At 44.2% G+C, this 115,343-nt stretch carries 99 protein-coding genes (1 of these 99 only partly in view); 42 read left to right on the top strand and 57 right to left on the bottom strand.

What is annotated here, in order from left to right; translation table 11 throughout:
- Positions 1–230: 230 nt before the first annotated feature.
- Positions 231–683 (top strand): terminus macrodomain insulation protein YfbV, encoded by a 453-nt coding sequence (yfbV, locus tag H2O73_RS05280; protein WP_182107345.1) that lies wholly within the window; start codon positions 231–233, stop codon positions 681–683.
- A 98-nt stretch (positions 684–781) separates the two neighbouring features.
- Here the strand turns inward: yfbV and ald are convergent, their stop codons facing one another.
- A complete protein-coding gene (gene ald / locus H2O73_RS05275) occupies positions 782–1,906 on the bottom strand; it encodes an alanine dehydrogenase (protein ID WP_182107343.1) in 1,125 nt (374 codons plus the stop codon).
- Between the two features lie 155 nt (positions 1,907–2,061).
- On the opposite strand from ald, the gene lrp reads away from it, so the two are divergent.
- Positions 2,062–2,556 (top strand): leucine-responsive transcriptional regulator Lrp, encoded by a 495-nt coding sequence (gene lrp, locus H2O73_RS05270; protein WP_006710825.1) that lies wholly within the window; start codon positions 2,062–2,064, stop codon positions 2,554–2,556.
- Positions 2,557–2,798: 242 nt separating this feature from the next.
- The gene (locus H2O73_RS05265) at positions 2,799–5,810 is read left to right on the top strand and encodes a DNA translocase FtsK 4TM domain-containing protein (protein WP_182107341.1); all 3,012 of its coding nucleotides are present in this window, start codon (positions 2,799–2,801) and stop codon (positions 5,808–5,810) included.
- 252 nt (positions 5,811–6,062) lie between these two features.
- On the opposite strand, the gene dsbB is transcribed toward H2O73_RS05265, so the two are convergent.
- Both dsbB and nhaB read right to left on the bottom strand, forming a co-directional pair.
- Positions 6,063–6,581 carry a disulfide bond formation protein DsbB gene (dsbB, locus tag H2O73_RS05260; protein ID WP_182107339.1) on the bottom strand — a complete coding sequence of 173 codons (519 nt, stop codon included), beginning with the start codon at positions 6,579–6,581 and terminating at the stop codon, positions 6,063–6,065.
- 85 nt (positions 6,582–6,666) lie between these two features.
- Positions 6,667–8,253: a Na(+)/H(+) antiporter NhaB gene (gene nhaB / locus H2O73_RS05255; protein WP_182107337.1), complete on the bottom strand. Its 1,587-nt coding sequence runs from the start codon at positions 8,251–8,253 to the stop codon at positions 6,667–6,669.
- A gap of 609 nt (positions 8,254–8,862) precedes the next feature.
- Here nhaB and fadR point away from each other — a divergent pair.
- Positions 8,863–9,702: a fatty acid metabolism transcriptional regulator FadR gene (gene fadR / locus H2O73_RS05250; RefSeq protein ID WP_182107335.1), complete on the top strand. Its 840-nt coding sequence runs from the start codon at positions 8,863–8,865 to the stop codon at positions 9,700–9,702.
- A gap of 50 nt (positions 9,703–9,752) precedes the next feature.
- On the opposite strand, the gene H2O73_RS05245 is transcribed toward fadR, so the two are convergent.
- The 5 genes from H2O73_RS05245 to H2O73_RS05225 form a co-directional block, all read right to left on the bottom strand.
- Positions 9,753–10,802: a hybrid-cluster NAD(P)-dependent oxidoreductase gene (locus tag H2O73_RS05245; protein ID WP_182107333.1), complete on the bottom strand. Its 1,050-nt coding sequence runs from the start codon at positions 10,800–10,802 to the stop codon at positions 9,753–9,755.
- Between the two features lie 87 nt (positions 10,803–10,889).
- Entirely contained in the window at positions 10,890–12,548 is a 1,659-nt protein-coding gene (hcp, locus tag H2O73_RS05240; RefSeq protein WP_182107331.1) for a hydroxylamine reductase, read from the bottom strand.
- A gap of 200 nt (positions 12,549–12,748) precedes the next feature.
- Complete coding sequence (norR, locus tag H2O73_RS05235; protein ID WP_182107329.1) at positions 12,749–14,275, bottom strand: nitric oxide reductase transcriptional regulator NorR; 1,527 nt, start codon at positions 14,273–14,275, stop codon at positions 12,749–12,751.
- 159 nt (positions 14,276–14,434) lie between these two features.
- A complete protein-coding gene (locus tag H2O73_RS05230; RefSeq protein ID WP_182107327.1) occupies positions 14,435–15,604 on the bottom strand; it encodes a DUF1887 family protein in 1,170 nt (389 codons plus the stop codon).
- 150 nt (positions 15,605–15,754) lie between these two features.
- Complete coding sequence (locus H2O73_RS05225) at positions 15,755–17,746, bottom strand: methyl-accepting chemotaxis protein (protein ID WP_182107325.1); 1,992 nt, start codon at positions 17,744–17,746, stop codon at positions 15,755–15,757.
- Between the two features lie 224 nt (positions 17,747–17,970).
- Here H2O73_RS05225 and hinT point away from each other — a divergent pair, with 224 nt between their 5' ends.
- The 7 genes from hinT (at position 17,971) to H2O73_RS05190 (ending at position 24,136) form a co-directional block, all read left to right on the top strand.
- On the top strand, positions 17,971–18,321 hold the full coding sequence (gene hinT, locus H2O73_RS05220; protein WP_182107323.1) for a purine nucleoside phosphoramidase: 351 nt from the start codon (positions 17,971–17,973) through the stop codon (positions 18,319–18,321).
- A gap of 82 nt (positions 18,322–18,403) precedes the next feature.
- Complete coding sequence (locus H2O73_RS05215) at positions 18,404–19,807, top strand: COG3014 family protein (RefSeq protein ID WP_182107321.1); 1,404 nt, start codon at positions 18,404–18,406, stop codon at positions 19,805–19,807.
- The gene (locus H2O73_RS05210; RefSeq protein WP_182107319.1) at positions 19,807–20,193 is read left to right on the top strand and encodes a YcfL family putative periplasmic lipoprotein; all 387 of its coding nucleotides are present in this window, start codon (positions 19,807–19,809) and stop codon (positions 20,191–20,193) included. The genes H2O73_RS05215 and H2O73_RS05210 overlap by 1 nt, the downstream gene beginning before the upstream one ends.
- Positions 20,194–20,256: 63 nt before the next feature.
- The gene (gene lpoB / locus H2O73_RS05205) at positions 20,257–20,847 is read left to right on the top strand and encodes a penicillin-binding protein activator LpoB (protein WP_182107317.1); all 591 of its coding nucleotides are present in this window, start codon (positions 20,257–20,259) and stop codon (positions 20,845–20,847) included.
- Positions 20,848–20,871: 24 nt separating this feature from the next.
- The gene (locus H2O73_RS05200; protein ID WP_182107315.1) at positions 20,872–21,726 is read left to right on the top strand and encodes a phosphotransferase; all 855 of its coding nucleotides are present in this window, start codon (positions 20,872–20,874) and stop codon (positions 21,724–21,726) included.
- Positions 21,727–21,878: 152 nt separating this feature from the next.
- The gene (gene ycfP, locus H2O73_RS05195; protein WP_182107313.1) at positions 21,879–22,421 is read left to right on the top strand and encodes an alpha/beta hydrolase YcfP; all 543 of its coding nucleotides are present in this window, start codon (positions 21,879–21,881) and stop codon (positions 22,419–22,421) included.
- A gap of 425 nt (positions 22,422–22,846) precedes the next feature.
- On the top strand, positions 22,847–24,136 hold the full coding sequence (locus H2O73_RS05190) for an NAD(P)/FAD-dependent oxidoreductase (protein WP_182107311.1): 1,290 nt from the start codon (positions 22,847–22,849) through the stop codon (positions 24,134–24,136).
- 92 nt (positions 24,137–24,228) lie between these two features.
- Here H2O73_RS05190 and H2O73_RS05185 read toward each other — a convergent pair whose 3' ends face one another.
- Positions 24,229–25,515, bottom strand: coding sequence for a sensor histidine kinase (locus H2O73_RS05185; RefSeq protein ID WP_182107308.1), 1,287 nt, complete (start codon positions 25,513–25,515; stop codon positions 24,229–24,231).
- Positions 25,516–25,567: 52 nt separating this feature from the next.
- On the bottom strand, positions 25,568–26,272 hold the full coding sequence (locus H2O73_RS05180) for a response regulator transcription factor (RefSeq protein ID WP_182107306.1): 705 nt from the start codon (positions 26,270–26,272) through the stop codon (positions 25,568–25,570).
- Positions 26,273–26,657: 385 nt separating this feature from the next.
- On the opposite strand from H2O73_RS05180, the gene H2O73_RS05175 reads away from it, so the two are divergent.
- The 3 genes from H2O73_RS05175 (at position 26,658) to H2O73_RS05165 (ending at position 29,653) form a co-directional block, all read left to right on the top strand.
- The gene (locus tag H2O73_RS05175) at positions 26,658–28,268 is read left to right on the top strand and encodes a hypothetical protein (protein WP_220457480.1); all 1,611 of its coding nucleotides are present in this window, start codon (positions 26,658–26,660) and stop codon (positions 28,266–28,268) included.
- 23 nt (positions 28,269–28,291) lie between these two features.
- Positions 28,292–28,801: a type II secretion system protein gene (locus H2O73_RS22190; RefSeq protein ID WP_281364210.1), complete on the top strand. Its 510-nt coding sequence runs from the start codon at positions 28,292–28,294 to the stop codon at positions 28,799–28,801.
- Between the two features lie 306 nt (positions 28,802–29,107).
- Positions 29,108–29,653, top strand: coding sequence for an outer membrane beta-barrel protein (locus tag H2O73_RS05165; RefSeq protein ID WP_182107304.1), 546 nt, complete (start codon positions 29,108–29,110; stop codon positions 29,651–29,653).
- A 259-nt stretch (positions 29,654–29,912) separates the two neighbouring features.
- Here H2O73_RS05165 and H2O73_RS05160 read toward each other — a convergent pair whose 3' ends face one another.
- The 4 genes from H2O73_RS05160 to H2O73_RS05145 all read right to left on the bottom strand — a co-directional run bounded on the left by H2O73_RS05160 (position 29,913) and on the right by H2O73_RS05145 (position 35,479).
- Positions 29,913–30,452, bottom strand: a complete 540-nt coding sequence (locus H2O73_RS05160; protein ID WP_182107302.1) for a GNAT family N-acetyltransferase — start codon at positions 30,450–30,452, stop codon at positions 29,913–29,915.
- A 182-nt stretch (positions 30,453–30,634) separates the two neighbouring features.
- Positions 30,635–31,402: a peptidoglycan binding protein CsiV gene (locus H2O73_RS05155; protein ID WP_182107300.1), complete on the bottom strand. Its 768-nt coding sequence runs from the start codon at positions 31,400–31,402 to the stop codon at positions 30,635–30,637.
- A 37-nt stretch (positions 31,403–31,439) separates the two neighbouring features.
- Positions 31,440–34,904: a transcription-repair coupling factor gene (gene mfd / locus H2O73_RS05150; RefSeq protein ID WP_182107298.1), complete on the bottom strand. Its 3,465-nt coding sequence runs from the start codon at positions 34,902–34,904 to the stop codon at positions 31,440–31,442.
- An 8-nt stretch (positions 34,905–34,912) separates the two neighbouring features.
- Positions 34,913–35,479: a PilZ domain-containing protein gene (locus tag H2O73_RS05145; RefSeq protein ID WP_182107296.1), complete on the bottom strand. Its 567-nt coding sequence runs from the start codon at positions 35,477–35,479 to the stop codon at positions 34,913–34,915.
- Between the two features lie 176 nt (positions 35,480–35,655).
- On the opposite strand from H2O73_RS05145, the gene lolC reads away from it, so the two are divergent.
- Genes lolC through lolE form a run of 3 tightly spaced genes read left to right on the top strand, consistent with a single transcriptional unit; the run spans position 35,656 to position 38,787 of the window.
- Entirely contained in the window at positions 35,656–36,864 is a 1,209-nt protein-coding gene (gene lolC / locus H2O73_RS05140) for a lipoprotein-releasing ABC transporter permease subunit LolC (protein ID WP_182107294.1), read from the top strand.
- Entirely contained in the window at positions 36,857–37,543 is a 687-nt protein-coding gene (lolD, locus tag H2O73_RS05135; RefSeq protein WP_182107292.1) for a lipoprotein-releasing ABC transporter ATP-binding protein LolD, read from the top strand. Before lolC ends, lolD begins: the two co-directional genes overlap by 8 nt.
- Positions 37,543–38,787 carry a lipoprotein-releasing ABC transporter permease subunit LolE gene (gene lolE / locus H2O73_RS05130; protein WP_182107290.1) on the top strand — a complete coding sequence of 415 codons (1,245 nt, stop codon included), beginning with the start codon at positions 37,543–37,545 and terminating at the stop codon, positions 38,785–38,787. The genes lolD and lolE overlap by 1 nt, the downstream gene beginning before the upstream one ends.
- 139 nt (positions 38,788–38,926) lie before the next feature.
- Here the strand turns inward: lolE and H2O73_RS05125 are convergent, their stop codons facing one another.
- Positions 38,927–39,436: a DUF2062 domain-containing protein gene (locus tag H2O73_RS05125; RefSeq protein WP_182107288.1), complete on the bottom strand. Its 510-nt coding sequence runs from the start codon at positions 39,434–39,436 to the stop codon at positions 38,927–38,929.
- 8 nt (positions 39,437–39,444) lie between these two features.
- Between H2O73_RS05125 and H2O73_RS05120 the strand changes: the two genes are divergently transcribed.
- The 5 genes from H2O73_RS05120 to kdsB are packed head-to-tail and all read left to right on the top strand — an operon-like array spanning position 39,445 to position 45,399.
- Positions 39,445–41,694, top strand: a complete 2,250-nt coding sequence (locus tag H2O73_RS05120; protein WP_182107286.1) for a DNA internalization-related competence protein ComEC/Rec2 — start codon at positions 39,445–39,447, stop codon at positions 41,692–41,694.
- A gap of 33 nt (positions 41,695–41,727) precedes the next feature.
- The gene (gene msbA / locus H2O73_RS05115; RefSeq protein WP_182107285.1) at positions 41,728–43,479 is read left to right on the top strand and encodes a lipid A ABC transporter ATP-binding protein/permease MsbA; all 1,752 of its coding nucleotides are present in this window, start codon (positions 41,728–41,730) and stop codon (positions 43,477–43,479) included.
- A 3-nt stretch (positions 43,480–43,482) separates the two neighbouring features.
- Positions 43,483–44,490 (top strand): tetraacyldisaccharide 4'-kinase, encoded by a 1,008-nt coding sequence (gene lpxK, locus H2O73_RS05110; RefSeq protein ID WP_182107283.1) that lies wholly within the window; start codon positions 43,483–43,485, stop codon positions 44,488–44,490.
- Positions 44,471–44,650 carry a Trm112 family protein gene (locus H2O73_RS05105; RefSeq protein ID WP_182107281.1) on the top strand — a complete coding sequence of 60 codons (180 nt, stop codon included), beginning with the start codon at positions 44,471–44,473 and terminating at the stop codon, positions 44,648–44,650. The genes lpxK and H2O73_RS05105 overlap by 20 nt, the downstream gene beginning before the upstream one ends.
- A complete protein-coding gene (gene kdsB, locus H2O73_RS05100) occupies positions 44,650–45,399 on the top strand; it encodes a 3-deoxy-manno-octulosonate cytidylyltransferase (RefSeq protein WP_182107279.1) in 750 nt (249 codons plus the stop codon). The genes H2O73_RS05105 and kdsB overlap by 1 nt, the downstream gene beginning before the upstream one ends.
- A 64-nt stretch (positions 45,400–45,463) precedes the next feature.
- Here the strand turns inward: kdsB and H2O73_RS05095 are convergent, their stop codons facing one another.
- From H2O73_RS05095 to napF, 6 genes are all read right to left on the bottom strand, one after another.
- Positions 45,464–45,604: a TIGR02808 family protein gene (locus tag H2O73_RS05095; RefSeq protein WP_182107277.1), complete on the bottom strand. Its 141-nt coding sequence runs from the start codon at positions 45,602–45,604 to the stop codon at positions 45,464–45,466.
- A 10-nt stretch (positions 45,605–45,614) separates the two neighbouring features.
- Positions 45,615–46,193, bottom strand: coding sequence for a NapC/NirT family cytochrome c (locus H2O73_RS05090; protein ID WP_182107275.1), 579 nt, complete (start codon positions 46,191–46,193; stop codon positions 45,615–45,617).
- A 29-nt stretch (positions 46,194–46,222) separates the two neighbouring features.
- Positions 46,223–46,678, bottom strand: a complete 456-nt coding sequence (locus tag H2O73_RS05085) for a nitrate reductase cytochrome c-type subunit (RefSeq protein WP_182107273.1) — start codon at positions 46,676–46,678, stop codon at positions 46,223–46,225.
- A gap of 65 nt (positions 46,679–46,743) precedes the next feature.
- A complete protein-coding gene (napA, locus tag H2O73_RS05080) occupies positions 46,744–49,233 on the bottom strand; it encodes a periplasmic nitrate reductase subunit alpha (protein ID WP_182107271.1) in 2,490 nt (829 codons plus the stop codon).
- Positions 49,230–49,535: a chaperone NapD gene (locus H2O73_RS05075; RefSeq protein ID WP_182107269.1), complete on the bottom strand. Its 306-nt coding sequence runs from the start codon at positions 49,533–49,535 to the stop codon at positions 49,230–49,232. The genes napA and H2O73_RS05075 overlap by 4 nt, the downstream gene beginning before the upstream one ends.
- Before the next feature lie 28 nt (positions 49,536–49,563).
- Positions 49,564–50,049: a ferredoxin-type protein NapF gene (gene napF, locus H2O73_RS05070; protein WP_182107267.1), complete on the bottom strand. Its 486-nt coding sequence runs from the start codon at positions 50,047–50,049 to the stop codon at positions 49,564–49,566.
- 236 nt (positions 50,050–50,285) lie between these two features.
- On the opposite strand from napF, the gene narQ reads away from it, so the two are divergent.
- Entirely contained in the window at positions 50,286–52,010 is a 1,725-nt protein-coding gene (gene narQ / locus H2O73_RS05065) for a nitrate/nitrite two-component system sensor histidine kinase NarQ (RefSeq protein ID WP_182107265.1), read from the top strand.
- Entirely contained in the window at positions 51,997–52,629 is a 633-nt protein-coding gene (locus tag H2O73_RS05060) for a response regulator (RefSeq protein WP_182107263.1), read from the top strand. Before narQ ends, H2O73_RS05060 begins: the two co-directional genes overlap by 14 nt.
- Before the next feature lie 90 nt (positions 52,630–52,719).
- Here H2O73_RS05060 and H2O73_RS05055 read toward each other — a convergent pair whose 3' ends face one another.
- The 3 genes from H2O73_RS05055 to H2O73_RS05045 form a co-directional block, all read right to left on the bottom strand.
- Positions 52,720–54,258: a SpoVR family protein gene (locus H2O73_RS05055; RefSeq protein WP_182107261.1), complete on the bottom strand. Its 1,539-nt coding sequence runs from the start codon at positions 54,256–54,258 to the stop codon at positions 52,720–52,722.
- 9 nt (positions 54,259–54,267) lie between these two features.
- Positions 54,268–55,542, bottom strand: coding sequence for a YeaH/YhbH family protein (locus H2O73_RS05050; RefSeq protein ID WP_182107259.1), 1,275 nt, complete (start codon positions 55,540–55,542; stop codon positions 54,268–54,270).
- A gap of 142 nt (positions 55,543–55,684) precedes the next feature.
- Positions 55,685–57,619 carry a PrkA family serine protein kinase gene (locus tag H2O73_RS05045; RefSeq protein WP_182107257.1) on the bottom strand — a complete coding sequence of 645 codons (1,935 nt, stop codon included), beginning with the start codon at positions 57,617–57,619 and terminating at the stop codon, positions 55,685–55,687.
- Between the two features lie 274 nt (positions 57,620–57,893).
- On the opposite strand from H2O73_RS05045, the gene H2O73_RS05040 reads away from it, so the two are divergent.
- Positions 57,894–58,343 carry a hypothetical protein gene (locus H2O73_RS05040; protein ID WP_182107255.1) on the top strand — a complete coding sequence of 150 codons (450 nt, stop codon included), beginning with the start codon at positions 57,894–57,896 and terminating at the stop codon, positions 58,341–58,343.
- Positions 58,344–58,393: 50 nt separating this feature from the next.
- On the opposite strand, the gene H2O73_RS05035 is transcribed toward H2O73_RS05040, so the two are convergent.
- Positions 58,394–58,894: a YfbU family protein gene (locus H2O73_RS05035; RefSeq protein WP_182107253.1), complete on the bottom strand. Its 501-nt coding sequence runs from the start codon at positions 58,892–58,894 to the stop codon at positions 58,394–58,396.
- Between the two features lie 113 nt (positions 58,895–59,007).
- Complete coding sequence (locus H2O73_RS05030) at positions 59,008–59,673, bottom strand: energy-coupling factor ABC transporter permease (RefSeq protein WP_368737149.1); 666 nt, start codon at positions 59,671–59,673, stop codon at positions 59,008–59,010.
- A 216-nt stretch (positions 59,674–59,889) separates the two neighbouring features.
- Between H2O73_RS05030 and H2O73_RS05025 the strand changes: the two genes are divergently transcribed.
- Positions 59,890–60,975 (top strand): linear amide C-N hydrolase, encoded by a 1,086-nt coding sequence (locus tag H2O73_RS05025; RefSeq protein WP_182107251.1) that lies wholly within the window; start codon positions 59,890–59,892, stop codon positions 60,973–60,975.
- A gap of 56 nt (positions 60,976–61,031) precedes the next feature.
- Here the strand turns inward: H2O73_RS05025 and pflA are convergent, their stop codons facing one another.
- The 4 genes from pflA to H2O73_RS05005 all read right to left on the bottom strand — a co-directional run bounded on the left by pflA (position 61,032) and on the right by H2O73_RS05005 (position 67,199).
- Positions 61,032–61,772, bottom strand: a complete 741-nt coding sequence (pflA, locus tag H2O73_RS05020; RefSeq protein ID WP_182107249.1) for a pyruvate formate lyase 1-activating protein — start codon at positions 61,770–61,772, stop codon at positions 61,032–61,034.
- Between the two features lie 148 nt (positions 61,773–61,920).
- Entirely contained in the window at positions 61,921–62,892 is a 972-nt protein-coding gene (locus tag H2O73_RS05015; RefSeq protein ID WP_182107247.1) for a lipid A deacylase LpxR family protein, read from the bottom strand.
- Between the two features lie 180 nt (positions 62,893–63,072).
- The gene (pflB, locus tag H2O73_RS05010; protein WP_182107245.1) at positions 63,073–65,349 is read right to left on the bottom strand and encodes a formate C-acetyltransferase; all 2,277 of its coding nucleotides are present in this window, start codon (positions 65,347–65,349) and stop codon (positions 63,073–63,075) included.
- A gap of 302 nt (positions 65,350–65,651) precedes the next feature.
- Positions 65,652–67,199, bottom strand: a complete 1,548-nt coding sequence (locus H2O73_RS05005; protein WP_182107243.1) for a DUF3360 family protein — start codon at positions 67,197–67,199, stop codon at positions 65,652–65,654.
- Positions 67,200–67,852: 653 nt separating this feature from the next.
- On the opposite strand from H2O73_RS05005, the gene H2O73_RS05000 reads away from it, so the two are divergent.
- From H2O73_RS05000 to H2O73_RS04985, 4 genes are all read left to right on the top strand, one after another.
- Positions 67,853–68,623 carry an ABC transporter ATP-binding protein gene (locus tag H2O73_RS05000; RefSeq protein ID WP_182107241.1) on the top strand — a complete coding sequence of 257 codons (771 nt, stop codon included), beginning with the start codon at positions 67,853–67,855 and terminating at the stop codon, positions 68,621–68,623.
- Positions 68,624–68,701: 78 nt separating this feature from the next.
- Entirely contained in the window at positions 68,702–69,469 is a 768-nt protein-coding gene (locus tag H2O73_RS04995) for an ABC transporter substrate-binding protein (protein ID WP_182107239.1), read from the top strand.
- Between the two features lie 149 nt (positions 69,470–69,618).
- Positions 69,619–70,359, top strand: coding sequence for an ABC transporter permease (locus H2O73_RS04990; RefSeq protein WP_182107237.1), 741 nt, complete (start codon positions 69,619–69,621; stop codon positions 70,357–70,359).
- Positions 70,360–70,362: 3 nt separating this feature from the next.
- Positions 70,363–71,040 (top strand): ABC transporter permease, encoded by a 678-nt coding sequence (locus H2O73_RS04985; protein ID WP_182107235.1) that lies wholly within the window; start codon positions 70,363–70,365, stop codon positions 71,038–71,040.
- A 104-nt stretch (positions 71,041–71,144) separates the two neighbouring features.
- On the opposite strand, the gene H2O73_RS04980 is transcribed toward H2O73_RS04985, so the two are convergent.
- From H2O73_RS04980 to H2O73_RS04945, 8 genes are all read right to left on the bottom strand, one after another.
- Positions 71,145–72,692: a purple acid phosphatase family protein gene (locus H2O73_RS04980; RefSeq protein ID WP_182107233.1), complete on the bottom strand. Its 1,548-nt coding sequence runs from the start codon at positions 72,690–72,692 to the stop codon at positions 71,145–71,147.
- A gap of 421 nt (positions 72,693–73,113) precedes the next feature.
- Positions 73,114–73,887: a LytR/AlgR family response regulator transcription factor gene (locus H2O73_RS04975; protein ID WP_182107231.1), complete on the bottom strand. Its 774-nt coding sequence runs from the start codon at positions 73,885–73,887 to the stop codon at positions 73,114–73,116.
- Positions 73,888–73,892: 5 nt separating this feature from the next.
- Positions 73,893–74,957: a sensor histidine kinase gene (locus H2O73_RS04970; RefSeq protein WP_182107229.1), complete on the bottom strand. Its 1,065-nt coding sequence runs from the start codon at positions 74,955–74,957 to the stop codon at positions 73,893–73,895.
- Positions 74,957–76,234 carry a hypothetical protein gene (locus H2O73_RS04965; protein WP_182107227.1) on the bottom strand — a complete coding sequence of 426 codons (1,278 nt, stop codon included), beginning with the start codon at positions 76,232–76,234 and terminating at the stop codon, positions 74,957–74,959. Before H2O73_RS04965 ends, H2O73_RS04970 begins: the two co-directional genes overlap by 1 nt.
- Before the next feature lie 2 nt (positions 76,235–76,236).
- Positions 76,237–77,010, bottom strand: a complete 774-nt coding sequence (locus tag H2O73_RS04960) for an outer membrane lipoprotein-sorting protein (RefSeq protein ID WP_182107224.1) — start codon at positions 77,008–77,010, stop codon at positions 76,237–76,239.
- Positions 77,003–78,268: an ABC transporter permease gene (locus H2O73_RS04955; protein ID WP_182107222.1), complete on the bottom strand. Its 1,266-nt coding sequence runs from the start codon at positions 78,266–78,268 to the stop codon at positions 77,003–77,005. Before H2O73_RS04955 ends, H2O73_RS04960 begins: the two co-directional genes overlap by 8 nt.
- Positions 78,256–79,014 carry an ABC transporter ATP-binding protein gene (locus tag H2O73_RS04950; protein WP_182107220.1) on the bottom strand — a complete coding sequence of 253 codons (759 nt, stop codon included), beginning with the start codon at positions 79,012–79,014 and terminating at the stop codon, positions 78,256–78,258. The genes H2O73_RS04955 and H2O73_RS04950 overlap by 13 nt, the downstream gene beginning before the upstream one ends.
- A gap of 9 nt (positions 79,015–79,023) precedes the next feature.
- Positions 79,024–79,674, bottom strand: a complete 651-nt coding sequence (locus H2O73_RS04945) for a hypothetical protein (protein ID WP_182107218.1) — start codon at positions 79,672–79,674, stop codon at positions 79,024–79,026.
- 299 nt (positions 79,675–79,973) lie between these two features.
- Between H2O73_RS04945 and H2O73_RS04940 the strand changes: the two genes are divergently transcribed.
- The gene (locus tag H2O73_RS04940; RefSeq protein WP_182107216.1) at positions 79,974–80,567 is read left to right on the top strand and encodes a hypothetical protein; all 594 of its coding nucleotides are present in this window, start codon (positions 79,974–79,976) and stop codon (positions 80,565–80,567) included.
- Between the two features lie 124 nt (positions 80,568–80,691).
- On the opposite strand, the gene H2O73_RS04935 is transcribed toward H2O73_RS04940, so the two are convergent.
- Entirely contained in the window at positions 80,692–81,243 is a 552-nt protein-coding gene (locus H2O73_RS04935; protein WP_182107214.1) for a DUF2301 domain-containing membrane protein, read from the bottom strand.
- 285 nt (positions 81,244–81,528) lie between these two features.
- Between H2O73_RS04935 and H2O73_RS04930 the strand changes: the two genes are divergently transcribed.
- Both H2O73_RS04930 and H2O73_RS04925 read left to right on the top strand, forming a co-directional pair.
- Complete coding sequence (locus H2O73_RS04930; protein WP_182107212.1) at positions 81,529–82,368, top strand: phosphate/phosphite/phosphonate ABC transporter substrate-binding protein; 840 nt, start codon at positions 81,529–81,531, stop codon at positions 82,366–82,368.
- Between the two features lie 10 nt (positions 82,369–82,378).
- Entirely contained in the window at positions 82,379–85,003 is a 2,625-nt protein-coding gene (locus H2O73_RS04925) for an ATP-binding protein (RefSeq protein ID WP_182107210.1), read from the top strand.
- Between the two features lie 101 nt (positions 85,004–85,104).
- Here H2O73_RS04925 and H2O73_RS04920 read toward each other — a convergent pair whose 3' ends face one another.
- Positions 85,105–85,266: a CCGSCS motif protein gene (locus H2O73_RS04920; protein WP_182107208.1), complete on the bottom strand. Its 162-nt coding sequence runs from the start codon at positions 85,264–85,266 to the stop codon at positions 85,105–85,107.
- Positions 85,267–85,541: 275 nt separating this feature from the next.
- Here H2O73_RS04920 and H2O73_RS04915 point away from each other — a divergent pair, with 275 nt between their 5' ends.
- Complete coding sequence (locus tag H2O73_RS04915) at positions 85,542–85,892, top strand: DUF3147 family protein (protein WP_182107206.1); 351 nt, start codon at positions 85,542–85,544, stop codon at positions 85,890–85,892.
- 36 nt (positions 85,893–85,928) lie between these two features.
- Positions 85,929–86,225: a hypothetical protein gene (locus H2O73_RS04910; RefSeq protein WP_182107204.1), complete on the top strand. Its 297-nt coding sequence runs from the start codon at positions 85,929–85,931 to the stop codon at positions 86,223–86,225.
- Positions 86,226–86,311: 86 nt separating this feature from the next.
- Here H2O73_RS04910 and H2O73_RS04905 read toward each other — a convergent pair whose 3' ends face one another.
- Positions 86,312–86,551 carry an RNA recognition motif domain-containing protein gene (locus tag H2O73_RS04905; protein WP_182107202.1) on the bottom strand — a complete coding sequence of 80 codons (240 nt, stop codon included), beginning with the start codon at positions 86,549–86,551 and terminating at the stop codon, positions 86,312–86,314.
- A 212-nt stretch (positions 86,552–86,763) separates the two neighbouring features.
- Between H2O73_RS04905 and H2O73_RS04900 the strand changes: the two genes are divergently transcribed.
- Positions 86,764–88,719, top strand: a complete 1,956-nt coding sequence (locus tag H2O73_RS04900; RefSeq protein WP_182107200.1) for an alkyl/aryl-sulfatase — start codon at positions 86,764–86,766, stop codon at positions 88,717–88,719.
- Between the two features lie 8 nt (positions 88,720–88,727).
- Complete coding sequence (locus H2O73_RS04895) at positions 88,728–89,192, top strand: hypothetical protein (RefSeq protein WP_182107198.1); 465 nt, start codon at positions 88,728–88,730, stop codon at positions 89,190–89,192.
- A gap of 115 nt (positions 89,193–89,307) precedes the next feature.
- Here H2O73_RS04895 and H2O73_RS04890 read toward each other — a convergent pair whose 3' ends face one another.
- The 6 genes from H2O73_RS04890 to H2O73_RS04865 all read right to left on the bottom strand — a co-directional run bounded on the left by H2O73_RS04890 (position 89,308) and on the right by H2O73_RS04865 (position 96,683).
- A complete protein-coding gene (locus H2O73_RS04890; protein WP_182107196.1) occupies positions 89,308–89,994 on the bottom strand; it encodes a DNA-3-methyladenine glycosylase I in 687 nt (228 codons plus the stop codon).
- 49 nt (positions 89,995–90,043) lie between these two features.
- Positions 90,044–90,643: a thiol:disulfide interchange protein DsbA/DsbL gene (locus tag H2O73_RS04885; RefSeq protein WP_182107194.1), complete on the bottom strand. Its 600-nt coding sequence runs from the start codon at positions 90,641–90,643 to the stop codon at positions 90,044–90,046.
- A gap of 42 nt (positions 90,644–90,685) precedes the next feature.
- A complete protein-coding gene (locus tag H2O73_RS04880; protein WP_182107192.1) occupies positions 90,686–91,078 on the bottom strand; it encodes a hypothetical protein in 393 nt (130 codons plus the stop codon).
- 138 nt (positions 91,079–91,216) lie between these two features.
- Positions 91,217–94,051 (bottom strand): Hsp70 family protein, encoded by a 2,835-nt coding sequence (locus H2O73_RS04875; protein WP_182107190.1) that lies wholly within the window; start codon positions 94,049–94,051, stop codon positions 91,217–91,219.
- 71 nt (positions 94,052–94,122) lie between these two features.
- Entirely contained in the window at positions 94,123–96,051 is a 1,929-nt protein-coding gene (locus tag H2O73_RS04870; RefSeq protein ID WP_182107188.1) for an Hsp70 family protein, read from the bottom strand.
- On the bottom strand, positions 96,051–96,683 hold the full coding sequence (locus H2O73_RS04865) for a DUF2760 domain-containing protein (RefSeq protein ID WP_182107185.1): 633 nt from the start codon (positions 96,681–96,683) through the stop codon (positions 96,051–96,053). Before H2O73_RS04865 ends, H2O73_RS04870 begins: the two co-directional genes overlap by 1 nt.
- A gap of 303 nt (positions 96,684–96,986) precedes the next feature.
- Between H2O73_RS04865 and H2O73_RS04860 the strand changes: the two genes are divergently transcribed.
- Together H2O73_RS04860 and H2O73_RS04855 are read left to right on the top strand one after the other, a co-directional pair.
- Entirely contained in the window at positions 96,987–98,516 is a 1,530-nt protein-coding gene (locus tag H2O73_RS04860) for a sensor domain-containing diguanylate cyclase (protein WP_182107183.1), read from the top strand.
- A 98-nt stretch (positions 98,517–98,614) separates the two neighbouring features.
- The gene (locus H2O73_RS04855) at positions 98,615–99,145 is read left to right on the top strand and encodes a 3'-5' exonuclease (protein WP_182107181.1); all 531 of its coding nucleotides are present in this window, start codon (positions 98,615–98,617) and stop codon (positions 99,143–99,145) included.
- Positions 99,146–99,219: 74 nt separating this feature from the next.
- On the opposite strand, the gene H2O73_RS04850 is transcribed toward H2O73_RS04855, so the two are convergent.
- From H2O73_RS04850 to H2O73_RS04840, 3 genes are read right to left on the bottom strand one after another with little or no spacing between them, the layout of a single operon-like run.
- Entirely contained in the window at positions 99,220–99,678 is a 459-nt protein-coding gene (locus H2O73_RS04850; RefSeq protein WP_182107179.1) for a tellurite resistance TerB family protein, read from the bottom strand.
- Positions 99,679–99,736: 58 nt separating this feature from the next.
- Complete coding sequence (locus tag H2O73_RS04845; RefSeq protein ID WP_182107177.1) at positions 99,737–101,662, bottom strand: metallophosphoesterase family protein; 1,926 nt, start codon at positions 101,660–101,662, stop codon at positions 99,737–99,739.
- A gap of 33 nt (positions 101,663–101,695) precedes the next feature.
- Positions 101,696–102,085 carry a VC1380 family protein gene (locus H2O73_RS04840; RefSeq protein WP_438696039.1) on the bottom strand — a complete coding sequence of 130 codons (390 nt, stop codon included), beginning with the start codon at positions 102,083–102,085 and terminating at the stop codon, positions 101,696–101,698.
- 109 nt (positions 102,086–102,194) lie between these two features.
- Here H2O73_RS04840 and H2O73_RS04835 point away from each other — a divergent pair, with 109 nt between their 5' ends.
- The 3 genes from H2O73_RS04835 (at position 102,195) to H2O73_RS04825 (ending at position 108,220) form a co-directional block, all read left to right on the top strand.
- Positions 102,195–103,514, top strand: a complete 1,320-nt coding sequence (locus tag H2O73_RS04835; RefSeq protein WP_182107173.1) for a MipA/OmpV family protein — start codon at positions 102,195–102,197, stop codon at positions 103,512–103,514.
- 117 nt (positions 103,515–103,631) lie between these two features.
- Positions 103,632–107,561 (top strand): ATP-dependent RNA helicase HrpA, encoded by a 3,930-nt coding sequence (gene hrpA / locus H2O73_RS04830; RefSeq protein ID WP_182107171.1) that lies wholly within the window; start codon positions 103,632–103,634, stop codon positions 107,559–107,561.
- 167 nt (positions 107,562–107,728) lie between these two features.
- Complete coding sequence (locus H2O73_RS04825; protein WP_182107169.1) at positions 107,729–108,220, top strand: outer membrane beta-barrel protein; 492 nt, start codon at positions 107,729–107,731, stop codon at positions 108,218–108,220.
- A gap of 137 nt (positions 108,221–108,357) precedes the next feature.
- Here the strand turns inward: H2O73_RS04825 and H2O73_RS04820 are convergent, their stop codons facing one another.
- The 7 genes from H2O73_RS04820 to H2O73_RS04790 all read right to left on the bottom strand — a co-directional run.
- Complete coding sequence (locus tag H2O73_RS04820; protein ID WP_182107167.1) at positions 108,358–109,614, bottom strand: dicarboxylate/amino acid:cation symporter; 1,257 nt, start codon at positions 109,612–109,614, stop codon at positions 108,358–108,360.
- A 320-nt stretch (positions 109,615–109,934) separates the two neighbouring features.
- Complete coding sequence (trpA, locus tag H2O73_RS04815; protein WP_182107165.1) at positions 109,935–110,741, bottom strand: tryptophan synthase subunit alpha; 807 nt, start codon at positions 110,739–110,741, stop codon at positions 109,935–109,937.
- The gene (gene trpB, locus H2O73_RS04810) at positions 110,741–111,931 is read right to left on the bottom strand and encodes a tryptophan synthase subunit beta (protein ID WP_182107163.1); all 1,191 of its coding nucleotides are present in this window, start codon (positions 111,929–111,931) and stop codon (positions 110,741–110,743) included. Before trpB ends, trpA begins: the two co-directional genes overlap by 1 nt.
- Before the next feature lie 11 nt (positions 111,932–111,942).
- Positions 111,943–113,370, bottom strand: coding sequence for a bifunctional indole-3-glycerol-phosphate synthase TrpC/phosphoribosylanthranilate isomerase TrpF (trpCF, locus tag H2O73_RS04805; RefSeq protein WP_182107161.1), 1,428 nt, complete (start codon positions 113,368–113,370; stop codon positions 111,943–111,945).
- 9 nt (positions 113,371–113,379) lie between these two features.
- Positions 113,380–114,378, bottom strand: a complete 999-nt coding sequence (trpD, locus tag H2O73_RS04800) for an anthranilate phosphoribosyltransferase (protein WP_182107159.1) — start codon at positions 114,376–114,378, stop codon at positions 113,380–113,382.
- A 10-nt stretch (positions 114,379–114,388) separates the two neighbouring features.
- Positions 114,389–114,979, bottom strand: coding sequence for an aminodeoxychorismate/anthranilate synthase component II (locus tag H2O73_RS04795; RefSeq protein ID WP_182107157.1), 591 nt, complete (start codon positions 114,977–114,979; stop codon positions 114,389–114,391).
- 13 nt (positions 114,980–114,992) lie between these two features.
- On the bottom strand, positions 114,993–115,343 hold the end of the coding sequence (locus H2O73_RS04790) for an anthranilate synthase component 1 (protein WP_182107155.1). 1,215 nt of this gene lie beyond the right edge of the window; 351 of the gene's 1,566 nt are visible here — the last part of the coding sequence; its start codon lies off the right edge, out of view; it ends in the stop codon at positions 114,993–114,995.

The raw sequence follows: 115,343 nt of genomic DNA, 5'->3' as shown, positions 1-115,343 counted from the left end.
GCTTTACCAAGCAATCAACTTGTGCAATCCTTGCAGGCGTCTCTCAAAGTTGCCTAATTTGTAAATAAGAGCAACAATGTGATTGAGGGCGTGCAAAGGATAGCGATAATAAAGCAATATAACAAAAATATTTTGGAAGAATATTAACTTTAGTCAAATTTTTACGTGATTAGTTGAATCTTTCAACTCTTTTTTAGTAAGTCGCCCTGTACTGGAAGTGAGAGAGTAATATGAATAATAAAGTCGGCATCGTTCACAGCTTGCGTGACGGACAAAAGTACATGGATACTTGGCCAATGCGCAAAGAGCTAGCTTCACTCTTCCCTGAGCAGCGCATTATTAAAGCAACGCGATACGGTATGAAGGTTATGCCAGCGGTAGCCGCTATTAGTGTGCTGACGCAAATGGCATTTACTAACTATCAGAGTTTGCCGCAAGCCGTCATTATTGCGTTGTTCGCGATTAGTATGCCTATTCAAGGTATGTGGTGGTTGGGCAATCGTTCTAACACACAGTTACCACCGGCACTGGCGGGTTGGTATAGAGAGCTTTATCAAAAAATTTCGGACACTGGCTTCGCTCTTGAGCCGATGAAGTCTCGACCTCGCTATAAAGAGTTGGCGCAGATTTTAAACAGAGCTTTTCGACAATTGGATAAAACTTCATTAGAACGTTGGTTCTAGTGCAATGTGAAGATTAACCGCATGATCAAAAAAAGCGCTCACCTTGGTGAGCGCTTTTGTCTTTTAGTCAGTAAAGAATAGTCAATAAAGAAGAGTAATTAGTTAAACATCTCAATTGCAGCTTCAGGCTCAACGTATTCTAAGTTGAATGCTTCAGCCACTTCTTTACAGGTTACTTTTCCGTGAATCACGTTAAGACCTTCTAAGAAGCCTTTATCTTCTAGTAGCGCTTGGCGGTAACCTTTGTTTGCTAGTTTGATGATGTAAGGCAAAGTCGCATTATTAAGGGCGAAAGTAGAGGTGCGAGCGACAGCGCCTGGCATATTGGCTACACAATAGTGGACAACATCATCAACAATGTAGGTTGGATCAGCGTGAGTAGTGGCATGAGACGTTTCGAAACAACCACCTTGGTCAATCGCCACATCCACGACGGCTGCGCCTGGCTTCATTTTCGCAATGTGGTGTTTTGTTACAAGTTTTGGCGCGGCTGCGCCAGGGATGAGTACCGCTCCGATAACCAGATCTGCCTCAGTAACGTGTTTTTCAATTGCATCTTCAGTTGAGTAAACAACCTTAGCTCGACCTTGGAATTCCTCATCTAATTTGCGAAGTGTGTCGATATTTCGATCGAGAATCGTTACATCTGCACGTAAACCAACAGCCATTCTTGCGGCATTTGCGCCAACAACACCACCGCCAATAACCACAATTTTTGCAGGCTCAACGCCCGGAACCCCACCGAGTAAAAGACCTCGACCACCATGAGACTTCTCTAATGTTTGTGCGCCAGCTTGGATAGACATGCGACCGGCAACTTCTGACATTGGTGCTAGTAGTGGCAAGCGACCCATATTATCTGTTACAGTCTCATAGGCTACACAGACAGCTTTGCTCTTGATAAGCTCTTCTGTTTGTGGAAAATCTGGTGCTAGGTGTAGATATGTAAATAATATTTGTCCCTCTCGAAGCATTGAACGTTCGATAGCTTGAGGTTCTTTAACTTTAACTATCATTTCTGCTTTCGCGAAAACATCAGCTGCAGTAGGTAGAATGGATGCGCCTACAGCGATGTAATCATCGTCAGAGAATCCAATGCCCATGCCGGCTTGGGTTTCAACAAAAACTTGGTGACCTTGAGATACTAGCTCGCGAACGCTCGCTGGAATCATGCCTACGCGATACTCGTGGTTCTTGATTTCCTTAGGTACGCCAATGATCATCCTGACTCCTCATATTTATTTGGTTGTAATGACTATGTGTGGGTAGTATTGTCGAGTTAATATCTAGTATATAAGTAAATGTTTGACATTTGTTACTAAATATTGAAAAGATGTAGTATATATTTTTGCAAGGAAGTAATAAGGTGGAATAAAAAATGGCAGACAACAATAAGAAGCCGTCCAAGGATCTAGACCGTATCGATCGCAACATTCTTAATGAACTGCAGAAAGATGGTCGTATTTCAAACGTTGAACTCTCTAAGCGTGTAGGGCTTTCCCCAACACCATGTTTAGAGCGTGTGCGTCGTTTAGAGCGCCAAGGTTACATTACGGGTTATACCGCACTGCTTAACCCTCAATACCTAGATGCGTCACTATTGGTATTTGTTGAAATTACGTTAAATCGCGGTGCGCCAGACGTATTTGAACAATTCAATACAGCAGTTCAAAAACTGGATGATATCCAAGAATGTCATTTAGTTTCAGGCGACTTCGATTACCTATTAAAGACTCGTGTAGCAGATATGGGTGCATACCGTAAGCTGCTAGGCGACACACTATTACGTCTACCGGGTGTGAATGACACGCGTACATACGTAGTAATGGAAGAGGTTAAGCAAACTAACCAGTTAGTTATCAAAACACGATAGTTTGTGCTGAATAGAGTGAACAGCCTTTTAATTTTGAGTTATTGGGGCGGAGTACCACCCCAATAACTGAACTCCTTTATGGCACAGGTTCACTTTAATCGAATCAAATCGAGCGTTAGGATAAAATCCTTCCCATATTCTGACGTTAGACAATTGGGTTTTTGACCTTGATATGGTTAAATCTATAGTCCGAGTAGTTGTACTGCTCGGGCTATTTTTTTTCTATTAAAGATAAGTTGGTTATGTTCAAGAAGAACAGCAATAAAATCGAAACAATAATAAAGACTGGAGAAGATACTCAACCTTCTCGACTGACTGGTCCTGAACGCCTTAAAGAGTGCAGCCTCATTGTCGCTGTACTGGGTTCTATTTTACTTTCTATCGCATTACTTTCCTTTAGCCCGGCGGATCCGTCTTGGTCGCAAACCGCCTGGGGTGGGGAGATTGCCAATGCTGGTGGTGTTATTGGCGCTTGGCTAGCCGACACTCTCTTCTTTGCATTCGGTTCATTGGCATACACCTTACCGATTATCATCGTTACGGCGTCATGGGTATTGCTGCGTAAGCGTAGCGAAGATGACCCGCTTGATTTTATGTTATGGGGAACCCGTTTACTTGGCTTAACCATTCTTATTTTAACGAGCTGTGCACTAGCCGATATCAACTTCGATGATATTTGGTATTTCTCATCTGGCGGTGTTATTGGTGACGTTCTGACGAGTCTAGCTTTGCCAACGTTAAATGTACTTGGCTCGACGTTGGTGTTGCTGTTTCTTTGGGGAGCGGGCTTAACACTCTTAACTGGCATTTCTTGGTTGACGATTGTCGACTCTTTGGGTGAACTCGCTATCCGCGGATTTACGCGCGTGGTTAACCTTATTCGCGGTGAACGCGATGAAGTCATTGAAGCAGAATTGAAAGAAGTTGAAGACTTTGAACTGCCAAAACCAACTCCAACCGAAGCACAACAGTCCTCACAGGAGCAAGCCGCTCAACCGCGTCGATATAATATTCATATGCCTGAAGCCGCGGTAGCGGCGTCAGTCGCCAACCAGGTAGCAGCGTCACCAATAGAGCCTGTTGTTCCACATCGTGATCAACCTGAACCATTGACGAATGTTGAAGTGGTCACGCCACCACAACAAGAGGTTATTGAGCCGCTTCAGGCTGCCACTGATTATGCTGCGGAACCAATGCCGACAACGCAGTTTGAGCAAGAGCAACCACTGGTTGAAAGAACCCGTCAACTTGATGCAACCATAGAGCAGTTGGAAGAAGATGCCCTAAATTCTAACGATATGGCTGAGCAAGCGGTATCGGATTGGCAACAAGAGCCTGTGGAACAGGAAGCTGTAGAGCGTGAAGTGATTGAACAACCTGCCATCGTCGAAGAAGCTGTTACCACGACTCAGAGTGTTGCTGCAGAAGATCTACCATGGAATAGTGTGGAAGATGAACAGCCTTTAATTGATCAAGCGACGTTGGAGTCGATCAGCGAACAGGTAGAGCCTAACCCTACTCATATTGAGCCGGTTATTAGCTCGTTTGATGTTGCTGATGTGGAAGAAGTCTCTCATCCTTCACACCAAAGTGAGCCTGAGCGTGTTAATAACGAACAACCAGAAGTAGAAGAGTTCATTGAGCAAGACCAAGATGTGGAAACCTTCCAATCTTTGGTCGCGGATGCACAAGCAAAAGTGGTAGCGAAACAAAATCCATTCTTGGTACAACAAGATGTTAACCTGCCTAAGCCGATAGAGCCGTTACCAACCCTTGAGTTGCTTTATCACCCAGAAAAACGTGAGAACTTTATTGACCGTGATGCGCTTGAAGCCATTGCACGTTTGGTTGAGTCAAAACTGGCTGATTACAAAATCCAAGCGACAGTGGTCGATATTTTCCCTGGTCCTGTGATCACCCGTTTTGAGCTGGATTTAGCGCCGGGCGTGAAAGTAAGCCGTATCTCTAGCTTATCGATGGACTTAGCACGCTCATTGTCTGCGATGGCCGTTCGAGTAGTTGAAGTGATTCCCGGTAAGCCGTACGTTGGCTTAGAGCTACCAAATATGAGCCGCCAAACGGTGTATTTCTCGGATGTTGTGGGTAGCCAAACCTTTATCGAGGCAACATCACCAACCACCGTGGTGTTAGGTCAAGATATTGCGGGTGAAGCCGTGATCGCTGATATCGCTAAAATGCCACACGTACTGGTGGCGGGTACTACAGGTTCCGGTAAATCGGTCGGTGTGAACGTAATGATCCTCAGTATGCTTTATAAAGCATCACCAGAAGATCTGCGCTTCATCATGATTGACCCGAAAATGTTGGAGCTCTCTATTTACGAAGGTATTCCACATCTTCTTTCTGAAGTCGTGACAGACATGAAAGACGCGTCAAACGCATTACGTTGGTGTGTGGGTGAAATGGAGCGACGTTATAAGCTGATGTCCGCACTAGGTGTGCGTAATATCAAAGGCTTTAACGACAAACTGAAGATGGCTGCGGAAGCAGGGCATCCAATTCATGACCCGTTGTGGCAACCAGGCGATAGCATGGACCAAGAAGCGCCACTATTAGAGAAACTGCCGTATATTGTGGTTGTGGTTGATGAATTTGCCGATTTGATGATGGTAGTGGGTAAGAAAGTTGAAGAACTGATTGCTCGATTAGCACAAAAAGCACGAGCAGCTGGTATTCACTTGATCTTAGCAACGCAGCGTCCATCGGTTGATGTTATTACCGGTCTAATCAAAGCCAACATCCCAACTCGTGTTGCCTTTACCGTATCAACCAAAACAGATTCGCGAACAATTCTTGACCAAGGTGGTGCGGAATCCTTACTCGGCATGGGTGATATGCTTTACTTACCGCCAGGTTCAAGCCATACCACACGTGTCCACGGTGCGTTTGCTTCAGATGATGATGTTCATGCGGTAGTGAATAACTGGAAGGCGCGTGGTAAGCCAAATTACATTGAAGAAATCATCAGTGGTGACCAAGGTCCAGAAAGCTTATTACCGGGTGAATCGATGGAGTCTGATGAAGATATGGACCCACTGTTTGATCAAGTGGTCGAGCATGTGGTGCAATCACGTCGAGGTTCGGTTTCTGGTGTTCAGCGCCGATTTAAGATTGGCTACAACCGTGCCGCTCGTATCGTTGAGCAGTTAGAAGCGCAAGGTATTGTCAGTGCGCCAGGGCACAATGGTAACCGTGAAGTATTGGCACCGGCGCCTGGTCGAGACATGAATTAGACTCGGCTAAGTATGTTATTCATTGAAGCGCAGGTTAACCCTGCGCTTTTTTGTACCTAGCGTTTGGAAATGGAGCGTTAGCTTCTGACAATACTCGCTAGTCTCTCGGTTGTATTGAGCCTACGTAGCCTTGATAATGATTCAATATACTGACTATCGAGTCCCTGAAAGAAGCTGATTTCTCAGTTTTCCTTTAGAAACAAAAAAGCTGGCTAACCGCCAGCTTCTAGATAAGTGTTTTAGATGATTGGGTTACTTGCTTTTGGAAAATTGAGAAACCACGATCACTGCGAGGGCAATAAGGTTGGCGGCAAAAATAACCACCAGCCACTGAGGCATTGAGTAAGAAAGGAACTGCCAGACGATTTTTGCGCAGTCTCCAGTTGCTTCAAACATCCAAGGTGCCCATTTGTTTAATGGCGCCCAATCTGGGAAGGTGACGAATAAATCACAGGTAGCAAATGGTGATGGGTTAAATTGATAATTGACGTGCTGCATTGCGAGCTCTAAACCACGGTAGGCGCTGTAACCCCATGCGACGAGACCTGCCCATCGAACCACGGCATTCTGCGGTGCACAAAAGCCAATCATTGCTGCGCCAGCAATACCCATCATAGCAACTCGTTCATATATGCACATCACACAAGGTGGTAGTAGCATGACATGTTGGAAAAATAAGGCACAAGCTTCAAAGAAAATAATAAAGCCAAATAGGATAGCCCAAGAAAGGCGGCTTTTTGAGAAGCTCTTTAATGTTGCTAGAAAGTTCAAAATAGTGTCCTTGTTCAGAAATAGAAAAAGCTCTGATTACTCAGAGCTTTTTAGCTTGGATTAGTTTCTTTATCAAGAAAAAATATTAATGCCCACTTGAAACCGCTTCGGTAATCGTGCCCATGTGAGGCTCAATCCAGCCTACTTGATAGAACCAAGCGGTTGCTGGCTCTAGGAAGAATACGATGCCCGCTAGACCAACAAGTGCAAGCACGATGGTGTATGGTAGCGCCATAATAACCATGCGACCGTACGACAAGCGAATTAATGGTGCCAATGCTGAAGTCAGTAGGAATAGGAATGCGGCTTGACCGTTTGGTGTTGCAACAGAAGGTAGGTTAGTACCTGTGTTGATTGCAACCGCAAGCAAATCAAATTGATCACGGGTGATTACACCTTCTACCAACGCAGCTTTCACTTCATTGATGTAAACCGTACCTACGAATACGTTATCGGATACCATAGATAGCAAACCGTTCGCGACATAGAACATTGCTAATTGCGTCCCTTTATCTTCTACTGCAAGTACAGCATCGATAACAGGCTTGAATAGACCTTGGTCAATGATCACGGCAACAATGGCGAAGAATACGGAGAGAAGCGCTGTAAACGGTAATGCCTCTTCGAACGCTTTACCCATTGAGTGCTCTTCAATAACGCCAGTAAATGCCGTTGCCAAAATGATAACAGACAGACCAATAAGACCCACAGCGGCAAGGTGAAGAGCCAGTGCGGCAATCAACCATACAGCGATAGCACCTTGAATCCACAATTTAGCAACGTCTTGATTGGTGCGTGTCTTACGCTCTTCTGTGTCGAAATCAACAAGGATTTGACGAACAGTGTCAGGTAGTTCCGCGCCGTAGCCAAATACTTTGAATTTCTCGACCAATGCGCAGGTGATCATACCGCAGATAAATACTGGAATAGTAACCGGTGCCATGCGAATTAGGAATTCACCAAATTGCCAACTGGCTTGATCTGCAATGATTAAGTTTTGTGGTTCGCCTACCATGGTAGTTACACCACCCAGAGCGGTGCCCACACCCGCATGCATTAATAATGAACGAAGAAATGCACGGTAATCTTCTAAGTTATCGCGGGTTAATTCAGGAATGGTTTCATCATTATTATGGTCGTGATCACCGATTGGGTTGCCTGAAGCTACCTTATGGTAAATCGCGTAGAAACCAACAGCGACACTAATAACAACCGCTATAACGGTTAATGCATCGAGGAATGCTGAGAGGAATGCTGCTGCAAAACAAAATGCCATAGAAAGTAAAACTTTCGAACGGATACCGAGCAATATCTTGGTGAAGATAAACAGTAGTAGGTTCTTCATGAAGTAAATACCGGCAACCATGAAGACCAGTAATAGTAATACTTCAATATTGGCAACAAGTTCATGCTTTACTTGACCTGGGCTTGTCATACCAATGGCGACAGCTTCGATAGCCAAAAGACCACCAGGTTGAAGTGGATAGCACTTAAGTGCCATCGCTAGAGTAAAGATAAACTCAGCAACGAGTAACCAACCTGCGACGAACGGGTCGACGAAGAAAAATACGATAGGGTTGATAATGAGAAAAGCGATGATTAAGACTTTGTACCAGTCTGGCGCTTTACCAAGGAAATTCTTGATGAAGGCATTTCCGAGAGACATTGGCATAATACAACTACTCTTTTTATTGTTACAACGAAACACTGCGTGCTTGAATTTATGTTTTTGCTATTAGATTTTTAAAATAGCTACCCAAATCTAGCGGTAATGAACACGCTATTTATAATGACGATGACAAGCACACCACTACTTTGAATGCCACTCTACTATCCACTTGTACATAGTCAATGATTTTGTAACAAATGGTAAAATTGTGAGGTTTTTTTTTCAAAAAACGCGATCAAAGTAAAGTAACCATAACATCAGAAATTAAAAAAAATATATTTGGATTCTCACGTAGAGCGAAAGCGGTGAATAATATATTAAACATTAACAATTCATGTACAAATGCAGCCCAAACAGTGTTTGTTTTGAAAATGTTATAGAGCAAAAAAACTAACATTTGTAGTAACTTTGATTGCATATAACGGTATTGATTTATGTTTATTTTGTTTTGCCGAGGTGGAGGGATGATCATCATTAAATATACAAAATTAGTGTTATTACTCTATTTTTATTTTGCGAGAAGTTTACTATCAGTTTGTTTCCGATAGGTAATAACTAGTGGTATGATGAGTTTTCCGAACCCCTATAAAATAGAATATTGGACGCAGTTTAATGGTCATTAAGGCAAAGAGCCCTGCAGGATTTGCAGAAAAATACATTATCGAGAGTATTTGGAAAGGGCGCTTCCCTCCAGGTTCTATTCTTCCCGCTGAGCGAGAGCTTTCTGAACTTATTGGTGTGACACGAACCACTTTGCGTGAAGTTCTACAGCGCCTGGCTCGAGATGGGTGGTTGACTATCCAGCACGGCAAGCCAACTAAGGTAAACCAGTTTATGGAAACGTCAGGTTTACATATTCTAGATACCTTAATGACACTGGATGCAGATAACGCGACATCTATCGTGGAAGATTTGCTTGCAGCACGTACAAACATCAGTCCTATTTTCATGCGTTATGCATTTAAAGCGAACAAAGAAAGTTCGGAAAAAACTATCCAGAATGTGATCAATTCATGTGAAGCACTGATTAGCGCTGATTCATGGGACCACTTCATGCAGTCATCCCCATACGCAGAAAAAATCACTCAGCATATAAAAGATGATGGTGAGAAAGATTTAGAAAAACGCGAAGCTATCTTGATTGCTAAAACGTTTAATTTCTATGACTACATGCTATTCCAACGTCTTGCTTTCCACTCAGGTAATCAGATTTATGGTTTAATCTTCAACGGTCTAAAGAAATTGTATGATCGTGTGGGTAGCTACTATTTTTCAAAACCAGAAGCGCGGGACCTGGCTTTGCAGTTCTATCGTGATCTATTTGAGGTTTGTGAATCAGGTAATCGTGACGCTTTACCAATTTTGGTTCGTAATTATGGTATCGAAAGTGGACAGATTTGGCACAAGATGAAAACAACCTTGCCAACCAACTTTACCGAAGACGATTGCTAAGCCAGCAACAGATATAAAAACGCCCATCTTATTGATGGGCGTTTTGCTTTTTAAAGTTCGACACTTAAATCGCCTGTGAGCGTTGAAGAGCAGGCAAGTACATAGCCTTGAGCAATCTCTTCTTCGGTCAATGGCGAGCTACTGCTCGTTTCGACTTGGCCGACATTGACCTTACATTTACATGAGCCGCAAATACCGCTTCGACAAGCTACGATCAAAGGTACGCCACCTTGCTCGAGTGCATCGGCAAGGAGTGCACCTTTATTGGCTTGCAGTGTCTTACCAAAGCTTGGAACTTCGATAGAAACTGACTCATTGTCGCTACTTGATTGTTCAACTGGCTCTGGCGCCTCAGCGGGCGTAAAGCTCTCTTGATGAAACTGGTTCATGTCAAAATCAAGTTGCTTTAAGTAATCAGCGGTGTCCAACATAAACTGGTTAGGTCCACATAGATACACGGTACGCTGGTTAACATCTGGGACTAATGATTTTAGCCAGTCCGCACTTAAGCGTCCTTGTGGGTATCCGCTAGACTCGGCATTTTTCAGCAACAACTTCAAGTTGAATTGAGTGTGTTGCTTTGCCAACAGTTCAAGTTTGTCAAAATAAATCGTTTGTTGAGCCGATTTAGCGATGTGTAAGAAAGCAATATCAACCGCGGCATTTTCATTGAGCCAAGCTTTTGCCATCGCGTAAACAGGCGTAATGCCGCAGCCTGCGCTAACGAGCAATACTTTTTTCTGTTGCTCGATTTCAACTGGTGGGTGATCAATGCAATTGAATTCACCAGCAGGTGCTAAGCATTCGACATAATCACCGACAGAGAGTTTGTCGACGATAAAGTTTGAGACTTTGCCATCTACCACACGTTTTATCGTTAGCTGTAAGAACGCTTCGCCAGCAAGCGAGCTAATCGAGTACGCACGGTATTCCGTTTTATCTTCGACTTTTACGCCAAGGGTAACAAATTGACCAGGTTTGAATTGGAAAGCTTGTTCGCCTTCTGCGCTGAGAAGAATTGAAACACAATCTTCTGTTTCAAACCATTTTTCAATACAACGAAGTTTGATCGGTTGATTAGGATTCAACGAAAAGGGCATAACATTTCTCTATTAAATGACAGGAAAAGAGCCGCCATGAGATGCTCAATATGGCAAAACATGGCGGATAGGTATCGGCGGCAGTGCTTAACCTAGAATTGTTTTTAGATCTTCTTCAACCGTTGAGATTGCGCGCATATCGAATTTTTCTTGGATAATGGCAAGTAGGTTGTCTGTTAAAAATGCAGGCGCGGTTGGACCGGTATAAATACCTTTAACGCCCAATGCGAATAGTGTCAGTAGAATAACGATCGCTTTTTGCTCGAACCACGAAAGCACTAAAGTCAGTGGCAATTCGTTGATACCACAATCGAACTCTTTAGATAGAGCCAGCGCAAGTTGAATGGCTGAGTAAGCATCATTACATTGACCAACATCCAATAGGCGAGGAATGCCGTTGATATCGCCAAATTGGTTTTTGTTGAAACGGAATTTACCGCAAGCCAAGGTTAAGATAAGCGTATCGTCAGGCGTGTTCGCTGTGAAATCAGTGAAGTAACTACGCTCTGCTTTGTCACCATCACAGCCACCAACTAGGAAGAAGTGGCTGATGTTACCTTGTTTTACTTGGTCAATGACAGCTGGAGCGGCGTTCATTAGCGCATTACGACCAAAGCCAACCGTGATCATCTGCTCGATTTCGTCGTGCTGGAAGCCAGGTTGTGCTAGTGCGGTTTCAATGACTGTTGAGAAATCATCACCTTCGATGTGAGCAACACCAGACCAACCAACGATACTACGAGTAAATAGACGATCTGCGTATTGACCAACATTAGGGTTCAATAGGCAGTTTGAGGTCATTACGATCGCACCTGGGAAGTTAGCAAATTCTTTTTGCTGATTTTGCCATGCGCTACCGTAGTTACCCACTAGGTGAGGGTATTTTTTCAATTCTGGGTAGCCGTGTGCTGGTAGCATTTCACCATTGGTGTAAACGTTGATGCCTTTACCTTCTGTTTGTTGAAGGATTTTTTCAAGGTCGTGTAAGTCATGACCAGAAACAAGGATACATTTGCCTTTTACCGTTTTTACGTTGACTGTGGTTGGCTCAGGGTGACCAAACGTGTCTGTTTCGCCAAGATCCAGCATCTCCATGACTTTATAGTTCATCAAACCAATTTCCATTGAGCACTCTAATAGCGCGTTTAGGTCTGTTGGTTCAGTACCAAGCCATGCCATGATTTTGTGGTATTGAGCGTGAATCACTTCATCTGTTTGGCCAAGCACGCGTGCGTGCTCCATGTAAGCCGCTGCACCCTTTAAGCCATATAGGCAAAGTAGACGTAAACCAATCACATCTTCGTTAACTTGGTCTTTACCACGGTTTACAGCAGCATCGGGTGCAAATGCAAGAATCTCTTCAGCGCTCGCAGGTAGTTCAAACTCAGCAACTTGTGGTGCCGCTGCAAGCACAGTGTCGCTCAGCTTAGCCGCTGCCAATGTTTGTTGTTTTAGTTGTGCTTTGTATTGGGCTGCTTGGCTGGTGAATTCAAGAATACGCTCAGGGTCAAAGTTAACGTTCGTTAGCGTGGCAAAGAAGGCGCGCGGAGCCCAAGTGTCGATCTCGTGGTCAATGATGTCAAACTGACGAGCTTGCTCAGCCCAGTAAGAAACACCTTGAAGCGTGTAAACCAGAACATCTTGTAGATCTGAAACTTCTGCTGTTTTACCGCACATACCTTGCGTAAATGAACAGCCTTTGATTGTAGGGGTTTGAATTGTCTGTTCACATTGAATACAGAACATAGTGATTCTCCAGTTTACTCGTAATAGTTATCACACGGCTTATCACCGTTTAGATGTTGTAATAACGCTACAAGAGCATGGAGCGTGCCACTTTTTAACCTAATGAAATATAAGGATTATTTAGTTTCTGGTAAAGGCGTTTGTTGTAATAAAGACAACGCCATTGATGTCTTTATTACAACGGAGGAGCATTTGATGCGCTATTTAAGACCGAGTTTTTTACCCATTCGATAGAGATTACCTCGATCCATTTGAAGAAAATCAGCAGCTTGTGACCAAGTGTTGTTCGAATGGTCTAAAGCGTGTGCAATTAAATCCTTCTGGTATTTCTCAACCAAACTGCGCATTGGTTGCCCTTCAGAGGGGAAATAGGCTGATGTGTTTTTTACATCGCTATTTTGTACGAAGTCATCAAAGTGATGCAATTGAATGGTTGTTTGCTCGTTTTGAATCGCATGAAGTGCTGCTCGCGTTAAGCTATGCTCCAATTCGCGCACATTACCTTGCCAAGTTTGGTTCTCTAATACTTGTAACGCTTTTGGGTGAACATGGAGATTGGGCGTATTAAATTGAGTACGCATTTTTTCCAGTAGATAGCCGGATAGAACTGCAATATCACCTTCACGCTCACGAAGTGGTGGAACGTAGATAGGGAATACGTTGAGGCGGTGATAGAGATCGGCGCGAAAACGACCTTGTTCGACTTCAATATCGAGCTGCCTATTAGTTGCAGCAATAATGCGAACATTGACGGTCAAATGTTGATCGCTGCCCACGCGCTGTAATTCGCCTTGCTGGATAACTCGAAGCAATTTCGCTTGAAGAATCAATGGTAATTCTCCAATCTCATCGAGGAAAATCGTGCCGCCATCTGCCAGTTCAAATTTTCCTGAACGGTGGCTATTGGCTCCCGTAAACGCCCCTTTTACATGACCAAACAGCTCACTTTCCGCCAACCCTTCTGGCAGTGCGGCACAGTTGACGTAAATCATTGGCTTATCTGCACGGTGTGATTGGGCATGCAGATTATGCGCAACTAACTCTTTCCCTGTGCCCGTTTCGCCCCATATTAAAACGGCGAAATCAGATTGGGCGACAGTGGCAATACTGTTTTTTAGCTTTTCAATTTGAGGGCTTAAGCCCACCATCTCACCTTGTTGTGTACGGGCTTGTTGAATCAAGGTTTGTGTTACGGAGCGGTGCTTACGGTTTTGTGCTTTGAGCGCTTTAAATTGAGCAATGTTACGTAATGTTGCCGCGGTTAATGCTGCGAATGTATCAACCGTAACTGCATCAAGGTCATCAAACGCACCTACAGTGAGAGCATCCATGGTTAAGACACCGACCAATTGCCCCTCAACATATAAACTACAGCCTAAACAGTCATGTACATCAATGGTTTGCTGTGTGGTAAGCATGACACCATCAAAAGGGTCGGGCAGTGAACAGTCGGCATCAAAGCGTACTGGTGTTTTGGTTTGCATGATTTGCAGTAGGCGCGGGTGAGCGCTAGGGAAAAAACGTCGCCCCAACACCGAAGTTGAAACTCCTTTTACCGCCACCGGTGTTAGGAAGCCTTGCTCATCAAGGATAAACAGTGCAGCAGCATCACAAGGAAAAACCTGACTGATACCTTCAACGAGGTGTTGATATTGTTGTTCGCTGGTTAAATTGGCGCTGAGATTTAGAGCGATATTCAGTAGTGCTTGTTCGACGTGAGAAGGCATTGCAAAGCTCATATTAATTGAAGAGCACGCATGCTAACAAAATGATGTAAAAAAGACATCATAAATTAAGAGGGGATGATGTGGGTTTGACGACCATCAAAAACAAAAAGCCTCGCGAGGTGCGAGGCTATGAAAGTGATTGAGTTTCCGAGCAAGGTTTTAGCAATCAGAGCACTCTTCAGAACCACCCGCTTCTGCAAACCATTGGCTTAGGTGACTCTTCAGATCTTTTAACTCATCAGGACCAATTAATGCTAAGCCAAGATCTTCGGCGCGAGTGATGTCGTTATAACGTAACGGTCGGAAGCTTACTAGCATCGCACGCGCTTGCAATCCGCCTAGTAGGTCGCGTAACGATTCCAGTTTGTACAAGGTATCATCACCATCATCACGCATACCTTTGGTCTTACATTCAATGATATGTAGCTTATTATTCACCACAGATGCGACATCAAGTTCATTACGAACTTCGCGCTCGCCCAGTTGGCGATAAACCTGAACGTTTAGCGAACGGTCTTGAATAGTTGGCATGTCTTGCTGGATCTGACGAACCGTACTGTGAACGAGCGTTTCTAACCATTCACCATTTGAGAATCGGCGCGCTTCTTCACTGGTGAAGGTCAAGATACCATCTTGGTAAGTGGCAATTTGAGCTTCAACTAAGTCAGACAACAGCATATTTAACTCACGATAGCCTTGCTGCTTATCGGAGAGTTCAACATCTAGTTTCTGTTCTTTACGGCAAGTTGTCGCTAGGTAGTTTAAGGTCGCAAGACCTGGACCTAACTCTAGGGCATTACTTGCCCAGCGCTCTCCAAGTTCATACAGTTTTTGGTCAAGCTGTGGCGGTAGGTTGTGTTCCGAAAACTCGCCGCGAGCGCCAAATATGGTTAGGTAGTCATCAATAGTGATGCGGTCTTCAACTTGAGTGTCTTCTTTGCCTTCAGGATAGAGCCAGCATAAACGGTCACTATTTGGTTCAACGACAAAAATCGGCCAGTGATAGCTGCGGAATACTTCGTACACTGAAAGCAAGCGATGGCGCAAACCACAACTTGCATTGAGTTTGATCGCTTCGCCACGGCTTTTTAGTTGTTCGGCCAATTGTGTCACGGCCATTTTTATTTCAGTCGTGTTCGCAATGCTAGGAATTTCGAAAAACTCAGAGGTGATTTGGCGTTTTGCTAACACACTGTGTAGACGTTGATAAATCTCTTTTTGCGAGTCAGCCCCAATGAACACGATGTGCTGGCTAAGGGTACGATTGTCTAATAATGGTGTGACCAAGCGAATCGGGTCTTGGTCGATTATGCCAACATGAATTGCCATAGTTGTTCCTCATGATTGGCTTGCAAAAAGGAGTATTAAGGTGAATCAACGAGCAAGCCTTAATATCCATATAATGTTTAGGCTTTTAAAAAACAAGGGCGATTACTTAATTTAATCGCCCTTGTTCAATTATTTAGCCGGAAATTGACATTACACCCTAAATCGATGCACTAAATCACCTTGTTGATTGGCCAAATGAGTGAGGTTACTGCTGGTCTGTGCTATCTCCGTCATGGCGCGATAACTTGAGTCTGCAATGTCGTTAATCTCTTCGATGCTGTGAGCAATTTCGCTTGTGGTACTGCTTTGTTCAGCGGCAGCACTGGAGATATGACCACTCATTAAGCTAATTTGTAGGATCAGTGATTGAATCTCTTCCATCGCACTGTTGGCATTGGACGCTTGGTCTACAGACAAGGTCATGTCGTTCATACAACTTTGAATGACGCTATTCGCTGAGGTCGAACTACTTTGCAGTGCACTGATCATAGTTTCAATTTCAGTGGTTGATTCTGTGGTGCGCTGTGCCAATACACGAACTTCATCCGCCACGACTGCAAACCCGCGACCTTGCTCACCAGCACGAGCAGCTTCTATAGCTGCATTTAGCGCTAATAGGTTAGTTTGATCTGCGATATTACGAATAACATCAAGAATGGAGCCGATTTTACTGCTCATGTCTTGTAGATCTTTGACGGCATCAACAGATTCTGTCAGTCGCATCTCCAACTGATTGATGGTGGAAATGTTGGTACTCATAATTTGGCGACCTTGCTCAGACGCCACTTCAACCTGTTCGACCATTTGCAACGAGCTTTGGGCATTTTTCGCTACTTCATCTACAGAGGCACTCATCTCATTCATCGCCGTTGCAACCGTTGCGGTTTGCTGGCGCTGCTGATTTAGCTGACTCTGTGTATCAGAAAGAGTTTGCTGGTTGGTATTGGCAGTACTGGTGAGGTCATCCGAAGCCTCGTTTAAGCGCACTAATATGTTGTGTAGATTGTCTGCCAGCGTGTTGATGTGACCACTCACGCGACTGAATTCGTTATTAAAGCGAATATCAATACGTTGTGTCATATCCCCATCACTTAATGCCTCTAACGTTTTAAGAATACGATGGAGTGGATTGCGAACACTATGAGCAATGTGATAGCCAATACCTGCTGCTAAGGCAACCACTACGATACATAGGAAGATGGCACGGATTAAACCTGAATCATAAACATTCCCTGCTTGCACCAATGACTGGTTTAAACTTTGTTGAGCGTTTTCGCTAAAGGAATGTAAAAGCTTTTTCGATGTATCGACTTCATTGGTGAGATTAGCGATATTCTCATACAGTGCTTTACGGGCAATTAAGTAGCTATTGTGTTGATCAAGCACGCCACCCTTTTGACCAATGTCGATAGTAAACTGAGCTACAGGGGCATCAAACTTCTCTTTCAATGAACCCATTTGAGTTGCGAGTCCACGGTAAGCATAATTGAGGTGAGTCACCGCCTTCTTGTTTTTTGCGACCGCTTTGGCGACAAACTCAGTATCACTGCTAGCAAGCGCGTCAGACGTTATCACTTCAGCATCTTTTAGCTTAACGAAGTAGCTTTTAGACATGATCTTAACAGCAATATTATCCTGATTATCAACGTAATCTTTCATGCCGGCACTTAATTCAAAGTGCAGACGTTGGAATTGGCGTGTGGATTGTTGTACTTGGGCTTGCGCTTCAAACATGTTGCGGTAATTATCCATCGCATCATTGGCTTCAGAGAAGTAGCGCTGCTCAAGCTGTTTGACTTGCTCCATGCGTTCAGTTAATTCGGGATTACCAGCGCTGGCTGTTTCAAGTGCTTGTATGGTTTGACCATAATGAGTTTGTGCTTCAATAAATTGCGAACGAATTGTCTCCATGCGTTCGAAGCTTTGTGTGGTGAGGTAATCTTTAAAGAGCTTATCAGCTGAGAGCAGCGCAACGTTGGTACTGTTAGACAACGAAACCAGTGGTAACGAAGTGTTGGTGACACTGGCGAAATTAGTATGGATTTGCTCCATACTGCGTAATGCCATGAACGTGGAAACTGCAAACATTAATATGATCAATGCAAAGCCAGCGTACATTCGCCTTATCACTGAGCCCTTCATAGATCTCTCCTCATTAAAATAATTCGTAATGAAAATTATCAGATCTTGGACGATTGTTTTGATAGTGAGACGCCCGTTTTAGGACGCATAAGACAAAAATAACGGTATGGGTTAAAGTTTTCGGATTCGTCAATCTTACCGAACATTGTTTTTAATTGTGATTTAGTGATGCATGACGCATACTCGTCATATCATTCAGTTAGTTAAAAATGATGGAGTCCAGCATGGCTGAAGAGACCATATTTAGTAAGATTATTCGCAAAGAAATTCCGGCAGATGTTGTTTATCAAGATGATCTTGTAACGGCGTTTCGTGACATCAACCCGCGAGCACCAAGCCATATTTTAATCATCCCGAACAAGCTAATCGCTACCGTAAATGACATGGAAGCTGATGATGAACTAACCATGGGACGTATGTTCACCGTGGCAAAAAAATTAGCCAAAGAAGAAGGGATAGATCAAGACGGATATCGTTTATTGGTCAACTGTAATGCTCATGGCGGTCAAGAGGTTTATCACGTTCATATGCATTTGGTGGGCGGTCGTCCGTTAGGTCCAATGCTGATAAACTAAACTAAGCTTTATTGTGTTTACACCTTATTGCTATAAAAAGCACAATCAATTGGGTTGTGCTTTTTATTCAACACACATATAGATGGAGTACGGATTGCAGATAACTATTCGACTCATATTGCTAAGTTTTAGCACTTTACTTCTTACAGCATGCGCCAATTTTTCTGCGGGCAATCTATTTAGTCACTATAGCGCTCAAAATCAAGAAGTGTATCGGGCTGTAAAACAAGGCGATTACGCGGCAGCGGAACAAGCACTGCCCGATGACATTGCTGGAGAGATTCTCGACAATTTCGAAAAAGGGCGGGTTTATCTTCTCAATAACAATGACAAACTGAGCTTATCGGCATTTGAACTCAGTGACCAAGCGATTCGTAAAGAGCAAGATAAAGCCACCGTTTCTATCTCAGATACTGCGACCAGTATTGGTTCCCTCGCAGTCAATGATAATCTCAAACTCTACCAACCTGCCGATTATGAGCTTGGTTTTCTCCATCTATACTTAGGTTTAAATTACATAAAAGAAAACAAGTTAGATGACGCGTTAGTGGAAATGCGCCGTGCTAATCAGGTGCAAGAACGGGCAAAAGCGGAGCGAGAGCGTCAACTTGAGGCGGCTCAAGCAGAGATGGAATCGAAAGGTTTGACTCCTAACCTTGGTAGTGTGCTATCAAGATACCCAGATGCGGGTAAAAAACTTCAAGCCGTTCAAAACGCCTATCTGATGTATTTATCTGCACTATTGTATGAAGCCGATAATGACTTAAATAGTGCATACGTAGATTACCGCCGCGCATTGGCGGTTATGCCAGACAATCAAACTGTTTTTGATAGCACCATGCGAACTGCACGACGCTTAGGAATGAGTGAAGACTTGCGTCTGCTTGAAAAGCGTTATGGTAAAGCGAAGACAAACATGCCCGGCAAGGGTCGTGTGATTGTGTTGCAAGAGCAAGATACTGTAGAGGCAATGCAAGACTGGAAATTATCTTTACCGCTTTATGACAGTAGAGGTAATGGAGCGTTGTATTCTTTAGCATTACCTTATTATCCATCACCAAGCTCAGTGCAGTTTTCGCCATTGCGTATTAACCAGCAAATAGTGTCTAAAGCGTTACTTGCCGATGTTAACCTGATGGCACAACAAGATTTAACAGAGCGAATGCCAAGTATCGTCATTCGACAAGCTCTACGAGTGGTCGCTAAAGATCAATTGCGTCGAGAAGCTGCGGGCAAAGATGATGTAGGTAATTTACTGTTTAATGTGTGGAATACACTGACAGAGCAAGCAGATACACGAAGCTGGCAAACGCTACCTGCTAAGATTTATAGCAGTACGCTGATGGTCGATGCGGGTAAGCAACGTTTGGATATCGGGGGAGAGACGTATCAATTCAATGTTACCGAAGGGAACACAGTATTGGTTTGGCTTTCTCGTCAAGGAAACAGTGCCACTGTGTGGCATAAGCAACTAGGAAGATTGTAATGAAGAAATTCGTTTTAGTGATCTTATCAATGTTTGCGGTTGCGGGGTGTACTACTAACACCTCTGGGTTGCGAATTGATGGTAACGAGCAAAAAGTACTCTTTGCTAATGATTCGATGTCTCGAAGCCTTGCGGTGAATGATATCACCACAACAGTGGTTGATGGGCACACTCAAGGTATTGTCAGTTTATCGAGCAATATTAGCTCTGATCATGACTTGCTGTACCGATTTTATTGGTATGACGATAGAGGATTAGAAGTGAGTAAGCTCGGAAACTGGCGTCGACTGATTATTCGTGGTGAAGAAACCGTGTCGATTTCTGAAATCTCAGTCAACCCGAGTGCAACTCAGTTTCGTGTACAGATAAGAAATAATAACGATTAATAAAATTTGGGAACCAATGCCTGTTAGCTTTGGTCAAACCGATTAAATATTAAGGAATACAGAATGAATAAAGGTGTTATTGCACTTCTCGGTCTTGCTGTTGTTTTAGGTGGCTGTTCAAATCAAGTGAGCTACGGGGACGCACAAGCTGTTGAAACCACCACGATCGATTTTGGTTCAACGGATTTACAAACTATCGCCGGTGAAATGGTTGATAGCATGTTGCAATCAGGCTCAGTAGCCGCAATTACTCGCGACTCTCGTCCAATTGTATTTGTTGAGCGAGTGAAGAACAAAACCAGCGAACATATTGATACGGAATCAATCACCGATACCATCAGTACTAAAATGCTGAACTCAGGTAAATTCCGATTTGTTGATATGGGACGCGTAGAAGCGGTTCGCGACCAACTTAACTTCCAAAATAACGATGAGCTTGTTAATCAAAGCAACGCCATCCAATTTGGTAAGATGGTCGGCGCGCAGTACATGTTGTACGGTAACCTATCAAGCATTGCGAAGAATGCCGGTAGCGACAAAGACGTTTACTATAAAATGACGATGCGTTTGATGGATCTAGAGTCTGGCTTGATTGAATGGGCAGATGAAACTGAGATTCGCAAACAACAATCAAAGAGCTTTTTAGGTTTGTAAAAATAACAGTAGAAGGAACGTTGTATGGCTCGAATGTCATGGCGTGAAGCTTGTCAGTTAGACAGTTCATTGGTGTCGCTAGAACGTTTCTTTACTGTGCCCCCTGATTATGCCAAAACCTTGACTGGGGGCTTAACCAACCGTTGTTGGAAAATAGTCCTATCGAATGGAGATGCATTTGTCTGGCGACCGACCACCGCCATTACCCAAGCATTCTCCATCTCCCGTTTTCAAGAATACCAAATCCTCTCAACTATCCAGCACTCAGGGCTTAGCCCTAAGCCTATTTTTATCAATGAAAAAGGGCTGTTGGTCGAATGGCTTGACGGTCACTCACTGAGTGAGACACTGACATTTGAGCAGTTGATTGAGGCTCTCGTTGAAGTACATAACCTACCAACCACGAGACTACCGGTTGCTCCTTTTGGTTTCACTGCTCGAGTTGACCATTATTGGATGCAATTAAAGCCAGAATTGAAAACGGAGCAGTATCAAGCGATCTATCGTGATTGGCGAAACGCACCGAGTTTGGCTGATGTTGGGTCCACCTTATGTCACTTTGACCTTGCGGGATATAACATGGTTGATGGGCAGCAGGGCGTGAAAGTGATTGATTGGGAGTATGCAACCATAGGTGATCCGCGTTTGGACTTAACGTTAAGCATCGATGTCGCGGGAATCAATGAGATGGAAGCCATACAACGATATTGTCAATTGCGAAATATTGAAGGAATTGATGATTGGTTTGAAGGCATCCGAGCTTGGCGTCCTAGAGCTAACATGATGGCGATGCTTTGGTATTTGTTGGCTTATCAGCTATGGGGAGATGACACCTACATCCAACAAGCTGAGCATTTGAAACAACAGTTTTGCACGTGAGATCACTGTTTTGCTGAAAGCTGGTGAGAATGTTTCCTATAGCCCTTTAAAACCCTAGTTTTCATGTTAGATTAAATTCAGCTTGTTGCAATTTAGTAAGTCAATCCGAACTAGTATTAACAACGAGCCTGCAGTTCAATCGGGGATTAAATATGATTATCTACTTACATGGATTTGATAGCACCAGCCCAGGCAATCACGAGAAGGTACTTCAACTTCAGTTTATTGATGACGATGTTCGTTTCATCAACTACAGCACATTACATCCAAAACATGACATGCAGCATTTGCTGAAAGAAGTTCACAAAGTGATCGAGCAGTCGGACGATAAAGAGCCGATTATATGCGGTGTTGGTCTTGGTGGGTATTGGTCAGAACGCATTGGTTTTTTATGTGGTATTAAACAGGTTATGTTTAATCCAAATCTACATCCAGAGCGAAATATGCAAGGGCGGATCGATCGTCCTGAAGAATATGAAGATATTGCGACGAAATGTGTTGAAGAGTTTCGCACTAAAAACAGCCGTCGTTGTTTAGTGATTTTATCTAAAGAAGATGAGATTCACGACAATCAGCAAACCGCTCAAGAACTCGATACGTACTACGATATTGTGTGGGATGAAGTCGAACAACACAAATTCAAAAAAATATCTCAGCACTTACAAACGATGAAAGCGTTTAAAGAGGCAAGCTAAATCAGTCTGTCTAAGAATCATAGAGAACGGTACCTTTAGGGTGCCGTTTTTTTTGTCGTCATCATGGGCTTTACTGTGTGGAAATTGACCGGTGAGTGGGTAATGCCATAAAGCCATACATATTCTAATGAATTTCTTTCATTCTTTTGTTGCGTAGCGACTTTTGCTCTATATAATGAGTTCTGTAAAATTTATTTGATTAATATCAAAAAAAGTTGAGAGCGAGTAAGAAACTTGCCCAAACCTTGCGTTGGAACATGTATTTCTAGTCTTCCAACGTAATTCGCCTAGAGCGAATTTTATCCAACCACGTGTTTTACTGAGAGTGCCTCTATCGCAACAAGATTGCGACGCCAAAAAATTCATTAGTTCGCAGAGCGAGCTAAACCAATATCTTTGTTTTTTATTTTTAGAGGATAGTTGCTTTGACTCGAATTATCGTAGTAGGTGGCGGCGCAGGCGGCCTAGAACTTGCAACAAAACTAGGTCGTACACTTGGTCGAAAAGGTCGTGCGACGGTAACCTTAGTTGACCGTAAAGCGAGCCACTTGTGGAAACCATTGCTGCATGAAGTGGCGACAGGTTCATTGGATGAAGGGGTGGATGCGTTAAGCTATCGCGCTCATGCCAAAAACCATCATTTTGATTTCCAATTAGGCAGTTTGGAAAATATTGATCGCGAACGCAAAGTGATCTCTTTGGCTGAACTCAAAGATGAACAAGGTGAGTTGCTGATGCCTAGCCGTGAGCTAGAGTATGATGTTCTCGTGCTGGCGATTGGTTCTACGTCTAATGATTTTAATACTCCAGGTGTGCGTGAGAACTGTATTTTCCTCGACAGCCCTGAGCAAGCGCACCGCTTCCGTACCAATATGAACAACCAGTTCTTAAAACTGCATGCGAAAAACGGTAACGGTACGGTTGATATCGCAATTGTTGGTGCTGGTGCGACGGGGGTAGAGCTTTCTGCAGAGTTGCATAATGCGATTAAAGAACTGCGTACGTATGGTTTTGGTGACCTTGATTCAAGCAAATTGAATGTAAACCTAGTTGAAGCAGGTGAGCGTATTCTTCCTGCGCTACCACCGCGCATCTCAAGCGCAGCACACCAAGAGTTAACCAAGTTAGGTGTGAATGTGCGTACCGCTACTATGGTTACTCAGGCTGACAAAGATGGGCTTACTACGAAAGATGGTGAGAAGATCCCAGCGCAGATCATGGTTTGGGCTGCAGGTATTAAAGCACCTGATTTTATGAAAGAAATTGGTGGTTTAGAAAGTAACCGCATTAACCAGCTAGTGGTCAAAGATACGCTGCAAACTACACGTGATGATAACATTTTTGTTATTGGTGATTTGGCGCAATGCACTCAAGCGGATGGCTCATTTGTACCGCCACGAGCGCAGGCTGCACATCAAATGGCAAGCCGTGCATTTGGTAACATCGTTGCTATGCTGTCTAGCCGTGAGTTGAAGCCGTATGTCTACCAAGATAAAGGCTCACTCGTATCACTTAGCCGCTTCTCAACGGTTGGTAGCCTAATGGGTAACTTGACCAAAGGCTCAATGATGATTGAAGGTCGCATTGCTCGTGTGGTGTATATTTCGCTTTATCGTATGCACCAAATGGCGTTACACGGCGTATTTAAGACCGCATTAATCGTATTGATGGGGCGCATCAACCGCGTACTTCGACCAAATTTAAAGCTGCATTAATTGATGTAGTGAATAGCAAAAGCGCTTTAGCGAAGAATGCCAGTCAGTTAAGACTGGCTTTTTTTTGCGAAGATATCCTAGTTTTGCAATCTTCAATCACAAAATTTAGGGATTACGATAGTAAATCGAGCTCCGCCTAAGTGGCTATCGCAGACCGATAGTTGCCAGCCGAGGTTTTTCGCAGCTTGGTTGGCGATAGCTAGCCCTAAACCGAAGCCTCCGCTGTTGACGTTACGGCTTTTGTCTAGGCGTGAAAAGGCGATGAATATCTCTTCCCGCATATCGTTTGGGATGCCATGACCATTATCTTCAACATCAATCGTCCAGCAACATTCAAACTCGTTTAACGATACTTCAATGACACCTTTGCCATAGGCAATAGCGTTTTTAATCAAATTATCCAGAATCAGCTTGGCAAAGCAGTCCGCACCGATCGGTTGTAAAGAAGATAGCTCAGTGTCGATGTTGAGCTTGATGTTAGCACTGCTATTTATCATTTCGATTCTTTTTGCGCAAAGATCAGGCAGTGAAATGTCGTTGGAAAGAGGCGCGTCTTTGGCACAACGTTTATTGGTTAGGCGAGAGAGTTGAATGATGTCTGAGGTAAGTAGTGAGATATCTTCGATATAATCATCAATCCTGTCGTGTAGTGCGGGTCTGTTCTCAACATAATTACTGCGTAGCAAGTCATTAGCCATTTGTATTCGGCTCAGTGGCGTGCGGATTTCATGTGGAATCGCTTGTAAGAATATTTGCGATTCTTTAACGCGAGTTTCAATGTCGTCTGCCATCTCATTAAAGCTTTGTGCAATCTCCTTAATTGGAGATATATGATAAGCATCTGCGCGAGCTTTAAGATCACCTTGACCAAACGCCTCTTGAACATACAGTAGCTTGTTGATTCTTCGATTGACGCGTTGAATCGGAAAATATAGCAAAGCTGCCAGCGCTATACTCATGGTAATAAAGAGCATCAGAAAAAAGTGGTTGTCTCTATCTTGATACCAAGGTGTCGAAACGCTGATCGGATCTTCTGTTTCAATATACAACAGTCGTTGAGTTGAGTTGGGAACGGGGAGGACGGTTGCTAAAAGATCCAAATCATTGATGTATAGGTCGAACCCTTGATGCTGCGTAAACAGTACACAATCAGCACAGAATTGCTCGATGTCTTCCTGCTGGCTGATTAGGTGAAGTTTATAGTCGTAAAAGGTTAATTCTCGTTTGTGTTGTAGTTGCTGGTAGAGTCCAGCTAGCTCGTGTTGGCTATTGATGTAGCGCTGCAAGTGCAACGTTGCGGTGTCGAGAAAGGTTTCTCTGTCTCCCGCACGAACATAGTCGGAAGTTAAGTGTATAAAAACAACGAAGGTAATAATCATGCCTAAGAGGCTTTCTAGAAAGAGGCACGTGAACATCGACCTTGGCTTAGATTTAATTTTCACTTTGACGACCTACTAGTTTGTATCCTTTATTTCTTACTGTTTTAATCGTAACGCTACTTACGTCGGCTAGAATCAACTTTTTCCGTAGGCTAGATATGCGCATATCGATCGAACGATCATTGGCGTTGTACTCTATTCCACGGGCCACTTGGCAGCAATGCTCACGGGACACCACAGTACCGGAGTGATCGATCAATACTTGGAGTATTTCAAACTCAGACTGAGTAATGTCAATCGGTCTCTGTTGGTAGTGAGCGATATTACTCTCATTGTCTATAACAATACCGTAAGCTTGGCTGATTGATCGCGGCTCTGGTGTAAGCATGTGACTACGATAGCGTCGCATTAAAGCTTCAATGCGAGCAACTAGGATATGCCCACGAACTGGTTTAGTAATGTAATCATCCGCACCTAGTTTTAGTAATGATACTTCACTCATCTCATCTTCTGATGCTGTCAAAATAATGATCATGCCTTGGTAGAATTCTCTTACTTCGCGGCATATATCAACGCCAGACTTTTCAGGCAGCATCAGATCTAAAATGACCAAATCCGGTTGACTGCGTCTTATTTCTTCGGTGGCATTCAACCCGCTTTCTATCGCAGAAACTCGATAACCTTCAGCTTCGAGATACATCTTAGTAAGTTGGGCAATGGCGTGGTCATCTTCGACTAATAAAATGTTGCAGCTCATATTGATTGGTGTGTTGTATTGATCTCGGGTGCATTATATGGGAATCGATTGCCTTCACAACGATCTTGTGAATTTTGCTGCAGTTTATACTATTTTTCGTTAATTTTTCCGCTTTCATTCTCTTACGTACGCTTACATAGAGAGTTGTTATGGCATGCAATGCTGTTTAAGTTGCTTGTTTGTACGAATAACCATCAAATATGCAGTGTTTATCCTTGTTTGCAGTCAATTGTGAAAGAATGTGTGTAAATAATTCGCTCGTTAGCCCTTACAAAATATTTACCTTATCAATGAGTGAAGCGGAGGGGGCGTGGACACCAATAGTTTTGTTACTAGAATGCCGACAAAAAGTATTAATCAGTAACAATGCATTAGTGGTGAATAAATGCTCAACAAGAAAATCCGATGTTTGTTTTTGTTAACAGCCGCTTTAGTTGGCTGCGATTCAGACAAAAACGATGCTTCTCAAACAGGGAGCTCGACAGGTACCAATAGTGGGGGGAGCAACCCACATCAGACCATCGTAATAGGTGGTTTATCTAATACGTTACCTGAGCATCTACAGATAGCTGCAGATTCAGGTTATAACCTCTATCTTCCAATCTCAATTAATAGCGTAGCGAAACAAAAATTAACGTTCACCAGTAATGATACGATACACATTATCGCTTTGTTTAATAAAGATAAATATGTCAGCGATGAGCAGCGTAAGAAAGCGCAGCAGATCATTGAGCGAAAGATTCAACGTGCCGCGAAAATCATGCAGCATTATCTCACTAATTTGCCGCAATCAACCTATGGTAGCGATAAGTCTTCGATTGCCCAGCTAATGGCGAGTCGTCAAGCAACATTGATGCTAACTGCCAATGATGCAGAGAATGATCAGATGCTGACAAAGCTTTTTGTTGCAGAAGCCGACCGTCAGGGCAAGTTGCAATATTGGGTGGAAGCGTCAACGCAAGCCAATAGCAATGAGCTTGATGCGTCTTCTTCGGCTAACTTTATTACCTCATCGACCGCGTTTAAAACCAAGTATCCCAACCAGTACCAAAATATCGTTGATGAGGTTTTACAAGGTGTGTTGAAAAGCTCAGAGACACAAAATTGGTTGCTACATAGTCAATCTCTAATGTTTAGAGAGTTGACCGTAGAAGGGGACTGCCACTACATGAGCAATTTCGCCAACTACTGTGAAGACTTAGGTGAACATGCTGATCGTGATGCGGCTTTTGAGGAGATTCTCCACCTAACTCAGGCCCAAGGGATCGCCCCGAATCCAATCTACAAGACGTTCCAAGAACGAATCCAGCAACGTGCGTTTGCGTTATATAAGCGCCACGAGTCAGGAAAGTTTGCCGTTTGGCAACCGGAGACTTCTAGTTGGAATGACTGGCTAACGGATGATGTTGACCCTGAAATTGGACCAAGTTACTCGCATGAATACTTAGCCGCAGCATTCGAAGCTTATATGGGGATGTGGGAACATCGTTCTGATGGTCTAGATAGTTATCAAGCTTTAACTCGCCAACAAATGCAAAACGATGATTCAGATGCGCTATCTTGGATTGAAAATATGTTTCATGGTTTCCTGCAATATACTGCCGATATTGACTCTAATGGTGTTAAAAAGTATTACGACAACCAATCAACTCTGGTTGGAACACCAACATTTTCGATGTCTAAGATCGACAACTCTCCAGCTGAAGATTATACATTTAAATCGCGATGGTTATTAAATGTTCAGATTGTCGGAGATGAGACGATTAATTTAATTGCCAACGATCAAAATAATAAAATACAAGGTAATAAGAAAAATAATAAGGTTGATGGAAAAGGAGGTATTGATACCTATATTGTTTTGGATGAGTTCTCTCATTGTTCGATTGTTCATCAAAAATACGATGTTTTGGTAAATTGCCCAACAACTGGGGTTGATGAGTTAATAAATTTTGAAAATATTCAATTTCAAGACCGATTAGTAAGTATAGTTAATTAAATAACCAGTGGAATGTTTGAAGCATGATGAAATCTAGGAAGGCTATAAATAATAGCAAAGGCTTCTCTTTATTAGAAATGACGATTGTTATCGCGATCGTAGGTATTTTAGCTTCGGCAGCATTGCCGAATTATTTTGATGTTAAAGACAGTGCAAAGGAAGCGGTGATACTCAATGCTTGGCAATCACTTTTAGCTACTAATTCTTCAACTCTTGGTGAGGCGTTGCTTGAGGGGAAAGATGTAGGGCGCAATAAGGTTGATGATATTTTTTTATGGAATGGAAATATCGTAATGAACGCTCCGAACTTACGCCGTGCATTAAGTACAAATTTGGAGGTGCTGGATATAAGTCTATTTAACCTACCGATTAACGAGGATGATTCCATTCAACATGGTTTATATGTCATGCATAGTGAAGATTATTCTACTTATAAAAACTCTGGTGTTATACCGAAGTGTTTCATTATAGCAGTTCAGCGTAAGAGTGATGAAGGTAAGCCATATATCGAAGCGAACACTGAATTGTGTTGATTGTTGCTTAATGCTGGATTAATCAATTATCGGGTGTTCTAATGCCTGGTAGTTACCTTGTTTAATAACGAGTTTTGTTTTTTAGACCTAATGATTGTCTGATTACTTAGTGATGGTTATATAGTGATTAGGGTCTATTTAGCCTTACATGTCCTTACCTTGGCTTACATACGTATTATTTTTTTGATGTTATTGTTTGGCTTGCTGACTATTTATGTGCAAATTCTATTTATGGGGCAATATTTGTTCTCAATAATAGATTTCATGCCTTTTCTTGGTAAATAAAAATATTTGGAGATAATTAAAATGAAGAAATCAATGTTAGCCCTTTCCATGTTAGCGTTAGCTGTGTCAGCGAATGCCAATGCACGTGATGGTCTATATGTGAGTGGTGCATATTCAATGATGTATCACGACGCGGTTTTCACATCAAGCAACGATGTTGAAAATGGTTTTGCCGCAGCGTTCGGTTATGATTTTCCAATCGGCAGCTTTTTTGTGTTAGGTGCGGAGTTTGAATACAAAGACTTAGGTTCAACCACGGAAAAGGCTTCATCTGATAGCTTTAAAGTGTCTATGTCTTCTGTGGGGGTAAACTTATTGCCTAAGGTTTACTTTGGTGACGGTTTCCATCTGTTGGGTAAGCTGGGTTACCATAAAATTGATGCGGATATCCAGACAACTATTTTAGGTCAAGCTACTACCTCTGCTTCGGATAGTGCTACGCTGATCGGTGTTGGTTTAGGTTATGACTTTACTAAGCATATAGGTTTACAAACTACTTACGAAATTCATAATGTTGCTTCTTACAATACCGCCTCTGCCAACATCGCTGTTAAGGTTTCATTCTAAGGCTGGTCAAAATAAGCAATTCGCAGCCTCACTTCGTACTTGTATCCAAGTCTCTAAATGTAACTTAGCTCAGGGATTCATTAGAAGAACAATGGAGTGAACGAACTAATATGTAAATATCCGATATCTGGAAGCAGGTATCGGATTTATTTTATGCTTTGATAGTGACCTGGTGACGGCTTCTTACTTCTGCAATATCTTCCGAATATTAGAGAATAGGCGGAATCACCGTGTTAGGGGTTGATGGCAATCTACTGACTTACTTGGGAACAATCGAGTAAACCGCCCCTTGTTTGGGCTTGCCATTAAAGATGAAGCGATTCGCGGCGAGCGTTTCAAACTTGGCGCCACAGGCGGTTGCGAGCTTCTGACTCGCGAGATTATCGGGGTCACAGACTATTTCTAGTCGAGTTAGTTTGAGGATATCGAAGCAGAACTCACACAATGCCAACAACGCTTTACGGGCATAGCCTTGGTGTTGAAACTCATCAGCAAGCCAATAGCCTAAACTCGCCATATTAAAGGTTTGGTAAAGCTCATTAATCGCAACCATCCCAACGAGTACGTCGTCACTGCGGCGAAAAATGCCAAAACCATACGCGTCGGATTTTACCCAATTTAAGCGAGTCGCGAGAATGAAGCGATCGGCTTCATTGAGTGAAAAATCGGCGTGGCACCATTCAACCCATTGATGCAAGCTAGGGGAGCGGACAACAAGTTGTTGCAAAGCCTCGCTTTCTTCAGCATCAACAAGGCGTAAAACAAATTCGCGGGTAATAATTTGGTAGTCTGGGCTCATGGGGTATACGGGCAATTAGTGACTGATTATAAAGTATATAGTAGTGGCTGAGCCGACAACAGAAATCGAATTGCCAAATGGCTTGTTGCTAGCGAGATATGGTCTGTTTGCTAAAAATAAACGCCCAGTTTTTGACTGGGCGTTTAATAATTTAAGATGCTTAGTATGAGAGTGTTGTATGTTTACTCGACGCGACGTACTTGGATGATCATACCCATAAGAGGGTGATCTAAGAAGTGAGTTTCACTACTGCGCATACGGCGTTTTTGGTCCATACGGTAGCTTTTCAAAAACTCCTCAGTGTGCACCGTTGGCGTCACTTCGGTCATCAATCCGACTTGAACGGTATCATTGCCAGCTAGTGGCGTCTGTTGAGTAATATCGACTTGGCGATCTTCAAGCACGACGTCACGAACACTTGGCTCTTTGAGGTCAAGCTGAACGTCAGCATATAAATAGTGCTCGACATATATCTGCAGTTTGCCGTCTAACTCATACAGCGGTCCAGGAATGGTTTGCTCGCTTACGCCTTCAATGACCGATTCATTGTGAGAACCCACAGGTGAGCCATCGCGATTGAACTGACCGGAATAGTTCTTTCCTGCAGTGATATGGAAAACAGGCGCCGATAGACGACCTTTATCCCCTTGACGCCAAGCTTTATGCATTAACACTTGGAAACCGGCATGGTTGCGCAGTTTTTGTGCTTCACCGTCGAGCTGGTAGTTTGCACGAGACAGCATTTGCACACCTTTACGAGCGCGGTAATTGCTGTCGGCAAAGCTGCCCACTTTTTCCATATTGATTTCAGGCAGAGTATTTGGCCATGACTCGGTCACTTGCTCTGCGTCCACTGCACGTTTAAAAATGATCACTTCAATATCAAATTGTCGCTGCGCCCAACTTGGCAGCGCAACGAAGAAGAGAAGCAGTGGGATCAGCTTTTTCATTACATCTCCATATACGGGTGACACCCACCCGGAATACTTAGTGTTGTTTTGGTAATAAATTTTGCTGGAATTCTGCCAGCATGTCAGTAACAAACTGAATTCTTTGACGCCTATCGACTAATGGTAGCGTAAACTTAAACTTAGTTGGTCCTTCCATTGCGAATTTTTGAGGCTGAGATTGCAACAGTGTAACTAAATACATTGGGTTAATGTCAGCATCAGGATAGAACTCAATATATCCGCCCTTGTCATGAGCTTCAATTTTCTTCACTTTCAAACTTGCGGCAGAAAGCTTCAGCTCTGCAACCGAAAGTAAGTTCTTGGTTGCATCAGGTAATAAACCAAATCGGTCAATCAGTTCAACCTTCAAGCCGTTTAACTCATCTTTGTCGCTCACACTCGCTATCTGCTTATACATTGATAGGCGAGTATTCACATCAGGGATGTAGCTTTCAGGTAGTAATGCTGGAATACGCATCTCTACTTCTGTCTGCTCGCGTAGTAACTCATCAAGAGATGGCTCTTTGCCTTCTTTGAGCGCCTCGACGGCTTGTTCTAGCATTTCCATATACAAATTGAAGCCAATCGATTGGATTTGTCCACTTTGCTCATCGCCCAGCAGTTCACCAGCCCCACGAATTTCCAAATCGTGAGTCGCAAGTGTAAAGCCTGCGCCCAAATCTTCAAGTGATGCAATAGCATCTAATCGCTTAATCGCATCTTTAGTCATCGCTTTTGGATGCGGAGTCAGTAGGTAGGCATACGCTTGGTGATGCGAACGACCGACACGACCACGTAATTGGTGTAGCTGTGCTAAGCCCAAGTGATCGGCGCGATCCATAATGATGGTGTTGGCGGTAGGTACATCGATACCCGTTTCGATAATGGTTGTACAGACCAACAGGTTAAAGCGCTGATGATAGAAATCATTCATCACTTTTTCCAATTCGCGCTCTCGCATCTGTCCATGAGCTATAGTGATACGGGCTTCGGGGATCAGTTTTTCAAGATCTGCGGCGGTTTTCTCTATGGTATCCACTTGATTGTGCAGGAAGTAAACCTGACCACCACGCATCACTTCACGCAATACAGCCTCTCGAATGGCAGCATCTTCACGCTGACGAACAAAGGTTTTGATTGCCAACCGGCGTGCTGGTGGTGTGGCAATAATCGACAGATCACGCATGCCGCTCATCGCCATATTTAGGGTGCGAGGAATTGGCGTTGCGGTGAGAGTCAGGATATCGACATCGGCACGCATCGCTTTCATTTTCTCTTTTTGACGAACACCAAAGCGGTGTTCCTCGTCAACAATCAGTAAGCCAAGATCTTTAAATACGATATCGCTAGAAAGTAACTTGTGCGTGCCTACAACCAAATCCACTTTGCCGGCAGCGATATCTTGCATCACCACTTTTTGCTCTTTGGCGGTTTTAAAGCGTGATAGCACTTCAACACGGATCGGTAAGTTGGCGAAACGGTCACGGAAGTTTTCGAAGTGCTGCTGGGCAAGTAGGGTGGTAGGTACCAATACTGCCACTTGCTTGGCATTGTCTGTCGCCACAAACGCAGCGCGCATGGCTACTTCGGTTTTACCAAAACCAACATCACCACACACAAGGCGGTCCATGGCTTTGGCTTGGCACATGTCTGACATCACCGCGTTGATTGCCATTGATTGGTCGTCAGTTTCTTCAAACGGGAAGCCTGATTTAAATGTCGCGTATTGCCCTCGGTCTAGGGCAAATTTGTAGCCGGGTTTTAGTTCACGCTTTGCGTACACATCGAGCAGTTCGGCAGCAACATCGCGGACTTTTTCCGCAGCCTTACGGCGCGCTTTTGTCCAAGCTTCACCGCCTAATTTGTGCAGCGGTGCACTCTCTTCGGCGCCACCAGAGTAACGGCTAATAAGATTCAGTGATGCAACAGGGACGTATAGTTTGGCTTCGTTTTGATATTCGAGCGTGACGTATTCGGTGAGCATGCCACCGGCTTCGAGGGTTTGTAGCCCAAGGTAGCGTCCAATACCGTGGTCGATGTGAACGACAGGTTGTCCTGCCTTTAGCTCGGCTAAGTTGCGGATAACCGCATCACTATTGGTGGTTTTGCGATCTTTACGGCGGCGTTGAATAACGCGATCACCGAGTAAATCACTCTCACAAATAAAAGCGATTTGCTCGTCGCCATAGAGGAACCCGTGTTCAGCCGCGCCAAGCACTAAGGTAAACTTCTCTTTATGTGCAAGGGCGTCGCAGAAGCTGTCGCACTCTACAGGTCGCAGTTTGATTGGTTGTAGTAGTTCTAATAGTGCTTCACGTCGACCTTCAGATTCGACCGAGAAGATAACTTTGCCTTGGTAGCTCTCATTGAACTGACGCAGTGCGGCCATTGGCTCTTTGTTCTGATGTTGAACTTTAAGTTCTGGCAGCGCTGAGATGTTTGGGTTCACGCGACCTTGCTTTTCACTGATAGGGTCAATGGAAAGTAGAGCATGTGGCAATAGCTTAAGCTGGCTAAATAGCTCATCTTTCTTAAGCCACAATTCGGTTGGCGGCAGAAGCGGGCGTAGTGGGTCAACCTTACGTTGATCGTAGCGGTAATCAACGTCAGTTAAGAATGTGTCAATTGCCGTTTCAATGTCGCCAACGCTGATCAGTTGCGTATTATCTGAGATGTAGTCGAACAGCGTTTCTGTTTGTTCAAAAAAGAGTGGCTGCCAGTACTCGATACCTGCCGGCCATGTCCCCTTGCTGACTTGCATATAAACAGATTCGGGCTCACGACGCGCTTCAAAGCGCTGACGCCAGCGAATGCGGAAATCTTCGATTGCCGTTTCAGAGGTCGGGAATTCATGAGCAGGTAGCAAGCGAATTTCGCTTACATCTTCGATTGAGCGTTGATTCTCAGGATCGAAAGTACGAATGGTGTCAATTTCATCGTCGAAAAAGTCAATTCGATAAGGATCGCTTGAACCCATTGGGAAAAGGTCAATGATCGAACCGCGGCTGGCATACTCACCAGGACCGAATACTTGGTCGGCATGTCGATAACCGGATTTCTCCAACTGCAGGCGCAACTTCTCAAGTGAGAACAAATCCCCTGTTTTTACCATTAGCGTATGTTGCATCAAGTAATCACGTGGTGATTGACGCTGTAGTAACGTACTAATCGGTACGATGGTAATGCCACTTTCTTGCGTAGGCAGTTGATAGAGGCGAGCGATACGATCAGAGATAATTTCTTGATGAGGAGAAAAGTTGTCGTATGGCAGTGTTTCCCAATCAGGGAACAAGGTAACGCTTTGGCTAGAAAACTGTTCTAGCTCTTGTTGTAGTTTTAGTGCGCTTTGAGGATCTGGCGTGGCTAAAAGTGTGTGCCCGCTATGCTGCTCGGCCAATTCTGCGATAGCGAGAGCAAGCGCTGACCCCGGTAGGTTGCCAATGTGTTTTTTATCACCGGCACCGGTAGGATTAATAAGCTTAAGTAGTGATGGTTTTGACATGTCTTTTACTATTTTTCGCGATTCAGTGAGCGTTGACGAAGTAGTTTCTGTTGTTGATACAAAGCGGCTTTTATTAGTAAGTCTTGGTCTAAGTCGCGTAACAGGTCATATTTTACTGAAATCGTATATTGTTCATCTTCATTCGTGCAGTTAAATACTGACCCATAGCAATAAATTGCGGCTGCGGGATGGTCAAGAAACAGTTTTACTCGCACTTTCTGACCTACATTTAACGACTGAGGTGCATGAAAGCTAAACTGGCTTGCACCAAATGAAATCGTTTGATGACGAAAAGTAGCATCATCTTGCTGTGACAACATAAAGGTTAGCAGAAGATTCAGTTTTGCATTTTGCGTATCAAGTAGGTTGATGACATGTTTGAAATCGTTCGACTTTAGTTCAGCGCGCGCTGCATCATTTAATTGATCCAGAGAACTGAACTCGCTGGCCACTAAAAATGGTGCAGGAATTTCATCTTCAAACAGTGTGAAGGTTGGATACTCAAAATCGCTAGCCAAGGGTTCGACATTGACGGTCATTTGGTGATGAACAGTGAAGTATTCTTGGTCAGACATGAACTTTTCCTTCTATTGATGTTCTGATTATCGTCATACACACCAACTAATCAAGGTATGTCATTGTTAATGGCTGACTTAATTACTCATTTTAACCGCGAAATGGCAATTTAGGGCTATCAGCCTCTTAAATTTACCGTTACAGTATTCGCCATTGATAGGTTTTGGTTTTATTTATGTTTCATCCAGTGTCGACCTATATCGGGTTGCGTTACCTTAGAGGACGCTCCGGTGACAGGTTTAGCCGATTCGTTTCTTATATGTCCACCGCAGGTATCACGATAGGTGTGATGTCATTAATTACCGTACTTTCGGTTATGAATGGTTTCGAAGGGCAATTAAAAGGACGTATTCTCGGTGTCCTTCCTCAAGCGATTGTTTCCCAACATGATGGTAAGACCCCGCGAGCAGAACAAGCGCCTGAATTTATTCAAGCGATGTCGACGGCTGCTCATCCTGAGCCGATTGTGCAAAGTGAAGCGGTGATCCAAAGCGCGAAACAATTAAGCGCAGGTCTACTGATTGGCATTGAACCTAATGAACATGACCCAATTGAGCAACATGTGATTGCTGGTCGTCTCTCCAATCTGAAATCGGGTTCTTATCAGGTGTTTGTTGGTAGCGCTTTAGCGCGTTCAATGGATATTGGTCCTGGTGATAAGGTTCGCTTAATGGTCACCAGTGCTAGCCAATTTACGCCGTTAGGTCGTATTCCCAGCCAACGTATTTTTACCGTTGGAGGTATTTACAATACGGGATCTGATGTTGATGGCCAGTTAATGTTGACTCACATTGATGATGCTGCGCGCTTATTACGTTTTAACAAACAGACCATGACGGGATGGCGTCTGTTTTTCAATGACCCATTTGTTGTCGGTGAGATGAGCCAACAACCACTGCCGGAAGGCTGGCAATGGCAAGACTGGCGTGATCAACGCGGTGAGCTTTTCCAAGCGGTTCGTATGGAAAAAAACATGATGGGTTTAATGTTGGGGCTGATTGTTGGCGTCGCTGCTTTCAATATTATCTCCGCGCTCATTATGGTGGTGATGGAGAAGCAATCTGAAGTGGCGATTCTCAAAACCCAAGGCATGACAGATAGACAGGTGATGACCATCTTTATGGTGCAAGGTGCCAGTAGTGGTGTTGTCGGTGCTTGTATTGGCGGCGTATTGGGTGTGTTGCTTGCCAGTAATCTCAACAGTTTGATGGAAAGTGCCGGTATTGCCTTGTTCTCTATGGGCGGCTCACTGCCAGTTGTGATTAACCCAGTTCAAATTATGGTTGTAGTAACTTTAGCGGTGGTGCTCAGCCTACTTGCAACCCTGTTTCCTTCCTACCGAGCATCATCTGTAAAACCTGCTGAGGCATTAAGATATGAGTGATTTACTACAGTGTCGTGACGTGACCAAAATCTACCATGAAGGCGCACTGGAGACTCAAGTATTAAAAGGCGTCAGCTTTGAACTAAAGCGTGGAGAATTAGCGTCAATTATTGGTACGTCGGGTTCCGGTAAAAGTACGCTTTTACATGTGCTTGGTGCGCTGGATGATGCAAGCTCAGGCCAAGTCACGTTTTTAGGGCAAGATCTATCGAAGTTAAGCTCGAACAAACAAGCCAAACTGCGTAATCGCCATTTAGGGTTCATTTATCAGTTTCATCACCTGCTGGCCGATTTCACAGCGCTGGAGAACGTGGCAATGCCACTGCTCATTGGTGGCATGAAAGTGAGTGAAGCGAAGCAAAAAGCGCAAGCCTTGTTGGACAAAGTGGGGCTTTCTCACCGTATTGAACATCGACCTTCTGAATTGTCGGGTGGTGAGCGCCAACGTGTCGCGATTGCCCGAGCATTGGTGAATAGCCCTGACTTAGTGTTAGCTGATGAACCAACCGGTAACCTTGATCATAAAACCGCATTGGCGATATACGATTTGATGCGTGAACTAAATCGTGAATCAGGTACCGCATTTTTGGTGGTAACTCATGATGGTGAGCTTGCGGGTAAGATGGATCGCCAACTGCATATGCAAGATGGTTTGCTGGTTGATGTGGAGGAAGCTTAGTGTTTTCATCACTTTCTCTCTTCATTGGTCGACGATTTAGCCGCGCGAAACAGCGCAACAAAATGGTGTCATTTATCTCGCTTTCATCAACCATCGGAATTGCGGTTGGTGTAGCGGTGATCATTATTGGCTTGTCGGCAATGAATGGTTTTGAGCGAGAGCTGAAGGACCGCGTGTTATCTGTGATTGCTCATGGTGAGTTTGAAGGGGTAAAAGCACCTATTCAACAATGGCAACAAGTCATTGACCAAGTTGAAAAGCACCCAAAAATTGAAGCAGCCGCGCCCTATGTGAAGTTGACAGCGTTGGCTGAGCGTGGGCAACACCTGAAAGCGATAGAAGTACGTGGTATTGACCCGAGTAAAGAAGCCTTGGTATCTAACTTAAGCCAGTTTATTGATAGCGAAAGTTGGCAAAATTTCCGCGCCGGCGAAAAACAAGTCATTCTGGGGCAAGGTATTGCTGATTTACTCAATGCCAAGCAAGGAGACTACGTAACGCTGATGATCCCATCAACCGGGAGCTCGAGCCAAGTACAAACACCAAAGCGTGTGCGTGTACGCATTGCGGGGCTGCTAAAACTTAATGGGCAAATCGATCACAGCCTTGCTTTAGTGCCACTACAAGATGCACAAGCTTATGCCAAGCTAGGTGAAGGTGTGACGGGCGTATCTGTGCGCGTGACTGATGTGTTAGATGCGCGTCAGATAGTGCGAGAAGCGGGTAATACACTTAATGAGTATGTTTACCTACGCAGTTGGCAGCAGAAGTATGGCTTTTTGTATCGAGATATCCAGATGGTCCGCACTATCATGTATTTGGTGATGGTGTTAGTGATTGGTGTCGCGAGCTTTAATATTGTTTCGACGCTAATGATGGCAGTAAAAGATCGCGCAGCAGAAATCGCAATTTTACGAACCATGGGTGCAACTGATGGTTTAGTTAAGCGAATTTTTGTCTGGCAAGGTGTTTTCTCCGGCGTGTTAGGCAGTGTGGTTGGCAGTATTGTGGGCGTGTTGGTGGCACTCAATCTAACTAGTCTGATCAAAGGATTAGAGTCTCTGCTTGGTCATCAGTTTTTGTCGGGTGATATTTACTTTGTTGATTTTCTACCATCACAGGTATTGGTGGGGGATGTGGTACTAGTCTCTTCTACCGCGATTATATTAAGTCTGTTGGCAACTTGGTATCCCGCGTCAAGAGCAAGCCAACTCAACCCTGCCGCAGTGCTCAGTTCGAAATGATTTCGAGAGTGACGAGTTAAACAAATAAAAAAAGGACCAATCGGTCCTTTTTTCATACTTGTACATCATGGTTTTTACTCGGTTGTCCGAGTGAGAGACCATCTTGACCTTCGCCATTGGATAGTCGACCCAAGGCATATTATCGTGAACGACGTTTTTGCCAACTGCGTACGACAGAGTAGCGCCATAGTCCTTTAATACCGAAATAGCCTGCCATTGCAGAGGTAACACCACAAATCATGCAGCCGAGCAGGAACGGAGGACCAATAGTACTCATTTGATGAAGGATAAAGTCCCAAGACAGCTCAAAGTGAAATGGCTGTGGTGGAACATGCATCACCCAAGCGCCAATCTTATACGCAAAGTAAAACAACACGGGCATAGTTATGGGGTTACTAACCCATACTAACGCAACAGAAAGCGGCAAGTTGACACCACATAGGATGGCAAGCCCTGCCGACATTATCATTTGACTTGGTAACGGAACAAAGGCCATGAATAAACCTACCGCAAAAGCACCAGCGGCTGAGCGTCGATTAAGACACCATAGGTTTGGGTTATAAAGCACGTTGCCAAAAACCTTTAATGCCTTCTGACGTTTTATTACTTCGTGGTCAGGCATAAAGCGTTTTATGAATTTTCTTGGCATAAGGGAATATGACTCTCTTTGTTAATTATTGGACGTTGTCGTCGTTCGCAATACTCATCATAACCACTCCCCATTGGTTACACCTGCCGAAGTGGTTTTGGTCAGTTCCATGCCTAGTTTGGCTCTTGCTTTGCTTTAAGTTTAGATGGCTGAGATGGGGCTGTGGGTTTATCGCTGCGCTTTTTATTGTGATAGCGAGCGGCAATCTTTTGCGCCATCAGACGAACACCCTGTTCAATGCCGGTTCGGATCTTATCATAAATGCCGACGTTGACAGCCTTTTTAAACCAATAAATCACGGCTTTCAAGGGGTAGCAGTGATTAGATCAATTAATGGTAACGAAATAGGTTATTTTTCACGCCCAAGGGTATATCTCACCGCTCCTCAACAACTTGAGTTGGGGGATAGGATCACCGCACAGGTTAAGCTCAAGCCGATAATTGGCACCTTGAATGAAGTAGGGTTTGATAAGGAAAAATATGCAATTAGCCAACGGGTTGTTGGGCTGGTCGCGATGAAGCATAACAGCTCATTCATTGTGCAAAATCGCAGCTCTTGGCGGCAAATATTATTTTCGAGAACACTTCAATTAACGCAAAAACTCGCGCATCAAGGCTTAATCATCGCGTTAACTTTTGGTGAGCGCAGTTACATTCACAAAGAACAATGGACTCAGTTGCAACAAAGTGGTCTAAGCCATTTAGTAGCGATTTCTGGTTTGCATATTGGCATCGCCTTTGGTTTTGGTTGGCTATTGGGTTTTCAACTATTTCGGCTAGGTATCATGCAAGTGTGGGTGCCGACTGCTATCGCCATGCTCTGCGCTTGTACTTATGCTTGGTTGTCAGGGTTTTCTCTGCCCACTCAACGAGCATTAATTCTTCTGCTTATTTTTGTCAGTTTTCAATTCACACGCATTAATACCAGTTACCGTTTTAAATGGTTGTTGATGCTAGCGGGTTTGCTCATTTATGATCCTTTTGCGGTGTATTCAGATAGTTTTTGGTTATCAGTGTACGCCGTTGCCATTCTATTTTTCATTCTGTCGCTGCTTTCGGGGCTAGGGTCGAAACTCAAAAAGGCGTTCTTGCTTCAAATTGGCTTAGTCACTTTGATGAGCCCCGTGATTGCATTACTGTTTCACGGTTTCGGTGTTGGGACGTTCATTTACAATGTGCTGTTTGTTCCTTGGTTTAGTTTCTGTGTTATCCCCTTATTGTTAGCTACGACCGCATTGGCGTCGGTCCTTCCTCAACTCGCAGCTCCGCTCTATTACTTGGCTGACTTAAGTTTATTGCCCGTTAGTAGTGCGATAAACATCAGTCAGTTGGCTTGGTTACCGGTATCGATGGGGGTGTCATCAATAGTGGCATTTGCGATTGCTTGGTGTTTACTACGCCCGCTTATCGAACCTCGTCTATTCACCGCTGTATCTCTGTTTGCTGTGCTGGCATTTCTTTTCCGTCGAGATGATTTTGATTGGCGGCTCGATGTGTTAGATGTTGGGCACGGTCTGGCGGTTGTCGTAGAAAAAAATGGCAAAGCCATTGTCTATGATACAGGTGCCTCGTGGGAAAAGGGGAGTTACGCCCAACACGTTATAGTGCCGTACTTGTATTCGAGAGGATTGTTTTTGGACACGATAATCATTAGTCATTTTGATAACGACCATGCCGGTGGGTTGCCTGAACTGTTGAAGCATTGGCCGTTGGCGACTGTGGTTTCTAGCCAATCTTTAGCAAATAATAATCCGTCGTATGTAGCTTGTACTAAAGGTGAACACTGGCGTTGGCAACAACTGACATTTGAAGTTATTTGGCCGCCAAGTCTCGTTTCTCGAGCCTATAACCCACATTCTTGCGTGGTCCGAATAGTCGACAGTAGCAAACACAGTGTTTTGCTCACTGGTGATGTTGAAGCGGTAGCGGAGTGGATACTGGTGCGAGAAGCTGAACAACTTAAATCCAATGTGGTGTTAGTGCCACACCATGGCAGTAAAAGCTCTTCCTTACCTCGTTTTGTTGATGCTGTAGATGCCAACATTGCCATTGCTTCTACGGCTTTTCAAGGGCGCTGGGCGTTACCCAACCCTGCGGTAAAACAGCGTTATATTGAGCAAGGTGCGCAATGGTTAGAAACTGGGCAAGAGGGGCAGAGCAGTTTGATATTTAAACAACGAAAGTTAAGTATTGCTTCGATGCGGCGAGGGAAAGGGCAGGCTTGGTATAGGCAGACGCTGCGTAAGCGAGTAGAATAGAAAGAATATTGTAAAAAAGAATAAAGCAATTCTATGTCTCTTGATCAAGATGAAACTACCTGGCAAACCTTTCAACGTTTATGGGCGTATATTCGTTTATACAAGTTAGGTTTGGCTGCGGCAGTTGTCGCACTTGTTATTAATGCTGTCGCGGATACCTACATGGTCTCTTTACTAAAACCTCTTCTTGATGAGGGTTTTGGTAACGCTGAGTCTAACTTCCTACGTATTTTGCCGCTTATTATCTTTGGTATGATGATAGTGCGCGGCTTGAGTGGGTTTGTTTCAACTTACTGTTTAAGCTGGGTTTCGGGCAATGTGGTGATGGAAATGCGCCGCAGCATATTTAATCAATTTATGCATATGCCAGTCGCTTATTTTGATAAAGAATCTACCGGTGGTTTACTCTCGCGTATTACTTATGATTCAGAGCAGGTTGCGGGGGCAACCAGCCGAGCGTTAGTGAGTATTGTTCGTGAAGGGGCAAGTATTATTGGCTTACTGACCTTGATGTTCTGGAACAGTTGGGAGTTATCGCTTGTATTGATCGTGGTTGCGCCAATCGTGGCGTGGGCGATAGGCTTTGTTTCTAAGCGCTTTAGAAAAGTATCAAAGAACATGCAAGAGGCGATGGGGCACGTTACTTCATCCGCAGAGCAGATGCTCAAAGGTCACAAAGTGGTATTAAGCTACGGTGGTCAAGACGTTGAGCGTGGACGCTTTGATGTTGTGAGCAACAAAATGCGCCAACAATCAATGAAGTTAGTCGGTGCGCAGGCAATTGCCAACCCAGTCATTCAGCTTATTGCTTCAGTGGCATTGGTGACGGTACTGTTCCTTGCTAGTGTGGATTCTATCCGTGAAACATTGACTCCAGGTACATTTACGGTTGTGTTCTCTGCCATGTTTGGTTTGATGCGTCCACTAAAAGCACTAACCAACGTAACATCTGATTTCCAACGTGGTATGGCGGCTAGCCAGACACTGTTTGCTTTGATGGATCTCGAAACAGAGCAAGATAACGGTAAGTTTGAATGTGATAACGCTCGTGGTGTTGTTGAAGTGAAGGATGTGACATTCACCTACCAAGGCAAAGAAAAGCCAGCACTATCCAATGTTTCGTTTACCATCCCACAAGGCAAAACCTTGGCATTGGTTGGGCGTTCAGGCTCTGGTAAAAGTACCATTGCGAACTTGTTTACCCGTTTCTATGATGTTGATTCTGGCTCGATCAGCCTAGATGAACATGATGTGCGTGATTACAAGCTATCAAATCTTCGTAGTCACTTTGCGCTAGTATCGCAGAACGTGCACTTATTTAACGATACCATCGCGAACAATATTGCTTATGCCGCGACTGAAGAGTACAGCCGTGAACAAATTGAGCACGCCGCTCGACTTGCCCATGCAATGGACTTTATCGACAAGATGGATGACGGTTTGGATACGGTGATTGGTGAAAATGGCGCAAGCTTGTCTGGCGGTCAACGCCAACGTATCGCCATTGCTCGTGCATTGTTACGTGACGCACCCGTATTGATTTTGGATGAAGCGACATCAGCACTGGATACTGAATCAGAGAAAGCGATTCAAGCCGCGTTAGATGAACTGCAAAAAGACAAAACTGTGCTTGTAATTGCGCACCGCCTATCCACCATTGAAAAAGCCGATCAAATCCTAGTGGTTGATGAAGGTGAAATCATTGAGCGTGGTAGCCACCAAGAGCTAATTGCCATTCCAGACGGTGCATACTCTCAACTGCATCGAATTCAATTTGGCGGCTAAACCGTGATTGAAAAAATCTGGTTTGAAAACCATCCTTTCAAATACTTGCTGTGGCCACTTTTGTGGCCACTGAGTAAACTGTTTGGCATGATCAGCCGCTCACGACGTCAAAGCTACCAAACGGGCAATAAAGAAGCTTATCGCGCCCCTGTTCCTGTAATTGTCGTTGGCAATATAACGGCTGGTGGCAATGGGAAGACCCCCGTAGTGATCTGGCTGGTAGAGAAACTGCAATCGCTAGGGTACACACCGGGTGTTGTCTCTCGTGGTTATGGCGCGAAGGCACCGAGCTACCCTCTATTAGTCGATGATCTAACGTCAACTTCCCATTGTGGTGATGAACCAAAGCTGATTTATAAACGGACCAAAGCCCCAGTTGCGGTTGACCCTGTACGAGCCAAAGCGGTACAAGCATTGTTGCCATTAGGGGTGGATATAATCATTACAGATGATGGTTTACAGCATTACGCATTAGAACGCGATATTGAGTTTGCCGTGGTCGACGGTAAGCGTCGCTTTGGTAATAAGCAATTGATCCCATTAGGACCGCTGCGTGAAGGGCTTGAGCGCTTAAAAGAAGTCGATTTTATTATTAACAATGGTGGTCAAGCTGAGGAGAACGAAGCGGCAATGACGCTACAACCGAGCTTAGCCGTTAACCTGAAAACGCGTGAGCAAATGCCTGTCAGTCAACTGAAACAGTTGGTTGCGATGGCTGGCATTGGTCACCCGCCAAGATTTTTCAATACATTAAAGCAATTAGGCGCTGAGCCTGTACATTGCCAAGGGTTTGCGGACCACCAAGATTTTCAATTATCACAATTGGCAGAGTTAGCTTCTCGTGGTAAACATCTCATCATGACAGAAAAAGACGCGGTTAAATGTACCGAGTGCGCTGAGGAAAATTGGTGGTATTTGCCTGTTTCTGCCAGCTTCTCACAACATGATGAGAACCGTATCTTAGAACGAATTAAACAAACAAAGGAACATTATGGATCACCGTCTGCTTGAAATCGTTGCGTGCCCAGTATGCAAAAGCAAACTGACTTATGACAAAGATAACCAAGAGTTGATTTGTAAGGCAGACCGTCTTGCTTATCCGATTAAAGAAGGTATTCCGGTACTGCTTGAGCCAGAAGCACGTACTATGAGCATGGATGAGGGCAGATAATGTCGTTTACGGTTGTTATTCCAGCTCGTTATCAATCTACACGCTTGCCAGGTAAGCCGTTAGCTGATATCGCTGGTAAGCCAATGATTCAGTGGGTCTACGAACAATCCATTCAAGCCGGTGCTGATAATGTCATTATCGCGACGGATGACGAGCGGGTAGAAAAAGCGGCCAAAGCGTTTGGTGCACAAGTTTGTATGACATCCCCTGATCATGAGTCAGGTACTGAACGTCTGGCTGAAGTGGTTAAATTAATGGGCATTGCTGATGATCATATCATCGTCAATGTACAAGGGGATGAGCCATTAATCCCGCCAGCAATCATTGCTCAAGTTGCGGATAACTTAGCGAATAGCCAAGCACCGATGGCTACATTAGCCGTAGAAATTACAGATGAAGCGGAAGTGTTTAATCCCAATGCGGTAAAGGTTCTGACCGATAAAGATGGCTACGCCATGTATTTTAGTCGTGCCACGATCCCATGGGACCGCGATAATTTCGCTAACAACAATACCGTTGCTCAGCCGTTGCTGCGCCATATCGGTATTTATGCATATCGTGCGGGTTTTATTAATACATACATCAACTGGCAGGCAAGTGCGCTAGAGAAGATTGAATGTTTAGAGCAATTGCGAGTGCTTTGGTATGGTGAAAAGATTCATGTTGCTGTTGCTAAAGAAGCGCCGGCGGCTGGGGTCGATACGCCAGAAGATTTAGAGGCGGTAAGAGCTATTCTTGCTAACCACTAATCAGGTTTGAACATAAAAAAAGCCAGCCACATTTAAATGGGCTGGCTTTTTTGTTTTATCAGTTCTATTCGTCGAGCTCTTTGTCTTTGCTCATTGATAGCATCCAGACGCAAATGGCGGCAACGACCGCAAAGCCTGATAAAATGATCACTGGCATCGCGCTATAACCCAGTACGTGCCAAATAACAGATTCTAATGTACTCATACTGTGCTCCTTATTGCCAGCCTTCTACACCTTCCATATCTGGAAGTTTGTGGGCGATGCCTTTGTGGCAATCAACACAAGTTTTTTCCCCATTAGCAAGGGCTGTAGAGTGCTGTTTTGCGCTTCGAGAACCTTGCTGTGAGAAATCCATATAGTCGAATTCATGACAGTTACGACACTCTAAGGAGTCGTTTCCTTTCATTCTTGCCCATTCTCGTTCGGCAAGATGACCACGACGTTCTCGGAACTTTTCAGGCGTATCGATGGTACCTGTTACGTAGTGAGCAAACAGTTCCTTTGAAGCCTGAACTTTACGAATAATCTTATCAGTCCATTCGTGTGGAACGTGACAATCAGAACAGATAGCACGAACACCAGAGCGGTTTGAGTAGTGAATAGTCTCTTTGATTTCAGCAACAATTGGTGCGTGACAACCCGAACAAAACTCTTCAGTGTTGGTTGCCTCCATTCCGGTGTTAAACGCGCCCCAGAATAGAAGACCACCAGAAAAGCCCATAAATAGCACAATACCAACGGCTGCTTTACTTGGGCGAGTTAGTCGCTTCCAAAACGCTTTCAATAATTTCATATATTAACCTCGTTAATCGTCTGTGTAGGCTATTTCAGCGATTGAACACGTTCGAAATCATTTCCTACTAGCGGTGTCGCCTCGGCTTGAGGTACGTGACACTGTAAGCAGAAGTAACGTCGTGGAGACATATCCGCCAGAACAGCGTCTTCGCGGTTAACATAGTGAGTTACACTAATTTTTGTCGCCCCTTCTTCTTTCGCTTTTTTCCAGCTATGGCACGACAAACATTTGTTCGCGTTTAGTGATACTTCATAGTTGCGAATACTATGTGGGATCAATGGTGGCTGGTAGACAAAGCTACTTTCAAGCGGTTGCTCTTTTGGGTACTTCTTAAAATCATCTGCTGGGCGTGTATCTTCCAGTTCAGTTGCACCACGCAATGATTCTAGACCACCGTTACCACCAGGGTTATTGAGTTCGGCTAGTGCGCTACCACTCAGTACAGCACCCAGCGCAAATAGCGCAATTAATAGTTTTTTCATTTTAACTTCTCCGCCAACAAGGCTAAATTCTGATCAGGTCGTGCGGGGCACGACCTACGTATGAGTTAAGCGATCTTGGTGATCTTGACTGGGCACTTTTTAAAGTCAGTTTGCTTTGAAAGTGGGTCAGTCGCATCGAGGATCAACTTGTTAATCAGAATGCGCGCGTCAAAGAATGGCACGAACACAAGTCCTTGTGGTGGGCGGTTACGTCCGCGAGTTTCTATGCGTACACGTACTTCACCACGTTTGTTTGCCATCAGTACTTCTTCACCACGGCGAACGTTACGAGCTTTAGCGTCATCTGGGTGCATGTAACACACTGCATCTGGTACCGCTTTATAAAGCTCTGGTACGCGGCGTGTCATACTGCCTGTATGCCAGTGTTCAAGTACACGCCCTGTACAAAGCCACATATCGAACTCTTCGTTTGGCACTTCTGGTGGCGCTTCGTATGGGGCTGAGATGATTTTTGCTTTGCCATCTTTGTTGCCGTAGAAGTCCCAACCAGTACCTGCTTTGGCATAAGGGTCAGAGCCTTCTTTGAAGCGCCACAGAGTCTCTTTGCCATCGACAACTGGCCAACGTAAACCACGAACTTGGTGATAAACATCGTACGGAGCTAAGTCATGTCCGTGTCCACGACCAAATTCTGCGTACTCTTCAAACAAGCCTTTTTGTAGGTAGAAACCAAAGTGATGCGCGTCATCGTTCAGCTCACGAGCTTCTTCGATCGGGAATTTGTCAACTTGACCATTTTTGAATAACACGTCGTACATGGTTTTGCCGCGGAATTCAGGTGCTTTGGCAAGCAGCTCTTCTGGCCACACTTCTTCGATTTTAAAGCGCTTAGAGAACTCAACAAGCTGCCAAAGGTCAGACTTCGCATCTCCGACGGTCTCAACTTGTTGGTACCAAGCTTGTGTGCGTCGCTCTGCGTTGCCGTATGCGCCTTCTTTTTCAATCCACATTGCGGTTGGAAGAACAAGGTCAGCGGCTTGAGCTGTCGCTGTCGGGTATGGGTCAGATACCACAATAAAGTTCTCTGGGTTACGGTAACCTGGTAAGCGCTCGCCGTTAATGTTTGGACCCGCTTGCAGGTTGTTTGTACATTGAACCCAGTAACAGTTCAGTACGCCATCGTTTAGCATGCGATCTTGTAAAACGGCGTGGAACCCTGGTTTTGGTGGAATGGTACCTTCAGGTAGGTTCCAGATCTTTTCTGCAATTTTGCGGTGTTTTGGATTTTTAACCACCATATCTGCCGGTAAACGGTGAGCAAAGGTACCCACTTCACGAGCGGTACCACATGCAGAAGGCTGACCCGTTAGTGAGAATGGGCTGTTGCCTGGCGTGGCAATTTTACCAGTTAGTAGGTGAAGGTTATAAACTAAGCCATTCATCCATACGCCGCGAGTATGTTGGTTCATGCCCATGGTCCAAAGTGACATGACTTTGGTATTTGGATCCGCGTATTGTTTCGCGAGTTTGATCAGCTTGTCTTCATCAACACCGGAAATTTCTGATGCCTTCTCAACGGTGTAAGGTGCAACAGACTTTTTGTACTCTTCAAACGTAATAGGCGTTTGTTTGCCTGAGTTTGGATTCTTCGCTTTAACTTGTAGCGGGTTGTCATCACGCAAACCGTAGCCAATATCAATATCGGTTTGAGTGAAGTTTGTGTGCTTGTTAACGAAATCCCAATTTACCGCATCATTTTCAATGATGTAGTTAGCGATGAAGTTTGCAATCGCAAGATCGGATTGAGGATTAAAAATGTAACCATCATCCGCAAGTTCAAATGAGCGGTGGTAGTAGGTAGACAGGACATTAACTTTGACATGAGGGTGACTTAAACGGCGGTCAGCAATGCGTGTCCATAGTACAGGGTGCATCTCAGCCATGTTAGAGCCCCACAGTACAAATGCATCTGCGTGCTCAAAGTCATCGTAACAACCCATTGGTTCATCAATACCAAATGCACGCATGAAACCAACAACGGCTGATGCCATGCAGTGACGAGCATTTGGGTCAATGTTATTAGAGCGGAAGCCTGCCTTCATCAATTTTGATGCCGCATAACCTTCCATTACGGTCCACTGACCAGAACCAAACATACCGATGCTCGTTGGTCCTTTTTTCGCTAAAGAGGCTTTCCATTTCTCTGCCATGGTGTCAAACGCGACATCCCATGATACAGGAGCAAATTCACCGTCTTTATCGTATTTGCCATCTTTCATACGAAGTAGAGGTTGGGTTAGGCGGTCGTTCCCGTACATGATCTTGGATAAGAAGTAGCCCTTAATACAGTTCAGTCCCTTGTTTACAGGTGACTCAGGGTCACCTTGAGTCGCTACGACTTTACCATTTTGTGTGCCTACTAGTACCGAACAGCCAGTACCGCAGAAACGACAAGGAGCCTTGTCCCAGGTTATTTTTGTTTGGTCTGAGCTGGCAATCAGATTGGTGGCGGTTGCAGGGAGCGATATGCCTGCTACTGCGGCCGCTGATGCAGCTGCGTTTGCCTTAACAAACGCGCGTCTTGTCATTTTCATGCTTCACCCTCTACTTGGGAATGTTGTGTTCCAGTGTTTTGTTCACAGTCGTCAAGCTCAGTTTCGATTTGGTGATAGACCATCACTGTGCTGACAACATGTGCAAAGTTAGTAATTTTTTCGATAACATCAGTGATAAACCCATGAGTCTGGGTTTCAAGAACGACGACAAGCTTGCCTTCAGGGCTTTCCCCATAAATTTCTGCATTGTCGATTTGACTGATCTGAGCTTTGACGGCATCCATGTGCTCTGGCACGACATGGACAATCAAACTCGATATATGAACTTCAATTTGTGGCATTATCTGCTCTCGTTTTTTTAGATTCGTCTTAAACGACGAAATTGCTCACATTGATAGACAAAGTAGGGCATACCGACACACAAGCACCGCATCCATTGCACAGCTGTGTGTCTAGTTTTGGTTGTGCTACCCGACCCACTTCCAATTGGAATTGGATGGCGACGCTCTCACACATTTCACTACAAGAGCGGCATTCAACGTTGCGTTGTGCTAAACATTGTTCATTGATACTGGCTTTTGCTTGCCATGGCGCTTCCTGTTTTGACAAAAATAGAGGTTCAGGACAAGCATCGGCACATTGGTAGCAAAACGTACATTCATCGATGGTGAAATCAACTTGAGGGAACCCACCATCACCTTTGACAATAATTTGTGTCTCACAGGCTTTGAGGCATTCGCCACATTGTGTACATAGATCAGTGAAAAATTTAGGCGTGTTCAACCAAGGCAGGCGTAACGTATCTTCACTTGCCGTTTTACGGGTAAAAAGTCGTCTTCTTGAAAGATCAACCATTCAGCTGGAGTCCAAACCGCGGTTGAATGGGACATTGCCATTAACAACCTTTCATTTATCAATACATAAATTGTAGGATTTGAAATATTTGTATAAATACCTCAAAGGGGGTAATTAGCGATGGATATTGTTTTAGATCAACTATTTCAAATGGCTTTGATCACATATTGTGTAACGCGCTACTTAATTAATAGTCTAGAAAGGCGAAATCTCGCCATATTGTTTTCGAGGTAAGGTTGTTAAATAGTATCAAACAGTCAGTAACTGGGACGATAGCGAAGGCATTATCTTTGATTGTGTTACTTTCCGTGGCGACGATTGGTTACGCCTTCGTGCTACTAGCATCAAGTTTGAATGATGCGGAGGCACTTAATGTTGCAGGGTCAATGCGCATGCAAAGTTACCGACTCGCGCATGATATTCAATCGCAGTCACATGACTTTTCTTCACATATTTACTTATTTGAACGTTCAATCTATTCGCCTTCGATGAAAGCGTTACAAAACTGGAACGTTCCAGATGACATTACTTGGGATTACTACCAGTTAATCATGCGATGGCATGAGCTGAGAAATGTATTGGAAAGTGAACAACGCTCCGAGTATTTGGTGTTAGTGCCCACTTTTGTTGCGCAAATCGACGCATTTGTTTTCAAGTTACAAGGCTTTTCTGAACGTAAGCTGGTTGAGCTAGCTTGGATTGGTGCTGTGGGATTAGGCGGCATTTTGATCACGAGTCTATTTGTGGTGTTGTTTGTACGTAGAGAAATTGTACACCCTTTAAAAGCCCTTGTTGTTGCCAGTCAGCAGATACAGTCCCACTCTTTTGATGTTGAACTGAATGTCGTCAGCGACAATGAGATGGGTATTCTCACAAGAACCTTCAACAATACAGCTAAAGAGTTAGGTAAACATTACCGAGGCTTAGAGAAAGCGGTCAATGAGAAGACCCACAAACTGCAGCATGCGAATCAATCTCTACAAGTGTTGTATAAATCTTCCAGTGAATTGACCGCATCTCGCATCACTCCCGATAACTTTGCTGCCATCTTGAACCATATTGTCAGTATTGAGGGAGTGAGTGCGGTTAAACTAGAAATAGGTGACAGCACAGAAAAACCCTTGGTGTTAACCAAAGGTGAAGTGAGTGAGCAATACTTATCAAGCCAACCGTTAACGCTTGACGGTGAACACCTTGGGCAGTTGTATTGGAATTGGGATTTGCCCTGTCCAGACCAAGATTTAATTGATAATTTTGTTCGAATTTTATCGCGAGCGGTCTACTACAACCAAGCTCAGAGAAAAACTGAGCAACTGCTTTTGTTGGAAGAGCGCGCGACGATCGCGCGAGAATTGCACGATTCGTTAGCGCAGTCTCTGTCCTATTTGAAAATTCAAGTATCATTACTAAAACGGGTAATGAAAACCCTCGAAACAACGCCCAATTTAGATAAAGCAAATCATATTGTTACTGATTTAGATTCTGCATTATCAGGTGCTTATACTCAGTTGCGTGAACTGCTGACCACCTTTAGGCTTTCTATAAAGGAAGGCAACTTTGGCTCAACTCTTAAAGAAGTGTTGCGGCAACTGCAAGAGCAGACGACAGCTAATATTATTTTGGTAAATGAACTCTCTTCAGTTGAGTTCGATGCTCATGAGCAAGTGCATCTGTTGCAGCTCATTCGAGAGGCGGCGATTAACGCCATCAAACATGCCGACGCGACTAAGATTGAGGTTTTGTGTACTGAAGAACAGAGTAACGTTGTGATAAAAATTATTGATGATGGCGTTGGTATCGAAAGCCAAGAAGGTAAATTGAATCATTATGGTCTGTCTATCATGCACGAACGAGCAAGCCGATTAAATGGTCAACTGACTATCAAAACAGCCAGTCAAAAAGGCTGTGAAATAGAATTAATATATCCAAGAACAAAGGATGAAGACTTTGACACAATGTAGAGTAATGTTAGTTGATGACCACCCATTGATGCGCCGAGGGTTAAGCCAACTTCTAAGCTTTGAAGATGAATTTAATGTGATTGCAGAAGCGTCTTCCGGTGCAGAGGCCGTGGCGAAGAACCACGAAGTTGAGCCTGATCTGATTCTGTTAGACCTCAATATGAAAGGGATGTCGGGTCTTGATACGCTGAATGCTCTTAGAGCGGATAACTGTGATGCGAGTATTGTGATCTTAACCGTATCTGACAATGCTGCCGATATTGACGCGTTAGTTAAAGCAGGTGCTGACGGTTATTTACTGAAAGATACCGAGCCGGATGAGCTAATTGACGTACTGAAAAAAAGCTTACAAGGCGACAAGGCATACAGTAAAGAGGTAGCTTTGTACCTGGCTGATCGTGCAAATCAAAATGATGTGTTTGATACCCTGACAGATCGAGAAATGCAGATATTGCGTCAAGTGGCCAAAGGATTACGTAATAAGCAGATTGCTGATAATTTGTTTATTTCTGAATCAACGGTGAAGGTGCACATGAAAAGTCTGTTGAAGAAGCTCGGCGTTCCCTCTCGCACAGCAGCGACTGTGCTTTATCTTGAACGCTATGGCGACAACAAATAATCAATGTCTATCACGAAAAAATTAGGTTCATCACCCAAGGGGAAAGGCGATGAACCTAGTATTATTGGTGCTATCTAGTTGTGGGTATCTTTAGATCCCGGAGTCGTATTGGTTACGTTGTGGGCAGGTGCCAATGATTTCATGTCTGCCCGATTCTTTAATTTCTTCTAAAATCACATCAAACCCCCACAATCGATACAAATGCTTGAGTACTTCATTGTAACCTTCATGGAGCGGGATGCGGTCATGTGGTACGTATTGCAATGTCATTGAGCGATCACCACGAACATCAACATTATAGACTTGGATGTTGGGCTCAAGATTGCTCAAGTTATACTGTGCTGCGAGCTTTTCACGAATTGAGCGATAGCCTGCGTCATCGTGAATATGGCTCACTTCGATGTAGTTCTTTCTATCATCATCGACGATGGAGAACAGTTTGAAATCACGAATTAATTTGGGTGACAAATATTGGCTGATAAAGCTTTCATCTTTGAAATTGTGCATTGCGAAGTGGACTGCTTCTAGCCAGTCGCTGCCGGCCAAGTCTGGAAACCACTCTTTATCTTCATCTGTTGGTTCTTCACATATTCTGCGGATGTCACGGAACATAGCAAAACCAAGAGCATAAGGGTTTATACCGCTAAAATACGGGCTGTTATACGCAGGTTGTGCAACAACACTGGTGTGGCTGTGGAGAAATTCCAGTATAAATCGTTCAGTCACAATCCCTTCATCGTAAAGGTGGTTCAAGATGGTGTAGTGCCAGAAGGTTGCCCAGCCTTCGTTCATCACTTGTGTTTGCTTTTGTGGATAGAAATACTGGCTAATTTTACGAACAATACGCACGGTTTCGCGTTGCCAAGGTTCAAGTAAAGGCGCATGTTTTTCAATAAAGTAGAGAATGTTTTCTTGTGGTTCACTAGGAAAACGTAGCTTTTCATCCTGCTCTTTTTCGGTCGACTTTGGTACGGTTCGCCACAGATCATTGACTTGTGATTGCAAGTAAGCTTCACGCTCCTCCTGACGCATTTTTTCTTCTGCAATCGAGATCTTCTCAGGGCGCTTATAGCGGTCAACACCATAGTTCATCAGCGCATGACATGAATCCAATAGTTCTTCGACCTCACTAACCCCATACTTTTCTTCGCATTCAGTAATGTATTTTTTAGCAAACAATAGATAGTCGATGATAGAACCTGCATCCGTCCACGTCTGAAACAGGTAATTGCCTTTAAAGAAGGAGTTGTGACCGTAGCAAGCGTGCGCCATAACCAAGGCTTGCATCGTGACGGTGTTTTCTTCCATCAAATAAGCAATACAAGGATTAGAGTTAATAACGATCTCGTAAGCTAAGCCCATTTGACCGTGTTTGTAACCTTGTTCAGTTTGAATGAATTTTTTACCAAATGACCAGTGGTTATAGTTGATAGGCATACCAATACTTGAGTATGCATCCATCATTTGCTCTGAGGTGATCACTTCGATTTGGTTGGGATAGGTATCGAGTTTATAGTGCTCAGCGACACGCTTAATCTCAACGTGATAGCGTTCTAATAATCCAAACGTCCAGTCAGGACCATCAGGCAACAGTTTGTTATTCTTTTTTGTTGGTGATCTTGTTGTCATGGTGCCTCCCTACGCGTTTTCTTTTTTGAACAATTCCCTGAACACCGGGAAAATGTCGTCAACGCTACGAATATTCTTCATCGCAAAGTTTGAAAAATTATTTTCTAGTTTTTCATACTCATGCCATAAGGTTTGATGAGATCGGCGAGTAATTTCAATGTAGGAATAGTATTGGCACTTAGGCAATAACCCTTCTTGCAATAGTTCTTTGCATCGAGGAGAGTCATCTGCCCAGTTATCGCCATCGGAAGCTTGTGCTGCGTAAATATTCCATTGTCCGATAGGGTATCGGTCGGCGACTATCTCGTTCATTAAACGAAGCGCACTCGAAACGATGGTTCCCCCGGTTTCTTGTGAGTAGAAAAACTCATGCTCATCCACCTCTTTTGCCTGTGTATGGTGACGAATAAACACCACCTCTACATTTTGATAGGTACGAGTAAGGAATAAGTACAATAGAACGTAGAATCGTTTGGCGATGTCTTTAGTTGCCTGATCCATCGAACCGGATACGTCCATTAAGCAGAACATAACGGCTTGGCTTGAAGGAATAGGGCGACGTTCGTAATTTTTAAACCGTAAATCAAAAGTATCGATAAAAGGTACGCTGCTAATTTTCTTTCTCAGCGCTTCAATTTCTTCTTTTAATCGACGCTCTTCAATCAGTTGTGCAGGCTCTTGGTTTTGAATACGAGTCAACTCATCTTCGAGTTCTTGCATCATGCGTCGTTTACCCGCAGTCATCGCTGTACGGCGAGCTAGAGACTGCTGCAGTGATTTAACGATGGCAATATTGGCTGGGTTACCAGCAGTTTGATAGCCCGCACGGTGAGTTTTCCATTCGGTAATTTTGTTGATTTGAGTCTTGTCTAAATTTGGTAGAGCCAAGTCTTCAAAGAGAATATCAAGGTATTCGTCTTTGGAGATCTGAAATACAAATTCGTCTTCGCCTTCGCCATCTGGGCTGGCGTCACCATCACCTGAGCCACCGCCACCTTGACCGCCACCTTTTGGTCGATCAATTTTGTCGCCTTGAATGAATTGGTCGTTACCTGGGTGGACGCGCTCTTTAACGCCCCCTTGACCTTGGTGGAAAATTGGTTCGCTAATGTCCTTATGTGGAATTGCGACATCTTCACCGGTTTCGGTATTGGTAATTGAGCGGCGGTTGACTGCATCAGCCACCGATTCTTTAATCTTTTCTTTATGGCGACGAATAAAGCGCTGCCTGTTAACGGCACTTTTATTCTTGCCATTCAGTCGTCTGTCGATAAATTGCGCCATGAGTCACCCCTTAGTTGCTACATGCTGATCGTTCATATGCATGTATTTCCTCGCGTCCAATCTCCTGCCAGAGCATCACACTCTGGCAGGTACTCCATGGGCAATCCTCTAGCTGTTACTTAGAGGATTTGATTTGCTGCTATTAAGACGATTTGCGTACGCGTAGGTACCATTCAGATAGCAAGCGTACTTGTTTCTCTGTATAGCCTTTCTCCATCATACGTGCGACAAAGTCGTCATGTTTCTTCTGATCTTCGGAAGAAGTTTTAGCATTGAAGGAGATAACAGGAAGAAGCTCTTCGGTATTGGAGAACATTTTCTTCTCTATCACAGTGCGTAGTTTCTCATAGCTGGTCCAAACTGGGTTTTGACCTTTGTTGTTGGCTCGAGCACGTAATACAAAGTTAACGATTTCATTACGGAAATCTTTTGGATTACTAATGCCAGCGGTTTTTTCAATTTTCTCTAGTTCGTTGTTAAGTGCAGAGCGGTCAAATAGCTGACCCGTTTCTGGATCGCGGTATTCTTGGTCTTGAATCCAAAAATCAGCATAAGTGACATAGCGGTCGAAGATGTTTTGACCGTACTCTGAGTATGACTCTAGGTATGCGGTTTGAATTTCTTTTCCGATAAATTCAACGTAACGCGGTACCAAATAGCCTTTCAAAAATTCGAGGTATTTATCAGCGATATCTTGTGGGAACTGCTCACGCTCGACTTGCTGTTCGATCACGTAGAAAAGATGAACCGGGTTTGCCGCCACTTCACTTTGGTCGAAGTTAAAGACTCGCGATAGGATTTTGAATGAAAAACGGGTTGATAGACCGGACATACCCTCATCGACGCCCGCGTAGTCTCTGTACTCTTGGTAACTCTTCGCTTTTGGATCGGTATCTTTCAGTGTTTCACCATCATATACACGCATTTTAGAGAAGATCGACGAATTTTCTGGCTCTTTTAGGCGAGAGAGAATACTGAATTGAGCCAGTAAATCGAGAGTACTTGGTGAACAAGGCGCTTTCGATAGCTCTGAATGATCAAGCAGTTTTTGGTAAATTTTCACTTCTTCTGAAACACGTAGACAGTAAGGGACTTTGACAATGTAAACACGGTCCAAGAAAGCCTCATTGTTTTTATTGTTTCGGAAGGTCTGCCACTCTGACTCATTCGAGTGGGCGAGAATCATGCCGTCAAATGGCAAAGCAGAAAGCCCTTCGGTACCGTTGTAGTTGCCTTCTTGGGTTGCCGTTAGTAGTGGATGCAGCACTTTGATTGGTGCTTTAAACATCTCTACAAATTCCATCAGACCTTGGTTTGCCTTACAAAGAGCACCAGAGTAGCTGTACGCATCAGGATCATCTTGTGAGTAATGTTCAAGCATACGGATGTCAACTTTACCAACCAATGATGAAATATCCTGGTTGTTTTCATCGCCGGGCTCTGTCTTCGCAATAGCAAGTTGGTCAAGAATAGAAGGACGAACTTTAACCACTTTGAATTTAGAAATATCACCACCAAATTCATGCAGGCGCTTTGCTGCCCATGGTGACATGATTGAACGTAAATAACGTTTTTCAATCCCATATTCTCGCTTTAGCAGTTCGCCATCTTCTGCCATATCAAATAGGCAAAATGGGTGGTCATTGACAGGGCTGCGGTCTCCATTAGCTGATAGCACGTATACTGGCTGTTGCTGCATTAGTGCTTTGAGTTTCTCAGCGAGAGACGATTTACCACCACCTACTGGTCCTAGTAAATACAAAATCTGTTTACGTTCTTCCAGACCTTGAGCGGCGTGTTTTAGGTAAGACACAATTTGTTCTATTGCATCTTCCATACCATAAAAATCTTTGAACGTTTCATAACGTGAAATTACACGGTTTGAAAAGATTCGGCTAAGATGTGGGTCCTGTGCGGTGTCGATCACCTCAGGCTCTCCGATAGCCATCAATAAGCGTTCAGCTGCATTAGCGTACGCGCTTTTATCATCTTTACACAGTGCTAAGAAATCTTGTAAAGATAACTCCTCATCCTTGGACGCTTCGTAGCGTGCTTGGAAATGGTCGAAAATGCTCATAATGATTTCCCCTCTGAACCTGTCAAACTGACATACAACTCGCAAAAATTAACGACTCCCTCATTAATTAAGACTAGTGGGGATTTCTAATTTTGCTTAAAAAATATGTGTTTATTTGCAAAAGGATAGTTAAAGAGTAGTGAGTGCTGATACAGAAAGATAAGGGTTGAGCTGGTATCAACATTGAGAAATGTAGTCAACCTGCATATTGCCAGCGTTGAATATCAGTCGCGGTAAATTGTACATTGCACTCAGTATTTGAAGAGGTTAATCAATGAAAAAAGTAGCTTTAGCTGGGGGGTTATATCTGTTCGCACAGGTCGTGACTGCGCAATCAACAATACCAGTTCCCCCAAGCTGGGATTTTCCCAATCTAGTGAAATCCGCTTTAGAGATTGCTCCGAATAATATGGCAGGGGTGCCTTTTAATGACGGTGGAATAGCTTATTCCGTGAAAGAGCTAGAAGTGCTACCCGTATTAACGATGTCTGCGGAGGCTCTTCAAAAATATGCAGATGTTGTGACTCATGCCTATCCGGATGCTGTGTCGCAGAGAGGGAATGAGTTAGAAGATTGCAGCACGCTGCCAATTGAATCACTCAACCAGACCTCGTTTGCAAATTTGGCGTATATATCGCTTAATGCACTTGATGAAAATTCGAGAGGGAAGGCAAGTGATTGCCTAAAGTACCTGCAAACTCATTTAGTTTCAGCGGGAGAGTAGGGAATGTAGGAAGTAAAAAGGTGCAATAAATGCACCTTTTTTTGCGTTTGTTAAGCGTTAAAAATCTGCTTAAGCTCGTTGGCACACAGGTGGTATTGGCGAGGACAGTTACGCCATGTTGAAAGCATGCGACGATATTTCTCTAGCATTGGCATTTGTGCATTAAAGTGATGCTCGCCTTTTTCAAATTGAGGGTAAAGACCTTCAGAGTCGACGAGGAAACGTACATAATGGACAAGTTTACACTCAGTGCCACAGTCAAAACCTAGGAATTGTAAGCGGCGTTGATCAACTTCTTTACGCTCATGCTCTTCAAGCATGTTGTTGGATTCTTGCATCGCATGGTACATCTCCATAATGTCGATAATTTCACGACATTCATCTTCTTCGATGCAGCCAAAATCTTTATTAAGCTCGTGCATTTGTAATACGTAGCCACGTTCTACTATTTTTTGTAAGCGGCTGTATTTTTGTGCGTTTTCTGGGTCCATCTGTGACATCAGGTAGTACTGGTTAGATAGGATTAAACGTTGAGCGTTTGTCATTTCCATTAGGTGACCTCTTAAAATCTAGTACATCTTTAATGTGCTTAGGTTAGCTTGTTGCCAGAGGCTGAAACATGATCTCAACACCTATTTGTGAGCAAAAATGAAATTTTTTTACATTATTTTTTATGGTAATGGTTGTAGATATAATCGCGGTCGGAGAAGGTTCGTAACCACTCTGGTTTAAAGACCGATAAGAGCGTGATGGCCATACCGTTGAGTAATCCTTCAGGGAATGCCAATAGAACGATAAAAATCAGATAGTTATTAACTATTTCCTGCCATTGATGAAGGTCGATTATAAGGTTGAATAAGCCTGTTGCGATTAGTTGCACGCTTCCACTAATAGCGCCATTCAAGAAGCCTGCTATGAATATGTAGATAAAAATATTTCTTGGTAAAAAGCGATAACTTGTTAAAAAAACAGCATAACTGGTTAATATTGGGATAAGGCAGGAGAGGACAAGATATTGTCCAATTAGCTCATAAGAAAGTGAGCCAAACAATGTGAGAGATAAGACGATCGGAAAGCAGAGTAAATATGCGATCGTCCAGCCATACATAAGCGTTAAACTCGTCAATGCGAGGAAGTGTATGTTGAGCCCTTCTTTTACACCTGCTTCTGCTGACCAGAGTAAGAATAGCCCGAAACACATAGCAAATGTTAAGTGTTGAAATGAAGGTTCACGAAAGAGCTTCGGGAAAAAGTGGCGCTTTGCATCGCTTAGGCAAGGTATGATCGCCAATAAGGCAATAAGCCACATCCACATTTGCGTTAGCTGCACATTTCGTCTCCTTGTTTTCACCGCTGTTTTCACCGCTTTGGTTTAATGGATAGTCGTTAATCTCTTCCATATCCAGATAGTGTGCGCACAATTCGATGAGTTGTGTCATTTTTTCATTTTAGCAGTGCGTTTACTTTGTCAATCTCGCAGGATAGGTGTAGCTTTATTCTGGAACAATATTGATATTAGATCGACAACATCGAATGTGGGTTAATCATGAAAAAATCGATACTAGCGCTAATTTTTGCTTCTTGTTTTTATTCATCAGCTAACGCTTGCACAGGCATCTCTTTATCTACCACTAATAGTGATTATATTCAGGCACGAACGATTGAGTGGGGACACAACGATTTAAATAGTAAGCTTATCGTCTCACCGAGGAACTATACGTATACTTCGACGATGCCGGATCAAAAACAAGGGAATAGTTGGCAAAGTAAGTACGGTTTCGCCGGTATCTCAGTGAGTGATGATAAATTCATTGCTGAAGGTGTGAATGAAAAGGGTTTAAGTGCTGGGCTATTTTACTTCCGCAATTATGGCTCTTTGGCTACTTATGATCCAAGCGATAGAGCGAACAATATAACTGATATGGATTTTGTTCGTTGGATGCTGAGCCAATTTGAAACTGTAGACCAAGTGGAAGCGGCGCTCAACAAGATTAAAATCGTTACTGTTTATTTTGATGAGCAGGGGAATCCTTCACCAACGGCACACTGGCGCGTATCCGATAAGAATGGCAATAGTATTGTGATTGAAATCATGAACCATGGTGAAATTAACATACATAAAAATATTGCTAAAGTGCTAACGAATTCGCCTGATTACGATTGGCATGTTACTAACTTAAACAATTATATTAATTTACAACCGGGCAGCATCGCAGGACAAAAGATCAACGACGTTGACGCTCTTTCGTTTGGTGTTGGCTCGGCATTTGTGGGGCTGCCAGGAGATATTTCACCACCATCACGTTTTGTACGCGCTGCATTTTATGTTAATTCTGCACCAACGCTTAAAACATCGGAGCAGGCTGTCGCTCAGGCATTCCATATCTTAAATAACTTTGATATTCCAATTGGTAGTGAATTTAACGATAAAGCACACATTTCTGATTTGCCGAGCGCGACACAATGGACATCAGTGATAGATCAAAATAATGGCTTATTATTCTATAAAACAATGCGTGATAGCACCATTCGACGAGTTGATCTTAACAGCCTTAATTTTGACGCAAAAATAGAGCACAAACAGGCGCTAGACAGCGGAACCTTTCACTATGAAAGCGTGGTTGTAAAGTAGCGAGTATAAAAAAGGGCATTTCATAATTGAAATGCCCTTCTAGAATCGGTGGTCGATTAGTATTTAACGTTTGAGTTGTATTGCTCAAGAATCGACTTGATATTTTCCATGGTTTCTTTCGGTGGTGGGTTAACACCATCAAGTGGATAGGTTAGACCCATCGCTTCCCATTTATGTGCGCCAAGTTTGTGGTATGGCAAAAGTTCGATTTTCTCGATATTGTCCATATCTTTAACAAACTCACCAAGCATATGCGCTGATTCTTCGTCATCGGTGTAACCAGGTACGATAACGTAACGAATCCAAGTCTTTTGACCGATCTTATGTAGGTAACGAGCAAAATCAAGTACACGTCGGTTTGATACACCAATGAAGTCTTGGTGGATCTCATCTTTCATATGTTTAAGATCAAGCATGACTAGATCTGTCGCTTCTAGCACTTCGTCAACCACGTCAGTATGCTTACGGATGTAGCCGTTAGTATCTAGACAAGTATGAATGCCTTCAGCTTGAGCTGCACGGAAGAAGTCACGAACAAACTCAGGTTGCAGCATTGCTTCACCACCTGAGCAAGTGATACCACCGCCAGAAGCGTTCATAAAGTGGCGGTAAGATTTCGCCTCAGCAATTAACTCTTCAACCGTTACTTCTTTGCCATCATGCGTATCCCATGTATCGCGGTTATGGCAATACATACAACGCATCAAACACCCTTGTAAGAAAACGATAAAGCGAATTCCAGGGCCATCCACTGTCCCACATGATTCAAAGGAATGTATACGACCAGTCTTTGACATGAGTTAATCTCTTTAGCTGTTATTTGAACATTATTTTATTACAAATCACCTCGATTAAATAGGGTTATACGTGCTTCTTAGTGAATTAATACAATAGGAAATTAAAACCGAATAAAACTTATTCAATTACTGGTTTTGATTGGAGAATTTATAAGAAAAAGAACAAGGAAATTGAAAGGTTACCTTGAGTGCTGTCGAGTGCTTCTATGTAGTCATTGGTTTTGATTGCTGCGGTTAAACTGCCACCAAAGTTAGTGTTGTACCACGTAAATCCAGCCACGATCGTTGCCTGCTTATTCTCTAGAGTAGCGGGGTAGTTTTCAGGCTCGGCAATACCCGGTCTATCACCTTCGATAGTGATATCGTTGAATCGATAGCGCGCTTCAAGCCCTGAAAATGCAAACCACCCAATTGTTCCATTTCTTAAAGCACTTGCTCGAAAAGGTCGTTCACTGTCGATGTTCGCTGCCCCAATACTCGTTGATAAATACTCCCCCCAACGAAGCATCACACCGGTAGAAGCATCACTGCGGAAATTTCCGGCATTGATTTCGGAAATATTAGAAATTTCAAATTGAGTTGAATTTGTGAGGGTTGAACGATGCCAAGCGTAGTGATTGAGATAACCAAGGTTGCCGACTAATCCTTCATCAACTTGAAATGCCCAACCATTAGGGTATTCAGAGTCAGTTATGTCGTGTACAAATCTTTGCGCCTGGCGGGCGAGTGATTGCTCACCAACCGTACCTAAAGTGACACTAAAACGGGTAACTCTATGGGGTAATATCGATAAGTAATTCGCTTCAGTATAAAGAAAGCCTGCATAAGGGCGGTCGTTCGCGACAGGGGATGAAGAGGCGATATTGTCCGGCGTGTACATTTTTTGCCCAAGCACAAATTCGAGTTTATCAAATGATTGAGTCGATAAGCTTAATGGCTCTATGCGCGAGTTATCTGACAGTATCGCCGTTGTATAGCTGAAAAAAAGTCCATTGGTGTAATCATTATCCGCCCCAAATGGCGCATCGTTATCGGAAGTCAAAGAGATGATAGGCGATGAGGAGGCGTAGCCACTAGCAGAAAGCAGCAAAGAGATAAGCACAAAATACTGTGTTTTCATTGAAGCTCTCCTTGGTGAGGTAGGGCGAATCAGTGAGTGAGTCAGAACTGCCTGAGTGGATTATAGCTGTAAAGGTGGGTTTATGTATTGATAGATAAGGCAATAAAGAGAAAAGGTGTGGAGTACATGCAAAAAAAAGCCCCGCGAAAAGCGGGGCTTCATCAATCATTCAACTAAGAATTATAGAGACTCAGTGAAAGTACGTGCGATTACGTCAGCTTGTTGCTCTGCAGTTAGAGAGTTAAAGCGTACAGCGTAACCAGATACACGGATTGTTAGCTGAGGGTATTTCTCAGGGTGCTTAACAGCGTCTTCTAGAGTTTCACGGTTAAGAACGTTCACGTTTAGGTGTTGACCACCTTCGATACCAGCTTCGTGGTGGAAGTAACCATCCATTAGACCAGCAAGGTTAGAACGTTGGCTGTCTTCTTCTTTACCTAGTGCGTTTGGCACGATAGAGAAAGTGTAAGAGATACCATCTTGAGCGTCAGCAAACGGTAGTTTACCTACAGAAGTTAGTGATGCTACAGCACCTTTCTCATCACGACCGTGCATTGGGTTTGCACCAGGAGCGAAAGGAGCGCCAGCACGACGACCGTCTGGAGTGTTACCAGTTTTCTTACCGTACACAACGTTTGAAGTGATAGTAAGGATAGACTGAGTTGGGATTGCATCACGGTACATCTTAAGTTTACGGATTTTGCCCATAAACGTAGAAACAAGTTCACATGCGATGTCATCAACGCGAGCGTCGTTGTTACCGAATTTAGGGTAGTCGCCTTCGATTTCGAAGTCGATTGCAATGCCATCTTCGTCACGAACTGGTTTAACAGTTGCGAATTTGATTGCAGATAGTGAGTCAGCTGCAACAGATAGACCTGCGATACCACATGCCATAGTACGACGAACGTCACGGTCATGAAGAGCCATTAGAGACGCTTCGTAGCTGTACTTGTCGTGCATGTAGTGGATGCTGTTTAGCGCAGTCACGTATTGCTTAGCTAGCCAATCCATGAATGTGTCTAGGCGAGCCATTACGTCGTCGTAGTTTAAAACTTCGTCAGTGATCTTGTCAGAAACAGGACCAACTTGCATCTTCAGTTTCTCATCCACACCGCCGTTGATTGCGTAAAGCATTGTTTTCGCAAGGTTAGCACGCGCGCCGAAGAACTGCATTTGCTTACCAACGATCATTGGAGATACACAACATGCGATTGCGTAGTCGTCAGATTGTAGGTCAGGACGCATTAGATCGTCGTTTTCGTACTGGATAGAAGAAGTATCGATAGATACTTTAGCACAGAAACGTTTGAAGCCGTCAGGTAGCTGCTCAGACCAAAGTACAGTGATGTTTGGCTCTGGAGAAGGACCCATAGTGTATAGGCTGTTTAGGAAACGGAAGTTAGTACGTGTAACTAGTGTACGACCGTCAAGACTCATACCACCCATTGACTCAGTAGCCCAGATTGGGTCACCAGAGAACAACTCATCGTATTCAGGAGTACGTAGGAAACGAACCATGCGTAGCTTCATTACGAAGTGGTCGATCATTTCTTGAGCTTCAACTTCAGTGATCTTGCCTGCAGCGATATCACGCTCGATGAAGATGTCTAGGAAAGTCGAAGTACGACCTAGAGACATTGCAGCACCGTTTTGTGATTTAACAGCAGCTAGGTAGCCGAAGTAAGTCCACTGGATAGCTTCTTGAGCAGTTTGAGCTGGCTCAGAGATATCGTAGCCGTATTTAGCAGCCATTTGCTTGATTTGACCTAGAGCGCGGTGTTGCTCAGCAATTTCTTCACGAAGTTGCATAGTTGCTGTTAGGTCTTCGCCGTTCTCAAAACGCTCTTGAAGAGATTTGAATTGAGCCAGCTTGTCTTTCATTAGGAAGTCAATACCGTATAGTGCAACACGACGGTAGTCACCGATGATACGACCACGGCCGTATGCATCTGGAAGACCAGTCAGAACACCAGACTTACGACAAGCTAGGATATCAGGAGTGTAGATATCGAAAACGCCAGCGTTGTGAGTTTTGCGGTATTCTGAGTAGATTTTTGAAATCATAGGGTCAAGAGTTTCACCGTATGCTTTGCAAGAACCTTCAACCATACGTACACCACCGTTAGGGATGATTGCACGTTTTAGTGGTTTTTCAGTTTGTAGACCAACGATAGTTTCTAGATCTTTTTCGATGTAGCCTGCATCGTGAGCAGTGATGGTAGAAATAACGTTAGTATCGAAATCAAGAGGTGCTTTAGTAGCGTTCTCAATTTTGATGCCTTCCATTACTTTAGCCCAAAGCGTGTTAGTTGCTTCAGTACCTTCAGAAACTAGGAAAGATTCGTCGCCTTCATATGGAGCGTAGTTTTTTTGGATGAAATCACGAACGTTTACTTCGCTTTGCCACTCACCTGCAGCAAAACCTTCCCAAGCTTTAGCAAATTGCTCTGCCATGACATACCTACCTTTTTAGTAGAAAAAACACGTACTGGCTTCACTGGGTGACCAGCTATCCTCTGAGTAGAGGAACAGTACACTCTTATTTAATAACAATATGTATAGCTTTTTTGACCGTTCGTCTTTTTTGATCAAAAACCTATAGAAATTGTCATTACTCTTTATATGGAATCTTACCAGTTCGATTTCAAGGTTACACTAAAAAAATTTTGAAACCTTAAACTAAATCAACAAAATCTAAAAAAAATTAATAAAAAGGGGGAGCGCTAAGCGCTTCCCCATCAGTTATAGCTCAAAAATTATAGGAATGCCTTAAGACCGTATTGACCTTCAAGCATACCAACAGCAAGCATTGCAACCAGACAGATTACAAGTACGCCTACCGGAATAACGATCTTATCAACAAAAGAAAGACGTGAAGCACGCTCTTTGTCGCCGATTAGACCATTATTGTCTAGAAGCATGGTTAGTGCCCATGCAAGTACTGGGTTAGCAACTGCTGAAGCGAAGATACAGATACCAGCAGCTTGAGAGTCTTTCGAATCTCTAACCATTTGCATACCCGCTTCTAGTAGAGGTAGAGATACACCTACTAGTAGAGCTACACGCATTACTGGTGGCCATACTGCTACGTCCATTGGGAAACCAAGGATTGCAACAATAATACATAGTGAACCTAGTAAGATTGCACCGCCAGGGATTGGACGCTTAGCGATCGCCGCAGGGATCATGTAAGTACCCCAAGAAGACGTGATGTTACCACCACCCACTGCTGTACCAACCATTTGACGGATAGAACACATGGTCATAGTGTCATCTACGTCCATAAGAACTTTTTCAGTCTTTTTAGGGTAGTTCAGTTCTTGGAAGATACGGTGACCTAGGAAATCAGGTGACCACATTGCTACTGCAAGAATTGCAAATGGTAGAGATGCGATGAAGTGTTGCATGTTTGGTAGACCAAGCATCCAACCTTCTTCAGTGCTACCCCACCAGTAAACTGGGTTTAGGTTAGGCAGACCAGTTTCAGTAACAAACTTGATGTCGAAACCAGCACCGAATGCCAACGCAATAGCAAGACCTGTGAATGCACAAACAGGGATCGCTAGCCAGCGTTTGTTTACTTTAGCAAGGTATGCGTAAAGTATGATAGTCACTGCTAGAACAACAAGACCCAAGTAACCCATGCTACCAGCTTCAACCGTTGCCGATTGAAGACCCACAGCCCATTCTTGAATAGACGTGATCTGGCTAACTGTACCGGTTAAACCTAGGAAGATAAGCAAGCCACCGGCTGTACCTTCTGAGGTTAGGTTAACCAACTTCGAGCCACCTTTAAGGAAGCTTAGGATCAAGCCAAACACACCAATTAGAATTGCAAGAGCAAGAGGGTGTGCACCAGCTAGCGCGATTGTACCGATAAGTGGGATCATCGGACCGTGGTTACCAGCAAGGTTAGCTTTAGGGTTAATAAAGCCAGATGCTAGAACACAGAATAGCAGTGCAGGGATAAGCATCTCTACACGTGCAACTTCAATCGCGAAGTCTTTACCTAGATTTACGTGGTCCCAAGCAGCTGTCAGACCTTCTGCCCAAGACATCATTACCGCAGAGTACATTGCGATGATGCCGATAGTACCAGCAAGAGCTGGAACTAGATCTTCAAGTTCGAAACGGAAGTCACGACCTGGAAGGTTTAATCTGAAACGACGCGGTTTCATGATTTGTAGTTCGTGATCTAGGTAATCAGAACGTGATGCAAATTCCGATGACGGGCGATGCAGCTCGCGATAGCTCTTGTCTTCGATATCCGAATCAGAGTGCGGCTTATTGACTGCGTCTGACATAGATTCCTCATATAAAAAGTTAGTGATTTATTTTAAGTCGCTTGTTTTTTTGTTATCTAAGCGACTGCGTAAAAACGTCTGTTTAAGCTTCTTTCAATAATTCCTTTTGCCCTCGAGCGGCACGTGTTGCATGTGCTTTAAGATAGACGAAGAAGCGGACAAAGGCGTTATGGAGGCTTTTATCTAGCGGGAGTTTAACGTGCTAACCCTTTAGAGTGATTGATTTAGATCACTATATGAAAGATTGTGAAAGAAAACTACGCACTATGGTTAAACTTTGACTTGTTTCCCTCGGTATAGCTGAAAATACATTTCATTTTGTAACCTTTACAAAACTTTTAGATGGATTTGCTCTACAAAAATGAAACATGTTAGTGGTCGTTTTGTGAACTTTGCTGTGTGTCTTAATTGTTAAATCGAAAAGTGAAATAATATCGGTAAACCTCAGTTTATGCATTCGATAGAGTGATAATAGCTATGTAATGCATTATTACGCACATAAAGTAGTTAGATATTGATTTTGTTTAGGTTAATAATTTGTTGTATATTGTTGGTGTTAGTGCTAGTTTGAGTGCAAATGGGAGGAACCCATGCAGTCAAATACTTGTAAATAAAGTGTTTGATCAAGAAGACTATACAGGGAGTAGAAGCGCATGAATGATGTACCCGCGCTAAATATCAATAACTTACATAAGACCTTTGGTCAAAATAAGGTACTAAAAGGTATTTCTTTAGAAGCACATAAAGGCGATGTAATTTCTATTATCGGCTCGTCTGGCTCTGGGAAAAGTACCTTCTTGCGTTGTATTAACCTCTTAGAAACCCCCACCGACGGTGAAATTTGGGTCAATGGCGAATTGATCGAAATGAAACAAAATCGACAAGGTGAGGCGGTTCCTGCCAATGAAAAACAAGTTCAACGAATCCGTTCACGCCTTGCGATGGTTTTTCAAGGCTTCAATCTTTGGTCACACATGACAGTGCTTGAGAATGTGATCGAAGCTCCAGTTCATGTATTGGGTGTACCGAAAGCACAAGCAATCGAAAATGCAGAACTATTGTTAAAGAAAGTGGGCTTGTACGAACGAAAAGATTATTACCCAGGGCATTTATCGGGTGGTCAACAACAACGCGCAGCGATAGCGAGAGCGTTAGCCGTCGATCCAGAAGTGATGTTGTTTGATGAACCAACATCCGCGCTTGACCCTGAACTGGTTGGGGAAGTATTAGGCGTAATGCGCGATCTCGCCGATGAAGGAAGAACGATGTTAGTTGTTACGCATGAAATGGCATTTGCGCGTGACGTATCAAACCATGTGATGTTCCTTCACCAAGGGTTAGTAGAAGAGCAGGGTGACCCTGCCAAATTATTTACTAATCCTGAATCAGAACGTTTACAGCAGTTTATATCCTCTATTTATTAACCGCCTTGTCGACAGAAAATAAGAAGGCGGAGCAACACACAACATCTATAAGTAAAAAACAATCACAGGAGTATGGAAATGAAAAAGTGGTTAGTAGTAGCGGCACTTGCAGCTACGACAGTGACAGGCATGGCACAAGCGAAAGATTGGAAGACAGTTCGTTTCGGTATCGAGGGGGCATACCCTCCATTTAGCTGGACTGAAGCAGATGGCTCTCTTAAGGGTTTTGATGTGGATATGGCAAATGCATTGTGTAAAGAGATGGATGTGAAATGTAAGATCGTACCACAAGATTGGGACGGCATTATTCCATCACTACTAGCTCGCAAATATGACGCGATCATTGCAGCAATGTCGATTACTGAAGAGCGTAAGAAGAAAGTAGACTTTACTGGCAAATATGCACTTATTCCCAACAAATTTATTGCTAAGAAAGACGCGGGTTTGAATTTTGAAAACTTAGATGGCGTTAAGATTGGCGTGCAACGTGCAACCACGCACGATAAATACCTAACTGATAACTACGACAAAGTTGAAATCGTTCGTTACGGCTCATTTGATGAAGCGTATCTAGATCTAGCAAACGGTCGAATTGCTGCCGTTCTGGGTGATGCATCAGCGCTTGAAGAAGGTGTGTTGAATGCAGAAGGCGGTGCAAGTTATGAATTTGTTGGTCCATCTCTAACGGACCCTCAATGGTTTGGTGATGGCTTTGGCATTGCGGTACGCAAGCAAGACAAAGATCTAACCGAGAAGTTAGATGCGGCGATCCTTTCTCTACGTGAAAAAGGTGTCTATCAAGAAATCGCGGCAAAATACTTTAAGTATGACGTTTACGGCCAGTAAGCCGTATATATCAATCTGACTAAGGCTGAGGGTATTTCACCGAAGTAATGTTATGGCTATTAACCTAGTCAGATTGGTATCAGCGACCGTTGGCTTGTTCCTAGAAGTAGTCAACGGTCGGTTTTGAGTTTAGGGACAGGAACTCACCTATGCTGGATCTTCAAGGATACGAAGCCTCAATTTTAAAAGGGGCTCTGATAACGATAGAGGTTGCACTTCTGTCACTGTTGTTTGCGGTTGTTTTAGGCATGCTGGGAGCTTTGGCTAAACTTGCGCCTTACCGTTGGGCGAGGGCTGTAGCAACACTCTATACCACGATTATTCGTGGCATTCCCGACCTCGTGCTCATGATGCTGATATTTTTCGGCGGTCAAATCCTATTGAATAACAGTCTTTATGCCGTTAATGAATGGCTCAATGAATGGTTCACATCAAGTGACCCAAATCATGAATGGACTGCTTATCTTCCTGATTACATTGATGTTAGCCCTTTTATTGCTGGTGTCCTGACCATTGGCTTTATCTTTGGTGCCTATATGGCAGAAACCTTTCGTGGTGCCATCATGGCGGTAGACAAAGGTGAACTAGAAGCGGCAAAAGCTTACGGAATGAGCTCTACGTTAGCCTTTAGACGTATTCTATTTCCACAGATGGTGCGCCATGCCTTACCGGGTTTTGGTAACAACTGGTTGGTATTGTTAAAAACAACCGCGTTAGTTTCCATTATTGGATTAGAGGATATGGTTCGTGTGAGCGCATTAGCGGCGGGTTCAACCAAAATGCCGTTTACTTTTTATATGGCTGTCGCGATTATCTTTTTGTTTTTTACCAGTGTTTCAACCGGGCTTCTCAAGTTGGTTGAACGCAAGTTTAGTATTCATGCGAGGTAGGAAATGGATTTTGCACTAGTTGTTGAAAGCTTGCCTATCTACCTTGAAGGGCTTTGGACCACCTTTTGGTTGGTTGGCTTGGCGTTGATTTTAGGTTTAATGGTGGCAATTCCACTCGCGATCGCACGTAATAGTCGTAATTATTTACTGATGGCACCAAGCTGGGCGTACATTTACTTTTTCCGTGGCACACCATTATTGGTTCAACTTTATTTGATCTACTACGGTATGGATCAGTTTTTTCCGGTCAAAGATACACTATGGGAAAACGCTTGGTTTTGTGCCTTAGTCGCTTTTGTTCTTAATACGTCAGCTTATACAGCGGAGATTATTCGTGGCGCCATTAACGGTTTGCCAAAAGGAGAAGTGGAAGCGGCAAAAGCGTATGGTATGAGTACCGCGATGACGTATCGACGAGTGATTTTACCAAGTGCATTACGCCGTGCTTTGCCTGCTTACAGTAATGAAGTGATCTTTATGCTTCATGGTAGTGCGGTGGCCGGTATTGTGACCATCCTTGATTTGACCGGGGCGGCAAGGCTAGTCAACTCACGCTATTACGCACCTTTTGAGTCATTTTTAACCGCGGGTCTGTTCTATATGGCACTCACGTTCTTAATTTTGTGGGTATTCAAAAACGCAGAGAAAAAATTCTTAGCGTACTTAAGGCCACTCAGTTAGTTAAGACAAGCCTAACTGATTAGATCAAAAAATCCCTCAATGTTGTTTGAGGGATTTTTGTTTCTAGCCCTATTCAGTGAGCGTAACGTTATAGCAAGCCGGCTCTACTTTGCTTTAAGTGTCACAACATCGTCATAAACTCGTCTTTCCCAATCGGTGACGTTGCCAGATTTGTCCATAATTGGGAATACGTAAACAGGAGAGATTTCGGTGGTCCACTCACCTTGTTCGTTTTGGAATACATTCACTTCCAAGTGACCATAGTGCTTACCACCGCTGACAAGCTGCTTGCCTTGCCATACTTCAGGAGCGTCAAGGTGCGCTAAATAAGTTTGGTATGGGTTATCCATATCAACATCGTATTTGCCATCTTTACCAAAGTAAGGACCACGTAAGCCATCCCCTCCGATACCCGCATCGTAGAAATGAATGCCATCAACTACTGAGTGCTCATACATTTCATCATGACCTGCGAATACCGCGTCAACACCATACTTTTCAAATAGCGGAGTTAAGACTCGAACAGGTACACCTGACTGGTTATCCTCGCCATTTTCAAAGCCATTATTCCCCGTTGGAAAACCATGAGGACCGACTGAATATGGGATATGGTGAAACTGAACAAAGGTAAATTGGCTGTTTTTCTGCGCATCAGCCAACTGTTTTTCTAGCCACTTATATTGTTCTGAACCTGGGTTGAAGTCTGGTGCATTTACGCCTTCTAAACGCCAGTTGGTGTCTTTGTCGGTTTTGTTCGGCTTACCGTCGGATGTATCGATAGTAATGTAAGTAATTGGACCGTAGTCTACGCGATAGTAGCGATCTTTATAGGCGGTATTACTACTGCCATTGTCAGGAACATCGAAGTAGGTTTTGTAACGAGCAATAGCTTGCAGAGCAAGTTCGGTATCATATTCTGCAAGACCACCGTCTGGGCCTGGGTAATTTTCGTGGTTACCAATCGCTGGGAATAGCGGCACAAACGATGCAATATTGTTGAACTCGCCGGCATTATGACGCCAAAACTCATCCCAATCTCGTTGCTCGTTACCAGATTCAACTAAATCACCGGCAATCGCAATAAAGTCTGGTTGACGCTCAAACATCACGCGAATGTTTTCTTGATAGCCCACCGTTTGGTCGACAAGGTATTGTCGGTCAAAGTCGCCGTAAGGTTCCGACCAACGGCGTGTCTTACCCGTTGATTCCGGTTCAGTTTCAGAGTCGGAGTAGACGACAAAGCGAACTTCGCCATCTTTGTTGGGAACGGTATTAAACTGAGCATCATACTGCTGATTGCTTTGCTCTACCGTATATTGATATTGAGTACCGGGTTTAAGATTAGAAATCTGAACGTGGTGAATATAAGGTGTTTTAGCGAGATCTTTATCTTTAAAGTACTTTTCTACTTCGGTCGGGAAATACTCTAAACCGGAAGCGAGTTCTGGCTGGGAGGTAAATGATTTTGTAAAACCATCGCCAGATACTTTTAATTCACCCGGTTTGTTGTCTGTGGTCAGCCACATGATGGTCATGCTATTGCTGGTGGGATTTTGTAGGTAGGGTTTTACTTTAAACGCATCTTGCTCTGCCGCAATGACAGTACAACTCATCCCAGTTAAAACTAAAGCGCTGATTAATGTTTTTTTCATACGAGGTCCTCTGATGCCTGCATAACAGAGTGGCGATCATTTGATTGAGTATTAACACACTGAATATCTGTTTTTGAATATCGAACGAGTCAAATTCAATCAACATTATGCCAGTCGATATAAATCAGATTTATGACTCCATCACGAAACCAATCAATGCCATTCGTCGGCGAAAAACCTTTCATTTTATAAAAAACGAAAGCAATTAGCTTTCGTCATTCCTGCCAAATACATCGGTGGGGTGAATAAAAACAGAGAGTTGAATAAAAGGAATGAAAGTGATTTCGGTGTTAATCGCAGTCACTACCTGCGATGTAGCAACTGCGCAAGCTCACATTATTAAATCGAAAGGTATTTGAAAGAGGTATGCAGCTTGGCATTTTTTTACTCCAACAATAAAGCCGGTGTAGCGGCACTATTGTTACATACCTTTAAATAAGCTTTGTTGGGCGCGGCTGACTGGTAATTTATGCCCAAGCATTTTAACGAACATGCGCCCAGCAAAGTCTTTGCTTACTTTTTCAATAGCCGCCACTTTGACAACGGTTGAGCGATGGATTTTCCAGAAGTGTTCAGGGTCAAGCTGCATAAGCAGTTCTTTTAATGGGGTGCGAATCAAGTATTCACTGTTGTCGTCGGTATAGATAGAGACGTATTTCTCTTCAGCTTTGAAGTACAGCACCTCATCCACAGAAATAAGATGAATGTCTTCGCCCCGACTGGCTTTAATCCATGTTAAGTATTGCGGCGTTAAAGGAGGCAACTGGCTAAGCTGTGATAACAATTGGCTCAGATCAGGTGTCGCACTTTGCGTCGGTTGATGAGCGAAACGTTGTTTGATTTTAGTGCAGCATGCTTCTAAGCGACTTTCATTTAGTGGCTTGAGTAAATAATCGATCGCGTTTTGTTCAAATGCATTAATCGCATATTCATCGTAGGCGGTGACAAAGACAACAAGAGGTTGATGGCTTTGCTGTTTGATTTCGTTAGCGACAGCCATACCATCAAGTTCAGGCATGCGGATATCGAGAAAGACAACATCGGGCTTGAGCAGGGTAATGCTTTCCAATGCTTGTTTACCATCACTACAGCTGGCGACAATCTCTAGATCTGGCCAAACTTCGGCGAGGCTGCGGTCTAAGTGGTGTCGAAGTAGCGGCTCGTCATCGGCAATGATAGCGGTGATAGAAGTCATTGATTTTATGTTTCCTTAGTGACCAAAAGTGGTTCGATGGCTTGGGCGTCGAGCGGTATTGTGATGCAAACGCTGAAACCGCCCTGATCCGGCTGGATTATTGCAACGCTACCTTGTTGTTCATACAAGCCTTTTACTCGTTGTTTGATGTTAGTGAGCCCAACACCATGACCTTTGGTTTGGGCGTTTTGCCTTAAGCCGATACCATCATCCGTCACTTTAATCTTCAATTGGTGATTGGCTTGAAAAATTGCGATGTGAATTGTACCGCCGACGCCTTTGGGCTCAATACCGTGCTGAATGGCATTCTCAACTAAAGGTTGAATCAACATAGGGGGGATAACGGTTTGCTGTAGCTGGGGATCAACATCAATGTGAAAATGCAATCTTTCATCAAGTCGTATCTTTTGAATCGCCAGATAAGCATTCAGGCGTCTAATTTCATCTTCTACGGTGGTTTCGGCAAGGCGAGAATTGGCAAGCGTGGTACGCAACAGTTCAGTGAGTTTATCTAACATCATGCGAGCTTTCGGTACGTCTTGGCTCATTAAGGCGCTGATGTTGGCGAGCGTATTAAACAAGAAATGCGGCTCTATTTGACTTTGCATTTGCATCAACTGGCTTAAAATTAGTGCCTTTTCTTGTTCTGCTTGTTTTCGTTTTGCTTCTTCTAACAACTTTTCTGCAATGGCTTGTTGCTCACGATTGTAAAAATAGTAGAAACACATCATCGAGAATATGCCTCCCGACATTATTACTGGGAGAAAGCCTAAAAATGAGCCATCAAGATATGAATTTAACCAAAACCACGCATTAAATGAACCAAGGATAATAGAGCAGACTAAAGAAATCACAGTCTCAAGTAGGCTGGTTATATTTGGGAATAACCTCTCCAGAACGGTAGATGAAATGATCGCTGAATAACCATAGCCAAGGCTGGTTAGTAGATGAATGTAAACTGACCCGCCCCACACGTTAAAAGAGGTGAACGCAACCAGTAAACAAAACAGTGTGGTGATGATGAAACTACGCCAGCGAGTTATGTAAGCCGAGAGGCAGATGGTTCGCATTAAAATTTCCCTTTAATCATGAAGAGTAGTGTACGGCGATCGTTTATTTGTGCGTAAGCAGAATCCGATTTTCCGCTCAAAAAGCGTGCGGTAAATTCCAAATCTATCGACGCCTCTCCAGTATCAATCCATTGATAGGTTAACCATTGAGTCGCAATGATACCGCCATCTTGGGGCGAGATAAGCAGATCCAGCTTTGGTGTGAAGTCGCTAAGCCAGTGCCAGTCATCGTTGGATTGCCACTGTAACCATGAATCGGTATCCCAGTTCCAATGCAGCATGAGATTGTGTTGAGTAAGGTTGTAATGATTTAACCCTTGCGCATAAGAACTCGCTAGCGATTGGGAGAGTATAGATTGCTGTAATCGTTGCGCACTATGTTGTGCTTGCTGCCACTGTTTTTTGCTCCATGCTCGGCTATCAAACCAGTATTCACCAATAAAACTGTGCCCGTTGAGTGTGGTGTAAGTGAAGCCAGCCAACCCTTGCCACGCCTCGCCAGCTTGTTTTAGCTTTACAGGGGTTATGGATTGCTCTGGTTGTGTATATTGTTGGCTTTTATGCTGCCAAAGTGCTTCAGCATGAAACTCCCATGCAGGACCCAGTATACTGACCCAGCTTGCCCCTATCGCACCTTGTCGAACGTCATCGTAGTAGCCAATGAGTTGGTACTCATGTTGATTGATCAACCCATAGCGTCGTATGCCGATACCTTGTTGTTGGTTAGCAATGTCAAAGTGATCCACTACGTTATCGCTCCAGTGTGAGTTGGTATAGAGCACGCTCCATTCGCCATTGGCATCAAACTGAGATAGGGCAGCGACGGTTGAACCTTCTTCGACACTGAGACCAATAGGATTTTGTCGATAAGGTTTGAACATGTCTAAAGGGCGGTATCCGTAGCTCACACCATAGTCGAGACGAATTTTGCCCAATGTCGCGTCAAAGCTTTGTTCACCAATAGTGATGCTTCCTTGCCACGCTAATTCACGCACGATGAACTGATTATCAGTATGCTCAAACCAACTTTGAGGGCTGTTCTGATAGATGCTTTGACTATAGAGTGCAAATAGACCGCTCCATTGTCCATAACCCATTTGAACATCAAGCAAGCCATCGAGTTGGGAATGTGAATTATGATTAGGTTCGATGAAAACACTGCTTTTTAACTGGCCTTGGCTTGCTGATAGTGCCCAGTCCCAATCCACTTGCCAGTGCTGAGCTATCGCCGGTGAAGACATGAGTGCGAACAGAGCAAGTAGAGTGGTACTGCGCATAACTAAAGCTCCGCGGTATTGTTACGAGCAAGGAAGCTAGGATTGTAGAATTTATCTTCCAATTTCCATGGTTCAATAGACATATATTTAATCACGGTTTTCTTCGTTGGTTGAATGGCATCAAGCAGCGTCATTGCGGTGACGGCAAGTTTGTCATCACGAACTCCGCGAGCAAAATAGGCTTGCTTGGCGAGTTTGCCCGAACGTAAGTAGAGATCAGCTCGAATGGGAAAGCTCGTCTCTTGCTCAATCCATAATTCGATACGTTGGTAACTCGCACTGCTGGTTTTTGCTGTGAGTTCAATGTGATGAGCACTGTATGGCAATTGATTAATATCTTTCGCTGTTTCATCTGCCAGCCATTTCCCTTGGTAATCTTCACTCCATGTTAATGAGCTGATATCTCCAACAGAGGCTTCACCAAGCAACTTTTGCATAGGTGTAATGCGAATAGGACGGCGGCTCTTTGGCATTTGAAGCCAAAAGTTTTCTTGCAGCATCAACATTTTTTGCCCAGCTTCGACTGAAGATTTAAATACCACCAGTGATTCACGATTTGGGCGTGAATAGACATTGTATTGACGAGTTTTATCCAATTCGCCAGCTTTGTATAACGAGACAACTGAAATGACGCGGGCAGATTCTTCACCCAAGCGAAATTGATCCGCGGTCTCGATGAGTTGTTTAACCTGGCTAGTGTTTAAAGCCGCCTTACTTGGTGTTGTCATCATCATGCTGATTAGCAAGCTGGCAAATAGAGTTTTGATATTAGACATGGGTAAGCGCCTCGGTAATTGGTTTTTGAACCCCTTTTCGGGCTGAGAAATAGGCGGCAACTAAACAGATGCTGAGGACCCCAAACGAAGCCATCGCCGCAAGCTCGATAGAGAAATAGATCGTCAGCGGATAGCCTTGGGTCATTCCTGGTGGAGGTGGCATCTGAACGTCGGCAACCATCAAAAAGAGAGTAAGTAGCGCTGCCGCAATAGTGCCAAGTAAGCTGCCGACAAGTGCCAGTAACCCAGCTTCACGCATAAATCCGGCAACAATTTCATTGGGTAAATTTCCCAGCGCTGAAAGTGTACCGATCTCGCGAGTTCGTTCTGTCACGGACATGGTCATGGTGTTAAATAGAGAAACGAACACAACCATCGCCATAATGATGCCCATAATGCCAAAGATTCGGTCGTAGAGGCTTTTGACGTTCTGGTAGTAAAAGGCACGAACGTTCCAAGGTGTTAGTTCAAGCGATTGCGATTGTGAGGCGATCAGCTTGCTGATTTTTTCAGAAACGGGTGTCGTTTGCTCAAGGTTGAATAGGAATACGGAAACAGTACTGACTTTGTTACTGTTAAGCAGCGACTGGGTGCTGTCGATGTGTAAATAGAGCTGACGCTTGTCGAGCTCAGGAACGCCCGTAGAGAAGATTCCGTGCACTTTAAAATCATACGCATTCAGAGCGCCATCAGTCGTCGTCGCGAGTAGCGTGACCCAGTCACCGATGGTGACATTGAGGTTACGAGCTAAGTCGACACCAAGCATCACTTCCGGTTCGGTTTGGTCGTAACGAGATGAGCGTGTATTGGAGAGAGTTTTACCTTCGCGCATGTCGAGGAAGGGACCCTTCATATCAAACTCACGATCATTGACCCCGCGCCCCACATAAATGGCTGATTTGTTGCCGTTTGAAATCAAGCCAGTAAAGTCGATACTAGGTTGTACGCCGCGGACAGAGTCAAGCGCGATGATTTTATTGATCAGTTGCTGTGGTTGCTCAAGCCCATTGGACAGAGGCATCTCTTCATCGGCTTCAAAATAGCCTGGTGTTGAAATGATCAAGTGTCCGATATCACGTGCGGTTGCTTGTTTTAAACTGTCATAAGTGTACAGACCAAAACCACCAGTGCTAGCAAGAGCAAAGACAGTAATTGCAATGATCATAATAGAAAGCGAACTGCGGCGCTGATTGCGGCGTAAGTTTAACCAAGCTAAACGCAGTGTGTCTGGCAGTAGAAATCCGGCTAGTTTGCCCATGAAGTCACCTCACGATCGTTGTGTGCATAAGAAATTTCGTGCTGGTTGACACTAGATGGAGTTATATCAAACTGATTGGTATCTACGTGATGTAACTGCCCATCTAACAGTTCAATGGTTCGGTCACAACGAGAAGCCATGCGAATGTCATGAGTGGCAATCACAAAGGTGGTATTCATCTCTTGTCCGAGGTTTTTCATAATATCGACCACCAAATTTGCCGTTTTACTGTCAAGGCTGGCAGTGGGTTCGTCTGCAATTACTAAAGTAGGTTGATGGACAAGAGCGCGAGCGATGGCGACACGTTGCTGTTGCCCACCAGAGAGGTTGTCTGGACGTTGATGGATAAAATCAGCTAACCCAACCCAATCAAGCATTTGTTCAGCCTTATAACGTTGCTGCTTTTTATCAAAACCATTGATTTGCAGAGGGTAAGCTACATTTTCCAACGCGCTCATTACGGGGATGAGATTAAATCGTTGAAAGATAAAACCAAGTTGCGTACGACGTAGCATCGCGGCATGCCTAGGATGTTTGGGAAGTGCGCTGCCATTAAGGCTCACTTCGCCTTGATATTGCATATCGAGCAGCCCCAGTACATTGAGCAGGGTGCTTTTGCCACTACCCGAAGGACCACACAGTGCCACCATTTCACCGGTTTGGATCTCGCCAGATACATTCGTTAGTGCAGCAACGGTTTGATTGCCTAACTGGTAGTGGCGTTGAATCTGATTAAAAACAATCATTCTTTTCCCTTAGCCTTGTTTGGCAATCAATTTTTGCGCAGTTTGAGTTTGTACATTAGAGGGGTCTAATGTCTGCATAGTAGAAAGCCATGCTTGAGCTTGCGAAATATCGCCAGCTTTCAATGCGGCGGATATTCCTGAACTGTAAACCCATGCACTCGCCGCAAAAGGCTGATGTGCAAAAGAAGGGTCATTGAGTAGATTAAGATAGAGGTCATAACCGCGTTCGAAATGATTGAACATATCGGGTAGAGAGGTGTAAGTAATCGCTGCCATTGCTTGAGCTAAATGGGCTTCAGGTAACCCTTGAATACGTTCTTGCTGATTAACGTCTTCTGGTAGGGTGTTGAGCAAACTAATTCCCTTAGCAATGGTGGCAAGCCCTTGTTCAGTGAACTTCATTTTGTTCCAAGGTAAAAAGGCGTCACGACCTTGAAGGGTTTGCGTACTGCCTAGGTACACCATGGTTAGAGGTTTTGCTCCTTGTTCTTCAAGTAAGCGGTTTAGTTGACCATAAACAGTATCCACCAATGCCTCATCGCCATCGGCGGCGAGGTTGTAGTTTGCCAAAATATCAGAGCTTGGGTTGGCATATAAGTTAGCGCTGCCCAATGTAGCGGCCAAAGCAGCGGTTAACAGTAGAGTTTTAGGAGTTTTCATCGCTCAATTCCTTGTGGCTTAGTGAACGATGACAGAATATGGCAGTGGGAAATATCTTGCTTGGCGATGAGACGAACGGTTGATTGTGTAGATGAGTGGTAAAATCGATGGATGAACTGAAACAGTGGATAGTGGCATCGAAGGTGAATTATTTTCTTATTGCAATCAATGAGTGGTGTTCAATCGCCTCTTTTTTGTCTAGGGTATCGGTTTGGATCTACGGTGAGTAAATAGTTCACCCCGCAGCCTATTTGATGTTGCCAATAAAGCTTGAATAAGAACAAAGGAACACTACCAAAATGAGCGACCTTACGCCTCAACAAGATGTAGCTCTAGCCACATTCAAAACTAATCTTCATTTTCCTCATGGTGGTTTTTATGCGTTGATTACGGAACTCGGCAAAGAGTACCAGTTACCTTTTCAGACAGTGCGTACCGCAGTGATGGAAGCACAGCGAGCCATCGAGAATAAGATACGTCATGATATAGATGCCGTGACCGAGGCTGACATAAGCCAAGAAAATTGGCGAAAGATGATTAGTGAAATATTGGTTGATCTTGCTAAAGATAATACGCCGGTGATGGATAGCTTATTGGCTAATAAGAGTTACTTGAAAGCAGTAAGTAGCATGAACACCCCAATTGGAAGTGAAGATGATCGCGTGGTTATTTTGGAGTATTTGATGCAAGCTTATGAGCAAGAAGTATTTAAGCCACTACTTGCGATGCTGCGTACCAGTCCACTTTATTGGGAATTAATGCTGGCAGAAGAGCTTGATAAGATGACAGAAACTTATCGAGCAAAATTCAGTGATTATCCGCAATATGTTGAAGCCGCCGCGCATCTATTTGATTTAGACTCGCGAGTCAGGGGCGCAGGTTTATCCGCCTAACCAATCGGCAGAGCGTGTAAAAAAACCTCATTTAAACGAGGCTTTTTTATCAGATAGAGAGAATAACAAGAGATATTCATTGCCATTATTTCGCTAATGGGAACTCGTGTCCTATCTTATTGGCTTAGATTTCATAGTTGGCTTTGATGCCAATATCAAAGTGGAGTGGCATACGCCATTTGATGATGGCTAAGTATCCGATAACAAGCGCGGAAGTAGCCATCAAAATCGAGGCTACTAGTTGTTGTTGTAACCAGAGTGATAAAGTACTGGCGGCTAATAACAAAGGAACGAGCTTTAACCCCAACACTTTAAAACAAAACGATTCTTTTAAAGCGATGCCAGAGAAGGTGACAAAAATAAAGCCTAACGATAGCCAAATTCTGGTTTGTTCGGGGTCGCTAAGCATCAACAGAATGCCCACCCAAGCTGACCAGCAAATAGCCGCGCGGACATGTTTGCTGTAGATATGGATATTGGCCGCGGATAACGCCGCTGAAGTACTGATCGCGAGCAAAACAACATTGCTATATTCAGCGAAACGACTGGTCACACCGCTCAATATTATTGAGAGCAGAAGTAATGATAGAGCTAAACCAGTAATCCCTGCGCGGTACAAACACACGCTGAGTTTATCAAGTCCATCTAACACTTCTTTGTATTCTGGGTTTGCCACAATTTACTTCCGATTATCTTGTTAGGTTCGTCTGCGCAACCTACGCACGCTTCTTTTATTGTGATGTAAAGTACCTACTTTACGCCAGTTTTATTGTATCCGATGCTTGCCTGCTTTTTTTTATTTCGTACTACAAATCGATGTTGAACAAATTCGCCTTATCTTTTCACTTAAAAATGAGGGGTGAAATTGCCAAAAAAACACAGTAATTCAAATAGTTTACTATCATCAATAAGTAGCTAAAACAAAACTGGCGTAGTTGCCTTATAGGGCGGAGAGGTTTGAATGAGAGTTGAAATTTTGGCATACCTTGCCGAGGTGAATAAAAAAATAATCACATTCGTTTTGTATTCGCTGTGCGTGTTTTATACCGCAGGTGTTGTCGCTAAGCCGTCACTAATTTTTGGTGTGGTACCGCAACAATCCGCTGCAAAGCTGGCTCAGCAATGGCAACCACTATTAGACCGCTGGGGAGAGCTCGCAGGGGTTGAGATTAGATTTGCGACCGCTCGAGATATACCGACATTTGAAACCCGTTTGTTGGCGGGTGAATATGATATGTCGTATATGAATCCCTATCATTTTACCTTAGTGAACCATACCCCGGGCTATACCGCATTGGCTCGAGCTAAAGATAAACAAATCAAAGGTATTTTGGTTGTTCGGCGTGACTGGCAGGGAGACCTACAAGATCTGCAAAATCAAGTAATTGCTTTTCCAGCGCCTAGAGCATTTGGCGCATCGATCATCAATCAATCGGAGCTTGGTCAAAAAGGCATTAATTTTGAAGCGAAGTTTGTTGGTTCTCATGATTCGGTCTATTTAGGGGTAGCAAAAGGGCTTTATCCTGCTGGTGGTGGTGTAGGTCGAACATTTAATAGCTTTGATGATAAAACCAAACAAGAATTGAAGATTATCTACCGTACCAATGCTTATACGCCCCATGCTTTCGCCGTTTCCAACCAAATTGCGCCTGAGGTAAAACAAGCTCTACGCGATGCGATTACATTGTTAAACCAAGATCCTCAAGCACAGCGAAGCTTCAGTATGCTCAGTATTAAAGGGCTTCAAACGGCGCAAGATAGTGACTGGGATGACATTGTTCAGTTAGGTATTTCCCTTTAATTGGTGGCGTATGACTCTTCGTTCTAAAACTATTATTGGTATCGCACTGATTGAAGCGCTAGCGCTTGGCGTCTTGATCATTAGTGGTCTTAGTTGGTTGAAAACCTCCAATGAGCAGAGTTTAGAAATTGGTAGTCAGCAACTGGTGAGTGTTTTCGCTAAGGCATCCCGAGATGCTGTTATCGCCACGGATCTCGCATATCTAGATAGCTTCGCTCAATCTGTGGTCAGCGAGCATAACTTAGCCTACATCAGAATATCAGACCGAAGTGGTGTAGAACTGACTCGGCAAGGTGACTATCAAGGTGTTGATACGGCAATTCGTCCATTTGATGTTCCAGATGGCATTTTTGATGTTGCTACTCCAATTCTGTTAGGAGAGCAGTCGTTTGGCTTGGTTGAAATGGGTGTGCGAGTCGATGAGATTCATCAACTCTTTAGTTATGCTAAGCAAGCCAGTATTTTCATTGCTGTTATTGAAATGTCGTTGGTGGCGCTGTTTTCATTTGCACTTGGAAGCTATTTATTGAAGCGGTTGGATTTACTACGTAGAGGGGTTGTTAGAGTTACTGAGCAAGGTCCGGGTACGCAGATTGAAATATCGGGTAATGATGAAGTTACTAGAGTGGGGGATGCGTTCAATCTTATGTCCACCTCTCTTGCTCAAGCACAAGATAACTTAGAGCAGCAATACCGCACTCAAAAGTTATTATCTGACAAAGTATCGTTACTTGCAGAAGTGGCAGAACACGCCCGCGACACCGTGATTATTACCGATTCTGATGGCAAAATCGTTTGGGTGAACTCAGCTTTCGAGCAGCTCACGGAGTACTCATATGAAGAGGCTATGGGGAAGAATCCGGGGGCGTTATTACAAGGCGATGAGTCTGATCGTAAGGCGATAGCGCTACTATCTGAAAGTATACGAAAGCAACAGCCAACGCGGGTAGAGATCGTTAACTACACCAAGTCGGGCAACAAATACTGGGTGGAGCTTGATCTTTTCCCGGTCTTTGATGAAAGCGATCAGCTTTTGAGATTTGTCGCGGTTGAGCGAGATATCACTGATAGACGTAAAATTGAGCAACAGCTTTCCGCCGCAGTTGAAAAATCGAATAAGGCAGCGAAAGCAAAATCTGAATTTTTGGCAAATATGAGCCATGAAATCCGCACACCCATGAACGCAATTTTGGGGATCAGTGAATTACTGCTGGAAAATGAAAATAAAGCCGAACAAAAAGGCTTATTGTCACTGCTCCATAAATCGGCAGGAAACTTAGTCACCGTAATCAATGACATACTCGACTACAGTAAAGTTGAAGCTGGCAAGTTGAGTTTGGTTGAGGAGGCATTTGATTTAAGAGAATTGATAGAAAATTGCACCAGTCTGTGTGCCTATCAAGCAACGCATAAGAATCTTCTGCTTTTAGTGGATATGCCACTTACAATCAATTGCGCGGTTATTGGTGATAAAGGAAGGATTAATCAAATCCTACTCAACTTAATCGGTAACGCACTTAAGTTTACGGAAAGCGGGCATGTGCTGCTCAAAGTGGCAGAATCAAATCAAAACAGTCGCCAGTTATATCAGTTTGATGTGATTGATACTGGGATAGGTATCCCTGCTGACCGTTTACCTCATGTGATGGAGAAATTTGAGCAAGTAGATAACTCAGTGACGCGACGATATGAAGGGACTGGGTTAGGGCTTGCGATATCGAAACGGTTAATTCAAATGTATGGCGGAGAATTGACCGTTACCTCGACCGTTGGAGTTGGGTCATGTTTCAGCTTTTGCTTAGAGCTCAAACAGCAAGCCGAAATGGAATATCATTCAACCACTCTTGAAGGTGTGCATATTTTATTGGTTGATGATTATCTTCCACGAGTCAAACAATTGCATCGTATCGCCCAGCAGATTTGCTTGAGAATCACGCATGTAACGTCAGAAACGATAAAGCATGCTCAAGATATTGATAATGGTGCTCGCTACGACCGAATAATCATAGGTGACTGTGACTCTAAAGCCTATGAGGTTATTGATAAGTTAAGCCAGCGTATGACAAAAGCGGAGAGTGCGGTTGTGTTGCTTGAGCCAATAATGATGGAGCGAGAACGTGATAAAACCGTTGATGGTAAGCATTGTATATCTCAACCGGTTACGCACAAAAAGTTACTTGATTGCTTCCAAGCGCATCATCAGAGAGAGGGCAATGAGAAAGAAAAAGTCGGGTCGAATTTTTCTGGCGTAAACCTGCTGGTGGCTGAAGATAGCCGAGTGAATCGAATTCTCATCTCGAAAATGCTTGAAGATACGGGTGTTAACCTTATTTTGGCGGAAGATGGTGAAGTCGCAATGGCGCTATATCAACGTACTGCCCCCGACCTCGTCATCACCGATATTTCAATGCCGAATAAAGATGGATTTAGTCTAACCCAAGATATTCGAGAGCTGCAAAAATCGAATGGGTATTCGTGGTGCCCTGTTGTGGCTTTTTCTGCCCATGCGTTGCAAGAAGAGCAAGATAAGAGTATTGAAGTTGGGATGGATGACTATCTAACCAAGCCGGTTAAGAAAGAGGACTTGCTAAATATGATATCGAAATGGACGCTAGGAAACAGAATTTCGCAATAGCCTTTTCTGTCTAAATGTTCCGTGGGGGATAGGAGGTCAGGCACAACAACCGAGTTTAAAGCAAAACCTCAGGAGTAACCCTGAGGTCATTAAGTCGTTTGTTACGAGCACGAACCACAGCAGCCACTTGGTGTGTCATGCTTGTTTTTTTTCTCAGCACCGCCATCTTTATTGGACGTTTCAGCCGGGTGTTGTTTTTCAGCCGCTTCCGTTTTTGCTTCAGAGTCTTTCTTTTGAAATATCTTTTTAATTGATAGCGCCATGGTTGATTCCTCGTTTATACATCAATATTACTGGATAATATCATACTAAAATAGTCAAGTATTGATAAACGTATCATTTGGAGTTTTATCCTGATTTGAATAGGCATGGCTAGGCACTGATTGGTTTGTTATCGATAGGCTGCTTTGGCTCTCAATTTGGGTTAACGGTTTGTGTCACCATGGTTTTCTCTAGTGACGTGTCGTCATACGCGGATTAGCGTCTTGTTAGACTAAACTGGATACATTTAGCGTTTCATCAGGTTGGGAAAGTAAAGATGTTATGGTTAGTGTTTAAATATCTAACAACTGCAGCCATTGTTGTGGCTATTTCTGAAATTGCTAAGCGCAGTGATAAGGTTGGTGCTTTGGTTGCGGCACTTCCGACTGTAACTATTTTAGCGCTGATTTGGATGTACATCGAAAATCAAGGCAATGAGAAGCTGTCAAATCATGCCTTTTATACCTTTTGGTATGTGCTGCCAACGCTACCGATGTTTTTGCTTTTCCCTTATTTACTCAGTAAGTATTCATTCTGGTTCACCTTATTAATGAGCTGTTTGGTTTCAATTATGTGCTTTGCATTGACTCATTTGATAGCAAAACAGTTTGGAATCAACCTATTATAGACACTCTCTTTTGTTGTTTGTGGTAAGGAGTAAATTGTGGGACTAGAAGCCTTGGTGTTTGTGATGGATGCGTTTATCACAACATGCTGTATGTACGTCGCCTCAAAACTTTCGTATGTTATTGTTGATTTTAAATCACTGCTTATTATTGCGCTGTCTGTTGCTTTGGTTTCTTTGACCCCAGCAGTAGGGTGGATATTAGGGTTACTGCTTTTTGTGTATTTATTAAGTAAAGCAGCCAATGCCAGTTTTGGGGATTGTATATGGGTGGTGGTTTTTACCAAGGTGGTTTCGTTTGTTGTACTGATGGCGTTGGGGGGCGTGTTCGCTTAACGCGAGGTGTTACGACTGGTGGTTTGAGGGATAAAAAGGAGAAGTATAAGCCGACTCATTGAGTAAGTCGGCTTGTGGACGCTATATTAGCTATCCGCTTTTTTTACGCGGATTTTTTGCTTAGCAATTGTCGCCGAGTTTAGGTTAGCAATCGCTGTTTTCGCTTCATCTTCGTTTGGCATTTCAACAAACGCAAAACCCTTTGATGAACCTGTCTCTTGATCCAAAACCAACGTACATTCGGCAACATCACCATGAGCAGAAAATAGAACGCGAATTTCGTGTTCAGTGGTAGTGCGTGCAAGATTGCGAACTAAAAGTTTCATAGATATCCATTGGTATAGTAATAGTGCTTGGATTGTCGCAGGTAACCGGTCACAAACCAAGAAAAGATTGGGTGTTGCTTAGTATGTGAGTAAGACCCATCTCTAGCTGCCCCTTTTCCTGTCTTAATTAATTGAGTTGATGAGTTTGAAAACGTGGCGGATGTTAACTACCTTCACAATATGCGTTTTTAGTCATATTAAAAGGATTTAACATGAAGCATCTCACCATTTCGCTAATGGCGATGGTCATTTCCACAGGGAGTTTTGCCACAGAGTCAAAGCCCGCCACACAAGCTACCATTGAAGCTAATCAATCCCTTTATAAAACCTTACCCTTTGATGATGTGAAAGATTTCGAACGGGCACAAAAAGGATTTATCGCAAAACAGGATGTTGTGACCATTACCAATGATCAAGGCAACGTGGTTTGGGATCTCGAAGAGTATAAGAAATTTATCACCCAAGATGCTAAAGCACCTGATAGCGTCAACCCTAGTTTGTGGAGAAACGCGCAACTGAATGTGATGAATGGTTTGTTCAAAGTGACTGATGGTATATATCAAGTGCGCGGCTATGACTTAACGAACATAACTTTTGTTGAAGGTAAGACAGGGTGGATTGTATTTGACCCTCTCATTTCTCAAGAAACGGCTAAAGCAGCGTTGGATTTTATTAATGCTGAGTTAGGTGAGCGCCCAGTGAGTGCGGTTATATATAGCCATAGTCATATTGATCACTTCGGTGGGGTTCGCGGTATTGTTGATGAAGCGGATGTCAAAGCAGGAAAAGTGCAAATTATTGCCTCTCATGGTTTTACTGAACATGCTGTATCTGAGAACGTGATAGCTGGTAATGCGATGGGACGACGTGCGATATATATGTATGGTGCATTGCTTCCTCGAAATGCTCAAGGCGGTGTCAATGGTGGACTAGGACAAACGACATCGACAGGGTTGGCGACTTTAATTCGCCCAACATTGATCATCGAAAAAACTGGCGAAGAACATAGTGTCGACGGAGTGAAGATGGTTTTCCAATACACACCAGGTTCTGAAGCTCCAACAGAGATTAATACGTGGATCCCTGAGAAGAAAGCGCTGTGGATGGCGGAGAATAGTACTAATACCATGCATAACATTCTCACGCTTCGTGGTGCGCAAGTGCGTGACGCCTTGATATGGTCATCTTACCTCAATGAAACCATTGAGATGTGGGGCGATGAAGTTGATGTAAAATTCCAAAGCCATCATTGGCCTATGTGGGGACAAGAAGAGATCGTTGAGTACTTTAAGCTTCAGCGTGATATGTACAAATATACGCATGATCAAACCGTTCGCTTAATGAACCAGGGTTACATCGGCTCTGAAATATCGGAAATGATCGAATTTCCTACCGAGATAGAGCAAAACTGGAGTACGCGAGGTTACTACGGAACACTTCGCCATAATAGCCGTGCTGTGTATCAGCGCTATATGGGTTGGTATAGTGGTAACCCATCTGATCTTAATAATTTACCACCGACAGAAGCGGCAATTAAATACGTGCAATACATGGGGGGAGAGGCGTCGGTTATCAAACAAGCGACAGCAGACTTTTCTTCTGGTGAATATCGTTGGGTTGCTGAGGTGATGAAGCAAGTTGTGTTTGCAAACCCGAAAAGTGAGCAAGGGAAGGAGCTGCTCGCAGATGCCTATGAGCAGCTAGGTTATCAAGCTGAGTCAGGTCCTTGGCGTTCTGTCTATTTACAAGGTGCGTTTGAGTTACGTAATGGCACACCAAGTACTGGCGGCACTAATACCGCATCTCCCGATATTATCAAGAATATGCCACCAGAAATGTTATTTGATTACTTAGCGGTAAGAATTATTCCAGAAAAAGCGGCAGGTAAGAACTATACGATCAATATCAATTTCACTGACCTAGATGAACAATACACCCTTTATATTGAAAATTCGGTTCTTAACCACACCAGTGTGTTGAGTGACGAACCTGATGTTTCCTTGACGCTGACGAAAGAAGCCTTAGACAATGTTCAGCTAGGTGAGATCACACTGGAGCAAGCTATTGCTGATGGTCAGATCAAGTTGAAGGGTGACCAAAAAGTCTTTGGTGATTTTGTGGGCATGCTCGATACGTTCAACTTCTGGTTTAACATTGTGACACCTTAGGGGGGAAGATGGGGCGTACGTACTGCTCATGGATATTGGGTTTGTCAGCATTTTGCTTGAGTTTTCCGCTCTATGCTTGCTCTTATGATGGACAACCCAGTAACCCATTTACTGAAAGTTACCCTGGGTCACTAGATATCGCCTTTGCGACCTCTGCGGCTGTGGATAATAAACAGATTAGTATTGTTGATGAACTAGAGGGTCAGAAAGGGTTAAGGCGAGTTAGCTGGTGGTTAAAACTGATGCTTGACCAGCATGGTAATGAGCTTCAGTCAGTCTCTTATATCTATCTGGTTGATAGCCATCTTTGGTCGCAGGTGGTTGGATCATCCATTAGAATTCACGCCTCACCTGTAATGGGTGATCGCTCATCGGTATTGATGCTAAGCGAAGCCGCTTTATATGCCTTAGTTGGTGGTCAGGTTGATTTTGCACAAGCACTTGAGTTAGGCATCATCCAATATTCTAGCTAGGCACACCCACTTAAGCCCCGTTAGGCATCTTGCTGGGCTTAAGTGGAATTGATCGTGGTAATGAGTTTGCGGAATAAACGGATACTAACGATGTTAGAGGATTTGGAAGGGAGCGCTAAACCCTATTATCACCGCAGCTAAAAGCAATAATTTGGCTGATGTGAGTTAAACAACGTCCGCTTTGTTGTTGCCAGTGGGCAAAAGCTTGGTTGCATTGAGCAAGAGATCGCTTGGTGTCTCTACCGCCTTCAATCACGTTATAGCTACGCAAATAGGCTTCAACATCGCTTGATAAAATGAAGGTGTCAACGCCCATTTGGCGCAATGAATAGGGACCAGTGTTACCACCGAGTCGTTGCCCATGTTTTTTCAAATAGAGCCATAGCCCTGTGATATCTTCAGCTGGCCAGTTGGCAACCATTTTGCCAAAAGATCCATGCTCGATACCTGCTTCGTAGATCATTTGGGCATTGGCTGCAATCGACATCACTTTACTATGGTGGCGGATGATGCGCTTATCCGTAGACTTCATTTCCCAATGCTCATCAGAAAGCATTAATAATGGACCAATCTTGAAACCGAAAAACAACTCTTCAAAATTTGGCCATTTATTACGTACCACTTTCCACGACATGCCACTTTGAAATACCTTCATTGAGAAGGCAGAGAGCCAACGGTCATCACTAATTGCGGCTATGTCATCTTTGCAAAGAGGAGTAGACAGCAACAGTTCTAGTTGAGCTTCGCCGCCTTTGCGTTCGGCAGCGCGTTGGTAGATAGCATCAAATTGTTCTAAGTGCATAGCAATACTCGGGATGAAAAAAGCCAGAGCGAGGCTCTGGCTAGATAGATTAAAGAGTCAGCAGGTAATTTACTAACTGGTTGTATTCATCAAAACTCTTAATTTTGCTCGCGACAACGATGTATTTGTTGTTAACCAAAACCGCAGGAACCCCACGCAGAGTGCTATCTTTGAAGCGTTTATCAAACTTTTCTTGTGCCATTTCTACAGCTTTACTGTTGTAGACCAAATCAAAGGCGCTCGCACTCACACCGTTGTCGATAAAGACTTGGCGTAGTTCTTGGTCGTTCTGTGGGGCCTTACGTAGTACGTGGATTTGTTCGAACATTGCAGGCACCATACGTGCTTCAACTTGTAGTTGAACCATTGTTGCGTACGCTTTAACCATCGACGGTGCCATATTTCCACCCATGAAACCCACATGCACTTTTTCAAAAGTGACGTCATCAGCTAACGCAGGTTTAAGGTTCTTAACGATTGACTCAAATTGGTAGCAGTGAGGGCAATAGAAAGAGAAGAACTCAGTCACTGTGGGTGTATCTGCTTTAGGTTGGTCGATCACCGTGTAGTAATCGCCTTCTGTAAATGTGGTTGCTTGAGCTGAAAGTGCCATCATGAGAGTGGCGAATAGAGCAAAAAACTTCTTCATGTTTGATATTCCTAATTTAACTTTAAATGTAATACGCGTGCGTTAGGCACGAAGTGAATCAATTAGGCTTGATTGAATAGGAGGGCGAAATAGAGTTTGAATGCGGCTTACCGCTTTATCAATGTTGTCTTGCCCAATCAGCGCGATAGAGCTCGGCGCAAGTTGCAAGGCATAGTGAACAGGTTCAAAAGGCATCTTCATTACACAGACAGATGAGCAGCTTTGATGCTCCACTTTAGCATGATGGTTGAGTGGGTCAGAGCGTTCAGACTCAGGGCAATCTATATCAGAAAGGGAGGTTGAAGCTAAGACATCTGGTGTCGTTGGGTGATTGGGCAGTTCGTTGCTGGCTTGCACAGCATTGACGGCGCTTAGCCATAATAGGCAAAAAGCGCTAAACAGAGCGATCAGTAACTGTCGATTTGTTTTCTGCATCAATGCATGACCTTTATCCAATGAGCGAATATCTTACCTGATGGTGTTGCAAAAGCCACCCCATTTACACAGCTAATCTGTGACCAACTATTTGCTTGTTAGGTTAAAAATGGGGTGACTTGGTATCAATAGTGTTTTCTATTGATGAACTAAGGTTAAACCGCTTGGCAGCGCGTCACCAAATACGCGTTTTGATTCATTGGCAGAAAGCTCTTTTACCTCTGCAACTAACTCAAGCCAAGAATCAGGCACTTTGCTTTGCTTTAGCTTTGCTAATACCTGTTGACGATAGTCGTCTGAGATATCAAACAATCTATCTCCGGTTTTGCGGCAAATCATCACTGCAGCAAAAGCGATCATTGGTTCTTTTTGCCAGTTTTGCTCCAGCAGTTTTGGTAGCCATTGCTCTGCCTGTTCACGGCTGACTACATTATGCTGGCTGCAATACAGCGGTGACCGAGAAGCCAACCGACCTAATGCCCACCAATGCGCTTGTTGGTATTGGTTGTGGTTAATGGCTTTGCTTAAGAACCAGCTGCTAAGCAATACTTTATCTTCCACATCTAAGTGTTCAAGTGATGCGGCTAAACGCACCATTGACTCATAGCCCATGTCTTGAGCTGCTTTTGCCGATTGTGGATTTTTCATTGCGCCTGGGTGTAGGTATTTAGCAATATCCGCTAGTATGGTTTCTTGTTGCTCTTGGCTTAGACCGCCCGCAATGCGGCGCCAAAATACCCACCAATCGGTCCAGCCTTGGTGATTCTTAAATTGAATCCCTTGCTGGTACAAACTCCAAACCTGTTCGATACGCCAACCATCGGTTGCATCACCAAAGCCCGGGCGAAGGGCGAAGCCAGCTAAACGTAGCCAGTTTTTCTCATGTTGTTCTGAGCGACGACGACGTTTTCGACCAGTGGCGAAAGTATCAAACAGTTGGCGCAGCGTGACAAAATCCCATTCATCACGTTGACCCAAACGTTTCTCTAACTCTTTAGATAAAGTTTTGATTTCGTTGTTCTCAGCACTCTTTTTATTGGCACTGTAGATGCGACTGATCAGCTCTTTACATTCACCGAGGCGAGGGTGCAAATTGAGTTCTTGCTCTTCGGCTTGTTGGTTGCGAACTTCAAATTCAAGTGCCCAGCGTTTGCTTTCGTCTTGCGTTGAAACGCACTCCATTTTCAAGGTGCCAACTTCAGTCAATTGGCAAGCCAGCACCACTTCTACACGCTCTTTTTGGTTCGCTTGCAGCGCTACGCCTTCGCTATCCAATGTTGAGATATAGGGAGGTAATGGTTGAAATAGATCAGGGTCGACATTTGTCATCACACCGTTTTGGATGGTGGTTTGATTGGTCAAAGTGTCGTGGGTTGACGTTAGTAAATTAAAACGTACCGGCTCGCCAAGTGTTAGTGAGAAGCGACGACCGCTTAAACGAATCTCATGACCTTCTTCAGTTCCTTTAGCAAGTAAACAGAGCGCTTTGCCTAATTTGTTCTTCTCTTGAAGATGTAAGAAATATGAACGTGCGGCGCCACCACCAATCTTCAGTTGTGCACCACGGCGTGCTTTACCAAAAGCAACAGCACCAAGGGCAACCGACCAATCTGGGTGAGGATTATCCAATACAGTGATGTCACCACCACGCCAGTTTGTTAGCAAAGTCGTGACGCGCTCAGTAATCAGGTCGCTGTTAAACACACCACCATTAAGCAGTAAGCCAACAGGAATAGCATTTTGCTTGTCATCTTCAATGCCGAGAGCTGAACGCGATACTTGCTGATGCTGAGTTAAAAACTCAGCCACATGTTTGCTTACTGCAGGGTCAGCCACATAAGGCAAACCAAATTCGACTACGGCGCTGCGGCGTTTGTCTGGTAGTTGGTTAAAATCGCTGATTGGGAAGAAGCCATCAAGGGCAATTTGGTGTACTTCCTCTTTAGTCAAATCAATACTTTTTGTTCCGCCAAGCAGTTTTGAACCGCTGCCGAGCATAGTGATTTTAACCTGCTCTGGCGCATTGGCGGAAAGCAAGTTCTCTTTTGCTTTACGAGTTTGTTGGATCAGCTTAGTTAAGCTGGCGGCATTGAGTTTTTTACTTGGCTCATTTTGGTGTTGAGAAAGGCGACTTTCAGCTAGATGTGCTAATGCCAAGTCGAGGTTATCACCACCGAGCATTAAATGCTCGCCAACGCCGATACGATCAAGCGCCAGTTCTTCGGCACTACCATTGTCTGAGTTAAAACGTGCTTCAATCAAGCTTAAGTCGGTCGTACCACCGCCGACATCACAGACTAAAATCAATGGCAGATCTTTTAGCTCATCGGCTGCGGTTTGTTGGTGACGAGCGTACCAGTCGTAGCAGACCGCTTGTGGCTCTTCGAGCAGCACGATTTTATCTAAACCAGCCAGTTCTGCTGCTTCAAGAGTGAGTTTCCGTGCGGTTTCATCAAACGATGCTGGCACTGTGACTACCACGTCTTGATCTTCGAGTTTGTTACTCGGGTGGCGGTAATTCCAAGCTTGGCGAATATGGTTTAGATAGCTTGCACTGGCAATCAGTGGAGACACTTTGTCTACATCAGATGCGCCAGCCCAAGGCAGAATTTCGGAGCGGCGATCAACCGCTTGGTGAGAGAGCCAGCTTTTGGCACTCGATACTTGGCGACCTTCTACTTTCGCACCCAATTCACGAGCCCACTCGCCAATGATGACGTTATCGAGATCACCAGCCACAGGCTGGTTTTGCCATGGCAGGGTTAAATCTGCTGCGGAGACTTGGCTAGCCGCAGGGTGGTAGCGAAATGAAGGCAATAGTGGCTTACGCACCACTTCACCGGCACCAATCAATTGGTCAATGTCGAATAGGGAGACTTGGGATTGTTGTAAATTGTCAGTAATTTCACAGAATGCGACGACTGTATTGGTCGTACCTAAATCAATACCAACAAGAAAACGAGGAGAACCCATAATACGTTCCTAACTTATGTTCCTATTTTATATAGCAAAACGGCACCCGTTAGGATGCCGCTTGGTGTTGATTACTCAGATTGAGCAGCGTCTTCGCGCACATCAAATTCAACATGCCATTTCTGACCGTTGTCTGCGGCAATCGCTTCAAGGTAGAGCGTGCCGAGTTCTGTTACGCGAGAGGCTAGGGTCACAGGGACCACTTCGCCTTCTCGGCGACCTTCAGACACTGGCAGTGTCACTTGAATTTCTGGCAGTTCTTCAAGTTCTTCTGGTGCCCAGTAATCAAGGTGAGTACCTGCAAGGTCATCACGACGTACGGTTGAGCCGAAGAATTGGAAGTTAACCGGCTGACCAATAATTAAGCCAAACTCTTGGCTTGGCACATCAACACTTGAACCTTCTTCCATACCAAATGGTGCCACACAGAGTGCTTCCATTGGTGGCGCCATTCCTGGGATCGCTGGCATCGCGCTTTCAATACCCACGTAGTAGCTTGACGCAATACCACCACGAATACGAACGCCTTGACCACGGCGAACGCTACCGTAGTATGAAGCGCCGCTTGCAACGGCAAGGTCAAGGTCCGTACCGGTTAGACGTTTTGGCAGCTCTGCATCAGCTTCAATGAGCCATTCACCAATCGTTTCTTCTAGACGATTTGAAAGCAGCGTTGACTTCAGTACACCACCGTTAAATAGAATCGCAGTTGGTTTGATGAAATCTGCAGATGCAGTTTCGCCATCCATGCCTGGCATATTAACAAATGGGTTGAAATCTTGAGCTGGAGCCGCTTCACCAGACAGAGCATTAGCTTGTTTAGACAAGAATGCCGCGATATGGCGAGTAATGCCCGCATCTTGTGCATAAGGCAGGCCCATTTGCGTTAGTGCACCGCGGTTACGTTGTACGGGGTGTTCTGTAATCGCCACTTGCGGGAAGAAACCATCAACCAATGTTTGCTGCACTTCTTGCTGAGTTAACTCAGTTTTCAGTGTCGCGCCAAGCAGTTTTGAGCCACGGCTTGGCACAACAATTGGCACCGCTTGAAGCTCTGCATCATTTAGTAGTGCTTCTTTTGCGTCACGACAAGCATGCGTCATGGCTTGAATCTGCCATGGTTGTAGCTCTTTGCCTTCTTGCGCCAGTTTCATTTTTAGGCGGTAGGCAAGAGCTAAATCCATGTTATCACCGCCAAGTAGGATGTGTTCACCTACCGCAATGCGATTTAATGTTAAGTTACCTTCTTCTTCAGTCACCTCGACCAAAGAAAGGTCCGTCGTACCACCACCGATATCGACCACTAAAACAATGTCACCAACGACAACTTGTTCACGCCATTTGTCACCACTATTATCAATCCAGTTGTAAAGCGCCGCTTGTGGCTCTTCCAATAGGGTTAGGTGAGTAAGACCGATATTGCGCGCCGCTTCTGCGGTAAGGTCACGCGCAGCAGGGTCAAAAGAGGCAGGTACGGTAATCGTTACATCTTGCTCTTGAAGCGGGTGATTTGGATGGGTGTGGTTCCAAGCCGCCGCTAGGTGCTCAAGGTAAAGCTCTGTCGCACGAAGTGGTGATACTTTTTCGACTTCTTCTGGGCTACCCGCTGGAAGAAAAGCATCACGGCGGTTTACGCCACCATGGCAAAGCCATGATTTAGCGCTGGCAATTAGACGGATTGGTGTTTTAGAACCAAGGTTACGCGCAATGGCACCCACTAACGCTTTTGGTTCGCTTGACCAAGGCAGCACGCGAGAAGAGGCATCCATCTCGTTTTCGTGCGGTTGGTAAAGGAATGAACCGAGTTGGCTGCGAGTTTCTACCGCACCCGGAGCCGTCAGTTGAGGGATTGGCATCACCTCAACGCACGCTTCTTCTTCGCGTGTATCTAGGTAAGAAAGTACGCAGTGAGTGGTACCCAAGTCGATACCTACGCTAAATGCAGGTTGGTTGCTTTCGACTAGTGTTGTCTCTACAGCGGTTGCTTGTTGGTGTTCCATTACAGCTCTACCTCAGCTGGAGCAATGACAGACGCATCATAGTTTTCAGCCAATTTAGGCAAATTCATTTGCGTCGCTTTCCAGCCTTTGTGGACTAGTGTACCGTTAAATGGCGCTTGGCCAGTTACGTTGCCTGTTAGGCGAATTTGTTGCGGGTTGAAGCCAGCTTCTACAGTGATGCGAGTCTCTTCATCTTCAGTGCGGATGTGCGCAAGCGTCACATAGTCCGCCAGTACTTTTTGTCCGCCAGTATGAATGACACGAGCTGCCGCGCCAACTTCTTCATCTGAGAATGACGTTAGGTCTTCTTTAAGGAAGTCGATAAGGCGCGCTTCTTGCTGCATGATAGAAAGTAGCTGCATTGCTGAATCAGTGCTTGCTGTTGCAAGCTTAGACTCAACTTCGACTACTTTTTCAATCACTTTTTCGACTTCAACAATCTTTTCAACTTCTACGATCTTTTCGACCGGTTTTTCAACCTCAACGATTTTCTCAACCGGCTTTTCGACCACTTTCTCAATCACTTTGGATTTGCGTGAAACCGCCACGAGAAGTAATAGAACACTGGATGCGGCAAGACCTGCGTGCAGCATATCGAAGGTTTGAGGAATCATTTGTAAATCGAACGTCATGACAATTCTCTTTAATAGGTTAGAGTTCAAGTTATGATTGAATAAAACTTGGGCTAAAAGCCAGTAATCACAAGTAAATTGGGGTGGATGGTATCACATTCAAGTACGGAAGCTTGTAGAAAAGCCATGAGAAACAGTATAGACAGGACTGGTTGATTTTTTTTTGAGCATGCTTTGCCTGATGTGGGGCAAAACGGCATTGATTTAGCACTTATGTATGAGTTTTCTGTAAGAAAAGATGTAGCACGCGATAACTTAGGAGTATTATGTGCGCTTCATATAAAAGAGTGTAAATGCGATTGAATGAAAATTACTTTTGATAAGAGATGGATGTATACCGCATTAACCTTTTGTATCACCGTGTTGGTGACTCTTGTTGTCGCACTTTATTCTTATCAAATGCAACTTAGTTATGGCAAACGCCTTTTCGAAAGCCTAGCTGAAAGACAAACGGAAATACTTAAAGAGTTCATCGATAATGACCTTGACCAAATTGGGACAGGGGCGATTTTCTTCTATTCGACAGACAGGGGTCATTGGCACAATTTCCAAACGTTTGCCGATCAAGTGATATCCTCATCCCAGACGTTGATTACGTTACAGTGGATGGAGCGGGTCGAAAAAGCCGATATCCCACAATTTTTAGCCCAAGTTCGTCGCGAACACCCCGAGTTTTCTCTGTATACCATTCCTAAAGATTCACCCATTGTTTATGGCTATATCATGCCTGATGATGCGCCAATTTTTGTTGCTCGCGATATTTACCCAGTCAATAAGATAAATCAGAAAGTGCTAGGCTTTTATGACTCTCGTCTGCGTTTTCAATTAGCGGTTGATAACATGCGTTTTCAGCACAAAGTGAGCGTTTCAGATAAAGTTCGTTTACTGCAAGATGGCGTTGCACAAGATATGACCAAGGATGGGATGTTGGTTTACCACCCGGTCTTCGACCGCGAGAGTAACCAACAACTGATAGGTGTGGTGATTGGTGTTATTCGCACCTCAAAGTACTTTGATGGTTTGATGACTCGAACCGCTGCCAACATGCAACTGGAAGTCAAAGTGGTCGACCTTGGTTTTGATGCGGAAGATGATCCGGTGTTGTTTGAGAGTAAGAACTGGCACCATACCGACGGCTATGAGATTCAAACAACCATTCAATTGCCTAATCGTCAGTGGTTGATCAGTTTCCGTTTAGCAGAAGATATTACCGCGAACGACAAGGTTATCTTGGTTGCAATTACCTCTGGTGGTTTTGTCATTGCGGTATTGCTGAGTTACATCGTGTTTTTGCAAGTACGTGCTCAATCGCATCTGGCATCGTTATTGAAGAAGCGGACCGAAGAGTTACAGTTTTTAGTCGACCATGATGCATTGACTGGCTTATATAATCGTCGTGCATTTAATGGCTTTATTGCTCGAGCAATCGCCGAAGGTCAGCAGTTTGCGTTGATCGGATTCGATATCGATAGATTTAAGCTAATTAATGACAGTTATGGGCACCCGGGTGGGGACCAAATGCTTTGTCACGTGGCCCGAACAATTGAAGAGCATTTGCAGCCTGGTGATTTGTTTGTTCGATTAGGCGGCGATGAGTTCTGTATTATTAGTCGTTTGATAGATCGTCAGAAATTACAGGCTTACCTAGAGTCGATTCGCAGCGCAATGTGCAGGAATAAAATCCAAGTTGGTAATCATATGGTGACGTGTACCTTGAGTATTGGTGCGGCGATACGACAAGAAGAAGATGCAGAGCAGATCATGCAGATAGCAGACGCGCAACTTTACTTTAGTAAAAAAGCAGGACGCAATATCGCTACAATTGCCCAATAACTGCTCGAACAGGCAGTAATAGCGTGAGTCGATGCTTGGGTTAGGCTATGGTTTACGGTAGAATTTCGCGTTTTAGTTAGAACCTCATCGGGCGAGTCATGAATCACAACCGTATCGTTTGTTTCGATCTAGAAATGTGCTGCTGGAATAAAGATGGCGTTGGGACAACTGGCGAAATCATTGAAATCGGTCTGGCAGAGATCGACCTAGTTAAAGGTGAAATCGTTAAGCGAGCGCAATATTACGTGAAGCCAGAGCATGATGAAGTGTCGCTTTTTTGCGTTGAATTAACCGGTATAACGCCGCGTAAAATTGAAAAGCAAGGTCGACCATTGGGCGAAGTGCTGAAGTCGATGATTAAAAACTTCGGTGGCTCAAATAAAATTTACGCCGCTTGGGGGCGTGATGATTTAATTCTTGCTAAAGAGTGTGCTGATAAAGGCTTAGACGTACCGTTTAATGAGTATGTGAACTTAGCAACCATATATCGTATTCAGAATCGACTGAAAGAAAAACGAATTGGGCATAAAGCGGCTCAAGAAGCCAAAGGCATTGATTGGGAAGGGCGGCAACATTCTGGATATGTTGATGCTTATAATTTGGCAAAATTAGCACTGACGATGTTTTAGTGTTGACCAGTTAATGAAATCAAAAAGCGAGCAATAAGCTCGCTTTTTTTGATCAAATCTATGGGTGACGACCGTTATGGTGCGCTTTTACTTTCCGTTACAGAGAGTTTTGCGCGAATAAAATCATGGTGGTCAACATAGAGTAATTCGGCGCTTTTACGAATGACAGCGTCCTCTAAAGGGTCTATCTCACCGTCAGCATGGGCAACTTGCCACATCGCTTGAATTAACGAATAGCGAGTCTCTTGGCTAAGTTCACGCAGCTGGGAAGTAAACTCATACAAAGATGCGGATTGCTTTGATCTCTCTTCCGCACGGTTAAGTAAGACATCAGTTTGAGCTGCATCTAAGTCAAGCAAGCGACCAATTAACTGCTTTTTCGCCGCAATTTCATTGTTATCAATTTGGTGATCTGCGCCAGCGACTTCACACAGTAAACAAGCAATGGCTAAGTTAGGATCGGCTTTATGTTGGTCACCTAAATCATTTCCCTCAAGCAATTGCTTGAATAGTTTAGTAATTGAATTGAGCATAACGTTTGCCACTATTGTTGAAAGTTATATTTCTATACATAGTGGCATTTGAGTTAGATCACAAGCTTTCTTGTGTTGGAGGAAAGTGAATGCTGTTTCCTTCACCAGTGAGAATCGATATTTCACTTGGTTTACCATGAGGATCTAACTTCAGTTCACCGACAGCGCTGCTGTTGACTAAACGACGTGAACCAGAGGTATCAGGATCACGCTTGAACACTTTTAAACGCTTGCGTTTGGTTAGGTAGTTGAGTGGTGAACGAGGGGAGTATATGGCTCGATCAATACGGTCACAAATTCCAAGCAAAGGCTCAGGAAACTGGTTTTTAAAACCGCTACACGTAATTTGGTAAATATTAGGGCTCGATTTTCTAAATCTAAGTTTGATGTCGTAGGCAAACGAATAATGTACATCGCCAGATAAAATAACAAAGTTTGTCGGTGTCTTCGTGTGGGTAAAGATACTGAGCAAGGTATTCGCACTGCCAGGGTGAGCCATCCAGTTTTCTGCATCGATCAGAAGTGGCTGGCGCAGCATCGTCATACTTTTTTGTAGCGCTTCGATAAACTTAACACCAAACATTGGCGCGGCAGAAACGACGACGACTTTGTCTTGGTGCATTAATTCTTGTTGAAACTCGATTAACGCTTCCCAATCCATCAAGCCTGACGGTTTGTTCATTCGTGACTCTGAGCGCCAACGACGGGTACGAGTATCGAGCACCACTACTTTAGGTGAGCTGTGAATGGTGTAATGCCAATTCTCAAAACTATACAGGTATTGGATTAAATCATCGTGAGCTTGAGTGCTTTGCTTTGGCTCGCCTGCGCGATCTATAAATCGATCAGTTAGATCCCATAGCTCTTGTGGAAAGTTATCCGGTTCATTTCCCCAACCTTGGCATAGCCAATAAGCCAGCAAACCATTGCCAATGATTCGCTTAGCAAATCGATTATCGTATGCGGCTTTTTCCCAACCAACGGTTAAGTTCCAATCATCAGTGACATCGTGATCATCGAAAATCATATAGGTCGGAATATGTGCCATTAGGCGAGAGGCATTGTTAAGCCCGGCAATAAAGTTTTCGATCTGTTGCTTCTCTTGTCGCCAATGCTTTACCGTCACAGGTGCAAACGGTTGACCGCCGTGGGTGAACCCATGGTCTTCTAAGCGATCAATGTTGATGCAGCGCCATAACGCAGGAGACCAAACGAGTAGATACATCGCGATAAATTCGCTAAAAGTGATCAGATGGTTTTCACACTCGCGAGAGCTAAATATAGGCGTGTGTTTTGGTAGCAGTAATCGATTGAGCCAGTGGCTTTCATCATTGTAACTTGGCAGCAATTGATCACGCTGATAGTAGCAGTGCTGATGCGCCAATAGCTCGGCACTATCTTTAATTGGCGCTTCAGCAAACGCTTCATCACGTAAACCAAGTCGTTCACAGACTTGATGAATGGCGTCAAGCATAGGACCGGCCACGTGATCTGCGTAGATCTGGTCTCCACTCATCAGCAACATATCAGGGCGATCTTGCAGAGCTTGCTGGGAGACTTTTAAGTCGGCTTGGACTAATGCATCTTTAGCTGGGTGATGAGGGTTGCGGCAAGAGCCATGCAGCAAGTAATCTGCTCGGGTGGAAATACGGAAGATAGGTCGAACTTCATCCGCGTATAACATTTCAGGTTGCAGTTGAGACAGTTTACCGTCTTGAGTGACAAACTCGTAACTCAACGCCACATCCGCTGGAAAACTCCCTTTGAACTGAGCCAATATAACATGAGCATTCTGACCAATTTGTAACTGTTTACAGTTAGAAAGTGGACACTCAAAAATGATGCCTTGATCGGCTTCGGCAAACAACTGAAAAGAACCGTGGATTGGTTCCCGAGTTACTAACCATAGTACCAACTCATCAGTGGTCGACTTACGAAGAATAGGACCCGCTAATACGAGTGGCAAAGATTGGATTTCGCTCATGGATAACTCAAATAGACGTTGTTGTTTTATGTGTTAGACAGGTTCCGCTTCGCAAGCCTCTTCAGGCTTTTCGCTGAAGGCATTTTCACTGTCTTCTAAGATTTCAATGACTTCGCCGCTGCTTAATTCGTGTCCAAGCAAAAACAGCGCTAAAATTGCATCCGCTTTGCTTTTGGCATCAGAGTCTTCCGCGATGATTTGTTCAAATTTACCACGGATCATATCGATTTCATGTTCAACGAAGCCTCGGGCTTCCTCTCCTTGAATATCTTCCGGCGCGTTATCGAATTCTAGGAACAACATATCCTCGACAATGGAAGTCGCTACCAGTTGTTCAGGTAACCATTCGTCACCGGTAACGACATCAAGGTCTGTATCGGTGGTCATGGTATCGAGTAAATTCTTCAGTTCAGAAACTTTCACAATTTTTTGCATTATGAGATTGTATGTTCTTATATTAACGTCGAATGTCAGTGAAACATAACAACAAAGTCGCTGATTCAACCAAATTAATCACCTTTTGGCGAAAAAAATGACAATTATTAACTCGCGCCCACTTTTTGCGGTAATTTTAACCATGATTTGCACCACTTCGAGTGGCGTACGTGCTGAACAACCAGAACAAAATTGGGGCATTGCTGCAATGTATCGCGTAGCAAGCGTACCATTTGATACCCAAGTCGGTGATCAAACGGTTGCCACTTTCGTTCCGCAAATGTACTTCAATAATGAGTATGTGTTTGTTGATGGTTTAGAAGGGGGATTTCATATTGCTAAGTGGCAAGAGGGTGCTTTTGAGCTAAATGCACTAACTCGGATGCGTTTTGTTGATATCCCTGCATCAATACAAAATGCAAACCAAGGCGATGCTGCTGATTTTGGTTTTCAAGTCCGACATCAGTTGAATGATAGTTGGCATATTGATTGGGAGTTGATGGGTGATGAAGATACCCGTTTACATTCTAATTTACGTGCAACGGCGGAGTATGAATTTGGTAACTGGGAGTTAAAACCTCATCTGACTTTGCGCTACAAAGATGCGGACTTCAATAGCAAGTACTACGCATTTAATAAGTTTACCGACCAAAATATTGACGCCGGTGTGGATGTAAATGTGGGTATTGATGCCCGTTATCATATTGCCTCTAACTTGTATTTGTTAGGTTCTACCAGCATTACGCGATTGGATGACAGTGCTTACCACTCAGATGCGGTGGTCGACCGCTATGAAGGCGAAATATTTGTTGGTTTTGGCTTTTTCAACGATAAAACCAAACCGCGAAAATCTGAGTTAACTAACCAGCGTTATTTGAGAGTCGCACACGGATGGGCGACACCGTCTAACATTGGCGATATCTTTGCTTTCAATCGCGAAAAAGATCCTAACAACAACCAACTAACTTCCGTTTTCTATGGTCACCCTTTAACTGATGAGCTATTTGGTTATCCGATCGATATATTCTTTACCCCGGGTCTGGTTCACCACTGGTCGTCTGATGTACAGAACGCAAGTACCGAATATGTGGCAGCGATTAAAGCTTACGTGACAATAGATTGGCCAACGCGTTGGCGTTTTGGTTTTGCCGAGGGTATTTCGTATATCGATAATATTACCCACATAGAAGGCAGTGAAATGGCGCGTAAAGGCTACACGCCAAGCAACTTGCTCAATTACTTAGATTTTTCATTTGACCTTAACGTGGGTGATTTGATTAATCAGTCAGATTGGAAAAATGTGTGGGTGGGTTACTCATTGCATCATCGCAGCGCGATTTTTGAGAAAGCGTCTCAGTTTGGTCGAATCAAAGGTGGCAGTAACTACAATACGGTTTACATCCAGTTTGATTTTTAATCGTTGAATTAAAGTTAACGAATAAACGCCCATCGACACACAGTGCAGATGGGCGTTTTGCATTGGTTTTATGCTACAATCCGCGCAGTTTTGATATAAGAAAGAATAGGACACGCTTTGACTTCGTCACAGCCGAAAAAAACACAGCCTAGCGAACAAAAAGCGCAGGCAAATAACGCCGCCTCTTTGCGTAAGGCGTTAGAACAATGCATGTTGCGTGATCGCTTCCGTTTGAGTAAGCGAATCTCTGGTGCGAGTAAAATAAACAAAGAAGCATCGCGTAATGCGGTGTTTGATGAAATCGCACTCGATATTGCTAAATCAATGATGGAAGCTGAGCAACGCTGCTCACAACCAGTGACTATTGAATACCCAGAGCTGCTGCCAGTTAGTCAAAAGAAAGACGATATAGCAAAAGCCATTGCCGAAAACCAAGTGGTGATCGTCGCGGGTGAAACTGGCTCAGGTAAAACCACTCAGTTACCAAAAATCTGTGCGGAACTTGGGCGCGGCAAATTTGGTTTAATCGGTCATACTCAGCCACGTCGTTTGGCGGCTCGCTCGGTTGCAAACCGTATTGCCGAAGAGATGAAAACCCAATTGGGCGATTTTGTCGGCTACAAGGTTCGATTTAACGATCAGATTTCTGAGCAAACCCAGATCAAATTGATGACTGACGGTATCTTACTGGCAGAGATCCAACATGACCGTTTCTTAAACCAATATGACACGATCATTATCGATGAAGCGCACGAGCGCAGCTTGAACATCGATTTTATCTTGGGTTATTTAAAAGAATTGTTGCCGCGTCGTCCTGATCTAAAAGTGATCATCACCTCTGCGACGATTGACCCAGAACGTTTTTCAAACCACTTCCGTAATGCACCAATTATCGAAGTGTCTGGGCGCACTTACCCGGTGGAAACACGCTACCGTCCTTTAGGCGGTCATGATGATAGCGATCGTGATCAGTTAGAGGGTATTTTCGAAGCGGTTGATGAGCTATGCGATGAAGGTTTAGGTGACATCCTGATCTTTATGAATGGTGAGCGTGAAATTCGCGATACTGCCGATGCATTGGCAAAACGAAATCTAAAGAGCACTGAAATAGTGCCGCTTTACGCGCGCCTTTCAGCGGGCGAGCAAAACAAGATTTTCCAACCCCACGCAGGTCGCCGTATTGTGTTGGCAACCAACGTTGCAGAAACATCATTAACAGTTCCGGGTATTAAGTATGTGATTGACCCGGGTACTGCGCGTATTAGCCGTTATAGCTACCGCACCAAAGTGCAGCGCCTACCGATTGAAGCGGTGTCCCAAGCCAGTGCAAACCAGCGTAAAGGTCGCTGTGGTCGTGTGGAAGAGGGTATCTGTATCCGTCTTTATTCAGAGGAAGATTTTAATTCTCGCCCTGAATTTACCGACCCTGAAATTCTACGCACTAACTTAGCGTCGGTTATTTTGCAAATGACCGCGTTAGGGCTTGGTGATATTGAAGCCTTCCCATTTGTTGAAGCGCCAGATAAACGCAATATTCAAGACGGCGTTCGCCTACTTGAAGAGTTGGGTGCAATTAACGCAGAAGCAAAAGATGCCAAGAAGCGTCTAACGCCGATTGGTCGTCAATTAGCGCGTCTACCTATTGACCCTCGTTTAGCGCGTATGGTGCTTGAAGCACCAAAATATGGTGCGCTTAAAGAGGTGATGATTGTCGCCTCTGCATTGTCTATTCAAGACCCTCGCGAGCGCCCGAGCGACAAAAAACAGTCTTCAGATGATAAGCATCGTCGTTTCTTCCATGAAGATTCTGATTTCTTGACCTTTGTTAACCTTTGGGAATACATCCAAAAGCAACAAAAAGAGTTGTCTGGTAACCAGTTCCGTAAACAATGCAAACAGGAATATCTCAACTATTTGCGCGTGCGTGAATGGCAAGATGTGTATTTCCAGATCCATCAATCAATGCGCGAGATGGATTTTAAACTCAACTCTGAGCCAGCTAGTTATCAAGGTGTACATAGTGCTATTTTGGTTGGTCTGCTTTCTCACATTGGTATTAAAGACCAAGAGAAAAACGAGTACCAAGGTGCGCGTAACGCCCGTTTCCATATATTCCCGGCATCTGGCTTGTTTAAGAAACAGCCTAAGTGGGTGATGTCTGCGGAGCTGGTGGAAACCTCTAAACTTTGGGGGCGTATCATCGCCAAAATCCAGCCAGAGTGGATTGAACCGTTAGCCAAACACTTGATCAAGCGCAGTTACAGCGAACCGCATTGGTCGAAGAAACAAGCGGCTGTCATGGCGCATGAAAAAGTGATGCTGTACGGGATTGCGATTGTTCCTAAGCGCCTAGTGAACTACAGCAATATTGATGCAACCATTAGTCGTGAAATCTTCATTCGTAGTGCACTGGTTGAAGGTGAGTGGGATACCAAGCATGCTTTCTTCAAGCAGAACCGAAAACTGCTGCAAGAAGTGGAAGAGCTGGAGCATAAATCACGTCGTCGCGATATCTTAGTTGACGATGATGAATTGTTTGATTTTTACGATCAGCGCGTTGGCACTGAAGTCGTTTCAGGCAGACATTTCGACACATGGTGGAAGAAGGCGTCAAAAGAAAACGCTGAGCTGCTCAACTTTGAAAAAGAGATGTTGTTTAGAGGCGATGCCAGCCACGTAACGGATTTAGACTACCCGAACTTCTGGCATCAAAATGGTATCAAACTCAAGCTAAGTTACCAGTTTGAACCGGGCGTAGACAGTGACGGTGTAACCGTACATTTGCCGCTGCCGATCTTAAACCAAGTTGAGCAAGCTGGGTTTGATTGGCAAATACCAGGTTTGCGCCATGAGTTGGTGATGAGCTTGATTAAATCATTGCCAAAAACGTTACGTAAGAATTTTGTGCCTGCGCCGAATTACGCCGATGCGTTTCTTGCACGTGTGACAGCAATGGAAATGCCATTGTTAGACGCACTTGAAAAAGAGCTACGCCGAATGACGGGTGTAGAACTTCTGCGTGAAGATTGGAAATTAGAACAAGTTCCTGAACACTTAAAAGTGACTTTCCGCGCGGTGGATCATCGTAATCGCAAGCTCAAAGAGAATAAAAACCTTCATGAGCTAAAAGAAAGCTTAAAAGATAAGGTGCAAGAAACCCTATCTAAAGTCGCTGATGATGATATTGAGCAGAAAGGCTTACATACATGGAGCTTTGGTGAGTTGCCGAAAGTGTATCAGCAAAAACGCGGTGGTTATGACGTAAAAGCGTACCCTGCGATTGTTGACAATAAAGACAGCGTTGAAATTAAGCTATACGAAACTGAGCAAGAGCAGGTTTCTGCGATGCGAGCTGGTCAGCGTCGATTAGTGTTACTGAACGTGCCATCACCAATCAAATATCTGCACTCAAATTTGCCAAACAAATCCAAATTGGGTCTGTACTTCAACCCGTACGGCAAAGTGATGGACTTAATTGATGACTGCATTGCTTGTGGCATTGATAAGTTGATTGAAGAGCAGGGGGGTTTAGTTTGGCAAGCAGAACAGTTTGATGCGATGAAAGAGAAGATTCGTGGTGAACTTGGTGACACGGTCGTTGATATTGCCCAGCAAGTCGAAACCATCTTGACGACGGCTTTCAATATCAACAAAAAGCTGAAAGGTCGTATTGATTTCACCATGGCGTTTGCACTATCAGACATCAAAGCGCAGATAGAAGGCTTGATCTTTAAAGGCTTTGCCACCGAATGTGGCTGGAAGCGTTTGCCAGACATTTTGCGCTATATGCGTGCCATCGAGCGCCGCATGGAGAAATTGCCAATTGATCCGAATAAAGACCGCCTACATATGCTGAAGATTGAGTCGGTAGTGAATGACTATAAAGAACTACTGAACAAAATCCCGAAAGGCATGGCAGTACCAGAAAACGTCAAAGAAATTCGCTGGATGCTTGAAGAGTTACGAGTGAGTTTGTTTGCCCAACAACTTGGTACGCCATATCCGGTTTCTGATAAGCGCGTCAAAAATGCGATAGACGCTTGCTAGATAGCTAACTTATTTACCCCGTTACAGTTTTTTGCTCTAACGGGGTTTATTTTACCTAGCCATTACACGGCGGTACGCAAATTGCATTATTTTACCCCAAACACAGCTATGTCAGAGATCCGGCAATGTTTTGCCGAACTCACAAATATTATTAGAGAAGGTTAAGTATGAAAAAGACACTACTCGCTTTAGCACTACTTGGTGCATCTGCGACTGCTTCAGCAGACTCATGGATTTACGGTGGTGCGAGTGCTGGTCAAGCCGATCTCGGCAATGATTCTTCAACTTCGTACAACGTTCACGTGGGTACAGGTATTTTGCCATTTATTGGTCTAGAAGCGGGTTACCAAAAATTTGGTGAGTTTGACAACGTAAACTACGATGGTCAGAGCCGTGATCTTGATGGTTCTGCAGTTTACTTCGCTGCAAAACCAAGTATCGACTTAGGTCCTCTGCACGTTTATGCCAAAGCGGGTGTTCATTCTTACGAATTGAAAGGCACCAACTTCAAAGAAGATGAAGTGGATGTAATGTACGGTGTTGGTGCTGAATACTTCTTAATGGGTCCAGTTTCTATCGGCGCGAGCTACAATGTATTCTCTTTGAAAGAAGAAGATGTGAAAAACTTCAGCCTTAACGCGACGTTCCATTTCCTATAATGCGTTAGAATCTGTTTTATTAGCCCAGCATTTAGCTGGGCTTTTTTCGATCACGTCTATTTCATTGAAAAACCGAGAAACAAAAAATCCGCCATTGTTAGGCGGATTTTTTTGTAGTGCGCTTTATTTAATAAGCATTAATTTGAGTTTTGTACTGTTTGTTCTTGCTCATTTTCGCCAATGATTGAATCAACGATAACTGCACATGCTGCATCACCGGTGATGTTAAGTGCAGTACGAATCATGTCAAAGATACGGTCTAAAGCAAACAATAGCGGTAGACCTTCGATCGGAATACCTGCTGCAAGAAGAACGGCAACCACAAGGAAAGAAGGACCTGGAACACCGGCTTGTCCAACTGCACCTAGCGTTGATGTAACGATGATAGCAATGTATGCCCCCATGCCTAGCTCGATGTTAAACAACTGAGCGAAGAAGATGGCGACCAATCCGTAGTAAATAGCATTACCCGACATATTGATGGTAGCGCCTAACGGCAATACAAAAGAAGCGGTAGAGTTACGTACTTTTAGCTCGTGCTCTACCGTGTCCATCGTTACAGGCAGCGTTGCCATTGATGATGCCGTAGACAGAGCAACCGCTTGAGGTTTTTTCATCGCGCTGATGAACTGCTTAGCTGATGTTTTGGTAAACAGGTGAATCATGGCTGGGTAAACCACAAAGCCGAAGATGAGAATAGCGGCGACATAAACCATGAATAGCTTGAATACGACCATCAACGCACCAAAACCGAAGGTGCCTACCGCTTCTGCCATCAAGCCAAATACACCGATAGGAGCAATGACCATCACCTTGTTTATCATCCATACCATGCTATCAACGATAGTATTTACACCGTTGATAATAGGGGTGCGACGTTCAACGTCTTGTTGAGAAAGTGCAATGCCGAAAAACAGGCAGAAAACCAGAATTTGAAGAATGTTTGCTTCGTTTAGTGATTGGAAAACGTTGGTTGGGATCATACCAGTGATGGTTGCCCAAAAAGTGGGTAGATCACCTTTAGAAGCGTACTCGGACGAAAACATGCCTTCAACGCCAGACACGTCGATACCGATTCCTGGTTGGAACACTTCGCCCATAATGAGGGCTAAAGCAACGGCGAGAGCAGAAGTTAGACCAAAGTAACCAAGAGTCACTGCGCCTACTTTGCCAGCCGCATGGCTATTACCTAGGCCTGCTGCGCCAGAAATTAGAGCAACTGCAACCAAAGGAATCACCAGCATTTTGATGAGATTAATAAAAATGGCACCAAGTGGTGCGAACATTACCGCATCTTGACCCATCATGGCACCAACGGCGGTACCAACGATCATTGCGATGACAACTTGAACCCCAATGTTTTTTAGTAAACCTTTTTCTTTTAACACTTCCATTACCTCTGTGCTACATAATAAAAAATCCTCAGTATTAACCACCATTCATAATTGGCATGATAGTTAATAATGTCGAATAAGTTTTTACACGTATTGTTTACATTTGGCAATGCTAATGCTTACAAAAACGCTTATTAAAATGTGGTTTTTATCAACATGGAGTGCGGTTTTGGAGATGGCAAACGTTTAGCTTGTAAGAAAATGAAAGATCGATTTCGTTGGTGAATGGTTTTTTATAAATGAAATAGAGGGGGATGTTGCAATTGTTAAATTAAGTTCGACTTGTGTTTTTGGCACAAATCGAACTTAGCTAATTGTGATTATTGCTGGGTAGCGGCTTTCATTGCTGAGACAAAACTATCGAGTTTTACCAACATTTGTTGTGGCTCAGATTGGTGTGTTTCAATGATTTTTACCACGGCAGAACCTGAAATGGCCCCGGCGGCTCCGGCATCGACTGCTTGCTTAACTTGTTCTGGAGCAGAAATACCAAAGCCAAGTAGTGCGGGTGGCGCATCAAACTGGTTTAATCGATCCAGCATATCGCTTACTGGCATATTCGCTTTGGTTTCTGCTCCTGTTACGCCTGCACGGGAAAGCAAATAGGTGTAGCCACTGCCCAGTTCTGCCACTGTTTTAAGAGTCTCATCACTCGCGGTAGGTGGCGCAATAAAGATAGGGTGAACGCCAAATTTTTCTGCGGCGGCAACAAACTCTGCACTCTCGTTGGTCGGAACATCAGCGATCAGTACTGAGTCGATTCCCGCTTCGGCACAACGTTGATAGAAGTTTTCAATCCCACCGGAAAAGACTAAGTTTGCGTACATCAATAATCCAATCGGAAGTTGTGGAAACTCAGCACGAATCTTACTAATCAATTCAAAGCAAATATCTGGCGTAGCGCCAGAGTTTAGTGCGCGGATGTTTGCCCCTTGAATGGTTGGACCGTCCGCTAGTGGGTCAGAAAAGGGCATGCCAAGTTCCAAGGCATCGGCTCCCGCAAGCACCAGTGTTCGCATGATCTGCAGTGACTGTTCTGGGTTAGGGTCGCACACAGTCACAAAAGGAACGAAGGCACCTTGGCTTTGTTTGCCTAAGCGGTCAAACATCTGTTGATAACGGTCCATTAAATCACTCCTTTTTGTTCAAGAATGTCGTGAACGGTAAAAATGTCTTTGTCACCACGACCGGATAGGTTAACCACCAAGAGTTGTTCTTGTTGTGGGTTTTCGCGTGCCATGCGTAGTGCATGAGCGAGCGCGTGGGCAGACTCTAGCGCAGGAATGATGCCTTCGCTGCGTGCAAGCTCTTGGAATGCCTCTAGTGCTTCATCGTCAGTTACGTTGTCATATTCGGCGCGACCGATGGCGTTTAAGTGAGCATGTTGTGGACCGACTGACGGGAAATCAAGTCCCGCCGAGACAGAGTATGATTCTTCAACTTGCCCATTTTCATCTTGCATCAGTGGTGCTTTCATTCCGAAGAAGATACCCGTCTTGCCATGTTTTAGCGGCGCACCATGTTGGTCTGTATCGATGCCTTTACCCGCAGGCTCAACACCAATTAGGCGGACGCTCTCTTCTTCGATGAAGTCTGCAAACATGCCAATCGCGTTTGAACCGCCACCAACACAAGCAATGACGGCGTCTGGTAGGCGACCTTCTCGGGATAAGATTTGGTTCTTCGTCTCTTCACCAATCATACGTTGGAAATCACGCACTATGGTTGGGAATGGGTGAGGACCTGCCGCTGTACCCAGCAAGTAATGCGCTGTTTCGTAGCTTCCAGACCAGTCACGCAGCGCTTCGTTACAGGCATCTTTTAATGTTGCAGAGCCCGAATGGACGGGAATGACCTCTGCGCCCATCAGTTTCATGCGAAACACGTTAGGGTTTTGACGCTCAACATCTTTCGCCCCCATATAAACGCGGCACTTGAGCCCAAGTAGCGCACATGCCAGTGCGGTTGCCACGCCATGCTGCCCTGCGCCCGTTTCGGCGATGATTTCGTGTTTGCCCATACGCTTTGCGAGCAGTGCTTGCCCCAACACTTGGTTGGTTTTGTGTGCACCACCGTGAAGCAGATCTTCGCGTTTGAGGTAGAGTTTGGTTTTTGTCCCTGCAGTGAGGTTACGTGTAAGTGTTAACGCAGTAGGACGACCCGCGTACTCTTGCAGAAGCGACATAAACTCGCTTCGAAATGCAGGGTCTTGCTGCGCATCAATAAACGCTTGCTCTAGCTGATCTAGCGCAGGCACCAAAATTTGCGGAACATACTGACCGCCATATTCACCAAAATAGGCATCTAACTTCGCCATTGCTTTCTTCCTTAATACTCTCTGATTGCCGCAAACGCTTGTTGCAACTTAACTAAATCTTTTTTACCTGGAGCGCTCTCTACGCCCGAGTTTAGGTCTAATCCTAAGCAACCGAGTTGACCAGCCTGCTGGGCATTATCTGCTGATAATCCGCCAGCTAGCATGACTTCTTCAGTACAGCCAATTAAAGACCAATCAAATACTTTTCCGGTGCCACCGCTTTGGTTACCAACTTGAGCATCCAACAGATGACGGTCGATGTTTCTGCTCAGGCGCATCACTTTTTGATTACTGACACCATAGGCTTTCCAAATTTGAATCTCTTTGGGGAGTTGGATACGCAATACATCAACATATTCTTGAGACTCACTGCCGTGTAGCTGAACCGCAGATAAATTCAAATGCGTCGCCACTTCAGCAACAATCTCGGCGGGATGATTTTGGAACACGCCCACGTATTGCAGCGGCGCGCCACTCATCACAATGCGCGCTTGTTCTTGGCTGACAAAGCGTTTTGATGCTTCTACAAAAATAAGGCCACCAAATACGGCACCTGACTGATACGCTTTTGCTGCATCATCTGGGTGGGTAAGTCCGCAGACTTTGTTTTGACCTAGCGTTACTTTGCGCACTGCTTGTTCTAGGTTGTCTTCCGCCATTAGTGAACTGCCTATCAAAAATCCATCGGCAAACTCTGACAACTCACGCACTTGTTGGTGGGTATAAATACCAGATTCTGAAATGATGATGGCTTGTGGAGCAAGTTGGCGCACGGTTGGTGCTAATTCTTTGGTGCGATTAAGGTCAGTGCTTAAGTCTCGTAGGTTACGGTTATTAATACCGATCACTTTCGCACCCAGTTTGACGGCGCGGTGTAATTCTTCCTCGTTGCTGATCTCAGTTAGGATACCCATATTAAGTGAATGAGCTACGTCCGCGAGCTGTTGATATTGTTCATCATTTAATACCGATAACATCAATAAAATTGCGTCAGCACTGTAGTGTCGCGCAAGGTAGACTTGATAGGTATCAACCATAAAGTCTTTGCATAGAATAGGCTGATGAGCATGGCGACGAACTTGCGGTAGAAAATCGAAACTGCCTTGGAAATACTTTTCGTCAGTGAGCACTGAAATCACATCAGCGTGGCTATCATAAGTGGAAGCGATGTAGTCGAGATCAAAGTCATCTCGGATCAAGCCTTTTGATGGTGACGCTTTTTTACATTCCAAGATAAACGCAGTTTTGCTGCCTGATAGGGCTTGGTAGAAATCACGGTCTGATGAGATTAGTGCTGACTCAAAGCTAGCCAAAGGTTGTGCTTGTTTACGCGCTTCAACCCATAAGTATTTATCACCAACAATTTTTGCCAACACTTCAGCCATTTGTGCTTCTTGCTTTGAAACATGTTGTGATAGATGGTCTTGTTGTTGTGTCATAACTGGCTCCTATCCGCGTGCCGCTAACTGTTCAACTAATTGAAATGCTTTACCTGAGTTCATCACTTTGATTGCCTGTTGAGTGTTGGCTTTTAAATCTTCATGTCCAAACAGACGCATCAAAAGGGCAACGTTTACGGCAACAGCGCCTAATTGAGCGTCGCTGCCACGACCAGTTAACAGGTTAGTTATAATGGCTTTGTTCTCTTGCGGGTCACCGCCTTTGATGGCTTCGAGTGGGAAGCGTTCGACACCAAAGTCTTCGGGTGACAAGGTGTATTCATGGATCTGACCATCGATGATTTCAGCCACCGTGGTGTCTCCGTGAATCGCGACTTCATCTAATCCGCTACCATGCACAACGGCAGCGCGCTTCATACCCATTTTTAGCATGGTTTCTGCAATAGGGCGCACCAGTTCTTCACTATAAACCCCCATTAGCTCGATGTTAGGGCGAGCAGGGTTGATCAGGGGACCAAGAATATTAAAGATGGTGCGCGTTTTCATGGTTTGGCGAACTGGCATCGCATGGCGAACGCCACCGTGATATTGCGGCGCGAATAGGAAAGCGACCCCTAAATCATCAACTGCTTTGCGAGTATCATCAGCACTCATGGCGAGATTAATTCCGAATGAATCAAGCAGATCAGATGAGCCTGATTTGCTTGATACGCTACGGTTGCCATGCTTGGCCACTTTTAAGCCACATGCGGCAGCGACAAAAGCGGCAGTGGTAGAAATATTAATGGTGTCATGCCCATCACCACCAGTGCCGACGATATCGGCAAAGTCATACTCTGGGCGAGGGAATGGGTTTGCGTTATCGAGTAGTGCTTTTGCCGCACCGGCGATTTCAGCGGGTGTTTCACCTTTAATTTTTAGGGCTGTCAGTGCTGACGCCATCAAGATTGGGTCTAACTCACCACGGATAATAATATCGAAAAGCTGCTGGCTTTCTTGCTCAGTCAGCGATTCCTGGTCGTAAAGCTTATTAATGATCTGTTCCATGATCGTCTCCTTATCCTTTTGCTCGCTCTAGCGCCCATTCAATGGCATTGGCGAGTAATGTCGCTCCATAAGTGGTCATGATTGACTCTGGGTGGAATTGGAAACCACACACTTTGTCTTGCTCTTGCACGACAGACATGACTAAACCATCAACTTCTGCGGTAATCGTTAACTCCTTTGACACATGCGTTGCGACTAAAGAGTGATAGCGTGCAATTGCCAAGGGTGACGGTAGGCTGTTATAGATTGCGTGGTTCTGATGCTCCATCATTGATACCTTACCATGCACAATTTCACCCGCTCCGGCAACCTTTCCACCATAAGCCTCTACAATTGCTTGATGACCTAAACAGATGCCGATCATTGGGACTTTGCCTTTCAAGCGTTGAATCAGCTCTGGCATGCAGCCTGCGTCGGCAGGAGCTCCAGGTCCCGGAGATAAGAGTACAACAGGGTTTGCAAGGTCCAATACGGCTTTTTCAATGACCTGAGCGGCGATGTGATTACGATAGATCGTGACCTGGTGACCAAGCGAGCGAAACTGGTCAACTAAGTTGTAAGTAAACGAGTCAAAGTTGTCGATAAATACGATATTTGCCATCTGAGTTACTCCTTTAACTGCGTTGGTGTGCAACTTGAATTGCAGAAATAACCGCTTGGGCTTTACCGCGAGTTTCATCCGCTTCAGATTGTGGGTCAGAATCGAATACGACGCCCGCACCAGCTTGAACTTGGGCTATCCCGCCTTCGACGTAAGCAGAGCGAATAACAATACAGGTATCTAAGGTGCCTTCACCTGTTAGGTAGCCAACGGCACCGCCATAACTGCCACGGCGCGCTTGCTCAACATCACGAATCAACTGCATGGCACGAATTTTTGGTGCACCGGTTAAAGTACCCATATTCATGCAGGCTTGGTAAGCGTGCAGCGCATCCAAATCTTCGCGAAGTTGACCAACCACACG

Source organism: Vibrio marinisediminis, from assembly GCF_014050145.1.
Taxonomy (GTDB): domain Bacteria; phylum Pseudomonadota; class Gammaproteobacteria; order Enterobacterales; family Vibrionaceae; genus Vibrio; species Vibrio marinisediminis.
The sequence above is the reverse complement of the archived record's forward strand: the minus strand, read 5'-3'. Positions and strand labels throughout refer to the sequence as shown.

What these genes read in the sequence shown, in the direction of transcription:
- yfbV (WP_182107345.1), top strand. Translation starts at nt 231, where the DNA reads ATGAATAATAAAGTCGGCATCGTTCACAGCTTGCGTGACGGACAAAAG.
- ald (WP_182107343.1), bottom strand. Translation starts at nt 1,906, where the DNA reads ATGATCATTGGCGTACCTAAGGAAATCAAGAACCACGAGTATCGCGTA.
- lrp (WP_006710825.1), top strand. Translation starts at nt 2,062, where the DNA reads ATGGCAGACAACAATAAGAAGCCGTCCAAGGATCTAGACCGTATCGAT.
- H2O73_RS05265 (WP_182107341.1), top strand. Translation starts at nt 2,799, where the DNA reads ATGTTCAAGAAGAACAGCAATAAAATCGAAACAATAATAAAGACTGGA.
- nhaB (WP_182107337.1), bottom strand. Translation starts at nt 8,253, where the DNA reads ATGCCAATGTCTCTCGGAAATGCCTTCATCAAGAATTTCCTTGGTAAA.
- fadR (WP_182107335.1), top strand. Translation starts at nt 8,863, where the DNA reads ATGGTCATTAAGGCAAAGAGCCCTGCAGGATTTGCAGAAAAATACATT.
- H2O73_RS05245 (WP_182107333.1), bottom strand. Translation starts at nt 10,802, where the DNA reads ATGCCCTTTTCGTTGAATCCTAATCAACCGATCAAACTTCGTTGTATT.
- hcp (WP_182107331.1), bottom strand. Translation starts at nt 12,548, where the DNA reads ATGTTCTGTATTCAATGTGAACAGACAATTCAAACCCCTACAATCAAA.
- norR (WP_182107329.1), bottom strand. Translation starts at nt 14,275, where the DNA reads ATGCCTTCTCACGTCGAACAAGCACTACTGAATATCGCTCTAAATCTC.
- H2O73_RS05230 (WP_182107327.1), bottom strand. Translation starts at nt 15,604, where the DNA reads ATGGCAATTCATGTTGGCATAATCGACCAAGACCCGATTCGCTTGGTC.
- H2O73_RS05225 (WP_182107325.1), bottom strand. Translation starts at nt 17,746, where the DNA reads ATGAAGGGCTCAGTGATAAGGCGAATGTACGCTGGCTTTGCATTGATC.
- hinT (WP_182107323.1), top strand. Translation starts at nt 17,971, where the DNA reads ATGGCTGAAGAGACCATATTTAGTAAGATTATTCGCAAAGAAATTCCG.
- H2O73_RS05215 (WP_182107321.1), top strand. Translation starts at nt 18,404, where the DNA reads ATGGAGTACGGATTGCAGATAACTATTCGACTCATATTGCTAAGTTTT.
- H2O73_RS05210 (WP_182107319.1), top strand. Translation starts at nt 19,807, where the DNA reads ATGAAGAAATTCGTTTTAGTGATCTTATCAATGTTTGCGGTTGCGGGG.
- lpoB (WP_182107317.1), top strand. Translation starts at nt 20,257, where the DNA reads ATGAATAAAGGTGTTATTGCACTTCTCGGTCTTGCTGTTGTTTTAGGT.
- H2O73_RS05200 (WP_182107315.1), top strand. Translation starts at nt 20,872, where the DNA reads ATGGCTCGAATGTCATGGCGTGAAGCTTGTCAGTTAGACAGTTCATTG.
- ycfP (WP_182107313.1), top strand. Translation starts at nt 21,879, where the DNA reads ATGATTATCTACTTACATGGATTTGATAGCACCAGCCCAGGCAATCAC.
- H2O73_RS05185 (WP_182107308.1), bottom strand. Translation starts at nt 25,515, where the DNA reads ATGATTATTACCTTCGTTGTTTTTATACACTTAACTTCCGACTATGTT.
- H2O73_RS05180 (WP_182107306.1), bottom strand. Translation starts at nt 26,272, where the DNA reads ATGAGCTGCAACATTTTATTAGTCGAAGATGACCACGCCATTGCCCAA.
- H2O73_RS05175 (WP_220457480.1), top strand. Translation starts at nt 26,658, where the DNA reads ATGCTCAACAAGAAAATCCGATGTTTGTTTTTGTTAACAGCCGCTTTA.
- H2O73_RS22190 (WP_281364210.1), top strand. Translation starts at nt 28,292, where the DNA reads ATGATGAAATCTAGGAAGGCTATAAATAATAGCAAAGGCTTCTCTTTA.
- H2O73_RS05165 (WP_182107304.1), top strand. Translation starts at nt 29,108, where the DNA reads ATGAAGAAATCAATGTTAGCCCTTTCCATGTTAGCGTTAGCTGTGTCA.
- H2O73_RS05160 (WP_182107302.1), bottom strand. Translation starts at nt 30,452, where the DNA reads ATGAGCCCAGACTACCAAATTATTACCCGCGAATTTGTTTTACGCCTT.
- H2O73_RS05155 (WP_182107300.1), bottom strand. Translation starts at nt 31,402, where the DNA reads ATGAAAAAGCTGATCCCACTGCTTCTCTTCTTCGTTGCGCTGCCAAGT.
- mfd (WP_182107298.1), bottom strand. Translation starts at nt 34,904, where the DNA reads ATGTCAAAACCATCACTACTTAAGCTTATTAATCCTACCGGTGCCGGT.
- H2O73_RS05145 (WP_182107296.1), bottom strand. Translation starts at nt 35,479, where the DNA reads ATGTCTGACCAAGAATACTTCACTGTTCATCACCAAATGACCGTCAAT.
- lolC (WP_182107294.1), top strand. Translation starts at nt 35,656, where the DNA reads ATGTTTCATCCAGTGTCGACCTATATCGGGTTGCGTTACCTTAGAGGA.
- lolD (WP_182107292.1), top strand. Translation starts at nt 36,857, where the DNA reads ATGAGTGATTTACTACAGTGTCGTGACGTGACCAAAATCTACCATGAA.
- H2O73_RS05125 (WP_182107288.1), bottom strand. Translation starts at nt 39,436, where the DNA reads ATGCCAAGAAAATTCATAAAACGCTTTATGCCTGACCACGAAGTAATA.
- H2O73_RS05120 (WP_182107286.1), top strand. Translation starts at nt 39,445, where the DNA reads ATGACTCTCTTTGTTAATTATTGGACGTTGTCGTCGTTCGCAATACTC.
- msbA (WP_182107285.1), top strand. Translation starts at nt 41,728, where the DNA reads ATGTCTCTTGATCAAGATGAAACTACCTGGCAAACCTTTCAACGTTTA.
- H2O73_RS05105 (WP_182107281.1), top strand. Translation starts at nt 44,471, where the DNA reads ATGGATCACCGTCTGCTTGAAATCGTTGCGTGCCCAGTATGCAAAAGC.
- kdsB (WP_182107279.1), top strand. Translation starts at nt 44,650, where the DNA reads ATGTCGTTTACGGTTGTTATTCCAGCTCGTTATCAATCTACACGCTTG.
- H2O73_RS05095 (WP_182107277.1), bottom strand. Translation starts at nt 45,604, where the DNA reads ATGAGTACATTAGAATCTGTTATTTGGCACGTACTGGGTTATAGCGCG.
- H2O73_RS05090 (WP_182107275.1), bottom strand. Translation starts at nt 46,193, where the DNA reads ATGAAATTATTGAAAGCGTTTTGGAAGCGACTAACTCGCCCAAGTAAA.
- H2O73_RS05085 (WP_182107273.1), bottom strand. Translation starts at nt 46,678, where the DNA reads ATGAAAAAACTATTAATTGCGCTATTTGCGCTGGGTGCTGTACTGAGT.
- napA (WP_182107271.1), bottom strand. Translation starts at nt 49,233, where the DNA reads ATGAAAATGACAAGACGCGCGTTTGTTAAGGCAAACGCAGCTGCATCA.
- H2O73_RS05075 (WP_182107269.1), bottom strand. Translation starts at nt 49,535, where the DNA reads ATGCCACAAATTGAAGTTCATATATCGAGTTTGATTGTCCATGTCGTG.
- napF (WP_182107267.1), bottom strand. Translation starts at nt 50,049, where the DNA reads ATGGTTGATCTTTCAAGAAGACGACTTTTTACCCGTAAAACGGCAAGT.
- H2O73_RS05055 (WP_182107261.1), bottom strand. Translation starts at nt 54,258, where the DNA reads ATGACAACAAGATCACCAACAAAAAAGAATAACAAACTGTTGCCTGAT.
- H2O73_RS05050 (WP_182107259.1), bottom strand. Translation starts at nt 55,542, where the DNA reads ATGGCGCAATTTATCGACAGACGACTGAATGGCAAGAATAAAAGTGCC.
- H2O73_RS05045 (WP_182107257.1), bottom strand. Translation starts at nt 57,619, where the DNA reads ATGAGCATTTTCGACCATTTCCAAGCACGCTACGAAGCGTCCAAGGAT.
- H2O73_RS05040 (WP_182107255.1), top strand. Translation starts at nt 57,894, where the DNA reads ATGAAAAAAGTAGCTTTAGCTGGGGGGTTATATCTGTTCGCACAGGTC.
- H2O73_RS05035 (WP_182107253.1), bottom strand. Translation starts at nt 58,894, where the DNA reads ATGGAAATGACAAACGCTCAACGTTTAATCCTATCTAACCAGTACTAC.
- H2O73_RS05025 (WP_182107251.1), top strand. Translation starts at nt 59,890, where the DNA reads ATGAAAAAATCGATACTAGCGCTAATTTTTGCTTCTTGTTTTTATTCA.
- pflA (WP_182107249.1), bottom strand. Translation starts at nt 61,772, where the DNA reads ATGTCAAAGACTGGTCGTATACATTCCTTTGAATCATGTGGGACAGTG.
- H2O73_RS05015 (WP_182107247.1), bottom strand. Translation starts at nt 62,892, where the DNA reads ATGAAAACACAGTATTTTGTGCTTATCTCTTTGCTGCTTTCTGCTAGT.
- pflB (WP_182107245.1), bottom strand. Translation starts at nt 65,349, where the DNA reads ATGGCAGAGCAATTTGCTAAAGCTTGGGAAGGTTTTGCTGCAGGTGAG.
- H2O73_RS05005 (WP_182107243.1), bottom strand. Translation starts at nt 67,199, where the DNA reads ATGTCAGACGCAGTCAATAAGCCGCACTCTGATTCGGATATCGAAGAC.
- H2O73_RS05000 (WP_182107241.1), top strand. Translation starts at nt 67,853, where the DNA reads ATGAATGATGTACCCGCGCTAAATATCAATAACTTACATAAGACCTTT.
- H2O73_RS04995 (WP_182107239.1), top strand. Translation starts at nt 68,702, where the DNA reads ATGAAAAAGTGGTTAGTAGTAGCGGCACTTGCAGCTACGACAGTGACA.
- H2O73_RS04990 (WP_182107237.1), top strand. Translation starts at nt 69,619, where the DNA reads ATGCTGGATCTTCAAGGATACGAAGCCTCAATTTTAAAAGGGGCTCTG.
- H2O73_RS04985 (WP_182107235.1), top strand. Translation starts at nt 70,363, where the DNA reads ATGGATTTTGCACTAGTTGTTGAAAGCTTGCCTATCTACCTTGAAGGG.
- H2O73_RS04980 (WP_182107233.1), bottom strand. Translation starts at nt 72,692, where the DNA reads ATGAAAAAAACATTAATCAGCGCTTTAGTTTTAACTGGGATGAGTTGT.
- H2O73_RS04975 (WP_182107231.1), bottom strand. Translation starts at nt 73,887, where the DNA reads ATGACTTCTATCACCGCTATCATTGCCGATGACGAGCCGCTACTTCGA.
- H2O73_RS04970 (WP_182107229.1), bottom strand. Translation starts at nt 74,957, where the DNA reads ATGCGAACCATCTGCCTCTCGGCTTACATAACTCGCTGGCGTAGTTTC.
- H2O73_RS04965 (WP_182107227.1), bottom strand. Translation starts at nt 76,234, where the DNA reads ATGCGCAGTACCACTCTACTTGCTCTGTTCGCACTCATGTCTTCACCG.
- H2O73_RS04960 (WP_182107224.1), bottom strand. Translation starts at nt 77,010, where the DNA reads ATGTCTAATATCAAAACTCTATTTGCCAGCTTGCTAATCAGCATGATG.
- H2O73_RS04955 (WP_182107222.1), bottom strand. Translation starts at nt 78,268, where the DNA reads ATGGGCAAACTAGCCGGATTTCTACTGCCAGACACACTGCGTTTAGCT.
- H2O73_RS04950 (WP_182107220.1), bottom strand. Translation starts at nt 79,014, where the DNA reads ATGATTGTTTTTAATCAGATTCAACGCCACTACCAGTTAGGCAATCAA.
- H2O73_RS04945 (WP_182107218.1), bottom strand. Translation starts at nt 79,674, where the DNA reads ATGAAAACTCCTAAAACTCTACTGTTAACCGCTGCTTTGGCCGCTACA.
- H2O73_RS04940 (WP_182107216.1), top strand. Translation starts at nt 79,974, where the DNA reads ATGAGCGACCTTACGCCTCAACAAGATGTAGCTCTAGCCACATTCAAA.
- H2O73_RS04930 (WP_182107212.1), top strand. Translation starts at nt 81,529, where the DNA reads ATGAGAGTTGAAATTTTGGCATACCTTGCCGAGGTGAATAAAAAAATA.
- H2O73_RS04925 (WP_182107210.1), top strand. Translation starts at nt 82,379, where the DNA reads ATGACTCTTCGTTCTAAAACTATTATTGGTATCGCACTGATTGAAGCG.
- H2O73_RS04920 (WP_182107208.1), bottom strand. Translation starts at nt 85,266, where the DNA reads ATGGCGCTATCAATTAAAAAGATATTTCAAAAGAAAGACTCTGAAGCA.
- H2O73_RS04915 (WP_182107206.1), top strand. Translation starts at nt 85,542, where the DNA reads ATGTTATGGTTAGTGTTTAAATATCTAACAACTGCAGCCATTGTTGTG.
- H2O73_RS04905 (WP_182107202.1), bottom strand. Translation starts at nt 86,551, where the DNA reads ATGAAACTTTTAGTTCGCAATCTTGCACGCACTACCACTGAACACGAA.
- H2O73_RS04900 (WP_182107200.1), top strand. Translation starts at nt 86,764, where the DNA reads ATGAAGCATCTCACCATTTCGCTAATGGCGATGGTCATTTCCACAGGG.
- H2O73_RS04895 (WP_182107198.1), top strand. Translation starts at nt 88,728, where the DNA reads ATGGGGCGTACGTACTGCTCATGGATATTGGGTTTGTCAGCATTTTGC.
- H2O73_RS04890 (WP_182107196.1), bottom strand. Translation starts at nt 89,994, where the DNA reads ATGCACTTAGAACAATTTGATGCTATCTACCAACGCGCTGCCGAACGC.
- H2O73_RS04885 (WP_182107194.1), bottom strand. Translation starts at nt 90,643, where the DNA reads ATGAAGAAGTTTTTTGCTCTATTCGCCACTCTCATGATGGCACTTTCA.
- H2O73_RS04880 (WP_182107192.1), bottom strand. Translation starts at nt 91,078, where the DNA reads ATGCAGAAAACAAATCGACAGTTACTGATCGCTCTGTTTAGCGCTTTT.
- H2O73_RS04875 (WP_182107190.1), bottom strand. Translation starts at nt 94,051, where the DNA reads ATGGGTTCTCCTCGTTTTCTTGTTGGTATTGATTTAGGTACGACCAAT.
- H2O73_RS04870 (WP_182107188.1), bottom strand. Translation starts at nt 96,051, where the DNA reads ATGGAACACCAACAAGCAACCGCTGTAGAGACAACACTAGTCGAAAGC.
- H2O73_RS04865 (WP_182107185.1), bottom strand. Translation starts at nt 96,683, where the DNA reads ATGACGTTCGATTTACAAATGATTCCTCAAACCTTCGATATGCTGCAC.
- H2O73_RS04860 (WP_182107183.1), top strand. Translation starts at nt 96,987, where the DNA reads ATGAAAATTACTTTTGATAAGAGATGGATGTATACCGCATTAACCTTT.
- H2O73_RS04855 (WP_182107181.1), top strand. Translation starts at nt 98,615, where the DNA reads ATGAATCACAACCGTATCGTTTGTTTCGATCTAGAAATGTGCTGCTGG.
- H2O73_RS04850 (WP_182107179.1), bottom strand. Translation starts at nt 99,678, where the DNA reads ATGCTCAATTCAATTACTAAACTATTCAAGCAATTGCTTGAGGGAAAT.
- H2O73_RS04845 (WP_182107177.1), bottom strand. Translation starts at nt 101,662, where the DNA reads ATGAGCGAAATCCAATCTTTGCCACTCGTATTAGCGGGTCCTATTCTT.
- H2O73_RS04835 (WP_182107173.1), top strand. Translation starts at nt 102,195, where the DNA reads ATGACAATTATTAACTCGCGCCCACTTTTTGCGGTAATTTTAACCATG.
- H2O73_RS04825 (WP_182107169.1), top strand. Translation starts at nt 107,729, where the DNA reads ATGAAAAAGACACTACTCGCTTTAGCACTACTTGGTGCATCTGCGACT.
- H2O73_RS04820 (WP_182107167.1), bottom strand. Translation starts at nt 109,614, where the DNA reads ATGGAAGTGTTAAAAGAAAAAGGTTTACTAAAAAACATTGGGGTTCAA.
- trpA (WP_182107165.1), bottom strand. Translation starts at nt 110,741, where the DNA reads ATGGACCGTTATCAACAGATGTTTGACCGCTTAGGCAAACAAAGCCAA.
- trpB (WP_182107163.1), bottom strand. Translation starts at nt 111,931, where the DNA reads ATGGCGAAGTTAGATGCCTATTTTGGTGAATATGGCGGTCAGTATGTT.
- trpCF (WP_182107161.1), bottom strand. Translation starts at nt 113,370, where the DNA reads ATGACACAACAACAAGACCATCTATCACAACATGTTTCAAAGCAAGAA.
- trpD (WP_182107159.1), bottom strand. Translation starts at nt 114,378, where the DNA reads ATGGAACAGATCATTAATAAGCTTTACGACCAGGAATCGCTGACTGAG.
- H2O73_RS04795 (WP_182107157.1), bottom strand. Translation starts at nt 114,979, where the DNA reads ATGGCAAATATCGTATTTATCGACAACTTTGACTCGTTTACTTACAAC.